The sequence below is a fragment of the Bradyrhizobium sp. CSA207 genome (assembly GCF_029051685.1).
In the GTDB taxonomy this organism is placed as follows: domain Bacteria; phylum Pseudomonadota; class Alphaproteobacteria; order Rhizobiales; family Xanthobacteraceae; genus Bradyrhizobium.
The window spans coordinates 1-112,595 of the sequence record NZ_JAACFT010000012.1; the positions used below are offsets into that span (position 1 = coordinate 1).

106 protein-coding genes, 1 tRNA gene and 3 pseudogenes (1 of these 110 running past the window's edge) are annotated in these 112,595 nt (G+C 64.6%); 55 read left to right on the forward strand and 55 right to left on the reverse strand.

Annotation, left to right across the window (positions count from 1 at the left end; genetic code table 11):
• Together GWG65_RS15025 and GWG65_RS15030 are read left to right on the forward strand one after the other, a co-directional pair.
• Positions 1–128 (forward strand): annotated as a pseudogene (locus GWG65_RS15025) (thiamine pyrophosphate-dependent enzyme); the annotation flags it as partial.
• A gap of 46 nt (positions 129–174) precedes the next feature.
• Positions 175–2,076: a carbohydrate porin gene (locus GWG65_RS15030; RefSeq protein WP_275196531.1), complete on the forward strand. Its 1,902-nt coding sequence runs from the start codon at positions 175–177 to the stop codon at positions 2,074–2,076.
• A gap of 274 nt (positions 2,077–2,350) precedes the next feature.
• Here GWG65_RS15030 and GWG65_RS15035 read toward each other — a convergent pair whose 3' ends face one another.
• Positions 2,351–4,426, reverse strand: a complete 2,076-nt coding sequence (locus GWG65_RS15035) for a HAMP domain-containing methyl-accepting chemotaxis protein (RefSeq protein WP_275196344.1) — start codon at positions 4,424–4,426, stop codon at positions 2,351–2,353.
• Between the two features lie 233 nt (positions 4,427–4,659).
• On the opposite strand from GWG65_RS15035, the gene GWG65_RS15040 reads away from it, so the two are divergent.
• Positions 4,660–5,955, forward strand: a complete 1,296-nt coding sequence (locus tag GWG65_RS15040) for a hemolysin family protein (RefSeq protein WP_275196345.1) — start codon at positions 4,660–4,662, stop codon at positions 5,953–5,955.
• Between the two features lie 182 nt (positions 5,956–6,137).
• Here GWG65_RS15040 and GWG65_RS15045 read toward each other — a convergent pair whose 3' ends face one another.
• From GWG65_RS15045 to GWG65_RS15055, 3 genes are all read right to left on the reverse strand, one after another.
• Positions 6,138–6,377: a PilZ domain-containing protein gene (locus GWG65_RS15045; RefSeq protein ID WP_275196346.1), complete on the reverse strand. Its 240-nt coding sequence runs from the start codon at positions 6,375–6,377 to the stop codon at positions 6,138–6,140.
• Positions 6,378–6,479: 102 nt separating this feature from the next.
• On the reverse strand, positions 6,480–8,105 hold the full coding sequence (locus GWG65_RS15050) for an FMN-binding glutamate synthase family protein (protein ID WP_275196347.1): 1,626 nt from the start codon (positions 8,103–8,105) through the stop codon (positions 6,480–6,482).
• A gap of 409 nt (positions 8,106–8,514) precedes the next feature.
• On the reverse strand, positions 8,515–9,288 hold the full coding sequence (locus GWG65_RS15055) for a ferredoxin--NADP reductase (protein WP_275196348.1): 774 nt from the start codon (positions 9,286–9,288) through the stop codon (positions 8,515–8,517).
• Between GWG65_RS15055 and GWG65_RS15060 the strand changes: the two genes are divergently transcribed.
• Both GWG65_RS15060 and GWG65_RS15065 read left to right on the forward strand, forming a co-directional pair.
• Positions 9,287–9,439, forward strand: a complete 153-nt coding sequence (locus tag GWG65_RS15060; RefSeq protein ID WP_275196349.1) for a hypothetical protein — start codon at positions 9,287–9,289, stop codon at positions 9,437–9,439. The two genes, GWG65_RS15055 and GWG65_RS15060, sit on opposite strands and share 2 nt — an antisense overlap.
• 233 nt (positions 9,440–9,672) lie before the next feature.
• Positions 9,673–10,611: a RimK-like protein gene (locus GWG65_RS15065; RefSeq protein ID WP_275196350.1), complete on the forward strand. Its 939-nt coding sequence runs from the start codon at positions 9,673–9,675 to the stop codon at positions 10,609–10,611.
• A gap of 209 nt (positions 10,612–10,820) precedes the next feature.
• Here GWG65_RS15065 and GWG65_RS15070 read toward each other — a convergent pair whose 3' ends face one another.
• Both GWG65_RS15070 and GWG65_RS15075 read right to left on the reverse strand, forming a co-directional pair.
• Positions 10,821–11,741, reverse strand: coding sequence for an amino acid ABC transporter substrate-binding protein (locus GWG65_RS15070; RefSeq protein WP_275196351.1), 921 nt, complete (start codon positions 11,739–11,741; stop codon positions 10,821–10,823).
• A gap of 12 nt (positions 11,742–11,753) precedes the next feature.
• Entirely contained in the window at positions 11,754–13,049 is a 1,296-nt protein-coding gene (locus GWG65_RS15075; protein WP_275196352.1) for a dicarboxylate/amino acid:cation symporter, read from the reverse strand.
• Between the two features lie 210 nt (positions 13,050–13,259).
• Between GWG65_RS15075 and GWG65_RS15080 the strand changes: the two genes are divergently transcribed.
• The 5 genes from GWG65_RS15080 (at position 13,260) to GWG65_RS15100 (ending at position 18,570) form a co-directional block, all read left to right on the forward strand.
• Positions 13,260–14,261 (forward strand): NADP-dependent oxidoreductase, encoded by a 1,002-nt coding sequence (locus tag GWG65_RS15080; RefSeq protein ID WP_275196353.1) that lies wholly within the window; start codon positions 13,260–13,262, stop codon positions 14,259–14,261.
• Between the two features lie 155 nt (positions 14,262–14,416).
• A complete protein-coding gene (locus GWG65_RS15085; RefSeq protein ID WP_275196354.1) occupies positions 14,417–15,280 on the forward strand; it encodes a hypothetical protein in 864 nt (287 codons plus the stop codon).
• A gap of 134 nt (positions 15,281–15,414) precedes the next feature.
• Positions 15,415–15,630 (forward strand): hypothetical protein, encoded by a 216-nt coding sequence (locus GWG65_RS15090; protein WP_275196355.1) that lies wholly within the window; start codon positions 15,415–15,417, stop codon positions 15,628–15,630.
• Between the two features lie 190 nt (positions 15,631–15,820).
• Positions 15,821–16,960 carry an FAD-dependent monooxygenase gene (locus GWG65_RS15095; protein ID WP_275196356.1) on the forward strand — a complete coding sequence of 380 codons (1,140 nt, stop codon included), beginning with the start codon at positions 15,821–15,823 and terminating at the stop codon, positions 16,958–16,960.
• The gene (locus GWG65_RS15100) at positions 16,957–18,570 is read left to right on the forward strand and encodes a benzoate-CoA ligase family protein (protein ID WP_275196357.1); all 1,614 of its coding nucleotides are present in this window, start codon (positions 16,957–16,959) and stop codon (positions 18,568–18,570) included. Before GWG65_RS15095 ends, GWG65_RS15100 begins: the two co-directional genes overlap by 4 nt.
• 187 nt (positions 18,571–18,757) lie before the next feature.
• Here the strand turns inward: GWG65_RS15100 and GWG65_RS15105 are convergent, their stop codons facing one another.
• Complete coding sequence (locus GWG65_RS15105; RefSeq protein WP_275196358.1) at positions 18,758–19,264, reverse strand: MarR family transcriptional regulator; 507 nt, start codon at positions 19,262–19,264, stop codon at positions 18,758–18,760.
• Positions 19,254–19,886 (reverse strand): maleylacetoacetate isomerase, encoded by a 633-nt coding sequence (gene maiA / locus GWG65_RS15110; protein WP_275196359.1) that lies wholly within the window; start codon positions 19,884–19,886, stop codon positions 19,254–19,256. The genes GWG65_RS15105 and maiA overlap by 11 nt, the downstream gene beginning before the upstream one ends.
• A gap of 89 nt (positions 19,887–19,975) precedes the next feature.
• On the opposite strand from maiA, the gene gtdA reads away from it, so the two are divergent.
• Positions 19,976–21,016, forward strand: a complete 1,041-nt coding sequence (gene gtdA, locus GWG65_RS15115) for a gentisate 1,2-dioxygenase (protein WP_275196360.1) — start codon at positions 19,976–19,978, stop codon at positions 21,014–21,016.
• Between the two features lie 205 nt (positions 21,017–21,221).
• Here gtdA and GWG65_RS15120 read toward each other — a convergent pair whose 3' ends face one another.
• The 4 genes from GWG65_RS15120 to GWG65_RS15135 all read right to left on the reverse strand — a co-directional run bounded on the left by GWG65_RS15120 (position 21,222) and on the right by GWG65_RS15135 (position 25,525).
• Positions 21,222–22,046, reverse strand: a complete 825-nt coding sequence (locus tag GWG65_RS15120; RefSeq protein ID WP_275196361.1) for an ABC transporter permease — start codon at positions 22,044–22,046, stop codon at positions 21,222–21,224.
• Entirely contained in the window at positions 22,039–22,812 is a 774-nt protein-coding gene (locus tag GWG65_RS15125) for an ABC transporter ATP-binding protein (protein ID WP_275196362.1), read from the reverse strand. Before GWG65_RS15125 ends, GWG65_RS15120 begins: the two co-directional genes overlap by 8 nt.
• Before the next feature lie 286 nt (positions 22,813–23,098).
• Positions 23,099–24,103, reverse strand: a complete 1,005-nt coding sequence (locus tag GWG65_RS15130; RefSeq protein ID WP_275196363.1) for an ABC transporter substrate-binding protein — start codon at positions 24,101–24,103, stop codon at positions 23,099–23,101.
• Between the two features lie 57 nt (positions 24,104–24,160).
• Entirely contained in the window at positions 24,161–25,525 is a 1,365-nt protein-coding gene (locus tag GWG65_RS15135) for an FAD-dependent oxidoreductase (RefSeq protein WP_275196364.1), read from the reverse strand.
• Between the two features lie 111 nt (positions 25,526–25,636).
• On the opposite strand from GWG65_RS15135, the gene GWG65_RS15140 reads away from it, so the two are divergent.
• On the forward strand, positions 25,637–26,521 hold the full coding sequence (locus tag GWG65_RS15140; protein ID WP_275196365.1) for a LysR family transcriptional regulator: 885 nt from the start codon (positions 25,637–25,639) through the stop codon (positions 26,519–26,521).
• 169 nt (positions 26,522–26,690) lie between these two features.
• Positions 26,691–26,963 carry a hypothetical protein gene (locus GWG65_RS15145; RefSeq protein ID WP_275196366.1) on the forward strand — a complete coding sequence of 91 codons (273 nt, stop codon included), beginning with the start codon at positions 26,691–26,693 and terminating at the stop codon, positions 26,961–26,963.
• A 13-nt stretch (positions 26,964–26,976) separates the two neighbouring features.
• Here GWG65_RS15145 and GWG65_RS15150 read toward each other — a convergent pair whose 3' ends face one another.
• On the reverse strand, positions 26,977–27,780 hold the full coding sequence (locus GWG65_RS15150; protein ID WP_275196367.1) for an enoyl-CoA hydratase-related protein: 804 nt from the start codon (positions 27,778–27,780) through the stop codon (positions 26,977–26,979).
• A 173-nt stretch (positions 27,781–27,953) separates the two neighbouring features.
• Here GWG65_RS15150 and GWG65_RS15155 point away from each other — a divergent pair, with 173 nt between their 5' ends.
• Positions 27,954–28,928 (forward strand): ketopantoate reductase family protein, encoded by a 975-nt coding sequence (locus GWG65_RS15155; RefSeq protein WP_275196368.1) that lies wholly within the window; start codon positions 27,954–27,956, stop codon positions 28,926–28,928.
• Between the two features lie 3 nt (positions 28,929–28,931).
• Here GWG65_RS15155 and GWG65_RS15160 read toward each other — a convergent pair whose 3' ends face one another.
• Complete coding sequence (locus GWG65_RS15160) at positions 28,932–29,609, reverse strand: alpha/beta family hydrolase (RefSeq protein ID WP_275196369.1); 678 nt, start codon at positions 29,607–29,609, stop codon at positions 28,932–28,934.
• Entirely contained in the window at positions 29,606–30,283 is a 678-nt protein-coding gene (locus tag GWG65_RS15165) for a TetR/AcrR family transcriptional regulator (protein ID WP_275196370.1), read from the reverse strand. Before GWG65_RS15165 ends, GWG65_RS15160 begins: the two co-directional genes overlap by 4 nt.
• A gap of 74 nt (positions 30,284–30,357) precedes the next feature.
• Between GWG65_RS15165 and GWG65_RS15170 the strand changes: the two genes are divergently transcribed.
• Both GWG65_RS15170 and GWG65_RS15175 read left to right on the forward strand, forming a co-directional pair.
• On the forward strand, positions 30,358–31,302 hold the full coding sequence (locus tag GWG65_RS15170) for an SDR family NAD(P)-dependent oxidoreductase (RefSeq protein ID WP_275196371.1): 945 nt from the start codon (positions 30,358–30,360) through the stop codon (positions 31,300–31,302).
• Between the two features lie 134 nt (positions 31,303–31,436).
• Entirely contained in the window at positions 31,437–32,582 is a 1,146-nt protein-coding gene (locus GWG65_RS15175; protein ID WP_275196372.1) for an acyl-CoA dehydrogenase family protein, read from the forward strand.
• Positions 32,583–32,599: 17 nt separating this feature from the next.
• On the opposite strand, the gene GWG65_RS15180 is transcribed toward GWG65_RS15175, so the two are convergent.
• Entirely contained in the window at positions 32,600–33,739 is a 1,140-nt protein-coding gene (locus tag GWG65_RS15180; protein WP_275196373.1) for an amidohydrolase/deacetylase family metallohydrolase, read from the reverse strand.
• A 142-nt stretch (positions 33,740–33,881) separates the two neighbouring features.
• A tRNA-Arg gene (locus GWG65_RS15185) sits at positions 33,882–33,958 on the reverse strand.
• Between the two features lie 160 nt (positions 33,959–34,118).
• Between GWG65_RS15185 and GWG65_RS15190 the strand changes: the two genes are divergently transcribed.
• A complete protein-coding gene (locus tag GWG65_RS15190; RefSeq protein WP_275196374.1) occupies positions 34,119–34,484 on the forward strand; it encodes a VOC family protein in 366 nt (121 codons plus the stop codon).
• 124 nt (positions 34,485–34,608) lie between these two features.
• Entirely contained in the window at positions 34,609–34,902 is a 294-nt protein-coding gene (locus tag GWG65_RS15195; protein ID WP_275196375.1) for a GYD domain-containing protein, read from the forward strand.
• Positions 34,903–35,120: 218 nt separating this feature from the next.
• On the opposite strand, the gene GWG65_RS15200 is transcribed toward GWG65_RS15195, so the two are convergent.
• Together GWG65_RS15200 and GWG65_RS15205 are read right to left on the reverse strand one after the other, a co-directional pair.
• Positions 35,121–35,759 carry an RraA family protein gene (locus GWG65_RS15200; RefSeq protein ID WP_275196376.1) on the reverse strand — a complete coding sequence of 213 codons (639 nt, stop codon included), beginning with the start codon at positions 35,757–35,759 and terminating at the stop codon, positions 35,121–35,123.
• Positions 35,760–35,786: 27 nt separating this feature from the next.
• Positions 35,787–37,305 (reverse strand): annotated as a pseudogene (locus GWG65_RS15205) (AMP-binding protein).
• A gap of 231 nt (positions 37,306–37,536) precedes the next feature.
• Between GWG65_RS15205 and GWG65_RS15210 the strand changes: the two are divergent.
• Entirely contained in the window at positions 37,537–38,166 is a 630-nt protein-coding gene (locus tag GWG65_RS15210) for a hypothetical protein (protein WP_275196377.1), read from the forward strand.
• Positions 38,167–38,338: 172 nt separating this feature from the next.
• Here GWG65_RS15210 and GWG65_RS15215 read toward each other — a convergent pair whose 3' ends face one another.
• Both GWG65_RS15215 and GWG65_RS15220 read right to left on the reverse strand, forming a co-directional pair.
• Positions 38,339–38,554, reverse strand: a complete 216-nt coding sequence (locus GWG65_RS15215) for a hypothetical protein (protein WP_275196532.1) — start codon at positions 38,552–38,554, stop codon at positions 38,339–38,341.
• Positions 38,555–38,581: 27 nt separating this feature from the next.
• Positions 38,582–39,583, reverse strand: a complete 1,002-nt coding sequence (locus tag GWG65_RS15220; RefSeq protein WP_275196378.1) for a 2-dehydropantoate 2-reductase — start codon at positions 39,581–39,583, stop codon at positions 38,582–38,584.
• 145 nt (positions 39,584–39,728) lie between these two features.
• Here GWG65_RS15220 and GWG65_RS15225 point away from each other — a divergent pair, with 145 nt between their 5' ends.
• Both GWG65_RS15225 and GWG65_RS15230 read left to right on the forward strand, forming a co-directional pair.
• Entirely contained in the window at positions 39,729–40,310 is a 582-nt protein-coding gene (locus GWG65_RS15225; RefSeq protein WP_275196379.1) for a YidB family protein, read from the forward strand.
• Positions 40,311–40,338: 28 nt separating this feature from the next.
• Complete coding sequence (locus GWG65_RS15230; RefSeq protein ID WP_212303528.1) at positions 40,339–40,611, forward strand: GlsB/YeaQ/YmgE family stress response membrane protein; 273 nt, start codon at positions 40,339–40,341, stop codon at positions 40,609–40,611.
• Between the two features lie 195 nt (positions 40,612–40,806).
• Here the strand turns inward: GWG65_RS15230 and GWG65_RS15235 are convergent, their stop codons facing one another.
• Positions 40,807–41,592: an SDR family oxidoreductase gene (locus GWG65_RS15235; RefSeq protein WP_275196380.1), complete on the reverse strand. Its 786-nt coding sequence runs from the start codon at positions 41,590–41,592 to the stop codon at positions 40,807–40,809.
• Positions 41,593–41,837: 245 nt separating this feature from the next.
• On the opposite strand from GWG65_RS15235, the gene GWG65_RS15240 reads away from it, so the two are divergent.
• The 3 genes from GWG65_RS15240 (at position 41,838) to GWG65_RS15250 (ending at position 45,097) form a co-directional block, all read left to right on the forward strand.
• On the forward strand, positions 41,838–42,902 hold the full coding sequence (locus GWG65_RS15240; protein WP_275196381.1) for an acyl-CoA dehydrogenase family protein: 1,065 nt from the start codon (positions 41,838–41,840) through the stop codon (positions 42,900–42,902).
• An 18-nt stretch (positions 42,903–42,920) separates the two neighbouring features.
• A complete protein-coding gene (locus GWG65_RS15245) occupies positions 42,921–44,081 on the forward strand; it encodes an acyl-CoA dehydrogenase family protein (RefSeq protein ID WP_275196382.1) in 1,161 nt (386 codons plus the stop codon).
• A gap of 197 nt (positions 44,082–44,278) precedes the next feature.
• A complete protein-coding gene (locus GWG65_RS15250) occupies positions 44,279–45,097 on the forward strand; it encodes an enoyl-CoA hydratase/isomerase family protein (protein ID WP_275196383.1) in 819 nt (272 codons plus the stop codon).
• Between the two features lie 190 nt (positions 45,098–45,287).
• On the opposite strand, the gene GWG65_RS15255 is transcribed toward GWG65_RS15250, so the two are convergent.
• The 3 genes from GWG65_RS15255 to GWG65_RS15265 form a co-directional block, all read right to left on the reverse strand.
• Positions 45,288–46,049: a hypothetical protein gene (locus tag GWG65_RS15255; protein WP_275196533.1), complete on the reverse strand. Its 762-nt coding sequence runs from the start codon at positions 46,047–46,049 to the stop codon at positions 45,288–45,290.
• Positions 46,050–46,051: 2 nt separating this feature from the next.
• Positions 46,052–46,843, reverse strand: coding sequence for an enoyl-CoA hydratase (locus GWG65_RS15260; RefSeq protein WP_275196384.1), 792 nt, complete (start codon positions 46,841–46,843; stop codon positions 46,052–46,054).
• Positions 46,844–47,010: 167 nt separating this feature from the next.
• Positions 47,011–48,216 (reverse strand): ABC transporter substrate-binding protein, encoded by a 1,206-nt coding sequence (locus tag GWG65_RS15265; RefSeq protein ID WP_275196385.1) that lies wholly within the window; start codon positions 48,214–48,216, stop codon positions 47,011–47,013.
• A gap of 245 nt (positions 48,217–48,461) precedes the next feature.
• On the opposite strand from GWG65_RS15265, the gene GWG65_RS15270 reads away from it, so the two are divergent.
• Positions 48,462–49,310 (forward strand): thermonuclease family protein, encoded by an 849-nt coding sequence (locus GWG65_RS15270; protein ID WP_275196534.1) that lies wholly within the window; start codon positions 48,462–48,464, stop codon positions 49,308–49,310.
• A 131-nt stretch (positions 49,311–49,441) separates the two neighbouring features.
• A complete protein-coding gene (locus GWG65_RS15275) occupies positions 49,442–50,833 on the forward strand; it encodes a M48 family metalloprotease (RefSeq protein ID WP_275196386.1) in 1,392 nt (463 codons plus the stop codon).
• A 194-nt stretch (positions 50,834–51,027) separates the two neighbouring features.
• Here the strand turns inward: GWG65_RS15275 and GWG65_RS15280 are convergent, their stop codons facing one another.
• Complete coding sequence (locus tag GWG65_RS15280) at positions 51,028–52,356, reverse strand: MFS transporter (RefSeq protein ID WP_275196387.1); 1,329 nt, start codon at positions 52,354–52,356, stop codon at positions 51,028–51,030.
• Positions 52,357–52,538: 182 nt separating this feature from the next.
• On the opposite strand from GWG65_RS15280, the gene cyoA reads away from it, so the two are divergent.
• The 7 genes from cyoA to GWG65_RS15315 are packed head-to-tail and all read left to right on the forward strand — an operon-like array spanning position 52,539 to position 59,452.
• The gene (gene cyoA, locus GWG65_RS15285; RefSeq protein ID WP_275196388.1) at positions 52,539–53,699 is read left to right on the forward strand and encodes a ubiquinol oxidase subunit II; all 1,161 of its coding nucleotides are present in this window, start codon (positions 52,539–52,541) and stop codon (positions 53,697–53,699) included.
• Between the two features lie 11 nt (positions 53,700–53,710).
• A complete protein-coding gene (cyoB, locus tag GWG65_RS15290) occupies positions 53,711–55,708 on the forward strand; it encodes a cytochrome o ubiquinol oxidase subunit I (RefSeq protein WP_275196389.1) in 1,998 nt (665 codons plus the stop codon).
• Positions 55,709–56,338, forward strand: a complete 630-nt coding sequence (gene cyoC / locus GWG65_RS15295; RefSeq protein ID WP_275196390.1) for a cytochrome o ubiquinol oxidase subunit III — start codon at positions 55,709–55,711, stop codon at positions 56,336–56,338.
• On the forward strand, positions 56,335–56,709 hold the full coding sequence (gene cyoD / locus GWG65_RS15300) for a cytochrome o ubiquinol oxidase subunit IV (protein WP_247383161.1): 375 nt from the start codon (positions 56,335–56,337) through the stop codon (positions 56,707–56,709). The genes cyoC and cyoD overlap by 4 nt, the downstream gene beginning before the upstream one ends.
• Positions 56,706–57,566 carry an SURF1 family protein gene (locus tag GWG65_RS15305; RefSeq protein WP_275196391.1) on the forward strand — a complete coding sequence of 287 codons (861 nt, stop codon included), beginning with the start codon at positions 56,706–56,708 and terminating at the stop codon, positions 57,564–57,566. Before cyoD ends, GWG65_RS15305 begins: the two co-directional genes overlap by 4 nt.
• Positions 57,538–58,929: an ATP-binding protein gene (locus GWG65_RS15310; protein WP_275196392.1), complete on the forward strand. Its 1,392-nt coding sequence runs from the start codon at positions 57,538–57,540 to the stop codon at positions 58,927–58,929. Before GWG65_RS15305 ends, GWG65_RS15310 begins: the two co-directional genes overlap by 29 nt.
• Positions 58,919–59,452 (forward strand): response regulator transcription factor, encoded by a 534-nt coding sequence (locus tag GWG65_RS15315; protein ID WP_275196393.1) that lies wholly within the window; start codon positions 58,919–58,921, stop codon positions 59,450–59,452. The genes GWG65_RS15310 and GWG65_RS15315 overlap by 11 nt, the downstream gene beginning before the upstream one ends.
• Positions 59,453–59,700: 248 nt before the next feature.
• Here GWG65_RS15315 and GWG65_RS15320 read toward each other — a convergent pair whose 3' ends face one another.
• The 5 genes from GWG65_RS15320 to GWG65_RS15340 all read right to left on the reverse strand — a co-directional run bounded on the left by GWG65_RS15320 (position 59,701) and on the right by GWG65_RS15340 (position 66,722).
• Entirely contained in the window at positions 59,701–60,537 is an 837-nt protein-coding gene (locus GWG65_RS15320; protein WP_275196394.1) for a CarD family transcriptional regulator, read from the reverse strand.
• A gap of 347 nt (positions 60,538–60,884) precedes the next feature.
• Positions 60,885–61,223, reverse strand: coding sequence for a ferredoxin FdxA (gene fdxA, locus GWG65_RS15325; protein ID WP_027545217.1), 339 nt, complete (start codon positions 61,221–61,223; stop codon positions 60,885–60,887).
• 144 nt (positions 61,224–61,367) lie between these two features.
• Entirely contained in the window at positions 61,368–61,688 is a 321-nt protein-coding gene (locus GWG65_RS15330; protein ID WP_275196536.1) for an RNA-binding S4 domain-containing protein, read from the reverse strand.
• Entirely contained in the window at positions 61,685–65,110 is a 3,426-nt protein-coding gene (locus GWG65_RS15335) for a helicase-related protein (RefSeq protein ID WP_275196395.1), read from the reverse strand. Before GWG65_RS15335 ends, GWG65_RS15330 begins: the two co-directional genes overlap by 4 nt.
• Positions 65,111–65,912: 802 nt before the next feature.
• Entirely contained in the window at positions 65,913–66,722 is an 810-nt protein-coding gene (locus GWG65_RS15340) for a DUF3108 domain-containing protein (RefSeq protein WP_342760645.1), read from the reverse strand.
• A gap of 513 nt (positions 66,723–67,235) precedes the next feature.
• Here GWG65_RS15340 and rpmB point away from each other — a divergent pair.
• The 4 genes from rpmB to GWG65_RS15360 all read left to right on the forward strand — a co-directional run bounded on the left by rpmB (position 67,236) and on the right by GWG65_RS15360 (position 70,127).
• Positions 67,236–67,544 (forward strand): 50S ribosomal protein L28, encoded by a 309-nt coding sequence (gene rpmB, locus GWG65_RS15345; RefSeq protein ID WP_275196398.1) that lies wholly within the window; start codon positions 67,236–67,238, stop codon positions 67,542–67,544.
• A gap of 442 nt (positions 67,545–67,986) precedes the next feature.
• Positions 67,987–69,234, forward strand: coding sequence for a hypothetical protein (locus GWG65_RS15350; protein ID WP_275196399.1), 1,248 nt, complete (start codon positions 67,987–67,989; stop codon positions 69,232–69,234).
• A gap of 117 nt (positions 69,235–69,351) precedes the next feature.
• The gene (locus GWG65_RS15355; RefSeq protein WP_275196400.1) at positions 69,352–69,588 is read left to right on the forward strand and encodes a hypothetical protein; all 237 of its coding nucleotides are present in this window, start codon (positions 69,352–69,354) and stop codon (positions 69,586–69,588) included.
• Complete coding sequence (locus GWG65_RS15360; RefSeq protein ID WP_275196401.1) at positions 69,585–70,127, forward strand: hypothetical protein; 543 nt, start codon at positions 69,585–69,587, stop codon at positions 70,125–70,127. The genes GWG65_RS15355 and GWG65_RS15360 overlap by 4 nt, the downstream gene beginning before the upstream one ends.
• A 45-nt stretch (positions 70,128–70,172) precedes the next feature.
• Here GWG65_RS15360 and GWG65_RS15365 read toward each other — a convergent pair.
• Positions 70,173–70,320: pseudogene (locus GWG65_RS15365) on the reverse strand (DUF1488 family protein); the annotation flags it as partial.
• Between the two features lie 116 nt (positions 70,321–70,436).
• Here GWG65_RS15365 and GWG65_RS15370 point away from each other — a divergent pair.
• Together GWG65_RS15370 and ftsZ are read left to right on the forward strand one after the other, a co-directional pair.
• Positions 70,437–71,051: a hypothetical protein gene (locus tag GWG65_RS15370; RefSeq protein WP_275196402.1), complete on the forward strand. Its 615-nt coding sequence runs from the start codon at positions 70,437–70,439 to the stop codon at positions 71,049–71,051.
• Between the two features lie 50 nt (positions 71,052–71,101).
• Positions 71,102–72,361, forward strand: a complete 1,260-nt coding sequence (gene ftsZ / locus GWG65_RS15375; RefSeq protein ID WP_275196403.1) for a cell division protein FtsZ — start codon at positions 71,102–71,104, stop codon at positions 72,359–72,361.
• 129 nt (positions 72,362–72,490) lie between these two features.
• On the opposite strand, the gene GWG65_RS15380 is transcribed toward ftsZ, so the two are convergent.
• The 4 genes from GWG65_RS15380 to GWG65_RS15395 all read right to left on the reverse strand — a co-directional run bounded on the left by GWG65_RS15380 (position 72,491) and on the right by GWG65_RS15395 (position 74,313).
• A complete protein-coding gene (locus GWG65_RS15380; protein WP_275196404.1) occupies positions 72,491–73,045 on the reverse strand; it encodes a hypothetical protein in 555 nt (184 codons plus the stop codon).
• Between the two features lie 252 nt (positions 73,046–73,297).
• Positions 73,298–73,576, reverse strand: a complete 279-nt coding sequence (locus GWG65_RS15385) for a DUF1488 domain-containing protein (RefSeq protein ID WP_275196406.1) — start codon at positions 73,574–73,576, stop codon at positions 73,298–73,300.
• Positions 73,577–73,756: 180 nt separating this feature from the next.
• Positions 73,757–74,053, reverse strand: a complete 297-nt coding sequence (locus GWG65_RS15390) for a hypothetical protein (RefSeq protein WP_275196408.1) — start codon at positions 74,051–74,053, stop codon at positions 73,757–73,759.
• Entirely contained in the window at positions 74,050–74,313 is a 264-nt protein-coding gene (locus GWG65_RS15395; RefSeq protein WP_275196409.1) for a hypothetical protein, read from the reverse strand. Before GWG65_RS15395 ends, GWG65_RS15390 begins: the two co-directional genes overlap by 4 nt.
• 199 nt (positions 74,314–74,512) lie before the next feature.
• Here GWG65_RS15395 and GWG65_RS15400 point away from each other — a divergent pair, with 199 nt between their 5' ends.
• The 3 genes from GWG65_RS15400 to GWG65_RS15410 all read left to right on the forward strand — a co-directional run bounded on the left by GWG65_RS15400 (position 74,513) and on the right by GWG65_RS15410 (position 76,899).
• Entirely contained in the window at positions 74,513–74,794 is a 282-nt protein-coding gene (locus GWG65_RS15400) for a hypothetical protein (RefSeq protein WP_275196410.1), read from the forward strand.
• Between the two features lie 265 nt (positions 74,795–75,059).
• On the forward strand, positions 75,060–76,421 hold the full coding sequence (locus GWG65_RS15405) for a DUF2235 domain-containing protein (protein WP_275196411.1): 1,362 nt from the start codon (positions 75,060–75,062) through the stop codon (positions 76,419–76,421).
• Positions 76,422–76,653: 232 nt separating this feature from the next.
• Complete coding sequence (locus tag GWG65_RS15410) at positions 76,654–76,899, forward strand: PilZ domain-containing protein (protein ID WP_275196412.1); 246 nt, start codon at positions 76,654–76,656, stop codon at positions 76,897–76,899.
• 45 nt (positions 76,900–76,944) lie between these two features.
• Here the strand turns inward: GWG65_RS15410 and GWG65_RS15415 are convergent, their stop codons facing one another.
• From GWG65_RS15415 to cobS, 5 genes are all read right to left on the reverse strand, one after another.
• Complete coding sequence (locus GWG65_RS15415; protein ID WP_275196413.1) at positions 76,945–77,352, reverse strand: hypothetical protein; 408 nt, start codon at positions 77,350–77,352, stop codon at positions 76,945–76,947.
• A 321-nt stretch (positions 77,353–77,673) separates the two neighbouring features.
• Positions 77,674–78,786, reverse strand: a complete 1,113-nt coding sequence (locus GWG65_RS15420; protein ID WP_275196414.1) for an NADH:flavin oxidoreductase/NADH oxidase — start codon at positions 78,784–78,786, stop codon at positions 77,674–77,676.
• 292 nt (positions 78,787–79,078) lie between these two features.
• Positions 79,079–80,164 (reverse strand): esterase-like activity of phytase family protein, encoded by a 1,086-nt coding sequence (locus GWG65_RS15425; RefSeq protein ID WP_275196415.1) that lies wholly within the window; start codon positions 80,162–80,164, stop codon positions 79,079–79,081.
• The gene (cobT, locus tag GWG65_RS15430) at positions 80,161–82,062 is read right to left on the reverse strand and encodes a cobaltochelatase subunit CobT (RefSeq protein WP_275196416.1); all 1,902 of its coding nucleotides are present in this window, start codon (positions 82,060–82,062) and stop codon (positions 80,161–80,163) included. The genes GWG65_RS15425 and cobT overlap by 4 nt, the downstream gene beginning before the upstream one ends.
• Positions 82,063–82,225: 163 nt before the next feature.
• Complete coding sequence (gene cobS / locus GWG65_RS15435; protein ID WP_275196417.1) at positions 82,226–83,224, reverse strand: cobaltochelatase subunit CobS; 999 nt, start codon at positions 83,222–83,224, stop codon at positions 82,226–82,228.
• A gap of 296 nt (positions 83,225–83,520) precedes the next feature.
• On the opposite strand from cobS, the gene GWG65_RS15440 reads away from it, so the two are divergent.
• Positions 83,521–84,180: a DedA family protein gene (locus GWG65_RS15440; protein ID WP_275196418.1), complete on the forward strand. Its 660-nt coding sequence runs from the start codon at positions 83,521–83,523 to the stop codon at positions 84,178–84,180.
• Between the two features lie 165 nt (positions 84,181–84,345).
• On the opposite strand, the gene GWG65_RS15445 is transcribed toward GWG65_RS15440, so the two are convergent.
• Positions 84,346–85,575 (reverse strand): citrate synthase family protein, encoded by a 1,230-nt coding sequence (locus GWG65_RS15445; protein WP_275196419.1) that lies wholly within the window; start codon positions 85,573–85,575, stop codon positions 84,346–84,348.
• A 74-nt stretch (positions 85,576–85,649) separates the two neighbouring features.
• On the opposite strand from GWG65_RS15445, the gene GWG65_RS15450 reads away from it, so the two are divergent.
• Complete coding sequence (locus GWG65_RS15450; RefSeq protein WP_275196420.1) at positions 85,650–86,738, forward strand: citrate synthase/methylcitrate synthase; 1,089 nt, start codon at positions 85,650–85,652, stop codon at positions 86,736–86,738.
• Between the two features lie 331 nt (positions 86,739–87,069).
• The gene (locus GWG65_RS15455; protein ID WP_275196421.1) at positions 87,070–87,228 is read left to right on the forward strand and encodes a hypothetical protein; all 159 of its coding nucleotides are present in this window, start codon (positions 87,070–87,072) and stop codon (positions 87,226–87,228) included.
• Here the strand turns inward: GWG65_RS15455 and GWG65_RS15460 are convergent.
• On the reverse strand, positions 87,225–87,860 hold the full coding sequence (locus GWG65_RS15460; RefSeq protein WP_275196422.1) for a DnaJ domain-containing protein: 636 nt from the start codon (positions 87,858–87,860) through the stop codon (positions 87,225–87,227). The genes GWG65_RS15455 and GWG65_RS15460 overlap by 4 nt on opposite strands.
• Before the next feature lie 158 nt (positions 87,861–88,018).
• Between GWG65_RS15460 and GWG65_RS15465 the strand changes: the two genes are divergently transcribed.
• Positions 88,019–88,303 carry a BolA family protein gene (locus GWG65_RS15465; protein ID WP_275196423.1) on the forward strand — a complete coding sequence of 95 codons (285 nt, stop codon included), beginning with the start codon at positions 88,019–88,021 and terminating at the stop codon, positions 88,301–88,303.
• Between the two features lie 198 nt (positions 88,304–88,501).
• On the opposite strand, the gene GWG65_RS15470 is transcribed toward GWG65_RS15465, so the two are convergent.
• The 3 genes from GWG65_RS15470 to GWG65_RS15480 all read right to left on the reverse strand — a co-directional run bounded on the left by GWG65_RS15470 (position 88,502) and on the right by GWG65_RS15480 (position 91,655).
• Complete coding sequence (locus GWG65_RS15470) at positions 88,502–89,806, reverse strand: HlyC/CorC family transporter (protein WP_148740812.1); 1,305 nt, start codon at positions 89,804–89,806, stop codon at positions 88,502–88,504.
• A gap of 92 nt (positions 89,807–89,898) precedes the next feature.
• Positions 89,899–91,047, reverse strand: a complete 1,149-nt coding sequence (gene aroB, locus GWG65_RS15475) for a 3-dehydroquinate synthase (RefSeq protein WP_275196424.1) — start codon at positions 91,045–91,047, stop codon at positions 89,899–89,901.
• The gene (locus GWG65_RS15480) at positions 91,044–91,655 is read right to left on the reverse strand and encodes a shikimate kinase (protein ID WP_275196425.1); all 612 of its coding nucleotides are present in this window, start codon (positions 91,653–91,655) and stop codon (positions 91,044–91,046) included. Before GWG65_RS15480 ends, aroB begins: the two co-directional genes overlap by 4 nt.
• A gap of 157 nt (positions 91,656–91,812) precedes the next feature.
• Between GWG65_RS15480 and GWG65_RS15485 the strand changes: the two genes are divergently transcribed.
• The 4 genes from GWG65_RS15485 (at position 91,813) to GWG65_RS15500 (ending at position 96,184) form a co-directional block, all read left to right on the forward strand.
• Entirely contained in the window at positions 91,813–91,959 is a 147-nt protein-coding gene (locus GWG65_RS15485) for a histidine kinase (RefSeq protein ID WP_211400134.1), read from the forward strand.
• Positions 91,960–91,976: 17 nt separating this feature from the next.
• Positions 91,977–92,933, forward strand: a complete 957-nt coding sequence (xerD, locus tag GWG65_RS15490) for a site-specific tyrosine recombinase XerD (protein ID WP_275196426.1) — start codon at positions 91,977–91,979, stop codon at positions 92,931–92,933.
• Between the two features lie 311 nt (positions 92,934–93,244).
• Positions 93,245–94,207, forward strand: coding sequence for an acetyl-CoA carboxylase carboxyltransferase subunit alpha (locus tag GWG65_RS15495; RefSeq protein ID WP_275196427.1), 963 nt, complete (start codon positions 93,245–93,247; stop codon positions 94,205–94,207).
• Between the two features lie 480 nt (positions 94,208–94,687).
• Positions 94,688–96,184 carry a L,D-transpeptidase family protein gene (locus tag GWG65_RS15500; RefSeq protein WP_275196428.1) on the forward strand — a complete coding sequence of 499 codons (1,497 nt, stop codon included), beginning with the start codon at positions 94,688–94,690 and terminating at the stop codon, positions 96,182–96,184.
• Between the two features lie 192 nt (positions 96,185–96,376).
• Here GWG65_RS15500 and GWG65_RS15505 read toward each other — a convergent pair whose 3' ends face one another.
• From GWG65_RS15505 to GWG65_RS15535, 7 genes are all read right to left on the reverse strand, one after another.
• On the reverse strand, positions 96,377–97,072 hold the full coding sequence (locus GWG65_RS15505; RefSeq protein WP_275196429.1) for an ABC transporter ATP-binding protein: 696 nt from the start codon (positions 97,070–97,072) through the stop codon (positions 96,377–96,379).
• Positions 97,065–97,799: an ABC transporter ATP-binding protein gene (locus GWG65_RS15510; protein ID WP_275196430.1), complete on the reverse strand. Its 735-nt coding sequence runs from the start codon at positions 97,797–97,799 to the stop codon at positions 97,065–97,067. The genes GWG65_RS15505 and GWG65_RS15510 overlap by 8 nt, the downstream gene beginning before the upstream one ends.
• Positions 97,786–98,913, reverse strand: coding sequence for a branched-chain amino acid ABC transporter permease (locus tag GWG65_RS15515; protein ID WP_275196431.1), 1,128 nt, complete (start codon positions 98,911–98,913; stop codon positions 97,786–97,788). The genes GWG65_RS15510 and GWG65_RS15515 overlap by 14 nt, the downstream gene beginning before the upstream one ends.
• A 276-nt stretch (positions 98,914–99,189) precedes the next feature.
• Positions 99,190–100,410 (reverse strand): substrate-binding protein, encoded by a 1,221-nt coding sequence (locus tag GWG65_RS15520; protein ID WP_247390037.1) that lies wholly within the window; start codon positions 100,408–100,410, stop codon positions 99,190–99,192.
• A 2-nt stretch (positions 100,411–100,412) separates the two neighbouring features.
• A complete protein-coding gene (locus GWG65_RS15525; RefSeq protein WP_148740801.1) occupies positions 100,413–101,270 on the reverse strand; it encodes a branched-chain amino acid ABC transporter permease in 858 nt (285 codons plus the stop codon).
• Positions 101,271–101,306: 36 nt separating this feature from the next.
• Positions 101,307–102,821 (reverse strand): amidase, encoded by a 1,515-nt coding sequence (locus tag GWG65_RS15530; RefSeq protein WP_275196432.1) that lies wholly within the window; start codon positions 102,819–102,821, stop codon positions 101,307–101,309.
• Positions 102,822–102,987: 166 nt separating this feature from the next.
• Positions 102,988–104,175, reverse strand: a complete 1,188-nt coding sequence (locus GWG65_RS15535; RefSeq protein WP_275196433.1) for a substrate-binding domain-containing protein — start codon at positions 104,173–104,175, stop codon at positions 102,988–102,990.
• Positions 104,176–104,354: 179 nt separating this feature from the next.
• Here GWG65_RS15535 and GWG65_RS15540 point away from each other — a divergent pair, with 179 nt between their 5' ends.
• Complete coding sequence (locus GWG65_RS15540) at positions 104,355–104,798, forward strand: MarR family transcriptional regulator (protein WP_275196434.1); 444 nt, start codon at positions 104,355–104,357, stop codon at positions 104,796–104,798.
• A gap of 358 nt (positions 104,799–105,156) precedes the next feature.
• Here the strand turns inward: GWG65_RS15540 and secA are convergent, their stop codons facing one another.
• Entirely contained in the window at positions 105,157–108,003 is a 2,847-nt protein-coding gene (gene secA / locus GWG65_RS15545) for a preprotein translocase subunit SecA (protein ID WP_275196435.1), read from the reverse strand.
• A 351-nt stretch (positions 108,004–108,354) separates the two neighbouring features.
• Between secA and GWG65_RS15550 the strand changes: the two genes are divergently transcribed.
• The 3 genes from GWG65_RS15550 (at position 108,355) to GWG65_RS15560 (ending at position 111,069) form a co-directional block, all read left to right on the forward strand.
• Positions 108,355–109,275 (forward strand): peptidylprolyl isomerase, encoded by a 921-nt coding sequence (locus tag GWG65_RS15550; RefSeq protein WP_275196436.1) that lies wholly within the window; start codon positions 108,355–108,357, stop codon positions 109,273–109,275.
• Between the two features lie 101 nt (positions 109,276–109,376).
• Positions 109,377–110,618, forward strand: a complete 1,242-nt coding sequence (argJ, locus tag GWG65_RS15555) for a bifunctional glutamate N-acetyltransferase/amino-acid acetyltransferase ArgJ (protein ID WP_275196437.1) — start codon at positions 109,377–109,379, stop codon at positions 110,616–110,618.
• A 40-nt stretch (positions 110,619–110,658) separates the two neighbouring features.
• Positions 110,659–111,069 (forward strand): (deoxy)nucleoside triphosphate pyrophosphohydrolase, encoded by a 411-nt coding sequence (locus GWG65_RS15560; RefSeq protein ID WP_275196438.1) that lies wholly within the window; start codon positions 110,659–110,661, stop codon positions 111,067–111,069.
• A 115-nt stretch (positions 111,070–111,184) separates the two neighbouring features.
• Here GWG65_RS15560 and GWG65_RS15565 read toward each other — a convergent pair whose 3' ends face one another.
• Entirely contained in the window at positions 111,185–112,045 is an 861-nt protein-coding gene (locus GWG65_RS15565; protein ID WP_275196439.1) for a methyltransferase domain-containing protein, read from the reverse strand.
• A gap of 223 nt (positions 112,046–112,268) precedes the next feature.
• On the opposite strand from GWG65_RS15565, the gene GWG65_RS15570 reads away from it, so the two are divergent.
• On the forward strand, positions 112,269–112,595 hold the 5' portion of the coding sequence (locus GWG65_RS15570) for a ComF family protein (protein ID WP_275196440.1). Its footprint extends 471 nt past the window's final position; 327 of the gene's 798 nt are visible here — the first part of the coding sequence; it begins with the start codon at positions 112,269–112,271; its stop codon lies beyond the right edge, outside the window.

Genomic DNA, 112,595 nt, shown 5'->3' on the forward strand with positions numbered 1-112,595 from the left:
TCGGCATGCAGATGGCCCTGAAGCTGGGCGATCAGTTCATCACCGGCTATCGCGATCACGGCCACATGCTCGCCACCGGCATGGAGGCCAACGGCGTCATGGCCGAGCTCACCGGCCGCCGCGGCGGCGACCGCAGGCCTGTTGGGGTTTTCCGCCGCGGCCCACGCGGCCGATCTGCCGTTGAAGGCGGCTGCGCTCAAGGCCATCCATGATTGGACCGGCCTCTATATCGGCGCGCATGTCGGTTATGGCTACGGCTCCTCCAGCTTCGCCCTGAACGACGGCACGGGGATCAACGGCAGCGGCGTCTTCAGCGGCATGATCGGCGGCGTGCAGGCCGGCTACAACTACCGGCTCAACTCCGGCTGGCTGGTCGGCGTCGAAGGCGATTTCTCGTTTCCCAATTACATCACCTCCAACTCGATCGTCTCCGCGCTGGCAACTCCCGCCAATGCGGTCACCCAGCAATGGGACTACACCGCTAGTCTGCGCGGACGCGTCGGCTACACGAGGGGTCCGTGGCTGGCCTATGCCACCGGCGGCTTTGCATGGATGGGCGAGCGCTATTTCGACACGCCGGCCGTCGGCGAAATCCCGAAGATCCTGAACACGCGGCCCGGCTGGATCGCGGGCGCCGGCATCGAATACGGCTTCGCGCCGCATTGGAGCGCGCGGCTCGAATATCTCTACAGCCGCTTCGACAGCGCCAATGTCGCCTTCTCCTCGGGCGCCCAATACACCTCCTCGCCGCTCGATTTCCAGTCGGTCAGGCTCGGGCTCAACCGCAAGGTCGATTGGCCGGGCATGCCGAGCTACAATCCGACAAGCGCGCTGACCGACACGGAATCCGATCGCTGGGAGATTCACGGCCAGGGCACTTATCTGCCGCAGGGCTATCCGTCGTTCCCCGCGCGCTACAGCGGCGCGAACTCTCTGTCTCCCTCGGCGCAGGCCAAGGCGACCTGGAGCAACAGCCTGTTCCTGAACGCGCGGCTGTGGGAGGGCGGCGAGGTCTATTACAATCCGGAGCTGCTGCAGGGATTTGGACTGGACGATACGGTGGGCGCAGCCGGCTTCCCCAGTGGCGAAGCGCAGAAATCGAACTTCCCCTACCCGCACTACAACACCTCACGTCTGTTCCTGCGCCAGACGTTCGGCTTCGGCGGCGAGCAGGAGGAGCTTGCGAGCGGCCAGCTGCAGCTTGGGCAGAAAGTCGATGTTTCCCGCCTCACCGTGCAGGCTGGCAAGTTCGCAGTGGTTGACGTGTTCGATGGCAACGCCTACGCCAAGGACGCCCGCAAGGATTTCATGAATTGGTCGATATGGGCGCCGGGTGCCTTCGACTATTCCGCCGACAAGGTCGGCCTCACCTACGGTGTCACCGCCGAGCTCAACCAGAAGCAATGGGCGCTGCGCGGTGGCTATTTCCTGATGATCGCGGAGTCCAACTCAAATCATTTCGACACCAAGGTGCCGGAGCGCGGCCAGTATGTGGTCGAGCTGGAGACGCGCTACTCGCTGTTCTCCCAACCCGGCAAGCTCCGGACCATGGGCTGGGTCGACAGCGCCAATATGGGCAGCTTCCGCGAAACGCTGGACAATCCTGCGCTCAATCTCGACATCACGCAGACCCGGCGCGGCCGCATCAAGGTCGGCTATGTCGTCAATCTCGAACAGGCCATCACCGACGATGTCGGACTGTTCGGCCGCTGGAGCTGGAACGACGGCAAATCCGAAACGATTGCCTTCACCGATATCAACCGCAGCCTGTCCGGCGGCCTGTCGATCAAGGGCACCAAATGGGGCCGGCCCGACGACGTGATCGGCATCGGCGGCGCCATCAATGCCATCTCGCAGGATTATCGCGACTTCCTGGCCGCCGGCGGCCTCGGCGTGCTCGTCGGCGACGGAGCGCTCAACTACCGCAAGGAGCGCATCCTCGAGACCTATTACGCCTACGCGCTGAACAAGAGCTTCACCCTCACCGCCGACTACCAGCTCATCGTCAATCCCGCCTACAACGCCGACCGCGGACCGGTATCGGTGATCTCGGGACGGCTGCACGGCGAGTTCTGATCGCGGCGCAAGCGCGGGCTCGATCGGCCGTCGGCATTCACCTCCTGGCGGGCAGCATATGGCTTCTTGACGGCAGAATGCGCGCCTCGTCCTTCGAGACGACCGCTTCCAGCGGTCTCTTCAGGATGAGGCTAAGCGGCATCGGTGCCTTCGAAATTGCTGCCGCGCACTCCGCCCTCATCCTGAGGAGCCCGCCAAAGCGGGCGTCCCGAAGGATGGGCCGGTCGCTCCTCGAATGCGATTGCCTTCCCCAGCGGGGAGAGGTGTTCGAGTTCTAAGCGGCGCGAATCGCGTCCAGGAATCTTCCGACCTCGAGCTTGAGACGACCGCTCTCTCCGGACAGCGATCTCGCGGACGCGAGCACGTTGGAGGACGATGATCCGGTCTGGCTCGCGCCGTGCTGCACGTCGACGATGCTGGCGGAAACCTGCTGGGTGCCTCGCGCCGCCTGCTGCACGTTGCGGGAGATCTCCCGTGTCGCCGCGCCCTGCTGCTCGACCGCCGAGGCGATCGCCGACGCGATCTCGGACATTCGGGTGATGGTATCGCCGATCGCCTTGATTGCGCCGACGGAATCCTCGGTCGCCGACTGGATTCCGGCGATCTGCTGACTGATGTCACCGGTGGCCTTGGCGGTCTGCTCGGCGAGTGCCTTGACCTCGGAGGCGACGACGGCGAAGCCGCGTCCGGCCTCGCCGGCGCGCGCCGCCTCGATGGTGGCGTTGAGCGCCAGAAGATTGGTCTGGCCGGCGATCTGGCTGATCAGCTCGACGACGTCCCCGATCCGCCCCGCGGCCTTGGCCAGCTCGCCGACATGATCGTTGGTCCGCCCCGCCTGCTGCACCGCCTCGCCGGCGACGCGGGCCGAGTCCTGAACCTGCCGGCTGATCTCGTCGACCGAGGACGCCATTTCCTCCGCAGCCGCGGCAACGGTCTGCACGTTGGCGGATGCCTGTTCTGATGCAGCCGCGACGGTCGCAGTGACCCGTTCAGACTGCTCCGCCGTGCTCGTCAGCGTTCCCGCGGACGCTTCGAGCTGTGCGGATGCCGACGACACGGTGTTGATGACGTCGCCGATCATGGCTTCGAACTCGCGCGCGATCTGGTCCACGCGCTGGCTGCGCCGAAGCTTCGCATCGGCTTCGATTGCAGCCGCCGCATCGGTGGCCTTCTGGGCGACCAGCGAGTCCTTGAAGTGCTGCAGCGAGCCCGCCACCTGGCCGATCTCGTCATTGCGGCCCGTTACGGGGATCTCGACCTCGTGCTGTCCGGCAGCGAGCGTTCCGATCACGTCCGCGAGCCGGCTCAGCGGCGTCACCACGCGGTTGCGCAGCATCATGGTCACGCCAGCGAGCGTCCCGAGCAGCGCCAGCACTGCGACGCCGGCGAGCGCGAGCATCGCCAGCGCACCGTCGCGGGCGGCCGAGGCGCGCTCGGCTGCTTCCGCCAGCGCGGCGTCGCGCACGCCGTAGAACATCTGTATGGCGGGCACTATGACCTTTGCCAGTTCGTCAGCGCCAATGCCATATTTGCCGTCACTGCGCGCCGCGGGCATCTCCTTATCCACGGCGAGCGCTGCTTTTCCGAAATAAGATTCCGTCGCCGCCTTCAGCGCGGTGGCAATGCGGGGTGGGCTTCCGAGCTGGTCGATGCCGGCCTCGATGCGCTCGCGGTCGGCCTCCACACGTCCCTGCATGCGATCCATCAGCGACAATTCGGCCGCCGCCAGCGGGCGGCGGCCGGACAGCGGCGGCGACAGCGTGGCCGCACGGCTGCCGGCCGAGACCCGCAGATCCTGCGCCGTTCGCGCCAGGCTCAGCAACGCCGCGAGCGAAGAATCGGCATTGACGACCTTCGCTTCGAGCCGGTTCATGATCGGTTCGATCTTGCCGAGAACCTCGGCAACGCCGGGCAGGAAGCCTTTGGTCGCAGCGCTGTCGCGCGCCGCAAGAGGAACGCCCATCGCGCGATCTGCCGCCCCGTAGATTTCCTTGAGCCGCCGCGCGGCACCGTCGAGGTTTTCGGCCATCGCGCCGCCGTCTTCCAGCGCCATGATAGCCCGCCTTGCCGCCTCGAATGCTGCGTCGGCAGCCTTCGCGGCCTTTGCCGCAGCTTCGATCTGGGCCTGCGTCGCAACCGCTTCCTGGAAGATCGGTCCGATGTAGGGGGCCCGGAGGCCGGCAACGTACTGGCTGACCATCAGCGTCGCACCGAAAGCGTCGACCGTCTTGATCGCGTCCGAGCGGCTCGCGTAGATCCGTGTCTGAGGCACCAGCACCTCGGCGCCGAGGATGACTGCGAAAACCGTCACTGTCAGCATCGACAGCGCGAAAAGCTTCCCAATTCGCATCGTGATCCCCGAATACATGTCTGCAATGCCGGAAAACCTAACGGGCGCCGGCTAAGGCCCCGTTAAGCAACGGCAGCACCGTAGTTCCGCGGGGGTCGTCGCGGGGCTCTGGAGCCGGTGGAGGTTCCTTTGCGATGGCGGGTGCGACAGAATTCGCCGGCAATTGCCGGCAAAATACTTATATCAATGCTTTGCCAGGCCATCAGGCCACACCCACTTACCTTGGAACGTCAATGCTCTCCGTCGAACTCGTCATCGTCGTCGTCCTGATCGTCATCAACGGCCTGCTGTCCATGTCGGAGCTGGCCGTGGTGTCGTCGCGCCCGGCCCGGCTCTCGATGCTCGCCGCCAAGGGCGTGCGCGGCGCCGAGCGGGCGCTGACGCTGGCGGCGGATCCCGGCAAGTTTCTCTCGACGGTGCAGATCGGGATCACACTGGTCGGCGTGCTCTCGGGCGCATTCTCGGGCGCGACTCTCGGGCAGCGGCTGACCCAGTGGCTGGTCGAGCTCGGGCTGTCGCCGGGCATTGCCGATATCGTCGGGGTCGGCATCGTGGTCACGCTCATCACCTACGCCACCCTGATCGTCGGCGAGCTCGTGCCGAAACAGGTGGCGCTGCGCGATCCTGAGAGCATTGCGGTCAAGGTCGCGCCCGCGCTGCACTGGCTGGCAAGGATATCGCTGCCGCTCGTCGTTCTGCTCGATCTCTCGGGCAAGGTGATCCTCACGCTGCTCGGCCGCGGCGGCAAGGCCGAGGAGAAGGTGTCGGAGGACGAAATCCACCACCTCGTCCACGAAGCCGAGAGCGCCGGCGTGCTGGAGCCCGGCGAGAAGGAGATGATCGCCGGCGTGATGCGGCTCGGCGACCGGCCGGTCGGCGCAGTGATGACGCCGCGCACGGAAGTCGACGAGATCGACCTGAACGATCCGCCCGAGACCATCCGAGAGATCATCGCAAAAAGCCCGCACTCGCGCTTTCCCGCTTCGGATGGCGATCGCGACACGCCGATCGGCGTGCTCCAGGCCAAGGACCTGCTGGTCGCCTTCATGAGCGAACGCACGCCTGACCTGCGAGCACTTGTCCGCGAGGCGCCGGGCATTCCCGCATCAGCGGATGCCCGCGACGTGCTGGCGATCCTGAGATCTGCACCAGTTCACGTCGGCTTTGTCTATGACGAGTATGGCGCGTTCGAAGGCGTGGTCACCGCGGCCGATATCCTGGAGTCGATCGTCGGCGCGTTCCATTCCGAAGAGGGGCCGCCGGAGCCGGCTTACGTCAAGCGTGCGGATGACTCGCTGCTGGTCGCCGGCTGGATGCCGGTCGACGAGTTCGGCGAGCTGCTCGGCATCGAGCTGCCGCCGCACCGCTACAACACGGTGGCGGGCCTCGTGCTGCAACAGTTCAACGTGCTGCCCAATGTCGGCGATGCCTTCGACTTCGGCGGATGGCATATCGAGGTGGTCGATCTCGATGGCCGGAGGATCGACAAGATTCTAGCGACAAGGAGCGGTGAGCAGGCGGCGGCGTGAGTTGGTGTGCTGAATTCTTCTCGTCGTCCCGGCGAAGGCCGGGACCCATAACCACCGAACCGAGTTTGGCGGAGACTCGCTAACTCAGATCTCGCGCTACGACTTCTCCCTGGGGGTATGGGTCCCGGCCTTCGCCGGGACGACATCGGAGGTTGTGGCGTGTGCTCACACCAAACTCACCCTCACCCAAACCTCACCCCAATCCGCTTTTCCTTGCGCCAGACCACGGTGCAGGGCAGATGCGTTCCGTCGGTTTGGATGACCAGGGTGAAATGCTCGGGGATACCGATCGGACTGGTGACGTCGAGCGCTGCGCCGGTGTCCGAAAAATTGCGCACCGCGCAGTCGATCGCGCCGCCGCCGAACTCGATCGTTCCGGCCTTCAGCACGCGATGCCTGGATTTATTGCGTCGTTCGTCCATGGGGGCAAACTATACCCAAAGTTGAATGAAACGTTTAGCACCAACCTTGTTCGCGATCAATTTACGCAGGCTGGCCGGCGCACTCCCAACGCATAGCCACGCTCACGGCGCCGGCTGGAACGCCTCCGCCCGCGCCATCTGCCAGGCGTCGCGGAAGCGCGGGTCTTCCGTGCCTTCGAGCAGCTCGCCCGGGCGCAGCGACGGATAGAGCTGCGCGAAGGATTTCACCTGGGTCGTAGACGTCCGCTGGCTGAAGTGGATCGGGCGCAGCTGCTGCGGATGCTCGAGACCCGCCGCGGCGATCAGCTCGGCCAGCGAGTGCAGCGTGGCATGGTGATAATTGTGCACGCGGTCGATCTTGAGCGGCACGTAGAGCGCACGGGCCCGCGTCGGATCCTGCGTGGCGACCCCGGTCGGGCAGCGGTCGGTGTGGCAGCTCAGCGACTGGATGCAGCCGAGCGAAAACATGAAGCCGCGCGCCGAATTGCACCAGTCGGCACCGATCGCCATCGCGCGCGCCATGTCGAAGGCGGTCGCGATCTTGCCGGACGCGCCGAGCTTGATGCGGTCGCGCGCATTGATGCCGATCAGCGCATTGTGAACGAAATTGACGCCCTCGCGCATCGGCATGCCCAGATGGTCCATGAACTCCAGCGGCGCGGCGCCGGTGCCGCCCTCATTGCCGTCCACGACGATGAAGTCCGGATAGATGCCGGTCTCGATCATTGCCTTGCAGATCGCCAGGAATTCCCAGGGGTGGCCGATGCAGAGCTTGAAGCCGGCGGGCTTGCCGCCGGAAAGCCTGCGCATTTCGGCGACGAACTGCATCATGCCGACCGGGGTGGAGAAGGCGCGGTGCGAGGCCGGCGAGATGCAGTCTTCGCCCATCGCAACGCCGCGGATCTTGGAAATCTCTTCCGAGACCTTCGCCGCCGGCAGCACGCCGCCGTGGCCGGGCTTGGCGCCCTGGCTGATCTTGAGCTCGACCATCTTGATCTGGTCTGCGCTGGCGACCCGCGCGAACGCCTCCGGATCGAACGTGCCGTCGTGATGCCGGCAGCCGAAATAGCCGGAGCCGATCTCCCAGATAATGTCGCCGCCCATCTCTGCGTGATAGGGGCTGAAGCCGCCCTCGCCGGTATCCTGCGCAAATCCGCCCAATTTGGCGCCGGCATTCAGCGCTCGCACCGCGTTCGGGCTGAGCGCGCCAAAGCTCATCGCGGAGATGTTGAACACCGAGGCCGAATAAGGCTTCTTGCAGTCGGGGCCGCCGATGACGACGCGGAATCTCTCCTCGGCATGCGCCTTCGGCGAGACCGAGTGATGCATCCACTCATAGCCCTCGCGATAGACGTCCTCCTGGGTACCGAAAGGGCGCTTGTCCAGCTGCATCTTGGCGCGCTGATAGACCACAGCGCGGATGTCGCGCGAGAACGGCATGCCGTCCTTTTCGCTCTCGAAGAAATACTGGCGCATCTCCGGACGAATTTCTTCGAGCAGGAAGCGGATGTGCGCCGAGATCGGGTAGTTGCGCAGGACCGCGTGGCCCTTCTGGAGGAGGTCGCGGACGCCGAGCAGCGTCAGTGCGCCGAAGATCACGATCGGTATCAGCAGGATGTCGAAGATCTTGCGATCGGCAAGGCCGATGCCGATCAGGAGCGCGGTTAACACCGCGCAGATCGTCAGAACGATGAAGCGCGGCGAGAATGGAAGCAGCAAGGTTTCCATGACCCCCTCTTCGAGGGGCCCACGGCTCGATTTTGGCGCTTTGCTATTTTCGTCGGCCACGATCACATCCTCTCATCGGAATGACGGGGTACGATACGCCCGCGTCCGTCTTACGGATATGACGGGGCTTGCGTTACAGGCTAGCGAATTCGGCCGGCGCAGATCAATCCGCCGGGAGGGCGGGCTGCTGCACCGCAATAGAGGGGTGAGGGGAATGCGGAGAGCGGCCGCAGTCTCAGCCGTCGTCCCGGGCAAGCGAACGCGCAGACCCGGGACCTATAACCACAGGATTTGGTGGCTCAGAGGAAGCTATCACTCCGAGTCTTCGCGGCGCGCGCTCTTGGCGCGCTTGTCCGGGACGACGGGTGAGCGTGAGGCGAAGCCGTCCCGCGTGGGCGGGACAGCGGACTCAGCGCTCGACGAACGCCTTCTCGATCACGAAATGGCCGGGGGTATTGCCCGAGCCTTCGGCGAAGCCGCGGCCTTCGAACATGGTGCGCAGCTCTTCCAGCATCGCCGGGCTGCCGCACATCATGATGCGATCGGTTTCGATGTCGAGCGGGGCCTGGCCGATGTCGTTGAAGATCTGCTCGGAGCTGATCAGGTCGGTAATGCGGCCGCGGTTCCTGAACGGCTCGCGGGTTACGGTCGGGTAATAGACCAGCTTCTCCGACAGCAGCGGCCCGAACAGCTCGTCCTCGCGCAAATTCGCGACGAGCTGCTCGCCATAGGCGAGCTCGGAGACCTGGCGGCAGCCATGGACCAGCACGATGCTCTCGAACTGGTCGTAGACTTCGGGGTCCTTGATCAGGCTCGCGAACGGCGCGAGGCCCGTGCCGGTCGAGAGCAGCATGAGCCGCTTGCCGGGAATGAGATTGTCGGCGATGAGCGTGCCGGTCGCCTTGCGGCCGACCAGGATGGTGTCGCCTTCCTTGATCTTCTGCAGGCGCGAGGTGAGAGGGCCGTCCTGAACCTTGATCGAGAAGAACTCGAGCTCTTCCTCGTGATTGGCGCTCGCCATGCTGTAGGCGCGGAGCAGCGGACGGCCTTCGACCTCGAGGCCGATCATCGCGAACTGCCCGTTCTGGAAACGGAAGCCGGAATCGCGGGTGGCACGGAAGCTGAACAGCGTGTCGGTCCAGTGCTGGACGGAAAGAACCTTCTCTCGGTAAAACGCGCTCATGATTTTCGATATTCCGAATATTTGCGGTTTTGAACAAAAGCGTTGCACGGCCCCTGAAGCGAGGCGAGCACCACTTGCCATGGCGGAGGATTTCTCGGATGTGATCTACGCCATTGAGGCCAATAATCAACCTCGTTTCGGACGCAATTGACGCCGATCAAACCGGCATTTGCGCGCAATTGGTCGTGCCGTTAACGAATCTGCTGCGCATCGGTCGCGAGGGGCAATTTCTTTTCCCTAAGAGGCCCGATGGCAGCACTTAATTTCCGGCCGGCTCGCGAGAATTTCATTAAGAATAGCTCTGATTTTCGGCCGGGTTTCGGGCTCTTTCCGTATTTTGGCTGCCTTCGACAGGTGGAACGGTCCAGGATATAGCAACAAGACATGGCAAGCGGCGAACGCATCTTCGTCCAGGCGATCCGGCACTATTGTGGACGTCATGGCATCGCGGTGGACCTCCGCTCCGGCGGCTGGCTGGTTGCGATGCGCCGGGGCAAAACGCGCCACTTCGCCTTCGGCTACGACATCGGCCTCAACAGCGCGATTGCGCACCGCCTCGCCAACGACAAGTCGGCGACGGCCGAGGTGCTGGCGCTGGAGAACGTGCCCTGTATTCCCCATCACCTCTTCCTCAACCCGAGCCTGGGCGCGCACGTTGCCGGCGCCAGCTGGCATGAGGCGATGCTGGATCTGCTCGCGCAGAATCCGCAAGGCGTCGTGGTCAAGCCCAACGAGGGAACGTCAGGGCGCGCGGTGTTCAAGGCGACAACCCGCGACGAGCTCGATCGCGCCGTGCGCGAGGTGTTCTCGTCGAGCCTCGGCCTCGTGATCGCACCCTATGTCGAAATCGAGGAGGAGGTCCGCGTGATCCTGCTCGATGGCAAGCCGATGATCGTCTACCGCAAGCAGCGCTCCTCGGTGCTCGGCGACGGCGTGCGCAAATTGACCGAACTTGCGGCTGCGGCGGGACAGGACAAACAGCTCCGCGAGCTCGACGCGCGCGAGGTGAACGCGATTGTGCCCAAAGGTGAGCGCCGCATCTTGAACTGGCGACACAATCTCGATGCCGGCGCGCAGCCGGTGCTCATGGAAGGCGATGAACGCGGTGAAGCCTACGCTGCTTGCGCAAACCTCGCGATCGACGCCGCCAATGCCATCGGCATCGTCTTCGCGTCGATCGACGTGGTCCGTGTCGACGGCGCTTGGAAGGTGCTCGAGATCAATTCGGGCGTGATGATGGAAGCGCTGGGGAAGCTGCATCCGGAGCTGGTGCAGGCGACGTACGATGCCGCACTGGACCGGTTGTTTGAGGAGATAAGCTGAACGCCACGCATTGGCTGCAATCCTTCTCCCCTTGTGGGAGAAGGTGGCGCGAAGCGCCGGATGAGGGGTTCTATCCGCGCATACAAGTGAAAGTTTAACTCGCGGAGAGAACCCCTCACCCGGCTTCGATGCTTCGCATCGAATCCACCCTCTCCCACAAGGGGAGATGGTGCATCGAGATCGCGGCGCAAGCGTCGCAGCCACACGCGCTAATTATTCGCGCTGGCCGAATCATCCATCGCCTTGAAGGCTTCTTCGAGTTGCAGCGAGATCGGCACGTTCAGCCGCTCGCCGGTGGGGAGCCGCGCGGTGAACCATTTGTTGTAGAGCGGGACGAGGTCGTGGTTGGAGCCGAGCCTGCGGAAGGTGCGCTCGACCACGGCCGAGAGTTGCGGCTCGCCCTTGCGGAACATGATGCCGTAGGGGTCGTAGGACAGGTAATCGCCGGTGACGCGGAACTTGTCCTGAGCCTTGTGCCGCACGATCAGGGTCGAGAGCAGGATGTCGTCGGTCGCGAATGCATCGGCCTTGCCGTCCACGACCATTTGGAACGACTGCTCATGGTCGGCGCCGACGACGATGTTCAGCCCCAGCGAGGACTTCTTGTCGGCCGCCCGTATCGCCTGCTCGTTGGTGGTGCCCTTCGTCACCACGATGGTCTTGCCCTTCAGATCGGCCAACGACTGCACGCTTGACGCCTTCGGCACCATCAGCTTGGTGCCGGCGACGAACATCAGGGGTGAGAAGGCGACGCGCTTGGCGCGCTCGGCATTGGCCGTGGTCGAACCGCATTCCAGGTCGATCTTGTTCTGGAGCACGGCGTCGATGCGGTCGTCGGAGGTGACCTTGACGTAGGCGATCTTCAGATTGGGATCGTCAACCTCGACGCCGATCTCCTCGACGACGGCCTCGCAGAGCTCGAGGCTATAGCCGATCGGGCGGCCCGCCTGATCGAGGAAGGAGAACGGCGGCGAGCTCTCGCGATAGCCGAGCCGCACGGTGTGCGCATTCTTGATGGCTGACAGCGTCGGGCTAAGCCCTTCGCTGCCGCCGGTCTGGGCCGAGGCGCCGGTTGCCAGCAGGCATGCCGCCAGCAACAGACCGCCCGAAATCGCCGTGAAAGGGCGCATGTCGCACTCCCTTCAATGGCCGGCCATCGCAGGTACTTCGCCGGGCACCATGTCGTCGGGCACGGCGTCGCTCGGTCCCATTGCGTGCTCGGGCCCGAGCTCGCCTTCCCATTTCGCCACGACCGAGGTCGCCAGCGTGTTGCCGATCACGTTGGTGGCGCTGCGGCCCATGTCGAGGAAGGTATCGATGCCCATGATCATCAACAGCCCCGCCTCGGGAATGCCGAACTGCGACAGCGTCGAGGCGATCACGACGAGGGAGGCACGCGGCACGCCGGCGACGCCCTTCGAGGTGATCATCAGCGTCGCGAGCATCGCAAGCTGCGTGCCGAGCGGCATGTCGATGTGGTAGCTCTGCGCGATAAAGATGCTCGCGAAGGTACAGTACATCATCGTGCCGTCGAGATTGAAGGAGTAGCCGAGCGGCAGCACGAAGCTCGATATCCGCGATGAGGCGCCGAAGCGGTTGAGACCCTCCAGTGTCTTCGGATAGGCCGCTTCCGAGCTCGCGGTGGAGAACGCGATCATCAGCGGCTCGCGGATCAGCTTCAGCAGATGGGCGTAGCGCGGCCCGATCACGATGAAGCCGACCACAACCAGGATGGCCCACAGGATGGAGAGCGAGAGATAGAAGCCGCCCATGAAGACGATGAGCTTCCAGAGCACCAGCAAGCCGTTCTTGGCGACTGTCGCCGTGATGGCGGCCCAGACCGCGAACGGTGCGAACAGCATCACATAGCCCGTGACCTTGAGCATGATGTGGCCGATATCGTCGATCAGCGCCAGGATCGGCTTGGAGCGCTCGGGCATCGAGCCCATCGCCACCGAGAAGAACACGGCGAAGATCACGATCTGCAGAATCTCGTTCTGCGCCATCGCATCCGCGATCGAGGTCGGGATCAGATGGGTGAGGAATTTCTCGATCGAGAAGGCGGAGACCGGCAGGCCGGTCGACTGCGCCTTGTCCGGCAGCGTCCCGGGGAAGTTGGCGCCGGGCTGAAGCAGGTTGACCATCACGAGACCGAGCATCAGTGAGACGAAGGAGGCGCTGACGAACCAGCCCATGGTCTTGGCGAAGATGCGGCCGAGCTTGGAGCCCGAGCCCATATGCGCAATGCCGCCGACCAGCGTGGCGAACACCAGTGGCGCGATGATCATCTTGATCAGGCGCAGGAAGATCACGGCGATCAGGTTGATGGAGGAGGCCCAGTCGGCGCGCGTGTCGGGCAGGAAGTTGTAGATCGCCGCACCCATGATGATGCCCAGCACCATCGCCGCCAAGATGTATTGCGTAAACCTGTTCGACATTGAGGATCCCCACGACACCGGCGCTTCATGATGTCGCAGATACGAAAGCGACGCAACACGCTTTGCGTGTGGTCGCGTTGGCCGGATGTTCCCGTTGTGAAATGGAACGCGGAGATCTAGCCTTCATGCAGCGCACAACAAAAGCGGCTTGCACGTTTTCTTGGCTGCGGCTGCATCAATAATCGTCAAAATAGTCAAAGGGGAAATGTCATGAGCGGCAGCATCAATCGCCAGATCCTTCTGGTGGAAAAGCCCAGCGGCAAGCTCGGTCCCGAGCATTTCAAGATGGTCGACGGCGCGATGCCGGAGCCGAAGGACGGCGAGGCCTTGCTGCGCGTGCGTTACATTTCGCTCGATGCCGCCAATCGCGCCTGGATGCACGGCGCGACCTACCGTTCGGCCGTGGAAGCCAACAGCGTGATGGCCGGCGGAGCCATCGCCGAAGTCGTCAGCTCGAAGGCGCCGGGGCTGGCAGCAGGTGACATCGTGTTCGGCGATACCGGCTGGCAGGACTATGCCGCGGTGCCGGCAAAGCATCTGAACAAGATGCCGAAGCTTGAGCCGATGACGCACCTGCTCAGCGTGTTCGGCATCGCCGGCCTCACCGCCTATTTCGGCCTGCTGGAGATCGGTAAGCCTAGGGAGGGAGAGACGGTCGTGGTCTCCGCCGCCGCAGGCTCGGTCGGCTCGATCGTCGGACAGATCGCCAGGATCAAGGGATGTCGCGTGATCGGCATTGCCGGCGGCGCGGACAAATGCAACTGGCTGACCTCCGAGCTCGGCTTCGATGCCGCCGTCGACTACAAGGACGGCGCGGTGTTCAAGGCGTTGCGTGCGGCCGCGCCAAAAGGCATCGACGTCTATTTCGACAATGTCGGCGGCGACATCCTCGAAGCCTGCCTGCCGCAGATGAACAATTATGGCCGCATCGCCTGTTGCGGCGCGATCTCGCAATATGACGGCGCGCCCGCCGCGCATGGCCCGCGCGGCATCCCCGGGTTGATCGTGGTGAAGCGGCTGGTGATGCAGGGCTTCATCGTGATGGACTACATGAAGGAGAGACAACGCGCGCTCGCCGAGCTGCAGGCCTGGGTTAAATCCGGCAAGCTGAAGGTGCAGGAGGACATCATCGATGGCCTTGAGAACACGCCGAAGGCGCTGATCGGATTGCTCGCGGGCGAGAACCGCGGCAAGCGCATGGTCAAGCTATGACGACGTAGTTACGTCGCATTTGCGTCGGCATAATTGACTTGCGGTAGAGGCCAAAGCGGCCAAAGATACCGCGCGCGAGGCATCACTCGCGACGATTGCGCTTGCATCACATTTCATAATCGTCGGCGTTGCCGGCAGGGCGGGAATACAGTCAGATGTTCAACACGTTGAAGCGTGCCCCAACGCGCAAGGCGTTGCTGTCGGCAATGATCTTCGCAAGTGCAGCACCGGCCCTCGCACAAGCCCCGACCGATGCGCAGAAGAGCGCGATCCGCTCGGCCTGCCGCTCGGACTTCGTGGCGCACTGCTCGAGCGTAACCCCCGGCGGCGTGGAAGCCTATCAATGCCTGCAGAAGAACATGTCCAGCCTCGCGCCAGGATGCCAAACCGCGGTCCGCGCGGTTGAGCCCGCTGCGGCTCCGAAGACCGAAGCCGCTCCCGCCGCGTCCAAGCCCGAAGCACCAAAAACCGAAGCACCCAAGACCGAAGCTGCCCCCAAGGCGGAGTCGGCGCCTGCCGCGCCGAAGGCTGACTCTGCCCCCGCGGCAAAGCCGGCCGCCGCACCGGCGCCGAAGGCTGCTGCCGCCAAGCAGCCGAGCAGCGCACAGGTTGCAGCGGTCAAGAGCGCGTGCCGCGCCGATTATCCCAAGGTGTGCGCCAGCGTGCCGCCGGGCGGCGCCCCCGCGCTCGAATGCCTGGAGAAGAACAAGGCCAAGGTGTCGCCCGCCTGCGAGAAGGCCATAAGCGCCGCGGCGGGTAGCGGTGGCGCAACGACAGCGCCTGCGGGCGCGGCTCCTGCGGCGGCAGCTCCGGCGGCCGCGCCGGCCGCGATCGTTCTGCGCCCGCTGCGGCCCCGCGAAGAACTGCTCATCATTCGCTCGGCCTGCAGTGCCGATATCCGTAACCTGTGCGCCGGCGTGGCGCCTGGCGGCGGCCGTATCGTGCAGTGCATTGCGAGCAATGCAGGCTCGCTGTCGCCCGCCTGCAAGGACGTGCTCGCACCGTTCGCGGCGCGATAGAATCGCTGTGCAAACCCGCGCTCGGCAGCGCGCATGAACAAACTGGTGGCGCGCGAAACAACATCGTGCGCTTGCAACGACGCTATAAGATTTGCCGATATCCGATTTCGATCACGAAGGGCCGGGAGGAAGACATGCGTGCATTCCTACTCACTGCCTCGGCGCTGCTCGCCTTCGCGGCGACCATGATCTTCGAAACCTCCGATGCCAACGCGGTGGTCTGCGCCCGCGGCGTCTATCGCGCCGGCTGCGCCGGGCCGAATGCCGCCGTCGTGGTTCGCATGCCAGTTCCGGTCGTCCGCTGCACCAGGGTGCTGGTGAACGGGGTCTATGTGAAGCGCTGCGTCTGACAGGCCGGATGGCCAAGCCGGCGCGGTTTGGCTATGGTTCGCACCTGATGGTTTCGGACACGCGCAAAACGCGTGTCCAGAGCGGGCTTCGGCGTGCCACGCGCTGGCGATAATTCCGCTGGCGCCGGACGTCGGAGCACACTAGTCTACCCCTAGATAGTAAGTATACTGTCAATTAGGGAGGCAGACGTTGCGGATCGCCGTGATTGGCGGGGGGCCCGGTGGGCTCTACTTCGCCTATCTCTGGAAGAAGCGTCACCCCGAGGATCAAGTCGACCTGTTCGAACAGAACCCGGCCGACGCGACCTGGGGCTTTGGCGTCGTGTTCTCCGACCAGGCGCTGGAATTCCTGCGCGCTGACGACCCCGAGACGGTCGATGCGATCGCGCCACATATGGAGAGCTGGCAGAACATTACGCTGAACCTGCACGGCGACAGCGTCGCCATCGACGGCGTCGGCTTCTCCTCGATCGGCCGGCTCGAGCTGTTGAAGTTCCTGCAGCAGCGCGCGATCGATGCCGGCGTCACGCCGCGCTTCGACACCCAGATTCACGCCATCGACGAGCTCAACGGCCACGATCTGATCGTCGCCGCCGACGGCCTGAACTCGCTGGTGCGCCGCGCCTATGAGGGCGATTTCGGCACCTCGCTGTCCTACTCCTCCAACAAGTTCGTCTGGTACGGCACCTCGAAGCGCTTCGACACGCTGTCGCAGACCTTCGTGAAGACCGATCGCGGCGCCTTCAACGCCCATCACTACCGCTACTCGCCGACCATGAGCACGTTCCTGGTCGAGTGCGATTACGCGACCTGGCAGGCCTATGGCTTTGCCTACAAGGACGTCGAGCAATCCAAGGGCGTCTGCGAGGAGGTGTTTGCCGACACGCTCGGCGGCCGGTCCCTCGTCTCCAACAAATCGGTCTGGCGCAACTTTCCCTGGGTCTGGAACGAGCACTGGTCGTTCAAGAACATGGTGCTGATCGGCGACGCCCTGCACTCGGCGCATTTTTCGATCGGCTCGGGGACGCGGCTCGCGATCGAGGACGCCATCGCGCTGGTCAAGGCGCTGGAATCGGATGCACATCTGACGACAGCGCTGCATCGCTACCAGGCCGCACGCAAGCCCGTGCTGCAGAAGCTCGTCAACGCCGCGCGCACCTCGGCCTACTGGTACGAGCATTTTGCCGAACATATGAACCTCGACCTGATGGACTTCGCCTACAGCTACATCACCCGCTCCGGGCGTATCGACGATGCCCGGCTGCGGGCGATGTCGCCGGCCTTCATGGCGCGTTACGAGGCCGCAAAGAACGGCGGAGGCGCGGCATGAGCGGCAAGATTCGCGACCAGGTGCCGGCCGACAGCCCGGGCGGGCGCGAGATCGGCTTTGCCGTTCCGCAGACCTACAATGCCAGCCGCGTGCTGTTCGACAATCTCGCAAAAGGACACGGCGACAAGCTCGCGCTGATCGGGCCGGCGGGCACACGCAGCTATGCCGAGCTCTGCGCGGAAGCCGGGCGATGGGGCAACGGCTTCGCCTCGCTCGGACTTGAGCGCGGCGATCGCGTGCTGCTGTTCCTCGACGACACGCCGGCCTATCCGGCCGCGTTCTTCGGCGCGGTCCGTGCCGGCTTCGTGCCGCTGCTGATCAACACGCTGACGCCGCCGGACCTGTTGCAATTCTATCTCGCCGATTCCGGCGCGAGCGTCGCAGTCGCCGAATCCGAGTTCTGCGCTCGCTTCAACGCGGAGGCCTGCAAGGACACTGGCCTGCGCACCCTGATCGTCGTCAACGGCGAGGTGCGCGATCACGCGGCGCCGGAGGCGATCCCGGCGGTCGGCTGGCTCGCGCGGTTCCCGGATGAGCTGGCAGAGGCCGGCACCGATCGCGACGAGATGGCATTCTGGATGTATTCGTCGGGCTCGACCGGCCGGCCCAAGGGCATCGTGCATCTCCAGCACGACATGGCCTATAGCGAGGCCGCCTTCGCGAAGAACGTGTTGAAGCTGACGCGGGGCGACATCTGCTTCTCAGTTCCGAAAATCTTCTTCGCTTACGGCTTTGGCAACTCCGTCACCTTCCCGTTCTCGGCTGGCGCCGCGACGCTGCTGTTGCCGGGCCAGCCCAAACCCGCGGCGATCTTCGCCGCGATCGAACAGTACAAGCCAACAGTCTTCTTCGGGCTGCCCACGCTCTACACCTCGCTGACCAAGGCCGAAGGCGCGGACAAGACCGACTTTTCATCGCTGCGCATGTCGCTCTCCGCGGCCGAGGTGCTCTCGGCCGAAGTCTTCAACGGCTGGAAAAATCTCACCGGTCTCGAGATCGTCGAGGGGCTCGGCTCGACCGAGGTGCTGCACATCTATCTCTCCAACCGCCCCGAGCGAAAGAAGCTCGGCGCCGCCGGCCTGCGCGTGCCCGGCTACGAGGTCGCGCTTCGCGACAAGGACGGGCGCGAGGTCGGCGACGAAGAGGAAGGCATTTTGTGGGTGCGCGGCGATTCCAACACGCCGCTGTACTGGAACCGGCCGGACAAATCCGCCGAGACCATCCGCGAGGAGGGCTGGATCTACACTGGCGATCGCTTTGTGCGTGACGCCGACGGCTTCCACTTCTTCCGCGGCCGCGCCGATGATCTCATCAAAATTTCAGGCCAATGGGTCTATCCGCTCGAGGTCGAGCTGTGCCTCGCCGACCATCCCGACATCCGCGAATGCGCAGTCTTCGCCGCCGAACTGCCGGATCGCCGCATGACGCTGAAGGCGGTGGTGGTGATGAACAACCGGACTGTCGACCAGAGCGAAGCGACGCGCCGGCTCCAGGACTACGTGAAGGGCAAGCTCTTGCCCTACAAATATCCGCGCGAGGTGATCTTCATCGAGGAGCTGCCGAAGACCGGCACGGGGAAGATCGATCGGCAGGCGTTGTTGCGGATGTGAGGAGGTGACCTCGCAAATTTCTCGGTGTCATCGCCCGGCTTGACCGGGCGATCCAGTATTCCAGAAGCGGTTGTGATTGAGCCGAGAAGCCGCGGCGTACTGGATTCCCCGCTTTCGCGGGGAATGACAGCGGAGATGGAGGCGAAGCATTGCCTCACCCAACATCCACGCGCCTACACAGCCTCCCTCACCCCGCCTTGCCTAGACGCTCCAGCACATCCTCCGCTCGCAGCGGCACGCGTGAGGATTCGTTGTTGAGATCGACAAGCTGCACCAGCAGCGCCATCAGCGTCTTGCGGTCGGCCGGCTTGAGCGGCTCCATCATGCGTGCCTGAGCGCGCTCAACGGCCGGGACGATCTCGCGCAGGATCGCGGCGCCGGATTTCGTCAGATAGAGCAGCTTGATCCGCTTGTCCTCGGGCGCCGGCCTGCGCTCGACATAGTCCTTGGCTTGAAGCCGCTCGATCACGCTGCCGAGCGTGGAGCGGTCGAAGGCGATCACCGCCGACAGCCGCGTCGCGTCGATGCCGGGATGGGTGTGGATCGCGATCAGCGCGGCATATTGCACCGGGGTGAGGTCGAACGCCTTGCACTCCTCCATGAAGATCGAGACCGCGATCTGCTGCATGCGCCGGAACAAATAGCCTGGCGCGGCATAGACGGCGTCCATCGTGATGGAAGGCTTACTCGGCATCGGGCTGCTTCTCCGGCGCGGCGTTCGCGAACGCAGGCAGCGCCTTTGCCGCCGCTTCCGCCGTGAGCAGCCGCGGATAAGCGGCGACGTCGACGCCGAAGCGGCGGGCATTGGCGAGTTGCGGCACCAGGCAGAGATCGGCGAGCGTCGGTGCATCGCCGAAGCAGAACGGACCCGGCTCGCCCTTGATCAGCGTCTCGCAGGCCGACAGCCCTTCGCGATTGACCCACGCCGCCCATTCCTGAACCTTTTCCTCGGCAAGACCGAGCTCGCGCAGGCGCGCCAGCACTTTCAGGTTCTGCACGGGGTGGGTGTCGCAGGCGATCGCCAGCGCAAACGCTCTCACCTTGGCGCGGCGCAGCGGATCCTTCGGCAGCAGCGGCGGGTTGGGATGGATTTCGTCGAGCCATTCGATGATGGCGACCGACTGGGTCAGCACCGCTCCGGCATCGTCCTCCAAAGCCGGCACCAGGCCTTGCGGATTGATCGCGAGATAGGCCGGCGCACATTGCTCACCCTTGCGGAGATGATGCGGCAGATGCTCCGCGCCGAGGCCCTTCAGGTTCAGCGCAATCCGCACCCGGTAAGCGGCGCTGGAGCGGAAATAGCCGTGCAGCTTCATTGGACCCTCCTCTCATTCTTGTTGGCCACGTTGACGCTACCTAGATCGTCAGTATACTGTCAATCAAGAAAACGAACGGGAGCCGCACCATGGAAGCCGTGACCAAGACGCCGGAACGCGAGGCATTCTACAAGAAGATCGACGGCGAAAATCTCACCGCGCTGTGGACGGTCATGAGCGACCTGATCACACCGGAGCCGAAGAGCGCCTGCCGGCCGCATCTGTGGAAATTCGACGTCATTCGCAACTACATGACCGAAGCCGGCAAGCTGATCACCGCCAAGGAAGCCGAGCGGCGCGTGCTGGTGCTGGAAAACCCCGGCTTGCGCGGCCAGTCCAAGATCACGACCTCGCTCTATGCCGGCGTGCAGATGGTGGTGCCGGGCGACGTCGCGCCCGCCCATCGCCACAGCCAGTCGGCGCTGCGCTTCGTACTCGAGGGTAAGGGCGCCCATACCGCGGTGGACGGCGAGCGCACCGCGATGGAGCCCGGCGACTTCATCATCACGCCGTCAATGACCTGGCACGATCACTCCAACGAGACCGATCAGCCGATGTTCTGGCTCGACGGTCTCGACATTCCCATGGTGCAGTTCTTCGACTGCTCGTTTGCCGAAGGCGCGAAGGAAGACCAGCAGACAATCACCAAGCCCGCAGGCGACAGCTTTGCGCGCTATGGCCACAATCTGCTGCCGGTTGACGCTAGGCGAAGCTCGAAGACATCGCCGATCTTCAGCTACCCCTATGCTTACACCCGCGAAGCGCTGGAGAAGGCCAAGGCTCGCGAGGAGTGGGATGCTTGCCACGGCTTGAAGCTGAAATTCAGCAATCCCGAGACCGGCGATTTCGCGATGCCGACCATCGGCACTTTCATCCAGCTGCTGCCCAAGGGCTTCAAGACCGCGCGATATCGCGCGACCGATGCGACGGTGTTCTGTCCGATCGAGGGCCATGGCCGCACCCGCATCGGGGAAGCGACCTTCGAATGGGGCCCGCGCGATCTGTTCGTGGTGCCGAGCTGGCAATGGGTCACGCACGAAGCCGATTCCGACGCCGTGCTGTTCAGCTTCTCGGATCGCCCGGTGCAGCAAAAGCTCGACCTGTTCCGCGAAGATCGCGGGAATGCGTGAGGCTGGCCAATAGCCAAGCATTCAGTGTCGTCCCGGCGAAGGCCGGGACCCATACCGCGTGATTTATCAAGGAAGGGCGGTGTTCGTACCGACGAACGAGCAACTAAGAGCCTTCGCCAAACTTCTCCCTGGGGTTATGGGTCCCGGCCTTCGCCGGGACGACAGCGGAGAATTTGGCGCGGGACCGCATTCACGCTCGTTAGGGCTAGCGCCAGTGCAGCAACCGCGTCTCCAGCAAATTGATCACCCGGCCCACCGCCAATCCGAACACTGACAGGATCACGACGCCCGCAAGCAGCTGATCGGTCTGCATCAGATTGCCGGCCTGGAGCACGAAGGCCCCGATGCCGTATTGCGCGCCGATCATCTCGGCGCTGACGACGAGCAGCAGCGCCACCGAGGCGGTGATGCGGAAGCCGGCGAGGATGGCGGGCAGCGCGCCCGGCCAGATCACCTTGCGCACGATGGTGGCGAACGGCACGTTGAAGCTCTGCGCCATGCGGATGAGGTTGCGCGGCACCGCGTCGACGCCGCTATAGACCGAGATCGCGGTCGAGAAGAACACGCCTAGTGCAATTGTCGCGATCTTCGGCTCTTCACCGATGCCGAGCCACAGGATCAACAGCGGCAATAGCGCGATCTTCGGGATCGGAAACAGCGCCGAGATGAAGGTGATGCCGACGCTGCGCGCCAGCCGCGACAGGCCGATGCCAAAGCCGACGGCGATACCGGCCGCGGTGCCGAGCAGCCAGCCGACGCCGATGCGCAAGAGCGAAGCCGAGAGATGCTGCCAGAGCGCGCCGGAGACGGCGAGCTGATAGATCGCGCGAACGATAGCGGAAGGCGCCGGCAGGAACAGCGGATTGACGAGGCCGGCGCTGCCGGCGGCCTGCCAGATCGCAATGACCAGCGCCAGCGCGATCCAGCCGCCGAAACGGCTGCTCGCCGGCACGAAGCCGGCGCCGCGGAAGCGGACGCGCCGCGCCGGGGCGTCCTTTGCCGGCGTGTCCGTCGTGGCGCGATCAAGCATGCTGCACCTCGCGCTCGGCATCGATCGCCTCGTTGCGGATCAGCGACCAGATCTGATTCTGAATGGCGAGCAGCTTTTCACGCGCGGCGATTTCGCTGCGCTCAGTACGCGTCATCGGCACGCTCACGACCTCGCGAATGCGGCCGGGACGCCGCGACAGCACCACGATGCGGTCGGCAAGCCGTGCGGCCTCTTCGAGATTGTGGGTGACATAGACCGCGCCCATGCCGCCATCGGCGAGCAGGCGGACGAAATCCTCCATCAAGAGCTCGCGGGTCTGCGAGTCCAGCGCTGAGAGCGGTTCGTCCATCAGCAGGATGGCGGGACGCACCGCCAGCGCACGCGAGATGCCGACGCGCTGGCGCATGCCGCCGGAGAGCTGCTTTGGATAGGTCTTGCGAAAATCGGTGAGGCCGGTGCGGCGCAGGGCATCCTCAACCTGGGCACGGCGCTGCGCGGCCGAGAGCTGCGCGTGCAGCAGCGGGAATTCGACGTTCTCCTCCACCGTGGCCCAGGGCAGCAGCGCAAAATCCTGGAACACGAAGGTGAGCGGATTGAGACTGTCCGCCGGCGGCGATCCGCGCAGCTCGGGCGCGCCGGACGACGGCTGCAACAGGCCGCCGAGAATCGACAGCAGCGTGCTCTTGCCGCAACCCGAGGGGCCGACGATCGCCACGACTTCGCCCGCGCTGACGGTGAACGAGACGTCGTCGAGCACTGCGAGCTCGCCGAAGCGATGGCTGATGCGGTTGGCGATCAGGTCCATGCGATGAGCCCGCTTTCTTCACCCTCCCCTGGAGGGGGAGAGTCGGTTCGCATGCAGGAAAGCGAAATGCGAACCGGGGTGGGGTGACAGTCTCTCCGCAAGGGTGCTGACGACGGTTGCCGATGAAATACCCCGCAGCGACCAAGGCGAACAAGGGAGAGACTACCGCCGCGGCTCACCCCACCCCGCTCACTCCGGACGATGCTGCGCATCGCCGAAGCGATCGACCCTCCCCCTCCAGGGGAGGGCGGCAGATCGCTCGCCACAAGAATTTGCATCGTTTGCATCAATCCGCCTTCACAAAATCCTTGGCGATGATCGCGCTCGCGTCAAAGCCCTTGTCGGCAAAACCCTGCTCTTGCAGCCATTTGATCTGGTTGTCGACGTTCTTCACGTCGAGCCTGCCCTCCGGATCGATATAGGCGCAATTGCCGACCACCTGCTCGACCGGCAGATTGGTGTACTTTGCAATGATCTCCAGCAGCGGCTTCGTCTTGTCGTTGATCGGCGCGACGCCGTCCTTCATCGCGGCGAGGATGACGTCGTGATATTCGCGGTCCGCCTTGGCGAGCGCGCCGAGCAGCTTCGTGACCAGCACCTTGTTGGTCAGCGTCTTCGGCGAAGCGAACACCGCGCCCAATTGCCAGGGCGTCTCGTCGCCGACCCAGCCCAAAAACTTCGCGCCGCCCTCGTCCATCAACTTTCGAGCGGTGGAGATGGGAAGCAACGCCGCGTCGACCGTCTCGCCCTTGAGCGCGGCCGCCGCATTGGACAGCGATTGCAGCGGGATGATCTTCACGTCGGCTAGCTTGAAGCCGTATTTGTCAGCGAGCAGTCCCAGCGAGTAGTGAAAGGAGGAGCCGACCTGCGTCACCGCGACGCGTTTTCCCGCGAGATCCTTCGGCGTCTTCAAGCCGGCAGCATAAGCGTTGTTGCCGGCGAAATAGCCGATCAGAGGATAGCCCGCCTTCTCGCGGCTCATGCCGCCGATCACCTTCAGCACGCCCTTGCCGGCCAGATTATAAAGGCCGGCGGTGAAGGCGGTGACGCCGAAATCGATGTCGCCCGAGGTGGCAGCGACCGCGATCGGCTGCGCCGCGTCGAAGAACTTCAGCTCGACATCGAGGCCGGCTTCGCGAAAATAGCCCTTGTCATGCGCGATGAAGACCGGCGCGGAGGACGACAGGCGGAGCACGCCGATCCTGGCCTTCAGCGCGTCCTCGGCTTGTGCCGTGCCCATCGCCATGATCGCCACCAGGCTAGCTACCGCGAGCCGCGCAATCCCGATCATTCCGTTTCCTCCTGTGGTTCTCTTGGTGGTTCTTCTTGGCCGCTTTCTTGCCGCTCGTCACAGCCCCTCGGGCACGGGCTGATCCCGGCCGATGAAGGCACCGTGTTGTTTCAACGTTTCCTGCAATACTTCGACCGGGATGTCACGCGGGATCCGGTTTCCCGACAGCGCCAGCCCCGCCGCGGAACCGGCCGCCTCGCCCATTACGAAACAGGCACCGGAGACCCGCGCCGCCGACTGACCCTCGTGGGTCATGGAGGCGCAGCGGCCGGCGACCAGCAGATTGTCGACGCCTTCGGGCACCAGCATCCGGTAGGGCAGCTCGTTATAGCCACGCGATTCCGGGATGGGCGGGAAGGTGAACACGACATCGCCGGGAACGTGGGCCTCGATCGGCCAGCCATTGACGCCGATGGAGTCCTCGAACGAGGCGCAGCCGAGCACGTCCTCGCCGCTGAGCTGGTAACCGCCCTTGATGCGGCGGGTCTCGCGGATGCCGAGCTGCGGCGGCAGATCGACGATGTAGGATTTTTCAAAGCCCGGCACGGTACGCAGGAATTCGAACGCGGCGAGCGCCTGTTTTCGGCCCTCGATCTCGCCGCGGGTGAGATCGTCGGGCTCGATGCCGTTGATGGCGTGGCCGTCCTCGCGCGCCACCTGCGTAAAGTTCACCCGCCATTCGATGCCGGACTTCTGCGGCCGCACGATCGCGCTTTTGCGCGGGAATTTGTGGGTGCCGGCGGCCAGCGCCTTTTCCATCAATTGCGGGATGGTCCGCCAGGCCTCGCCGGCCCTTTCGGGATCGATGCCGTTGAGACGGAGCATCATCGAGGGATACAGCGGATGGCCGTGCTCGTCGCCGACCTCGAACGGCGCGCCGGCCCAGACCGCGAGATCGCCGTCGCCGGAGCAGTCGATGAAGATCTCCGCGCGCACCGCCTGCCGGCCGGCCTTGGTCTCCACCATCAGCGCGTCGATGCGGCGATCGTCGCCCATCACCACGCCGGCGCCGAGCGCATGGAAGAGGATGTGCACCTTGTGGCTGGCGAGGAGCTGGTCGGCCGCGATCTTGTAGGCCGCGGTGTCATAGGCCTGGGCGAACACCTTGCCGAGGATCAAGTGCGGCGCGTTGAGGCCGTTCAAGCGATCGATCCGCGCCAGCAATTCGGACGCCATGCCCTGCACCAGCCGGTGCGCCTGGCCATAGACATTGCCATGCAGGCCGCAGAAATTGGTGACGCCGGCAGCGGTGCCCATGCCGCCGAGGAAGCCGTAGCGCTCGATCAGCAGCGTCCGCCGTCCGGCGCGCGCAGCGGACGCTGCCGCCACGATGCCGGCCGGGCCGCCGCCGAGAACGACGACTTCATATTCGCCGTAGAGCGGCACTTGGCGCGCTGGTTCGTCGATCGTCGTGGCCCGCATGGCGCGTCCTATCCCTGAAATCCCTTGCTTGGCCCGACTATGAATTAACGCGGACCAAGCTACAATCCACCAAAATAGGCGATCAGCTTTCTCGAATCGCGAAAGGTCGAGATGGACATCCTGGTGAACCTTCAGGCCTTTCTCGCCACCGCAGACGCTGCCGGCTTCTCCGCCGCTGCAAGAAAGCTCAACGTCTCGACCTCGGTGGTCGCCAAGCGCGTCACGCAACTGGAGGCGCGGATCGGCACGCCGCTGTTTCATCGCTCGACCCGGCAATTGCGGCTGACCGAGGCCGGCCAGCGCTATGTGCATCGCGCCCGCGGTCTGGTGGCCGACGCCACCGACCTGCTCTCGCGCATGGGCGAGAAGGGTCACGATCTCGTCGACCATCTCCGCATCAAGGCGCCGACCTCGTTGACCGTCGCGCGGCTCGCCGATGCCTTCAGCGTCTTTCAGACGCAGAATCCGCTGGTCAAGCTCGATATCGTGCTGATCGATCGCCCGGTTGATCCCGTGACGGAAGGCTTCGACATCGCCATCGGTGCCTTCCCGCTTTCCTTCGGCGGGGTCGTTGACGAGCCGCTATGTGCGCTGAAGCGGCTGCTCTGTGCCTCACCGGCCTATTTGAAGAAGCACGGCACACCAAAGCATCCACGCGACCTCGTCGATCATCGCTGCCTCAGCTTTCTGCCGACGGGCCCCGAATGGATTTTTGACGGCCCGCGCGGCCGCATCAGCGTCCAGGTCAGCCCGCTGCTCTCCTCGAACGAAGGCCATGTGCTGGCGCGCAGCGCGATTGCCGGCAATGGCATCGCGCTGATCTCGCATTATCTTGTGGCAGGCGCCTTGCGCGACGGCACGCTCAAGCCGGTCTTGCGCGACTTTCCAATTCCAGAGCTGTGGGTGAAGGCCGCAATCCCCGAGCGGCGGCGCAACGCCGCCGCCGTGCAGGCGCTGCTGACGCTGCTGAAAGCGTCACTCGCATCGCCGCTGTAAAGGCCCGTAGCCCGGATGGAGCGCAAGCGTAATCCGGGTTTCGTGCCACGCGGGGCAGTCGCGAGATTCGGTTGGTCCGTCCCGGATTGCGCTTCGCTTCATCCGGGCTACAAGCTGTTTTCAAAGGTTGCAGTTGCCCTTCATCGGCCGACCTGAGAGAAGTGGCGCCATGGATTCGACCCTCGCGAAACTCGTCCCGCCTGCCTTGATCGCCCTGTTGATCTCAGCCGCGCCCGCCGCAGCTGTGGAGCAGAACTGCCGCTTCATCCAGGCCAAGCCCGAGCGCGAGGCCTGCTACAAGCGGCAGGAGGAAGAGCTCGCGGCGAAACGCAAGCCCGTCGTGCCGATTGACAACGGCAAGGCATTCGAATCAGCGCGGCAGATGCGGCAGGACGACGAAGCCGTCTACCGCAGCATCCAGGGTATATGCCGCGGCTGCTGAGCGGCGCGCGCATTCAGCCATTGCCGCTCGTCCAATTCGCCGCCCGCTTCTCGGCAAACGACGCCAACCCCTCTGCCGCCTCGGCGCTCTGCCGCTTCACCGAATGCAGGTGAACCAGCCGCGCATAGGCGGCATCGTCCACCGCCATGCCGCCAAACGAGCTCTCCAGCGCGAGCCGCTTGGTCTCGGCCATCGCCTCCGGTCCGTTGGCGAGCAGCTGCTCGACCACCTTGGTACCGGCAGCCTCCAGTTCGGCGAGCGGCACCACCTCATGGACGAGGCCGATGCGGCGGGCGTCCTCGGCGCCGAAGCGCTCGCCGGTAAGTGCGTAACGGCGGACCTGCCGCACGCCGATGGCGTCGCAGAGTTGCGGAATGATGATCGCGGCGGTCAGGCCCCAGCGCACCTCCGTGATCGAGAACAGGGCATTATCGGCGGCGATGACGACATCGCAGGCGGCGATCACGCCGGTGCCGCCGCCAAAACAGCCGCCCTGCACCAATGCCACGGTCGGGATCGGCAAGGTGTTGAGCCGCTGCACCGCCTCGAACGTCGCGCGGGACGCCGCCTCGTTCGCATCAGTCGATTGCGGCCGCACGCCGTTGATCCATTTGAGATCGGCGCCGGCCTGAAAATGCTTGCCGTTGCCGCGGAGCACGACGACACGCAGATTGGACTGCTTGCCCAATTCGTCCATGGCCGCGAGCACGCCTGCGATCAATGCGCCGTCATAGGCATTGTTCACCTCCGGACGGTTCAAGGTCACGGTCGCGACGCCACGCTCATCTAAGGTCCACAGGACGGGGCTGGCGGTCATCGGCGATCCTCCGGTCGGTTCATTTGCCGCGCACTATGGCCGAGGCCGCGCGCCCCGATCCATATCTTTCCGTCGTAGGGAGGCCGCGTCCATCGCATGGCGGGTTGTGCCATGCTGGAGTCGGGCGGCAGCCAAGGGACCAGGCAAAGCGATCAGGGACGGGACATCACATCATGCGCATCTGCATTTTCGGCGCGGGCGCCGTCGGCAGCCACATCGCGGTCAGGCTGGCCCGTGCCGGCCATGAGGTCTCGTGCGTGATGCGGGGCGCGCATCTCGAAGCGGTGCGCGCGGGCGGCCTGAAGCTGCGCGTCGGCGATTCCGAGGTGAGCGCCAAGGTGAACGCCACCGGCGATCCGGCCCAGCTCGGACCGCAGGATGTCGTCATCAGCACGCTGAAGGCCACCGCGCTTCAGGGGCTCGTTGCCAGCCTCAAACCATTGCTCGGCGAAGACACTGCGATCGTGTTCGCCCAGAACGGTATTCCCTGGTGGTACGGGATTGGCCTGCCGCCGCGGCACCCGACCCCGCCCGACATCTCCTTCCTCGACCCGGGTGGACGGCTGCGCGCCTGCATTCCGAAAGAACGGATCGTCGGTGGGGTGGTCTTCTCCTCCAACGAGGTGATCGCGCCGGGCGTGGTGCAAAACCTCACGCCCGATCGCAACCGTCTGCTGGTCGGAGAATGCGACGACCGCAATTGCGAGCGCATCACCAGGCTCCGCGGGGTTCTGAACGACGCACGGCTGGAATCGCCGCCGGTGGCCGATATCCGTGAGGCGATCTGGTCAAAGTTGCTGACCAACATGTCGCTGTCGGTGCTGTGCCTGCTCACCGGCCAGACCGCGCGCGGCGTGCGCGACGATCCTGCTTTTGCCGAGGTCATTCCGCGCATGCTGAACGAGGCCAACGAGATCGCGCAGCACTTCATCCCCGAGGTCAAGCGCGTGTCACGCAGCGGCCCCGCCCCCAACCACAAGCCGTCACTGCTGCAGGATTACGAGCTCGGCCGCGCCATGGAGATCGACGTGCTGGTGAAGGCGCCTGCCGCCTTCGCGCGCGCTGCCGGCCTGTCGACACCGACGCTCGATTTGATCGCCGCGCTTGCCATTCAGAAGGCGCGTGACAAGGGGCTTTATGCGGCGTGAGTCTCAGGCGAGCTCGTCGATCCAGGCGGCAAGCGTATCGAGCACCTCCGCAAGTGCCTCGTCATTGCTGCGGCCGGACTTGCGCAGCACCGCGAAGGAGTGATCGCCGCCTGCGACCTCGTGCAGCTTCGCCTTCGGACCGAGCCCCGCGATGACCGGCTTGAGGGTGGCGAGATCGGCGAGCCTATCGCGCGTACCCTGCAGGAATAGCATGGGGATGTCGACGCGGGCGAGGTGCTCGGCACGCTCGGTCGACGGCTTGTTGTCGGCATGCAGAGGAAAGCCGAGGAAGGCGAGCCCTTTTACCCCTGGCAGCGGCGCTTTGGACTGTGCCTGCGATGTCATGCGACCGCCGAACGATTTGCCGCCCGCGACGAGCGGCACGCCGGGGCACAGCCGCGCGGCCTCCTCGACCGCCGCACCGATGGTGGCGTGCGCGACCGCCGGCTGGTCGGGACGCCCCTGTTTCTTCTCCATATAGGGAAAATTGAAGCGAAACGTCGCAATGCTGCGGTTCGCCAGGCCTGCTGCGATCTTGTCCATGAACGCATGCCGCATGTCGGCGCCGGCGCCGTGTGCCAGGACGTAGCAGGCGCGCGCATTATCCGGCTGCGTCAGGATCGCCGAGACGCTGCCGATGCGCTCGATGTCGAGCTTGAGCTCTGTCGCCTTGGCGGTCATGGCGCTTTCAACCCTCGATCTGCACTTGGCGGCGCGCTGCTCGCCGGCCAGAGATAATTCAGGACACGATTGAGCGTCGTCATGATCTCGCGGTGTCCGGCCTCGCTCCTCACCGGGCCGAATTTTCCCTCGAGCGCAAGTTTGGCAAAGCCGTGAACGGTCGACCAGGCCGCCGCGGCCGCGGTCTTCGCCTCCTTCGCAGTCCCGCCGACGAGTTCGGCGATGATGATCTCGAACTCGTGGCCGGCCGCCCTGCTCGCCTGCACCAGACGCGCATCGTCCGCGACGAGGCGCTTGTTGGCAAACATCATCTGGAAGCGGCCGGGATGCTTCAGCGCGAATTCGACATAGGCCATGCCCTGGGCGTGGAGCTTTTCGCGCGCACCCTGCCTGCGGGACGCAGCATCCCGCAGCGCGCCGGCAAGCGCCTCATAGCCGCGAATCGCCACCTCCGTCAGCAGGCCCTGCGCATTGCCGAAATGATGCGAGGGTGCGGCCGGGGACACGCCAGCGCGGCGGGCTGCCTCGCGCAACGTGAAACCTTCGGCGCCTTGCTCGGCAAGAATGGCCTCGCTCGCCGCGATCAGGGCCTCCTGAAGCTCACCATGATGATAGCCGGCTTCCGACTTCGGAACCCTGTGGCTCGGCTTGGCGCGCGCGTTCGGCTTCGTCATGTATATCTTGACACTGTTCAGATTGCGGATTATCTATCTTAACACTGTTTAGATCGAGCGGCCGGGAGTTCGAAATGACCGAAATGCAGCATAGCACCGCGCCCTCCCGCGTAAAGCGGCGTCATCTGGTCGGCGGCGCCGCGCTGGGCATGCTGGCGAGCGCCATCGGCGGACTTGCCGGCGGCATGGCGCTCGGCCAGGGCGCGACGCTGCCGCAGCAGAAGCCGAGCGGCAGGCGGCGCTTCGCCGACAAGACCATCATCGTGACCGGCGGCACATCGGGGATCGGCCGCGCCGCGGCGATCATGTTTGCTGCCGAAGGCGGCAAGGTGGTGTTCTGCGGACGCAATGTCGAGCGCGGGACACGGGTGGAGGACGAGATCAAGGCGGGCGGCGGCAACGCAACCTTCGTCCGTGCCGACGTCCGCAACGAGGCCGAGGTCAAGGCCTTGGTCGACAAGACAATCGAGCTTCATGGCCGCCTCGACATGGCTTTCAACAATGCGGGCATCTCCATAGAAAAGCCGCTGCATCAGTACAGCGCTGCCGAATTCGACGACGTGATCAATACCGACCTGCGCGGCGTGTTCCTGTCGATGAAGTACCAGATTCCGCACATGCTGCAGAAGGGTGGATCGATCGTGGTTACCTCGTCATCCAATGCCATCGCCACGACGGCGAACCGCTCGGCCTATTCCGCGGCCAAGCGCGGGCTTGTCGGCATGGTTCAGGCCGCAGCGCTCGAATATGCCCAGTACGGCATCCGCATCAACACCCTGATCCCCGGCACCACGGACACGCCATTCATCCGCCGGCTCGCCGGCATGGAAAATCTCCCCGATGCGGCTTGGCACGTGGCAATCGCGCAATGGGCCAAAAGCCATGTGCCGGGGATGCAGCGCGTGGCGACGGCAGAAGAGATCGCGGCCTTCGCACTCGTGCTCGCCTCGGACGATCATCCCTACACGACCGGCGGCCAGTTCATCATCGACGGCGGCAAAACGGCGCAGGCGGGATAGGGCATCTGCCGGCGCAGCCTCAAGACACAATCATTGGCAGCTTCGGCTGGCGTAGCAACGCGGCGGGCTTGCGCTCGCGTCTGGCCTTGTGGCACGGCTGAGCGGGCACATCGCCAGCAACGATCGAGGCCGCCATGTCCTACCGCTCCTCCTGGATGACCGAAGAGCTCGATGTCTTCCGCGACCAGTTCCGGAAATATCTCGCCAAGGACCTGGCGCCGCATGCCGAGAAGTGGCGCGAGCAGAAGATGGTCGATCGCTTTGCCTGGCGCGGGCTCGGCGAGATGGGCGCGCTGCTGGCGAGCGTGCCCGAGGCATACGGCGGATTGGGTGCGAGCTTCGCCTACGACGCCGCGGTGCTGGAAGATCTCGAAAGCACAGTGCCGGAACTGACGACCGGCGTCTCCGTGCACAGCGCCATCGTCGCCCACTACATCCTCAACTACGGCTCGGAAGACCAGAAGAAGCGCTGGCTGCCGAAGATGGCATCGGGCGAAATGGTCGGCGCAGTCGCCATGACCGAGCCCGGCACCGGCTCGGATCTTCAGGCGGTCAAGACAACAGCGAAGAAGCAGGGCAATTCCTACGTCATCAACGGCGAGAAGACGTTCATCACCAACGGCCAGGCCGCCGATCTCGTCATCGTCGTCGCGCGCACCGGGGATGCCGGCGCTAAGGGCATTTCGCTGATCGTGGTCGAGACCGCAGGCGCGGACGGTTACAAGCGCGGGCGCAACCTCGACAAGATCGGGCTGCACGCCTCCGACACCTCCGAGCTGTTCTTCGACAACGTCACCGTGCCGCCGGAAAACCTGCTCGGCGGCGAGGAAGGCCAGGGCTTTGTGCAGCTGATGCAGCAATTGCCGCAGGAGCGCCTCGCGCTCGCGGTCGGCGCCGTCGCCGCGATGGAGCGCGCGATCAAGCTCACCACCGAATACACCAAGGAGCGGAAAGCGTTCGGCAAGCCGCTGATGGACTTCCAGAACACCGCCTTCAAGCTCGCCGAGCGCAAGACCGAGGCGATGATCGCGCGCGTCTTCGTCGACTGGTGCATCGAACGCCTGGTCGCAAAGGACCTCGACACCGTCACGGCGTCGATGGCGAAATACTGGTGCTCGGAAAAACAGGTCGAGACCGCTGACGAATGCCTCCAGCTGTTCGGCGGCTACGGCTACATGCAGGAATATCCGATCTCGCGCATCTTCATCGATTCCCGCATCCAGAAGATCTATGGCGGCACCAACGAGATCATGAAGCTGCTGATTGCTAGGTCGCTGTAGGGCGGGAGGCACCACCGCTATTTCGGATGCCACCAGCGACCGCCGATGACGACACCTTCGGAGACGATCTTGCGGTCGCCGATCAGATGCTCGCCGACGACGTCCTCATAATCGAACTGGCCTTCCCTCACCGAGATCAGCGTGGCGTCGCCGACGCAGCCCGGCTTGAGGCTGCCGAGTTCGGGACGCCGCACCGCCATGGCCGCGTTCACAGTCGATGCGGCAATCACATCCGAGAGCTTCATGCCCATGCACAGGAATTTCGACATGGTCGTCACCTGGTCGTAGGCCGGGCCGTCGATGCAGAGCAGGTGGATGTCGGAGGAAATTGTGTCCGGATAAAATCCGTTGGCGAGCATCGCGCGCGCGGTCTTGAACGCGAACGAGCCCTTGCCGTGGCCGATGTCGAACAGCACGCCGCGCTCGCGCGCGTCCAGCGCTGCCCTCTTCACCGTCCCTTGCGCGGTCGCCGGCGTGTTCGGGAAGGGCCGGAAAGCATGGGTGAGCACGTCGCCGGGGCGCAGTCGTGCCAGCACCTCCTCATAGCTCGGCGGCGGGTGGTCGATATGCGCCATCAAGGGCATGCCGACCTCATTTGCGACCTCGAGCGCGATATCGAGCGGCACGATCCCCGACGTGCCCGAGGCGTGCAGGCCGACGCGCACCTTGATGCCGACGATGAGGTCGCGGTTGGCATCCGCCACCTTGGCTGCATCGATCGGATTCATCAGCCGCAACTCCTCGCTCTCGCCGACCATGATCCGGTGCGAGAAGCCGAAGATGCCGGCATGGGAGACGTGCAGATAGGCGAGGATGCGGACCTGGCTCGGCTCGATCACGTGCTTGCGGAACCCGGCAAAGTTGCCGGGGCCGGCGCTGCCGGTATCGACCGCGGTGGTGACGCCGGAGGTGCGGCAAAACTCCTCGGCATCGATGCCGAGCGAGGTGCCGCCCCAATAGACGTGGGTGTGCAGATCGATCAGTCCCGGCGTCACGATCAGCTGCGAGACGTCGCGCACCTCGGTGGCAGGATCGGCCCTGAGCCCGCTGCCCACCGCAGCGACCTTGCCGCCGGCAAAGGCGACGTCCAGCACGGCATCGAGCTTCTGGGACGGGTCGATCACACGGCCGCCGCGCAGGATCAAGTCGAAAGGCATTGTCGTCTCCGGATGGGGCAGTGTGGCGCGGTCGGCATGTCAGCCGGGCCAGCAAGGAAGGAAGCCTTTCGGTTCTAGCAATTTTTGCGCCGACGAGCGCGGCAAACAGCGACGATTGCGCATGAGAAAATGGCGAGCAATCTGGCGATCCCGGGAAGACTCGAACTTCCGACCTACGGTTTAGGAAACCGTCGCTCTATCCGGCTGAGCTACGGGACCGCGGAACCCGCTCGGCGGGTTCGGCCCCCTCATAGCAGAGCAGGATGCAGTTCGCCAGCCGCAAGGCCGGCCGGCAATCTGCCGCTCGGCTCATCGTCAACCTGCACTTGGCGGCTGTACAATCGGCTCCGAGCCCAAACTCTGGTTAGGAGCCGCCATCATGATCGAGGGCATCAGCGCCATCACTCTCGCCATCCACGACATGCGCCGTGCCGTGCAGTTCTACCGCTCGCTCGGATTCGAGATCCTGCACGGCGGTGAGGCTGCCCCGTTCACGAGCTTTCGCGCCGGCACGGGTTATCTCAATCTGACTGTGCAGCCGGACAAGCGCTGGTCCTGGTGGGGGCGCGTCATCTTCTACGTCGCCGACGTCGACGCGATCTACGAACGCGCGCTGGCAGCGGGATGGCAGCCGAGCACCACGCCACGCGATGCCGAATGGGGCGAGCGCTACTTTCATCTCACTGACCTCGATGGTCATGAGCTCAGTTTTGCCCGGCCATTGTCCCGACCGAAGTTGTCCTGACCAAATAAGTCACATCCACTGACGCTCCCAACGCGCAAGTAGCGCTATCTCGGCCGCTGTGGCAAACTCGGCGCGGTTTCCTCAAGCGAGAATTCTATCTGGGTTCTAACCAGGGAGGACGACCATGGTAACCTATGTCGTGCTGGGAAACTTCACTGATCAGGGAGTCCGGAATGTCAAGGACTCGCCGAAGCGGGCCGAGGCCTTCAAGGAGATGGCCAAAACGTTCGGCGTGACTGTGAAAGAGATCGCCTGGACGCAAGGACGGTATGACATTGTAACCGTTCTCGAGGCTCCGGATGAGGCTGCCGCGATGTCGCTCAGCCTTAGTCTCAGCGCACTCGGCAATGTCCGCACCGAAACGCTGCGCGCGTTTTCGGCAGCAGATATGACAAAGATCGTCGGCAAGATGCTCTGACGCTCAAGCCCGCGCGAGCGCACCCGGACCTGGGATGGCAATCCCGGGAAGAGGCTGTCGTGTCCTGATATTGTTGTCGCACGACCTGGCCCCAACAGCTGACCTGCTTGTCGAAGAACGTCTCGAACGCGTTCGTATCCTCAAGCAGCGCGGTCATCTTCTGCCGTCTCCTTGAGCGGCGTCGCGATCGAATCGCGGTCGGCGCTGCCCTGATTTGATTATGATTTTCCATAAGAGCCCTGATAGCGGCCCTCGCGGATCGCCTTCAGGGTCTCCTCCTCGCGCACGATCTGGGCGCGCACCGCTTCCAGCAGGCTTGCGGCGGTCGCAGCGGGAAACGACACCACGCCGTCCTCGTCGCCCACCACGATGTCACCGGGCGAGATCACGCTGCCGCCGATCGTAACAGGCACGTTGATCTCGCCGGGACCGTTCTTGTAGGGACCGCGGTGGATCACCGCGCGGGCAAAGCAGGGAAAGTCGTCCGCAGCGAAGGCCGCGACGTCCCGGATCGCGCCGTCGATCACATAGCCTTCCGCTTTGCGCCACTGCGCGATGTTCTTCATGATCTCGCCGACCAGCGCCCGGGTCTCGTCGCCGCCGCCATCGACCACGATGACGTCGCCGGGCCCGACCAGCTCGAGCGCGCGGTGGATCGCGAGATTGTCGCCGGGACGGGTGCGCACCGTGAAGGCCGTCCCCACCAGCTTGCCGCTGCGATGTTGGGGCTTTAGCCCCACCGCGCCGGGCAGCCGGGCGAGATTATCGGAAATAATCGAGGTCGGCGCGTTCCTGAATCCCTCGATCATATCGGCCGGCGGCTTCGGCACGCTGTTCGCAGCGATGGTAACGGTCATGAAACTCCAGTCCTTCCGTGATGTCTCTTAGTCGACGTGCGCCTGCGCCTTGGACGGCGTGATGCGGAATGCCCGCCCCTCCTTCATCCACGCCGCGCGCTCGTCGCGCAACAGCGTGCGGCGAACTTTTCCGGAATCATCGCGCGGCGGGGCGCTGACGATCTCAAAGCTCTCAGGATGCTTGTAGCGGCTGAGCCTGTCCTTGAGGAAATTCGGCCATGCTATCGGCGATCGCCTGCCCGTCTGCGCCGGGCTCGGGTTCGATGATGGCGTGCACGCGCTGACCGAACTCCGGATCGGGCAATCCCACCACCACGCAGGAGCGGACGCCGGGAGCGGCGGAGACCGCGGCCTCGACTTCGGCCGGATAGATATTGGCGCCGCCGCGCAGCACCATGTCGGCGAGGCGATCGCCGAGATAGAGATAACCTTCGGCATCCAGCCTGCCGATATCGCCGAGCGACTCCCAGCCATCGGCGCGACGCTTCGGCTCGGCGCCGAGATAGTGATAGGTGGCATCCGTGCCGTCATTGTTGAGGAAATAGATCTCGCCGGTCTCGCCCGGCGCGACGTCGTTGCCGTCCTCGCCAATGATGCGCAGCTTCGCCGTCTCGCCGATCTTGCCGACCGAGCCCTTGTGCGCCAGCCATTCCGTGCCCGAAATGACGCAGGCGCCCTGCCGCTCAGTGCCGCCATACAGCTCCCAGATCCGCTCCGGTCCGAGCCAGGCGATCCAGTTCTCCTTCAGCCAGGGCGGCATCGGAGCTGCCATGTGGAACACGGTCTGCAAGCTCGACACATCGTAGGCGTTGCGCACGTTCTCCGGCAGTGCCCAGATCCGGTGCATCATGGTCGGAACGAAATTGACCCATTGCACGCGCTCGCGCTCGATCAGGCGCAGCGTCTCTTCGGCATCGAACTTGACGAGACCGGTCAGCTTGCCGCCGGCGAACAGCGCGTAGTGCGACAGGATGAACGGCGCATTGTGGTAGAGCGGGCCCGGATTGAGCAGCGAGGCGCCGACGGGGATGTTGAGCGGCGGCGCAGCGACGGTGTCGGTCACCGCCGGCTGGTGATCGAGAATCACTTTCGGCCGGCCGGTCGAGCCGCCGCTGGTCATGGCTTTCCAGTAGCGCGCCACCGGCGGGGTGAGCGGCTCGTCCGAAAATCCATCCGGCGCGAAATCCGCAGGCAGGCGGTTCGGCGCATTCCAGTCGGCCTCGCCGCCGACCACCAGCGCCGGCTTCAAAATATCGAGCACGGCGGCGGCTTCGCCGCGCGGCAGCCGCCATGACAGCGAGGTCGGCGTCGCACCGCATTTCCACACCGCAAAGCTGGTCTCGAAAAATGCGTTGCCGTTCGGCAATCCGATTGCGGCGAAATCGCCGGGCTTCACGCCCTTGGCGGCAAACGCCTGCGCGCGCCGGTTCGCACCGCGCTCGAGCTCATCCCATGTCAGCGTGTCCTGCCCGTGGCGGACGGCGATCGTGCCTTGCGGCTTGCGTTCTGCGTACCAGCGCGGCACGTCGGACAGGGGCAGCAGCATCAGGCGTTTCCACTTCGTCTTCTTGGCGTCACCTCAGTATGAGGCGTTTGCAGGACGAAGTGTAACAGCCGGCCGGCCCGGCGCTGTGACTCCCGAGCCACGTCAAGCAAAAAATGTCAGCAACACAGACCGGAAATTGAGGGGTTCCACGGGTGACAAGCCGGCGATAAACGGGCAAAAATCAGGCCCGACTCAGTCCGGGTTGAGTTTTGCAAGGAATGCTCTCGTAGAATGTCGTCCGTGTCTGCATCGCGTCGTGCGGCGCTGCCTCTCGTTGCCGCAGCAGGATTTCTGCTGACGACGCCGCATGCCCACGCCCAATGGTGGAAGCGGGCGCCGGTCGATTTCGAGGAATGCGCCGACGCCGCCGAGAAAGCCGCGACCAAGGCCGAGAAGACGGCCGCGCTTGCCGAGTGCAATGCCAAGTTCGCCGGGCGGCGCAAGGCGGGCGGCGGCTACAGCTATTACGACTTCCTCCAGGATCGCACCTTCGACATCGCCGGGCCCAATCCGACGCCGGAGGAGCAGAAGAAGATCGACGAATCCTACACCGCCTATCTCGCCAACCAGCGCCGCAGCAATGTGGCGGAAGCGGCCGCGCGGCAGCAGCGCGAGCAGCAGGAGCAGCAACAGCTCCAGCAAGTCGCGTTGCGAACCGAGGTCGCGCGCGTGCCGGTGCCCGTGCCGGTCGAACGGCCGAAAGTCCAGCAGGCGGTGGCCGGCGACGCGCGATCGCGACCCAAGGGCGCACCCTGCATCAAGGGCTCATTCTCCTGCGAATGGCCGCGATTGTCGGAAAGCTTGAACGACCTGAAGAAGCTGTTCAACCCGACGCCGAGCAAGCCGGCGAAGAAGGGCTGAGCGGCGGCCACAGGCGTCATTGCGAGCGCAGCGAAGCAATCCAGAGCCTCTCCGCGGACGGATTCTGGATCGCTTCGCTGCGCTCGCAATGACGAGTTGGATGGAGATTTGCACTAAACCATCCGCGCAGTCGTCCCGGTGGAGAGCTGGAGCGACGGCGGAGAGCGTGGCCTCAGTTCGTGCGCTTCTTCTTGCTTCGCTTGGGCGTCACCACCGGCGGGGTGATCGGCGCTGCTGTCGTTGTTGATCCGCCCAGCGTCTTCCGACTCTCCTGCAGTCGCGCGTCGTAGCCGGGAGAGTTCATGACGGTCGGCGGCCTTGCCGCCGCGAACGTGGAAGCGCCGCAAAGGGCCGCCAAAGCGAGCCCGGTCATCAAACAACGCCTCATCGCGCTCTCTCCCGTCGTGCTCAAGCGCTACCCCCGGATCTGCCGCGGCGTCAGACGCGGGGGGCCATTCCCCGCAGCTTCGGCCTGCTTGATCAGCGCAACAATACGGCGCATCAGCGGCACAGCGACGTCGTTCTGTTCGGCCAGCGCGATGACCGCGCCCTGGAGATAGTCGATCTCGGTCTTGCGGCCCTGCTTCAGGTCCTGCCACATCGAGGAACGCGCCTCGGGGTCGATCTTCATGGTCCGCCCCAGGATCAGGTTGAAAATCGCGTCAGGCAATCTCAGCAAGGTCGGCGTCCAGGACATGGGGATCGGCGTCGCCGACACCGGATTGATGCCGGCGGTCTTCAATGCGGCCAGCCCCTCCGCCATCTGGTCGGCGAACAATTTTCGCCAGTCGCGGTTCGCCAGTTGCGCGGCCAGCGGCATGTCGGACAAGGCGCTGAGCGCGTTGTTCAAATTGATGATCAGCTTGCCCCATTGCACGCCGGTGATGTCGCGGCTCGCGCGCATCGTGAGACCGGGCACCGAGAGCGCAGCGGCCGTATTCGCCTCGTCTTCCCCGATATGAATGTCGCCGGAGGTCGAACGATGGAAGCGGCCCTCGCCCATGGCGATCACGTTGAACGGCACCATGCCGGCGAGCACGCGCCGGCCGCCGAGGCGCTCGCGCAGAACCGCAACATTGCCGATGCCGTTTTGCAAGGACACGATGACTGCATCCTCCGGCGCATGGTGCGCGATTTGATCCGCGACTTCAGCTGTATTGGCGCTTTTCACCGTGACCAGCACGATGCCGGCGCTGTGGAAGATCGCGGGATCCTCCGACAGCGCGAGCTGGCCGGTGCTGAGCTTCCTTTCGGAGCCGTCGAAGTCGGTGAGCCGCAGGCCGAACCGCTCGATCTCGGTCTTCACCCGCGGCCGCACCAGCAGCGCGACGCGGCGACCGCCGGCCGCCAGCATGCCGCCGACGAGACAGCCGATGGCGCCCGCGCCAGCCACCACGATCGGTCGATCCGTATTCACCTGGCCACGCTCCCGAAATGACCCGCCCTCGATAGCAGAGCAAACACCCGCTGCCCATTCCCGCGGTTGCGGCGCAATCGCCTTGTAACCGTCATGAGAGCCTCATATGTTTTCGAACGGGGCTTGTTACCGGCAGGAGAACGCCATGGGTTTGCTCGACGTCCTCAACGGCATGCAGAACGGCCCGCGCGGCCCAAGCGCGCCGAGTTCTCAATCCTCATCCAGCGGCGGCATGTCGCCCATGACCATGGCGATCCTCGGCCTGCTCGCCTGGAAGGCATTCAAGCATTTGAGCGGCAACCAATCCGGCAGCGCACCGCAGCCGTCTCCGGCACCGACACCGACGCACCTCCCCCCGGCGGTGAATGCGGGCGCCGGCGGCGGTCTCGGTGACCTGCTGAAGGGTGGTCTCGGCGGCCTGCTCGCGGGCGGCGCGGCCGGCAGCGTGCTGAGCGGCGGGCTCGGCGATCTCCTCAACCAGCTCCAGCAGAGCGGTCACGGTGAAACCGCGAGCACCTGGGTCGGCAAGGGCCAGAACAAGGAGATCGCACCCAACGATCTCGCCAACGCACTCGGCGCCGACCAGATCGAAAGCCTGTCGGCCCAGAGCGGCCTGTCGCGCGAGGAACTGCTCTCCGGCCTCAGCCAGTATCTGCCGCAGGTGATCGACCATCTGACGCCGGACGGACGGCTGCCGACCGAGCAAGAGATCTCGGGCAGAGTCTGATTTTAGTCAAAGCGAGGGGAGCACTGACATGAGCATGGGCGGCCTGTTGTGGATCATCGTCGTCGGCTTCGTCGCCGGCCTCATCGCGCGCTGGCTCGCGCCGGGACCGAACAATCCGAGCGGCTTCATCCTGACCACCATCCTCGGCATCGTCGGCGCATTCCTGGCGACGTTCATCGGCCAGGCCATCGGCCACTACGGCCCCGACCAGGGCGCTGGATTCATCATGGCCACCATCGGCGCCGTGGTGGTACTGTTCATCTGGCACCGGCTAGTCGCGAGCGGCGTGATCAAGGGGTAGCCCACAGTCGCATTGCGGTGTGGCCCATCGACAAATTCGGTGTCGTCCCGGCGAAGGCCGGGATCCATAGCCACCGAATTTGGTTTGGCGAAGATTGGCAATTGCCGACTTCGCACTACAATTACGGCCTGTGGTTATGGGTCCCGGCCTTCGCCGGGACGACGGTTGTGTTTGTCGCGCTAGCGGAGCGCGATCTCACGCAATCAAATGCATCCCGGCATCCATACGCACGACCTCGCCGGTCATGTTGCTGGAGGCCGGCATCGCCAGGAAGCAGACGAGCTGTGCGATGTCGTCGGCAGTTGATGCGACCTTCAGCGGCACCTTCGCCACCACGCTGTCGCGCACCTGCTTTGCACCCGCCTCGCCGCGGCCCTTGGTGAACCAGGGCGTGTCGATATAGCCGGGGCACACCGTGTTGACGCGGATCAGCGGCGCCAGCGCACGCGACAGCGACAGCGTCATGGTGTTGAGCGCACCCTTGCTCGCCGCATAGGCGATCGACGAGCCGACGCCGCTGATGCCGGCAACCGAGGAGATGTTGACCACGGCTGACGGCCGCCCCGACGCCTTCGCACCGGCCTCCAGCAGGCTGCGCGCGGCGCGCACCATCTGGAACGGGCCGATGGTGTTGACGCCGTACAATCGCTGAAAATCTTCCGCCGACAATCCGTCGAGGTCGGCATGGGCGACGTGCTTGGTGGTGCCGGCATTGTTGACGAGCACGTCGAGCCGGCCCCAGGGCGCGGCGGCAGCCACGATCTTGCGGCAGTCCTCGTCGCGCGAGACATCGCCCTGCGCAACCAGAACGTCCGCGGCGCCAGCCTTGCGGCAGGCCTCAGCCGTTGCCTCGGCCTCCTTCTGGCTCGAGGAATAGTTGATGACGAGCCGCGCCCCGCTCCGCGCGAGAATGTTCGCGGTCGCCGCGCCAAGCCCGGATGCGGACCCCGTCACGATTGCGCACAAGCCGTCCTTTGCCATCCGGATTTCCTTCCCCTTGTTGAGTATCGCCGCCTTGTTTAGCGAGTTTGGCGCGCCCTGCAAATCGAGCAAACTCCGCTAAGCGGAATTACTACGGAATGGTCCTTCGCCCATGCCGGCGCCGCAGATGGACCTGCGATCAACGCTTGTCAGGACCATGGCTTTTTCCGATCATCGGGCGCAAGAAGAGACCGCGCGGCGGCCCAATCGGCCGGATGCGCCAATGGTACAACACGGGGAACGCTGTGGCGGAGAGTGACAATATCGTCGTCGAGACCGCGGAAAAAATCTTCGCCGATCTCGCCGATCCGCAAGAAATCAACAACGACAAGAAGGACGCGTGGCGAGCGCCGCTGTGGCAGGCGCTGAGCGAGGCCGGCCTGCCGCTGTCCTGGGTGCCTGACGACCTCGGCGGCTCCGGTGCGAGCCTTGCCGACGGCTTTGCCCTTCTGAACGCCGCCGGCCGCTTTGCGATCGCAGTTCCGCTGGCCGAGACCATGCTGGCGGGCTGGCTGCTGGCGCAAGCGAAGATCGCTTCGCCGGAGGGCGAGATGACGGTGCTGCCGGCGAGCCCGAAGGATCGCATAGCACTCGACGCCGACGGCGCACTCTCGGGCCGCGCCCGCGGCGTGCCGTTTGCGAAAGCGGCCAAGCATTTTGCCGTGCTGGCGCATGGCAAGGACGGCGTCTCGATTGCGCTGGTCGACGCAACAAGAGTGCGGATCGAACCCGGGCTCAATGTCGGCTACGATCACAGCGACACCGTCACGCTCGACAAGGTGCAGCCCGTCGCCATCAAGTCCGCCCCGAAGGGCTTTGAGCCGACCACCCTGATGCTGATGGGCGGCGTCGCGCGCAGCCTTCAGATCGCGGGCGCGCTGGAAGCGATGCTCGACATCTCCGTGCGCTATTCCAACGAGCGCGTCGCCTTCGAGAAGAAGATCTCGAAATTCCAGGCGGTGCAGCACAACCTCGCGCGCCTTGCCGGCGAGTCCGCCGCGGCGCTGGCGGCTGCGACATCGGCGGCCGATGCGATCGCCAGCGCAAAGTCCTTCGACGACGAAGTTTACCTCGAAGCCGCCTCCGCAAAGATTCGCTGCGCGGAAGCTGCGGAAAAAGGCGGCGCCATCGCGCACCAGGTGCACGGCGCGATCGGCTTCACCATCGAGCACATCCTGCACCGCTATTCGCTGCGGGCGCTGGCCTGGCGCGACGATTTCGGTTCCGAAAGCCACTGGGCTGTCGAGCTCGGCAGGCTGGTTGCCAATCGCGGCGCCGACGAATTGTGGCCGCTCGTGGCGTCGCGCTGATCAGGGGACGACAGACCAATGACCGCTGCCCTCCGTTTCGATCCGATCCGCCTTCCCGAAGAATGCGAGCAATTGCGCAAGGAAGTGCGCGCCTTCCTCGCCGAAGAAATCGCCGCCGGCACTTTCGATCCGCACAAACCCAACCGCGAGGACACCGACGCGCCCGAATTTTCCCGTCGGGTCGGCGCCAAGGGCTGGCTGGGGATGACATGGCCGAAAAAATACGGCGGCCAGGAGCGCTCGTTCCTCGAACGTTATGTGGTGACCGAGGAGATGCGCGTCGCGAATGCGCCCACGCGGCGCTTCTTCGTCGCCGACCGCCAGAGCGGGCCGGTGCTTTTGAAATACGCCCCCGAGCACATCAAGATGGACATCCTGCCGCGCATCTGCCGCGGCGAAATCTGCTTTGCCATCGGCATGAGCGAGCCGAACTCCGGCTCGGACCTGTTCGCCGCCAAGACGCGCGCGACCAAGACCGACGGCGGCTATCTCATCAACGGCACCAAGATCTGGACGTCGTCGGCGCACATTGCCGACTACATGATCGCGATTTTCCGCACGTCGCAGCCGACCAAGGAGAACCGCCGCCACGGCCTGACCCAGTTCCTGGTCAAGATGAAGCAGCCGGGCATCCAGGTGAACCCGATCGGCCAGATCACCGGCCAGTACGAGTTCAACGAGGTCGTCTTCACCGACTTCTTCGTGCCCGACGATCACGTGCTCGGCGAAGTCGACGGCGCCTGGAAGCAGGCGACGAGCGAGCTCGCCTATGAGCGCTCGGGTCCGGAGCGTTTCCTCGAAACTTATTACGTGCTGACCGAGCTCGTCCGCGCGGTCGGCTCCAATCCGGATACGCGCAGCGCCGAAGGCATCGGCCGCCTGGTGGCGCAGCTCCACACCATGCGGCGCATGTCGGTGTCGGTCGCCGGCATGCTGCAGGCTGGCATGGAGCCGGTGGTGGAGGCGTCAATCGTCAAGGACATCGGCACGGTCTGGGAGCAGCAGCTGCCGCACCGTGTGCGCGATCTCGCCGCCTTCGTCGAGGAGACCGCGACCAACCGCGAGACGCTGGAGCGACAGCTCGACTTCGCCATCAAGACCGCACCGAAACTCACCATCCAGGGCGGCACCACCGAAGTGCTGCGCGGCATCATCGCGCGCGGACTTGGCCTGCGCTAGCGCCGATGAGATCACCCCGCCGGCCACTCGCTCCGTTCACCTCTCCCATAGGGAGAGGTCGATTTGCTCGAGCAAATCGGGTGAGGGGTTACGCTCTATCGAGGGACCGCAGCCCCTCACCCCGGCGCTACACGCCTACCTCTCCCTCCCGGAGAGGTGGTTCTTCGCTACGGACAGATCGAGATACAGGAGGCCACATGAGCACATATACGGATATCGGCGTCGAGAAGGTCGGGCACGTCGGCACCATCGAGATCCGCAGGCCGCCGCTCAACTTCTTCGACATTTCGCTGATCAACCAGATCGCGGACGCGCTCGACGAGTTCGACCGCGACATCGAGATCCGGAGTTCTGTGCTGTCGGCGCAAGGCAAGGCCTTCTGCGCCGGCGCCAATTTCGGCGACCCGGCACGGCAGGCGCAGGAGGCGCGCGAGGCCGAGAAGACTGCAAAGGGAGACCCGGCCGACAGCCTCGGCCCCATCAACCATCTCTACATCCAGGCCGTGCGCATCTTCCGCGCCAAGAAGCCGATCGTCGCCGCCGTGCAGGGCGCTGCCATCGGCGGCGGCTTGGGCCTGGCGGTGTCGGCGGATTTCCGCGTCACCTGCCCCGAGGCGCGCTTCTCCGCGAATTTTACAAAACTCGGTTTCCATCCCGGCTTCGGCCTGACCGTGACGCTGCCTGAGCTGATCGGCAAGAACAACGCCGAGCTGATGTTCTACACCAGCCGCCGCGTCACCGGTGAGGAAGCTTATAAATGGGGCCTCGCCAACGAGCTGGTGCCGCAGGACCAGGTAAAGGCGGCGGCGATGAAGCTCGCCGGCGAGATCGCCGAATGCTCCCCGCTCGGCCTCGTCTCCACCCGCGCCACGATGCGAGCGGGTCTAGCCGACCGCGTCATGGCCGCGACCAATCACGAGCTCGAGGAACAGACCAGGTTGCGCGCGACCGAGGATTTCAAGGAAGGCGTGAAGGCCACGGAAGAACGAAGGGCGGCAAACTTCAGGGGACGGTGACTCCTTTCTTCCTTCTCCCCTTGTGGGAGAAGGTGGCGCGAAGCGCCGGATGAGGGGTTGCCTCCGCATGCTCTACTGAAGCAGTTCATGCGCGGAGAGAGACCCCTCACCCGGCTGCGCTTCGCGCAGCCACCCTCTCCCACAAGGGGAGAGGGTTTAACCCCGCCCATCAGCAGGGCATCAACGATCGTTACGCCCCAATGCGGAACGTCACCCCGCCTAGCAGGAACTCATTGCCCGCCACCGCATGCCCCTTCGCCTTCGCCGCATGCAGCACGCTCGCCACATCGGCGACACGGAACTCGAGTGTACTCATGATTTCGCTGCCACCCTTCACGAAGCGAAAGCTCGCATTGGGCAGCTTCAGCTCTGTCTCACCTGCCACCGCCGTCGGCGCCACGCCAATGATCTTGCCCCAATGCTCCGCCAGCCCGATCGGATCCGGGCTCTGCATCTCCACACCGGTCAGCGCCTGCGTCACGTCCTTGCGGATGAACTTTTGCCAGTCCGACCCCGCCGGCGGATACGGGCCCAGAATGTCGTCGCTGCCATCCGTGTGGTTGAATTCGATGAAGGCGGCGCGGCAATCGCGGGGGTGCAGCTGCACGCCGTGATAGGGCGCGTGGTCGATGACGTTGGCGGTGCGCACGCCCATGGCGTTCGCGTTGCGCCCGCGCTGATCGGGATCATTGCAGCAGAAGATCGCCATATAGCCGCCGCGGCCGCCGGTCTTCTCGATGAAGCGGCCGGCCGTGGTGCCGTCCCTGAACGGCGCGACCACTTCCAGCAAAATCGTGTCGACCGGCAGCAGCGCGTTCTCGAGGCCATACTTTGCGACATTGCCGTCGCGATAGCAGACCGCGAGGCCCATGATCCCTGCGATGTCCGAGATCACGGGCTCGAGCTGCGGCGCGACCAGACAGATCTGCCGCAGCCGCACATAGGGCGCCATCGTCATGCGCCCTTGAAGGTGGGCTTGCGCTTCTCGACGAAGGCTTTTGCGGCCTCCTTGTGATCCTCGGTGTCGCCGCAGCGGGTGTGGTGGATCGCCTCGCCGTCGAAGCAATCCTCCAGCGCCAGATGCTCGGCATTGTTGATGTTGCGCTTGATAAAGCCGAGCGCGATCGACGGGCCCTGGGCCAGCGACAGCGCCAGTTCATGCGCGGCCGCGTCGATCTCGGCATCAGGCACGACCCTGGTCACCATGCCGATCGCATGCGCTTCCTTGGCGGTGAGCACGGGCGAGGTCAGATACAGCTCGCGCGCCCGTGCGCTACCGAGCAGCTGAGTCAAGAAATAGGTGCCGCCGTAATCGCCGGAGAAACCAACTTTCGCAAACGCCGTCGTGATCTTGCAGGATTCGCTAGCGATGCGCAGGTCGCAGGACAGCGCCATCGACAGGCCGGCGCCGGCCGCGGCGCCATCGAGCTGCGCCACCACCGGTTTTGGCATCTGGTGCAGGATGCGCGAGACCTCCATGCCGCGGCGCAAATTGGCAAGCTTTTGCTCGAACGGCAGTGGCGCGCGGCCCTCCGCCATCGACTTGACGTCGCCGCCGACGCAGAAGGAGCCGCCGGCGCCCTTGAACAGCACCGCGCGCACCTCCGGATCGTCAGCCGCGCGCCGCGCCGCCTCGACCAGCCCGCGCACCATGTCCGGGTTGAGCGCGTTCTTGCGCTCCGGCCGGTTCATGGTGATGGTGAGCAGCCCGCCTTCGAGCTTTTGCAGAACCATGTCGTTGCTCATGGTGCGTCTCCCTTGTTGTTGTTTTGCTCTGTCTATCGCCGCACTCGTCATTGCGAGCGAAGCGAAGCAATCCAGGAATGTATCTTCGGAGACAGTCTGGATTGCTTCGTCGCACCAGCGCAAAATTGCTTCGCAATTTTGTCGCGGGCTCCTCGCAATGACGAAGCTTATTTCTTCACCAACGGACAGCGCGACTGCTCCAGCGACTGGAACGCCTCGTTGCCGGGCACGGTGGCGAGCAGCTTGTAATCGTCCCAACGGCCCCTGGACTCCGACGGCTTTTTCACCTCGAACAGGTACATGTCATGCAGCATGCGGCCGTCTTCGCGGATCTTGCCGTTCTTGGCGAAGAAGTCGTTGATCGGCGTCTCCTTCATCAGCTTCATCACCGCAGCCGAATCGGTCGTGCCTGCCGCCTTCACGGCCTTGAGGTAATGCGTCACGGAGGAGTAGACGCCGGCCTGCGCCGAGGTCGGCGGCCGCTTCATGCGCTCGGCGAAGCGTTTGGAGAATGCGCGCGTGTCGTCGTTGAGGTCCCAGTAGAAGGCCTCGGCCAGCAGCAGGCCCTGCGCCGTCTCCAGGCCGATCGAATCGATATCGGTAACGAAGGCGAGCAGCGGCGAGATTTTCTGGCCGCCCTTGGTGATACCGAACTCCGCCGCCTGCTTGATGGCGTTGACGGTATCGCCGCCGGCATTCGCCAGCCCGATCACCTTGGCCTTCGACGCCTGAGCCTGCAGCAGGAACGACGAAAAATCCGACGTGTTGAGAGGATGGCGGACATTGCCCAGCACCTTGCCACCGGTCTTGGTGACGACGTTGCTGGTGTCCTTCTCAAGATCCTGGCCGAAGGCGTAGTCGGCGGTGAGGAAGAACCAGCTGTCGAGGCCGGACTTCACGGCCGCAAGGCCGGTTACGTTGGCCTGCCCGAACGTGTCGAACACGTAGTGCACGGTGTAGGGACCGCAGGCCTCGTTGGTGAGGCGGATCGAGCCGGGGCCGTTGAAGATGACGATCTTGTTGTGCGCTTTCGCAATCTCGCCGGCGGCAAGCGCGGTCGCGGAGGCCGCGACGTCGTAGATCATCTCGACGCCCTGATTGTCGAGCATGTCGCGGGCGATGTTGGCGGACAGATCGGCCTTGTTGAGATGGTCGGCCGCCAGCACCTGGATCTTGCGTCCCAGCACCTCGCCGCCGAAATCCTCCACCGCCATCTTGGCCGCGGTCTCGCTGCCGGGGCCGGTGATGTCGGCATACAGGCTCGACATGTCGAGGATGCCGCCAATCTTCAATGGCGGCTTGTCCTGGGCCTGCGCTGCGCTCGCGCTCAGGGCGAATGCGGCGGCAAAAATGCCCGACAAAATTATCTTCATTGAAGAAAGACCTCCCTTATCGCGCCGTGCTCTGATGGCGGCTTGGTTATTGCTGTTGCCGCAATCATGCCGCATGCGCGACAGCGCAGCAAGCAGAAGCGCGATACGCGTATTGCGATTGCCTTGTGTTTTCCGCAAAGCGGAATGGTCAGGTACGGATCAATGTTTCCACGTCATTGCGAGCGAAGCGAAGCAATCCAGTTTGTCACCGCGGAAAGACTCTGGATTGCTTCGCTTCGCTCGCAATGACGGAGTGTGAAGAAGCCTCTTCGCGACCCGCCACGCTTGAGTTAAGATCGACACACAACGCAACCTCTCCGGGCAACGTGAAACGGTCCATCACCCTCATCGCACTTCTCGTCGCGTCGCACATCACCGCGCACGCGACACCCTGTCAGTTCGAGTCCCAGGGCGAGGGCCGCGTCGCCGCCATCGTCGATGCGCGCAGCGTGCGCCTCGACGACGGCCGCGAAATCCGTCTCACCGGAATCGAGCCGACCGCGACGACGAAGCAGGCGCTGACGTCGCTTCTGGTGGGCCACGACGTGACCATGCGCGGCACCGACGACACCCCCGATCGTTACGGCCGCCAAGCCGCCGTCATGTTCACCGGCGAGACCGATATCTCCGTGCAGGCCATCCTGCTCGCCCAGGGCGAGGCGATCGTCGCCGCCGAGATTGCGGACAAGGACTGCGCGGCGGCCCTGATGGCGTCGGAAGCCGAGGCGCGCCGCCAAAAAAAGGGCAATTGGGCTGACCCGTCGGCCATAAAAAACGCGGAAAGTCCGGACGATATTTTGGCCGAGATCGGGCGCTTTATGGTGGTGGAGGGCAAAGTCCTGTCGGTCCGGCAAGCTGGGGCAACGACTTACCTCAACTTCGGACGGAACTGGACACGCGGCTTTGCCGTGACTATTTCAAGGCGCATATTGCCGGTCTTCGAGAGCGCCGGGGTTGCCCTTAAGTCCTTGGAAAATCGACGCGTTCGAGTCCGGGGCTGGGTCGAGGGGACGACGGGGCCGCGTATCGATGTACGCCTCGTGGGACAGGTCGAATTGCTGGGCGCAAGCGAGCCGACAGGGGTAAGGCCATAAAGGCCAGGCACGGGTTAAGCGACGTGGATGGGGTGCTAGAACGGCACGGACGAGGTGATGGCCGCCGCCTGCGGGCTGCGCCGGCCGCGCTATGCCTTGTGCTGGGCACAGCCTTGGCTGGCTGCGGCGATATGGGCCGGTTCCAGACCGCTGCGACGACACCGACGATCGCGATGCCGAAGCCGAAGCCGGCGGTCGCCCAGACCCCGGCCACCGAAAAGGAGCACGAGCGCATCCTGGCGAGCTATGGCGGCACCTATGACGACCCCCGGCTCGAATCACTGGTCACCAAGACCGTCGAGCGGCTGGTCGCGGCGTCCGACCGTCCCGACCAGGGCTACAGGGTGACCATTCTCAATTCCGGCGCGGTCAACGCCTTTGCGCTACCGAACGGGCAGCTCTATGTCACGCGCGGCCTGCTCGCGCTCGCCAGCGACACCTCGGAATTGTCTTCCGTGCTCAGCCACGAGATGGCGCATGTGCTGTCCAAGCACGCCGCGATGCGCGAGGACCAGGCGCGCCAGGCCGCGATCGTCACCCGCGTCGTCACCGACATGAGCAACGATCCCGATCTCACCGCGCTTGCGCTTGCCAAGACCAAACTCACCATGGCGAGCTTTTCGCGTAACCAGGAGTTCGAGGCCGACGCCGTCGGGGTAGGCCTTTCCGCGCGCGCGCATTTCGACCCCTATGGCGCGTCGCGCTTTCTCTCGGCGATGGAGCGCAATGCGGAGCTCAAGGCCGGCAAGACCACGCTCGATCCGCGCGCACAGGATTTTACCTCGTCGCATCCGGCTACCCCGGAGCGCGTGCAGAACGCGCAGACCATCGCGCGGCAGTACGCCGCGCCTGAAGGCGCCGAACGCGACCGCGAGACTTACCTCGCCGCGATCGACAACCTCGTCTATGGCGAGGACCCCAGCGAAGGCTTCGTCCGCGGCCGGCGCTTTCTGCACCCAAAGCTCGGCTTCACCTTCCAGGCGCCGGACAATTTTACGCTCGACAACACTGCGCAGGCCGTAATCGGCGTGCGCGACGGCGGCTCGCAGGCGATGCGCTTCGACGTCGTGCGGGTGCCGGCCGAGCAGTCGCTCGGCGACTACCTCAATTCGGGCTGGATGGAAGGCGTCGACAAGACCTCGACCGAGGATATCACCATCAACGGCTTTCCGGCCGCCTCCGCCACCGCCAAGGGCGACCAGTGGCAGTTCAAGGTCTACGCGCTACGCTTCGGCAGCGACGTCTACCGCTTCATCTTCGCCACGAGGCAGAAGTCGACCGAGAGCGAGCGCAACGCACGCGAGACCGTCAATTCGTTCCGCCGCCTGACCCTCGAGGAAATCCAGGCCGCCCGTCCGTTGCGCATCAAGGTGATCACGGTGCAGCCCGGCGACACCGTGGAATCACTCTCCCACCGCATGGCCGGCGTCGATCACCCGGCCGAGCGTTTTCGCGTGCTCAACGGCCTCGATCGCAACGCGCAGGTGAAGGTGCGCGACCGCGTGAAGGTCGTGGCGGATTGACGCGCGGCCTCATAATCTGCCGTCGTCCCGGCGAAGGCCGGGACCCATAACCACAGGGAGCAATTTGGCGGATGCTCGTCGTTCGGGATTAAGACCATCCGCGTTCGATAGATCACGCGGTATGGGTCCCGGCCCCCGTGCGCAATTGCGCACTAGGCCGGGACGACATCGCTTTCGTAGCTACAGCTGAAGCCCTAACCGCCCGCGTCCATGTCCCCCGCCTCGCGCTGGCCGCTGAGCCAGAGCGCCAGCAGGGTCCAGAACGCGCCGGAGAGCAGATAGGCACCCGAGGCGATGACGCCGAGATTGGTCGCGAGCAACAAAGCTGCGAGCGGAGCAAAGCCGGCGCCGAACAGCCAGGCCATGTCGGAGGTCAGCGCGGACGCCGTGTAGCGGTACATCTGCTTGAAGTTCGAGGCGATGGCGCCCGAGGACTGGCCGAAGGACAGGCCGAGCAGGATGAAGCCGATCACCATGTAGATGGTCTCGCCGAACGCGCCGGCATCGAGCAGCTGCGGGGCGAAGCCGCTATAGACCGCGATCGCGATCGCCGAGCCCATCAGCAGCGACTTGCGGCCGACACGGTCGGCGATGATGCCGGACAGCACGATCGCGCCGACCCCGAACACTGCGGCGACGATCTCGATGATCAAGAACCGCACCGGGCTTTCGCGGGTGAACAGGAACACCCAGGACAGCGGAAACACCGTGACCATGTGGAACAGCGCGAAGCTCGCCAGCGGCGCGAACGCCCCCAGCATGATGTTGTGGCCTTCGTGGGCGACGGTGTCGGAGATGCGCGACGGCTGCAATTCGCGGGTCTCGAACAGCGAAGCATATTCCTCCGTCGTCACCATGCGCAGGCGGGCGAACAGCGCCACGACGTTGATGGCAAACGCAACGAAGAACGGGTAGCGCCAGCCCCAGTCGAAGAAATCATCGGCCGAGAGATTGCCGGCGAAATAGGCGAACAGCGCGCTCGCCACGATCAGCCCGAGCGGCGCCCCCAACTGCGGCACCATGGCGTACCAGCCGCGCTTCGAGGGCGGCGCATTCAGCGCCAGCAGCGAGGCCAGACCGTCCCAGGCACCGCCCCAGGCCAGACCCTGCGCGATCCGCGCCAGCGCCAGCAGCCAGATCGCGGCGCTGCCGATCTCGCGATAACCCGGCAGGAACGCGATCGCGACGGTCGCGGTGCCGAGCAGGAACAGCGCCGAGATCAGCTTGGCCGTCTTGCCGTACTCGCGGTCCACCGTCATGAAAATGACGGTGCCGATCGGCCGGGCCATGAAGGCCAGCGCAAAGATCGTGAAGGAATAAAGCGTTCCGGTGAGTTCGCTCGCGAACGGGAACACCAGGCGCGGGAATACGATCACCGAGGCGATCGCGAAGACGAAGAAGTCGAAGAATTCCGATGTGCGGCCGATGATGACGCCGATGGCGATCTCGCCGGCACTGGCCTGATCGTGGCCGTGCTCGCCGGAGTGGAGGTCTGCCATTGCGGGGGTCTGTGCCGTCGCCATGCGTAGCGCCCTTAACGTCCTGAAAACCAATGCCGACCGCCCGGCGGGTGCCGGGCAATCTGGACTTGTCTGGCGCAACATTCCGCACTGCAACATTGGACAAATTGTCCAATGTCCGGATTGCTGCGCCGCAGCTACCCCTTGGCCCCGCAAAGGAAACTCATTCTCATAAGGCTCAGCCCGTGTCTCGTCTCAAGATCCTGGCGTTACTACCCTTGGCAGTTGCGCTAAGCGGTTGCAACTACATCGTGCTGGCGCCAGCCGGCGATATCGCTGCCCAGCAGCGCGACCTCGTCATCATCTCCACCGTCCTGATGCTCCTGATCGTCGTCCCCGTGATGGCGCTGACGGTGCTGTTCGCCTGGCGCTACCGCCAGACCAACACGAGCGCGCGCTATGAGCCGGATTGGGATCACTCGACCAAGCTCGAGCTGGTGATCTGGTCGGCGCCGCTGCTGATCATCGTCTGCCTGGGTGCGCTGACCTGGATGGGCACGCATCTGCTCGATCCCTACCGCACGCTCGGCCGCATCAACGCGGATCGCGCCGTGGATCAGTCCAGGGCCCCGCTCGAGGTCGACGTCGTCGCGCTCGACTGGAAATGGCTCTTTATCTATCCGGATTACGGCATCGCCACCGTCAACGAGCTTGCGGCACCGGTCGATCGCCCGATCAACTTCCGCATCACCGCATCCTCGGTGATGAACTCGTTCTACATCCCCGCGCTGGCCGGCCAGATCTACGCGATGCCGGGCATGGAGACCAAGCTCCACGCCGTGGTGAACCATTCCGGCACCTACAAGGGTTTTTCGGCGAATTACAGCGGTGCCGGTTTCTCCGGCATGCACTTCGCCTTCCATGCCCTCGACGACAAGGGCTTTGACGGCTGGATCGCCGGCGCCAAATCGGCCGGCAGCACGCTCGGCCGCGCCGAATATCTCCAGCTCGAGAAGCCGAGCCAGAACGAGCCGGTGCGGCGCTACGGCACCATCGATTCCGATCTCTATCGCCTGATCCTCAACATGTGCGTCGAGACCGGCAAGATGTGCCAGAGCGAGATGATGGCGATCGACGCCAAGGGCGGCCTCGGTCATGAGGGCCTCAACAACACCCTGCCGCTGGCCTACGACAAGTACGCCCGCCGCGGCACCGCGCTTGGCGGCGAGCCGACCTTTGTCGCCGGCACCTGCACGCCCGAGGCGCCGCAGGGCCAGACGACGGCGGCCATCAAGGCGCCGCTCGACACCGCGCCGCTGCTCGGCGCCGGCCTGAAGCGCCCGACCTTCGCGCCGCTCAAGTCTTCGTCCTTCTTCTTCGGACAATTTCCGAAGTCAGACTCCTAAAGAGAGCACGCATGTCTCCTGATCTTCTCAAGCTCATCTTTGGCCGGCTCACCATCGAATCGCTGCCGCTGCACGAGCCGATCGTGGTCGGCACCTTTGCGGTGGTCGCGACCGGCGGCCTCGTCATGTTCGCTGGTCTCACCTATTTCCGTGTGTGGGGCTATCTGTGGCGCGAGTGGTTCACCAGCGTCGACCACAAGCGCATCGGCATCATGTACATGATCCTCGGCATCGTGATGCTGCTGCGCGGCTTCGCCGACGCGCTGATGATGCGATTGCAGCAGGCGCTCGCCTTTGGCGGCTCCGAGGGCTACCTCAACGCCCATCACTACGACCAGGTCTTCACCGCCCACGGCGTGATCATGATCTTCTTCGTGGCGATGCCGCTGGTCACCGGCCTGATGAACTTCGTCGTGCCGCTCCAGATCGGCGCGCGCGACGTGTCGTTCCCGTTCCTGAACAATTTCAGCTTCTGGATGACGGTCGGCGGCGCGGTGCTGGTGATGGCCTCGCTGTTCATCGGCGAATTCGCCCGCACCGGCTGGCTGGCTTATCCGCCGCTGTCGAACATCGGCTACAGTCCGGACGTCGGCGTCGACTATTACATATGGGGACTGCAGGTCGCGGGCGTCGGCACGACGCTGTCCGGCATCAACCTGATCTGCACCATCGTCAAGCTGCGGGCGCCGGGCATGACCATGATGCGGATGCCGGTCTTCACCTGGACCTCGCTCTGCACCAACGTGCTGATCGTCGCCTCCTTCCCGGTTCTGACCGTCGTGCTCGCGCTGCTCTCGCTCGATCGCTACGTCGGCACCAACTTCTTCACGAACGATTTCGGCGGCAGCCCAATGATGTACGTGAACCTGATCTGGATCTGGGGCCATCCCGAGGTCTACATCCTGGTTCTCCCCGCGTTCGGCATCTTCTCCGAAGTGACCTCGACCTTCTCGGGCAAGCGGCTGTTCGGCTACACCTCGATGGTCTACGCCACGGTGGTCATCACCATCCTGTCGTATCTGGTCTGGCTGCACCACTTCTTCACGATGGGGTCGGGCGCCAGCGTCAACTCGTTCTTCGGCATCACCACGATGATCATCTCGATCCCGACGGGCGCGAAGATGTTCAACTGGCTGTTCACGATGTATCGCGGCCGGATTCGCTTCGAGCTGCCGATGATGTGGACGATCGCCTTCATGCTGACCTTCGTGCTCGGCGGCATGACCGGCGTTCTGCTCGCGGTGCCGCCGGCCGACTTCGTGCTCCACAATAGCCTGTTCCTGATCGCGCACTTCCACAACGTGATCATCGGCGGCGTCGTGTTCGGCGCATTCGCCGGCATCGGCTACTGGTTCCCGAAGGCGTTCGGCTTCAAGCTCGATCCGTTCTGGGGCAAGCTGTCGTTCTGGTTCTGGGTCACCGGCTTCTACCTCGCCTTCATGCCGCTCTATGTGCTCGGCCTGATGGGCGTGACCCGGCGCCTGCGCGTGTTCGACGATCCGAGCCTGCAGATCTGGTTCATCGTCGCCGGCATCGGCGCTTTCCTGGTCTTCCTCGGCATCCTCTCGATGCTGATGCAGTTCGCCGTCAGCTTCCTCAAGCGCGAGCAGCTCAAGGACGTCACCGGCGATCCCTGGGATGCGCGCACGCTGGAATGGGCGACCTCCTCGCCGCCGCCGGCCTACAACTTCGCCTTCACCCCCGTCGTTCACGACAATGACGCGTGGTGGGACATGAAGAAGCGCGGCTACGTCCGTCCGCTTCTCGGCTTCAAACCGATCCACATGCCGAGCAACACCGGCACCGGCATCATCCTCGCCGGCTTCGCCACCGCGATGGGATTCGGCCTGATCTGGTACATGTGGTGGCTTGCGGCTGCGAGCTTCATCGCGTTGCTCGCCGTCGGAATCGGCCACACCTTCAACTATCACCGCGACTTCGACATCCCGGCCGACGAGGTCATCCGGACCGAAGACGCGCGCACCAAACTGCTCGCCGGAGCCAAGTAAATGACGATCGCTGTCAATCCCACCCAATCGGGCGAGCCGATCTTCTACCTCGCCGACGAACATCCGCATCCGGAAGGCTGGAGCACCTCGCTCGGCTTCTGGATCTATCTGATGAGCGACTGCCTCATCTTCGCGATCCTGTTCGCCACCTTCGGCGTGCTCGGCGGCAATTATGCCGCCGGCCCGGCGCCGAAGGATCTGTTCGACCTGTCGCTGGTCGCGGTGAACACCTCGATGCTGCTGCTGTCGTCGATCACCTATGGCTTTGCCATGCTGACGATGGCGCAGAACCGCATCGGCGCGACGCAGATGTGGCTGGCGGTCACCGGCCTGTTCGGCCTCGCCTTCATCGGCATCGAGCTCACCGAGTTCGCCCACATGATCCATGAAGGCGCAACGCCGCAACGCAGCGCCTTCCTGTCCGCCTTCTTCACGCTGGTCGGCACCCACGGCCTGCACGTTTCCTGCGGCCTGATCTGGCTGGTGACCTTGATGGTGCAGGTCTGGAAGTTCGGCCTGATCGAGGCCAACCGCCGTCGCCTGATGTGCCTGTCGATGTTCTGGCATTTCCTCGACGTCGTCTGGATCGGCGTCTTCACCTTCGTCTATCTCCTGGGAGTTCTGCGATGAACACCGACACCCACGCCGTCCACGCGGACCATCATCACGACGACCATTCGCACGGCTCGCTGTCGACCTACCTGCTCGGCTTCGTGCTTTCGGTCGTGCTCACCGCGATCCCGTTTTGGCTGGTGATGAGCGGTGCACTTCCGAGCAAGCAGATCACCGCGCTCGTCATTATGGCGTTCGCGGTGGTGCAGATCGTCGTGCACATGATCTACTTCCTGCACATGAACACCAAGTCCGAGAACGGCTGGAGCATGATGGCGCTGATCTTCACCATCGTCATGGTCGTGATCGCACTGTCCGGTTCGCTTTGGGTGATGAGCCACCTCAACAGCAACATGATGCCGATCCATCAGATGACCGGGATGAAGTGAGCGAGGCCGTGACAGGCAAGGCAAAGGGCGCGCGCGGCAAGGCTGCGCGTCCCCCTTTGTGGCTCACGGTCGTCTCGCTCACGGCTTTCGCGCTGCTGATCGGCCTCGGCGTCTGGCAGATCGAACGCCGCGCCTGGAAGCTAGCGCTGATCGACCGTGTCGAGCAGCGCGTCCATGCCGCCGCACAGCCGATCCCCTCGCCGACATCGTGGCCGACGGTCACCGCCGCAAGCGATGAATACAGGCACGTCGCCGTCACCGGCCGCTTCCTGCATGACCGCGAGGCGCCGGTCCAGGCCGTTACCGAGGAAGGCCCCGGCTATTGGGTGCTGACGCCGCTCCGGCGCGACGACGGCACGCTGGTCCTGATCAATCGCGGCTTCGTTCCGTCCGAGCGGCGCGACGCATCGACGCGACAGGAAGGCAATCGGCAAGGCCAGGTCCAAGGCCAGGTCAAAGACCATGTCAAAGTCACCGGCCTGCTCCGGATGAGCGAGCCGAAAGGTGGCTTCCTGAGGACCAACGACCCCGTTCACGACCGCTGGTATTCGCGGGACGTCGCCGCAATCGCCGCCGCGCGGGACCTGCACGACATCGCCCCATTCTTCATCGATGCCGACGCCGGATCACAATCCGGCGGCGGTCCAATCGGCGGATTGACCGTGGTCCGCTTTCCCAATAACCACCTGATCTACGCGCTGACGTGGTTTGCCCTCGCTTTCATGCTGGCCGGTAAACTTTTCGTCACATTCGGCGGCGGGCTGTTCCGGGGCAGGCGCTTCGTCCACGAACCGGCCGGCGATAGCGCCGCCCGCAGGACGGGATCAGATGCTGGAACGATCGTCGAGCCGACCTGACGACGGAAAGTCGCCTTTGCGAGGCGAGTTGGCCGTCACACTGCAATCGCAGGCGGACGCGCGCAGCGAGCTGATTGGCGCGGCTCCGACCGACGACGAAACCAACCGCAAGAACATGGCGCTGCTGATCCAGCTGCGCTGGACCGCAGTGGTCGGCCAGATCGTGACCATCGGCGGCGTGCATTTCTGGCTCGGCATTCCGCTGCCGCTCGCCCGGATGGGCGCGGTGATCGGTGCGCTGGTGCTGCTCAACGTCTCGAGCCTGGTCTGGGTACGCCATCGGGCCGCGATTACCAACAACGAGCTCTTGGTTGCGCTGATGCTGGATGTCGCGGCCCTGACCGCGCAGCTCTACCTCAGCGGCGGCGCCACCAATCCCTTCACCTCGCTGTTCCTGCTTCAGGTGACGCTAGGCGCGGTGCTGCTCGATGCCCGTTCGACCTGGTCGCTGGTCGCGCTGACCTGCGCCAGCTTCGTCTGGCTGACGCTGGCCTACCGGCCGCTCGAGCTGCCGCCCAATCCGCTCAGCGAAACCTACAGCCTCACCGTTGCCGGCATGCTTTTGGGTTTCGTCCTCAACGCCGTGCTGCTGGTCGTGTTCGTCACCCGCATCAATCGGAACCTGCGCGAACGCGACGCGCATCTGGCGGCGCTGCGCCAGCATGCAGCCGAGCAGGATCACATCGTCCGCATGGGCCTGCTCGCGTCCGGCGCCGCGCATGAGCTCGGCACGCCGCTCGCGTCGCTCTCCGTCATCCTCGGCGACTGGCGCCGCATGCCGAATCTCGCCGCCGACCAGGAGCTCGCCGAGGATCTCGCCGAGATGGAGACCTCGCTGCAGCGCTGCAAGTCGATCGTCACCGGCATTCTGGTCTCGGCCGGCGAAGCGCGCGGTGAAGGCTCGTCGCCGACGACGGTGACGGCCTTCGTCACCGCATTGGTCGAGGAATGGCGCAACGCACGCTCGGCACGCACGCTGTATTTCGTCAACACGTTCGGCGAGGACGTCGCGATCGTCTCCGACGTGGCGCTGAAGCAGGTCATCTTCAACGTGCTCGACAATGCCTATGAGGTCTCGCGCGAGTGGGTGGAACTCGTGGCCGAGCGCGAGGGCGACAATCTCGTGCTCTCGATCAGCGACCGCGGCCCGGGCTTTGCGCCGGAGATGCTGGCACAGCTCGGAAAGCCCTATCACTCCAGCAAGGGCCGCGCCGGCGGCGGGCTCGGCCTGTTCCTGGTGGTGAACGTGGTGCGCAAGCTCGGCGGCAGCGTCACCGCCGAGAACCACCGGAAGCGCGGCGCCACCGTCCGCCTCACGCTGCCGCTCGCAACGCTCGCGATCGGAGGCAGCTTTGACGTCTGACCGTTCGCTCATCGTGGTCGAGGACGATGCCGGCTTTGCGCGCACGCTGAAGCGCTCGTTCGAGCGCCGCGGCTACGAGGTGGTGCTGGCCGCCTCGATCGAAGAGGTGCGCATGGTCCTGGAGGAACAGTCCTTCGGTTACGCCGTGGTCGATCTCAAGCTCGGCGGCGCCTCTGGCCTTGCCTGCGTCGAGCTCCTGCACACCCACGATGAGGAAATGCTGATCGTGGTGCTCACGGGCTTTGCCAGCATCGCCACCGCCGTCGAAGCGATCAAATTGGGGGCCTCCCATTATCTTGCAAAACCTTCCAACACCGACGACATCGAGGCCGCCTTCAACAAGGCCGAAGGCAACACCGAAGTCGCGCTCGATGCGCGGCCGACCTCGATCAAGACGCTGGAATGGGAACGCATCCACCAGACCCTGATCGAGACGGATTTCAACATCTCGGAAGCAGCGCGACGGCTCGGGATGCATCGCCGGACATTGGCAAGGAAGCTCGAGAAGCGGCCGGTGAAGTAGCCTCTCGTCTTCCCGGCGAAGGCCGGGACCCATAGCCACAGGAGGTGGTTTGACGAAGACTCGTGGTTACCGAAGCGCTCCTTACAACTCCTTCCTGGGGTAATGGGTCCCGGCCTTCGCCGGGACGACGCGGAATTTGTTGCCAGCTTCGCGCTACGCTTCCGTCGTCGTTCCGAACAAGCGGCCCGAACAAAAAAGCCCGGCCATTTGGCCGGGCTTTTGATCTCTGCGATGGACGCGAGAGACGCTTACGCGGCCTCGTCGGCGACGGTGGCGCCATCGGCGTCGTCGGCATCGCCCTCGGCATCCGTATCGGCCTCGCCGTCGGCGGCTTCCGTCTTGGCGCCGGTGCGGCGCGGGCTCTTGGCGAGCTGGGCTTCGATCTCCTTGACCGCTTCGGTCTCGGTCGAGTGCTGCACCACCGCGATCTCGCGCGACAGACGATCGAGCGCCGCTTCATAGAGCTGGCGTTCGCTGTAGGACTGCTCGGGCTGCGATTCGGAGCGGTAGAGATCGCGCACCACTTCCGCGATCGCGACGATGTCGCCCGAATTGATCTTCGCTTCGTACTCCTGGGCGCGGCGCGACCACATGGTGCGCTTGACGCGGGCGCGGCCCTTGAGCGTCTCGAGCGCCTTCTTGACCAGCGCGGGCTCGGAGAGCTTGCGCATGCCGACGTTGGCGACCTTCGCGGTCGGAACGCGCAGCGTCATCTTGTCCTTGATGAAGTTGATGACGAACAGCTCGAGCTTGGCACCGGCGATCTCCTGCTCCTCGATGGCCAGGATCTGGCCGACGCCATGAGCGGGATAGACGACGAATTCGTTGGCCTTGAAGCCCTGGCGCTGCGTCACGACCTTCTTTTCCTCGACCTTCGGCGCGGGTGCAGCGGCCTTCACGGCCGGCTTGGCAGCGACGGGGGCCTTGGCAGGGGCGGCAGCAACAGGCGCCTTCGAAGCAACAGGCTTGTGAGCGGGAGCCTTATGAGCGGGAGCCTTGGAAAGGGCAGCCTTGGAAGTGGCAGCCTTGGCAGCAGGCTTGGAAACGGTCGCTTTCGCGGCAGTTTTGGCAGTCTTATGAGGCATTGCGCTTCTTTTGTTCTTCGAGGACTTTGCAGCCGGCGGCGCCTTGGCAGCGGCCCGACCCTTGGATGCGCTACGGCTGGCCGCGGCGACTTTTTTGGCCTCCTTATGGGAAGCCCTCGCTGAAGTACTCTTTTTACGCGTTTTCTGTGACACAGCCTGCGCGCGGAAACTGCCACGCCCCTGTTCGACATTTGGTTTCACGGGAACCCAGAGGGGCCAAGTGGGCTGACGGGGTTCAGCTTGATGTGCCCAATATAGCACATTTCCCGCAAAAATCAATGATTTAGGGGTCTTGAGGGCTGGTTTTCGGCGCGTTTGAAGCTAATAGGGTTAAGTTTGAGCCCGAATTAGTCGCCCGAGCCGGGGTTCGGCGAAAAATACTTCTCGAACTTGCCTTCCATCCCGTCGAATTCCTTGGCGTCGGCGGGTGATTCTTTCTTCTGGGTGATGTTCGGCCAGCTCTTGGCGTAGTCGGCGTTGACCGAAAGCCACTTTTCCAAGCCCGGTTCCGTGTCCGGCTTGATGGCGTCGGCGGGGCATTCCGGCTCGCACACGCCGCAATCGATGCACTCGTCCGGGTGGATGACGAGCATGTTCTCACCCTCATAGAAACAGTCGACCGGGCAGACCTCGACGCAGTCGGTGTACTTGCACTTGATGCAGGCTTCAGTGACGACGTAAGTCATCCAACGCTCCGAAAAGCTCTTTTAAAAGTCGCGGCTTGCGTAGCGCGGATGGCCCGGCGCCGCAAGGTCGGGAGCGGCCGATCATGGCTGCTTTCCGCGCGTGATCGACCAAGAAATGAATGCATTGCGCAATTAATTGCGCTTCTAGTTGCGCTTGGCCTCGCCGAGCTCCTCGTAGAGCACGCGCGCCGAAGCAGCATCGCCGCGGCGCTCGTTGAAGGCGGCCACTTTCAGGACGCGCACGGTGCGATCGAGCGCGATCGTCAGCACGTCGCCGATCTTGACCGCATGTCCCGGCGACTTCTCGCGCACGCCATTGATGCGGACATGGCCGGTTTCGACGAGCTCAGCCGCCGAGGTGCGCGCCTTCACCACCCGCGCATGCCACAGCCATTTGTCGAGGCGCTGCCGTTCGGTCGTGGGCGTTCTTCCTCTTCCTTCCTCTTGTTCCTTCCTCTTGGCTATTCCTTACGCCCCGCGAGCTGCTCCTTCAACGCAGCGAGCTTGGCGAAGGGCGAGTTCGGATCGATCGGACGATCGCGCTCGCGCGGATTCGCACTCGAGGCGTAGGGACGCAGCGAGGGACCGCCCTGGCGGTCGCGGCCCTTGTCGCGGTCGCGGCCACGATTGTCGCGGCCCTTGTCGCGATCGCCGCCGAACTTGCCCTTGTTGCGATCGCGATCCTTGTCGCGATCCTTGCCCTGATCTCTACCTTGGAAGCTGCGGTTCTCGCGTCCATCCTGGCGCGGCGCGCCTTCGGCACCGCCCTCGCGGGGCTTGCGGAAATCCTTGCCGCCATCCCTGCGATGACCGCCATGGCGGTGACGCTCGCCGCGCTTCTCGCCATCAGCCGCCGGCGCCGCTTCGCCCTCTGCCGGTGCAGCGGCTGCCTGGGCGCCGTCCTGCGCACGCGGCTGATTGTGGTGACGCTGGTGGCGATGGCGCTCGTGGCGCGGCTTGCGATCCTCGTGACGGCCGGCGGGACGCCAGACCTCGACGAGCTCGGGCTCGGCGGGGGCGGCGGGTTCCACGGGCGCAGCGGCGTCGGCCGATGCGGCGGCTTCCGTTGCGGCGGTCTCTGCGGGCGCAGCCTCGAGGCTCGATTCCTCCGCGGGCGCTGCGGCCTCTTCAACGGGCGGTGCGATGCCGGGGGCATCTTCCGGCGTGACGGGGGCTTCGGCCGATTCCAACACAGGCTCGGCCTCGGGCGCGGGCGCGTCGTGCTGCTCCATGCCGGGCGCGTCTTCGACGGTGACCGGCTCGGCGACGGCTTCGGTGGATACGGTCGGCTCCTCCGGCAGGCCGGCAACGGCCTCAGCCGCGATCTCAGTCTCGGTCTCGGTCGATGTCTCTGCACTGCCCTCGGCGGGCACAGTCTCGGCCGCGACCGTCTCAGCGACAGGCGCCGCCGGCTTCGGCGGCAGCGGTGCGCGCTTTTCCATGCGATAGCCGAGCGCGCGCAGCACCGAGGCGAAATCTTCGCCGGCCGAGCCGGTGAGCGAGGTCATCGCCTGCGTCACCACAAAGCCGCGGCCATCGAACGCGCCGGCGGGCTTTTCGCCGGGCGAATTCTCGCGCCACGACAGCGCCGGACGAATGAGATCGGCAAGCCGCTCCAGAATGTCGACGCGCACGGCGCGCTCGCCGGCCTGCTTGTAGCCGAGCACGCGATAGGCATCGCGCGGCAGCTGCTTGTCGACCGGGAACGAGGTGCGGCCCGAGCTTGCCAGATGCTGCGCGCCTGACAGCGACGAGAGGTCGACATTGTCCTGCTTCAGCGCCCACAGCAGCGCGGCGAGTGCACGCGCCGCGGGTTTCAAGAGGCCGGGGAAATAAAGGTGATAGGCGCCGAAGCGGACGCCGTATTTGCGCAGCACGGCGCGCGAGGGCTGGTCGAGATCCTTCAGCTCGCTCACGATCTTCGGCCGCTCCAGCACGCCGAGCGCCTCGACCAGCTGATAGGCGATGCCGCGGGCAATGCCGGTGACGTCAGCCGCCTTCGACAGCTCGAACATCGGCCCGAGCAGCTTTTCGATATGCGTCTTGAGCCAGAGATCGAGCCGCGCCTGCACCTTGTCGCGGGGCGCGCCGGTCAGCCGCTCGTCGGAGATGATGCGGATGCGCGGATGCAGCGCCTCGTCTGCGGCCGTCAGCCGCGCCACCGCGTCGCCGGTCCAGCGGATGGTGCCGTCGGACGTCAGCACGAACTGCTCGTCCGGCGCATTGCCCAATTTTTCGGCGCGCGCATTGATCTCGCCGGCGAGCACCGCCTGGGCGGCAGCCTGCAAGGCTTTCGCATCCGAGCCGGCTTCCGCCGCATCCGGTGCAAAGGTGAAGCCATCGAGGCGGCCGATGACATGGCCTTCGACGATGACTTCGCCGGTCTTGCCGATTTCCGTATTCAAGCTCGTGTTCTCCCGCAGGCGGCGCATCAATACACTGGTCCGGCGATCAACGAAACGCTCAGTCAAGCGTTCATGGAGCGCATCCGATAATTTATTTTCGACCTCCCGCGCGATCCCCTGCCAATGTTCGGGGTCCGCGAGCCAGTCCGGCCGGTTGGCGACGAAGGTCCAGGTGCGGATCTGCGCGATCCGGGCCGACAGCGTGTCGATATCGCCGTCGACGCGGTCGGCCTGGTCGATCTGGGCCGCGAACCAGGCATCGGGAATGCGGCCCTTCTGCATCAGGAAGCCGTACAGCGTGGTGACCAGCTCGGCGTGGGCGGCCGGCGACAGCTTTCGGTAATCCGGGACCTGGCAGGCCTCCCACAGCCGTTCCACGGCGGCCTTGCCATGCGCGATATCGCGCACCTCGACGTCGCGGGCGGCGTGATCGAGCACCCGCATGTCCTCGGCGATCGGCGCGCGCGTCAGGGACTCATGGCCGGGGGCGAGGTTCAGCGAGACCTGGAGCGCGCCGAGCGAGGCGAAATCCAGCCTCGCGTTGCGCCATTGCAAAACCTTGACGCTGTCGAAGGTGTGGTTCTGCAGCGCGTTCACAAGCTCGGGTTCGAACGGCGCGCAGCGGCCGGTGGTGCCGAAGGTGCCGTTGCGCGTGGCGCGACCGGCGCGGCCGGCGATCTGCGAGAATTCGGACGGCGTCAGGCGGCGGAACTGGTGGCCGTCGAACTTGCGGTCGGAGGCGAAGGCGACGTGGTCGACGTCGAGGTTGAGACCCATGCCGACCGCGTCGGTGGCGACGAGATAGTCGACGTCGCCGTTCTGGAACATCGCCACCTGCGCATTGCGCGTGCGCGGTGACAGAGATCCCAGCACCACGGCGGCGCCGCCATGCTGGCGGCGGATCAGCTCGGCGATGGCGTAGACCTCGTCGGCGGAGAACGCGACGATCGCGGTGCGCCGCGGCTGGCGCGTGATCTTGCGGTCGCCGGCGAATTCGAGCTGCGACAGGCGCGGCCGGGTGATCATGGAGACGCCGGGGAGCAGCCGCTCGATGATGGGGCGCATCGTTGCAGCCCCGAGCAGCAGCGTCTCGTCGCGGCCGCGGCGGTTGAGGATGCGGTCGGTGAAGACGTGGCCGCGTTCCAGATCCGATGCGATCTGGACCTCGTCGACGGCGAGGAAGGAGACGTCGAGGTCGCGCGGCATCGCCTCGACGGTCGAGACCCAATAGCGCGGCGCCTTCGGCTTGATCTTCTCCTCGCCGGTGATCAGCGCGACGGCCTCGGGCCCCGCGCGATCGGCGATCTTGTTGTAGACCTCGCGCGCCAAGAGCCGCAGCGGCAGCCCGATCATGCCGGACGAATGCGCCAGCATCCGTTCGATGGCCAGATGGGTCTTGCCGGTATTGGTCGGCCCGAGCACCGCAGTGACGCCAGCGCCGGGGGCACGCTCGGAGGCGAAGGGGGAGGAGGCAAAGGGCATCTGGGGGATAGGTAATGGCGATTTGGGGCGAATGTCAGTGCTGTTTGGGGCGATGGCAGGGGCCCCTGCCAAAACCCGTCGCGGGATGGCGCGAAGCGCTCATCGCACACACACCGCTGTCATCGCCCGGCTCGACCGGGCGATCCAGTATTCCAGAGGCGGCGCAGATCAAGCCGAGAGGGCGCGGCGTACTGGATGCCCCGGTCAAGCCGGGGCATGACAGCGGAGAACGCGGCGGCTCTCCCCAATCCTCGCGCAACTGTCTCACTTTGCGACGCTTTTCCCGTTGGTTTTAAGCTTCGGAACGACTCCAGAACGAATCGCGGCCGAATCGCTGACTCCGTGTTGAGTCCTGTTCCGTTCACGCAAGATGTCGCGGGACGTTGGTTGGCTCGCACTAGATGGAGTTTCGCGCCGTCGCACAAGCGGCGTTTCGATGGCGCGTTCCTTAAAGCTGGGGACGGCGCGGAGTCGAATCAGAATCGGGCAGGAGTCAAATGGATTCACATGGGCGGACCATCCAAAATCAAAAGCGTGAAAACAACCCCATGCACAGTAGGCAAGCGATTGAAATAACGGGCTTTCTTAACCCTCCCCTGGAGGGGTCCGAGACGAGCGTAGCTCGCTCGTGGGTCGCTTTGCATGGAGCGCAGCGAAATGCGTCGCGGGGTGGGGTGATCTATCCACTCGGGCAGCGCATCAAAGGAGAGACCGTCACCCCACCCCGCTCGCGCTGCGCGCGATCGACCCACGAGCGAGCTACGCTCGTCTCGGACCCCTCCAGGGGAGGGTAGGCGCCTGCCTACTGCGTCTTCGCGACTCTTGGCGGCTGGGCGGAGGTGATGAAGCTGGTGGCTTCCAGCATCGCCGGCCCCAAGGGCGTCGGCACTTTCAGCCAGAACGGAACCAGGATCCGCGTACCCGCCACGGGGGCAAACGCGATCTCGATGTTGCGCTGGGCGGCGAGGTATTTGATCACGGGGCGGTCGGGGATGTAGCCGGCGACGGGGACGAAATACAGCGAGCAGACCACGACCGGGCCGCGATAGCCCTTTTCCGCCTTCACCGTTTCCATGCGCTTGAAATCGAGCTTGAGCTCGTAGCGCATGCGGCCGTCGAACACCGGCGCGGAGTTGTGGCAGGCCTCCGCCGACAGGGGATCGCCGGTGCCGGGCACGCGCAGCAGCGAGGCCGTCATCGGATCCCAGACGCCGCGGCGATGCGCCTCGGTGACGACGATGCGATCGGCATCGACCGGCGGCTCCGGCAGAATCGCAAAATCCTTCACATTGCCTTTGTCGAGCGTGATGCGGATCTCTTCGGTCTTCTTCGAGGTGGTGGTGGAGGCCTGGTAGCCGGTCGCGACCAGCGCGCCGTTGACCACGCGGCCCTGCGAGGCGCCGGTGCCGGAGCCATTGGCGATCGATTTCAGCAGCCCCGAGGTGCCGCCCGAGGCCGCGGCAGAAAACACCTCGTCCTGGATGTCGATGTTCCAGGCGCCCTTGCCGACGGGAATGCCGGCCAGCGTCGCCTCATACTGCGCCTCGAGCTTGCCTTGCGCCGCCGCCGGCTTCGCCTCCCAAGCGAAAGCCAGGACGCACAGCGCGGCCAGAGCCAGCCGGCCGGCGCGATGCAGCCGGGGCAGATGAGGGGTCAGGGTCAGCACGAAGCCATCCAATGGGGCCGTCAGGCCTTGTTAGTTAAGCCAAATATTGCGGCAAACAATGTATCCGGGCTCAAGGCTGCGGAACTCCAGGCGACTCTTCGGGTGCGATTACGCCCTTTATGTGATGGTAAGCGGTTTTAATCATTGCCGTTTTGGTGATTGGGGGCGATGGTCGACGGCGACTCTCGCCTTGCTCCCCTGTCATGCCCCGGCTTGACCGGGGCATCTAGTACGCCGCGGCCTCTCGCTTCCAGCCGCGCCGCCTCTGGAATACTGGATCGCCCGCCTTCGCGGGCGATGACAGCCGTGGGGCGGCTCCAAAACAGGCCTCGTCGCCTTGACGTCCCGCCGCTTCCCCCCTATACGTCCGCCGCTCCCTGCAAGGACAGAGAATTTGCCCCCGTGGCGCCCCGGATGGCGGCCGCACATCGTTGGGGGAAAGATTGAGGATTTGAAGCCATGTCTCGCCGCTGCGAACTGACAGCCAAGGGCCCCCTCGTCGGCCACAAGGTCAGCCACTCCAACATCAAGACCAAGCGCCGCTTCCTGCCGAACCTGGTCAACGTGACCTTCATCAGCGAAGCCTTGGGCCGCAACGTGCGCCTGCGCGTCTCCACCAGTGCGGTCAAAAGCGTCGACCACAATGGCGGCCTCGACGCCTACATGCTCAAGGCCAAGGCCGACGTCCTGTCGCCCCGCGCCCTTGAGCTGAAGCGCGCGATCCAGAAGAAGGTCGGCGAAGCGCAGCCCGAGAAGCAGGCGAGCTAAGCGAATTTTTGGAATGGGCAGGGGCTAAGTCGCGTCGCGTGGCGTGGCGTAGGCTTAGCCAAGTAGAGTTTTGAGTAGCGGCCGGATCTGAAGATCCGGCCGTTTTTGTTGTGCGGCCAGCCTGATTGTACCTCTGCCTATCTTGCTCTGACTTCATTGCCCGCTATGATCGAAAAAAACGATGATTCAACTTGGGGGTCGTGGGTTGGGGCTCAGTGTCAGTCAGCTGCGGGCTATCGCGCAGCAGCGCGATAGATATAAAACGCAGCTACTCATTCGAAAAAGTTTGAGTCCTAGACGCGAATTTCCTGATGCCGTGCATCACTTCAAGATCTTCTACAATGCGAGAGGCAACGCTACGCCACCGGCTGACTTCTCGCCGTTGCGCATGTAGTCGAATTACCAGAACGTTCCTTTCACCGCTTCCGCGCGAATTCATGGCATGAGCAAAGCCTACACCAAGACGATACAACAAGCACTTGGGCGTGATCCCGTGCACCCCTTCCCCGCCCGGATGGCTCCGGGCATAGCTCTTGATATTTTGTCCAGCGAGCCAGAGCGAATTCGGGTCCTAGATCCAATGATGGGCTCAGGGACTGTACTTGCCATGGCCCGCGCGAGCGGTCATTCGGCGATCGGAATTGACATTGATCCGCTTGCAGTCCTTTTGGCCCGCGTTTGGACGACGGCGGTGGATGAAACCCGGGCGAAAGCCAAGGCTGTAGAGGTCTTGAAACGCGCAAAGGATAGTCTGCCCTCGCTCAGCGTAAGCGACGCATACCCACTAAATGCGGATTCAGAGACTCGCCGCTTTGTTCGGTATTGGTTCGATGTATACGCTCGCAAGCAACTAGCCTCGCTCGCTCACTCGATTCACGGCGTGAGAGATAATAACGTCAGAGACGTACTATGGTGCGCTTTCTCACGCCTAATCATTACTAAGCAGGCTGGCGCTTCATTGGCGATGGACCTCTCCCATAGCAGGCCACATAAAGCATTTGAGAGCGCCCCAATTAAGCCGTTCAACAAATTTCTTGCTGCTATTGATCACGTTCTGAAAAACTGCATCTCAAAGAACCAACCTGAACGCGGACCAGCGACGCGGACATCGCTCGGCGACGCCCGTAAGCTTCCTCTTACGAGTGGTACTATCGATCTTGTTTTAACTTCCCCTCCTTACCTCAACGCAATCGATTACATGCGGTGCAGTAAATTTTCGCTAGTTTGGATGGGACATACAATCGGCGAGCTGAGTTGCATTCGGACTGATAGTGTCGGCACAGAATGCGGCGACCACGATGCTCGCGAAGATTCGGACATTAAGAGAATCATTTCTGATCTGCGACTGAGTCCCCAACTCAGTCGTCGGCACGAAGCTGTCCTCGCACATTATGTCGACGACATGATGCGCTCCATTGATGAGGTGGCTCGTGTGCTAGCGCCGGGAGGCAGGGCAGTCTATGTCGTGGGAGAAAACACGGTTCGCGGAACGTTTATCCCTAACGCCAAGATCGTGACGGCAGTTGCCGAGCACGCGGGCCTCTCCATCGGCACTAGAAAAGCTCGAACTTTGCCAGCTAACCGACGCTACCTTCCACCGCCAACAGTTCTAAACGCGCCAGAAGCGATGGGAGGCCGGATGCGCAGGGAGGTTATTCTAACTTTCTCCAAACCTACAGAGGGCCTCTGAGGAAGAAAGATTGAGACGCCGCTTTCATTTTAGCGGCATCGCTGCCTGCGCCAGACGGATAGCCTTCGCCAACCATGTTGACATTTGTTAACACCCTCTGTATCTTCAGGTCTCAGCATGGCTGATCGGCCCAGGCACCCGCACAAGGAAATCGAGGCCGTCGTCGCGCAGGCCGAATCGATTGGTTGGCGGTGGCGCAAGATGGGGCATTGGGGGCGGCTGTTCTGCCCGCATGCCGGTCGCGATGGCTGCCAGGTCGGCGTGAACGGCACACCGAAGAATCCGGAAGACCACGCCCGGCAGGTGATGCGCGCGATCGCGCGCTGCCCGCACGGAGGAGAGGAGGACAAGTGAAGAAATTCGAATTCAGCATCATTGCGTCCGGCCTCGATCCTGCGGCGGAGGATTTCGAGCAGCGCTTCTACGATGCCGGCTGCGACGACGCGGCAATCGCCTTCCAGAAGGGCCACATCATCGTCGACTTCACCCGGGAGGCGAAATCAGTCAGCGAGGCCATCGTCACGGCGGTGCGGAACGTACAGGCCGCCGGCGCCCGCGTCGATCGCGTCGAGCCCGACCCGCTCGTCAGCCTCTCCGATATCGCCGCCCGAACCGGAATGACGCGCGCGGCGATGACGCAATATTCCAAAGGACAGCGAGCCAAGGACTTTCCCTCGCCGGTCGCCCGCGTGACATCCGACAGCCCGCTGTGGGATTGGGCGACGGTCGCAAAATGGCTGTTTCATCACGACAAGCTCAGCCGCGACGAGGCGATCGAGGCAGCCGCCGTGCGAGCGGCCAACGCGGCGATCGGATCGCGCACAGCCAAGCTCGAAGAGACTTTGAAGGGAAGCCTGAAAGCCTACGAGAAGGAGCTCGACCGGGCAGCGTGAGGCGCGGGATATCCGCAGGCTCGCCTGCTCTGCGCGCCTCCCCCTACCCCGAAAATCAATGCTCCGCAGCACGATCCCCCGGCGGCGACCCCTCGAACTCCGTCGCCTGGTATTTGCGTTCCACGCAGGCTTCGATGCGCTCGCGCAGGCGGGTGAACTGGGCTTCGCGCTCGGCGGGTCTGGCGCGCGGGCCCGGCGCTAGCGCCGCGCGCGTTAACCGTCCATTAACCAACGCAGCCTAGCCTGAAATCATCGTCCAGTCATCATCAGCCCGAAATGCCTTCCCGGTTCGCTCCAGGAGAAGCGTCGATGTCCGTTGCGTTGCTGACGTATGCCGATCTAGGTGCCCGCCTCAATATCTCTCGCGAGGCCGCTCGTTCGCTTGCCAGACGACGCCGTTTGCCGTGCTCGCGTTCGGATGATGGCAAAGCCCTGGTGAGCATTGATTTCTCCGAACTCCGGTACATGCCCCGCCCACGAATTGGCCGCCAGGCAGACCACATCGCCACCCCCATGGCTGAGATCGAGGCATTAGAGCCATTTCCGTTCCGATGGAATCGGAACGGGGCTCTAGATTATTGTTTAGACGCGTTTTCTTTACGCGAACCGGTATCCACTTCGCTCGAAAACGCTCTGGAGATCGAGGCATTCAAGGCGGAGGTCGCGCGGCTCGAAGCCGTCGCAGCCGCCTACAGGGTAGTTTTCGAGCGTGAGCGCGAGCGCGCCGATCGCCTGGCCGTCGAGCTGCTGCAGGCGGCTGCCGAAACGACGGCAGCCAATACGTGGGCGGCACGACTGGAAGACGAAGTGGCGGCTCTGCGGACCGGTCGCCGGGCCGGCGGCGCGATCGCGGGACAAGCCGCGCTTCGATTGGGACATCTGGCCGCGGCCATCGTGGGCGCAGACCGCGCGGCTTGCAGGTAGCACTCGAACCTTTCTCCATCCCGGCCTGCCGGAGCAACCGCGAGGACAGAATGACTGGCATGACCGATATTCGCGAGATGAAGGCCCGCATTGTCGTGTTCGGGGTCGGCGGCGCCGGCGGCAATGCCGTCAACAACATGATCACGGCCGGGCTGCAGGGGGTCGACTTCGTCGTCGCCAATACCGACGCGCAGGCGCTTGCCATGTCGAAGGCGCCGCGCATCATCCAGCTCGGCACAACGGTGACTGCAGGCCTTGGCGCCGGCTCGCAGCCCGAATTGGGACGCGCCGCAGCCGAGGAGGCCATCGATACGATCCGCGATCAGTTGACCGGCGCGCACATGGTGTTCGTGACTGCCGGCATGGGCGGCGGTACCGGCACCGGGGCTGCACCCATCATCGCCAGGACTGCGCGCGAGCTCGGCATCCTCACGATCGGCGTGGTCACCAAGCCATTCTACTTCGAGGGCCAGCGCCGCATGCGCTTTGCCGAAGCCGGCATCGAGGAGTTGCTGAAGACAGTCGACACCCTGCTGATCATCCCGAACCAGAACCTGTTCCGGGTGGCCAGCGAGAAGACCACATTCGCCGATGCCTTTGCCCTTGCCGATCAGGTGCTCTATTCGGGTGTGGCCTGCATCAGCGACCTCATCGTCAAGGAAGGCCTGATCAATCTCGATTTTGCCGACGTTCTCTCCGTGATGCGAGAGAAGGGCAAGGCCATGATGGGAAGGGGCGAGGCTTCCGGCGAGAAGCGCGTGCTCGCCGCCGCCGTGGCCGCAATTTCCAATCCATTGATCGAGAACCCTTCGATCAAGCGCGCCAGCGGCCTCATCATCTCCATCACTGGCGGCCGGGATCTCATGCTGTTCGAAGTCGACGAAGCTGCTACCCGCATTCGCGACGAGGCGGACCCGGACGCCAACATCATCGTCGGCGCGTCGTTTGATGAGAGCCTTGAAGGTATCGTCCGCGTCTCAGTGGTGGCGACCGGAATCGATAATCTTGACCCGGCGCAGCAGACGCAACCGGCGGAAAGCCCACTCACGCAGCTCGCCGGCAGGCTGCGCAACGGCAACCGCCGCATCGCCGATCGCATCGAGCGCGGTGCACCGCTTCCGCAAATGGAGAGCACGCCGCTTCGCCCGGAGGCCCGCCACCCTGCGGGGCCACCGGCAAGGCCGAATCTGGAATATACGCGCCACGCAGCTCCCCAGCCGCATGATCCTTACGGCCGCTCCTCTGCGCGCAATGCGGCCGACGAAGGCATTCTCGATATCCCAGCCTTCCTGCGCCGCGCGGCCAACTGAGCGGTCGAGGAGTCCGCGTGCTCGTCGCATGCCGATCGACATGCTGGCGTTGACGACGGGAATTTCATCGGCGAATTCCGAACATCAGATCTGCGGACGACCTTCTGAGGTACGCAGTGCGCCGATCCTTCACGCTGCCGTGCTGCGCGGGTTCTCCGTTACTTCCTTTTCCGCCTCCTTGTCACGAGACAGCCATGCTGGAAAACGAAGCAGGCGATCGTTGTTGTCTTTTGGCGGTTCGATGGGCGGTACGATGGACCCCTCATTGGCTGAACTCGGGAGGTCGAGTGTAGCGTGGCCGACTCGCACCGCATCCGCGCGTTGGTCCAGTTCGCGCAACAGGGGATCGATGACGCTGTCGATTTCGGTCGCCACCGATACTAGAAAACTGTTGAGCTCGCGAGCCTCCGGCACAACTGCCGCAGCCTGCTCGATCGCCTTGCAGAGACCATCGACAACAGGTGCAAACGCGCTTCCGGCCTGTCTGATTCGGGTTTTGATCGCTTCGATTTCGCCCAAGGCGCGATCACGCTCCCGCCTGTTTTTCTCCTCCGAAAGGCGGGCTTCGATTTCGGCGATCTGAGCCGTCAGGGTCGCGGCTTCAGACGCAAGAGCATCGCGTCGTCCGCGCGCGCGATCGAGATCGCGACTGAGATTGTCCACTAAGTCGTCCTTTCCGAACATTGCTTTGCTCCGTAGGACAGCCGTAACGCGAACCGTCAACCTGGCAACCGAACGAATAGCCGGATCGGCCGAAACAGGCATCAACTTCAGTCGCGTCGCATGGGCCGACATGGTGATCCCCCAATCGTCCACATTAGGCGACCGCATGGTTAACAAGTGGTTAATTTCAACGCTGATGCGGCAATGGCGCCGCGAATACAATTGAAAATGCGCAAAGCTTGCGCACGCTCGCGGTGCGAACCGTCGCCTACTCTACCCCCGAAAATCAATGCTCCGCAGCACGATCCCCGGCGGGGTGCCTTCGAACTCGGTCGCCTGATACTTCCGTTCCACGCAGGCTTCGATGCGCTCGCGCAGGCGGGTGAACTGGGCTTCGCGCTCGCTCGGCCTGGCGCGCGGGCCGCGCTCGAGGTCGTCCATGGCGGAGGTCGAGATCGCGCAAGCGATCTCCTTCGCGCCGTCCTGCATCGAGAACTGGACGATGCCGCGGTCCTGTTCGTGGCCGATGAAGCGGGTGCTGGTGAGGGTCATGGGGTACTCCTTTGCGTCCGCGCGTCGTCCCGGCGAAAGCCGGGACCCATTGCCGCGGTCAGCGTTGTCGAGGCACGCTGTGGCCCTAGCATGCGCACCAACTCACTTCGGTGGTTATGGGTCCCGGCTTTCGCCGGGACGACACCGAGGGTTAGGCCCGGGCACTGGCCGGCATCGGCTTCAGCTCTCTGCGCCGAGTCTCGCAAAATCGTCGAACAGGGCGGCCACCAGGGCGCGGTGGCGGGTGTCTTCGGTGGGCAGGCTGGCGGCATAGAGGTTGAGCAAATGGCGGGCCTTCACCGCGGCCTCGGGCCAGGACATGGCGGGCACCGACATCATGCGGTTTTCGAGATCGGCCTCGCGCTCGCGCAGCTCCCTGACATTGGCCTCGACCTCGGCCAGCGCGCGGCGCAGATCGGTCGCCTTCTGCGCGGCCATGCCGCGGTGCTTGTCGAGATCGACGGTGTGGTCAGTCATGTGGCGGCACTCGCGTCGGCGGCCTGGGCATTGGCAAGGTCGACCGAGCCGATCGACAGCATCTCCGTCGCGCCGTGCACGCCTTCGGACGGCACCGTGATCATGGTGGCGATGCGGCGATAGGCCGAGAAGGTCAGCGCCTCGATCGTCTCCTCGTCGGTGACGACCTCATAGGCGCCGGCCGGCAACTCGCGCGCGATGCCGCGGATGTGGAATGGATGCTTGAAGGTGACGGTTTCTCGCCGCGAGCGGATGGTCATGCACGCCTGCCTTTCGCAAAGGGGGGCCCCAACCGACGCCAGCTGGCCGCGACCATGCGCCGGTTAGGGGGCAATAGCCAGCCTTAATGTCAGCGCGCGCCGGCACTTAAGGTGCAATGCGGTGTCCGCGCGTGCGACTTTTAGCCCTCGCTATCGGCGGGCCGCAGGCGTAGGCTCGCCTGCATCACCGCAGTTCGGAGTGGATCGTGCCGCACGTCGACGTTCCGCTGTTTGTTCTGCCGCGCTGCGGCCGGCGCGGACGCTGGCGCGCGACGCCGCCATAGAGGCGCGTGCTGCAATCGGGCGATTTTTCGCGAATTCGAACCCCACAGAGGAGAGCGACGTCATGGCCAAGGGACAGCAACGTAGCAATCGCGAAACCAAGAAGCCGAAAAAAGACAAAGCCAAGGTGATCGCCGCCGCCCCGACGCGGAAGGAAGCCGGCTGGCAGCCGGATTTCGGGCCGGCGAAGAAGAAGTAGCGGGCGCGGGCGGAGCCGGCCTTCCCTTCTCCCCTTGTGGGAGAAGGTGCCTTGCCGAAGGCAAGGCGGATGAGGGGTTGTTTCCGGGACTTCTGACGCGAGAGATTCACGCGCGGAAAGAGACCCCTCACCCGTCTCAATCGCGCAGAGCGCGATTGATCCACCCTCTCCCACAAGGGGAGAGGGGGAAGCGCCGCCACCGCCTCCTCCCCTCCTTGCATTTGCGCTATACTCGCACCGGTAGCATCACCCGGAGGGGCCACCTGTGGAGCACGAGCACGCGTCCGAGCCGAGGAATCTCGTTATCTGCTGCGACGGCACCGGCAACGAGATCTCGGAGAACATCTCCAACGTCCTGAAGCTGTATCGCTGCCTGCGCAAGACCGACAAGACGCGGCCGCGGCAGCTGGTGTTTTATGATCCCGGCGTCGGCACGGTGACGGAGCCGTCGACCTGGCACCGCTGGAAGGCCAACATCAATCTGGTGCTGGGGCTCGCCACCGGCTACGGGCTCGATGACAATGTGCTGTCGGCCTATTGCTTCCTGGTCGAGCATTACGCGCCCGGCGACAAGATCTATCTGTTCGGGTTTTCGCGCGGCGCCTACACGGTGCGGGTGCTGGCGGGGCTGATCCACAAAATTGGACTGATCTCGCCGGAGCAGGCCAATCTCGCAGGCTCGGGCCTCGTCGCCTACAAGCAATATTCGGGATCGGGGCGCGGCAACGACGTCGCCGACCTCACCGACGTCGGCAGCGACGAGGACGGGCCGCTGCCCAAGGACAAGTTCGATCTCGCCGCGCAATTCGCGCGCATCACCTCGTCGCGCTGGCCGACCATCCATTTCATCGGGGTGTGGGACACGGTGGCGAGCGTGATCGTGCCGCGCGCCGATCGGTTCTATCTGCCGAGCTTCGAGGAGCTCGCCTTCACGCTGCGAAATCCGAGCGTGCAGATCTTCCGCCAGGCGATCTCGATCGACGAGCGGCGCTGCATGTTCCGCCTCAAGAAGTGGGAAGAGCCGCAGGAATATTGGAGCAACCGCTTCGTGCCCGACGACAAGAAGGGGCCGCAGGACATTTTGCAGGTGTGGTTCGCAGGCGTGCATTGCGACGTCGGCGGCGGCTATCCCGAGACCGAGAGCGCGGTGTCGAAATATCCGCTGATCTGGATGCTCGAGGAGGCGGCCAGGGCGGGGCTGAACTTCGACCCGCGCACGGTGAACCAGCTCGCCTGGGGCGTCCAGCGCAAGAACTCACCGTTCAAATACGTCGCGCCGGATGTGGACGGCGAAGTGCACCATTCGATGAATGCGGCCTGGCGCCTGCTGGAATATCTGCCGAAGCGCGCGACCTACAAGGAATGGCCGGAGCGGAAAGTGGTCCTCGGCTTTTACATCCCCGACTGCGAACCGCGCGTCATCCCCGAAGGCGCCCATGTGCATGAGAGCGTGGTGAAGCGGATTGCGACGATGCCGGGGTATCGGCCGGTGAACATGCCAAAGAGTTTTGTGACAGTGCCGATGCCGGTGCGGCCGGGGGTGGAGGTTGCGGGCGAGGTGGAGGTGCGCGACTTTCCTTCTCCCCCTGTGGGAGAAGGTGGCTTCGCGGCACGCGAAGCCGGATGAGGGGTTGTCGCCGCGAACGCGAGAGCTTCGTATGCCGAGCGAGACCCCTCACCCGTCTCGCCGCTGCGCGGCGAGCCACCCTCTCCCACAAGGGGAGAGGGGAAGGGAGCCCACCCCCCTTCCGCCACTTTTCATTAAAATTCTCACCCCCGCCTTAGCCGTATCGCATCATCTTTCCCGGCATCATTGCAGCCCACCGCCGCGAGCCCTGCGGAATTGGAGGAGAGTGCCAATGCATCCGCGCCGACATGCCCGGGTCAAACCCGCCGGCCTCGTATCCCGCCAGGCCAAGATCATCACCGACCCGCGCGCGCCGGTGATCCCGTGCACGCTGATCGACTATTCGGCCGGCGGCGCCTGCGTCGATCTCGGCGGCCAGGTGAAAATCCCCGACCGCTTCGAGCTGCTCCACGTCAACACCAAGAAACGCTGCCGCATCGCCTGGAAGCGCGGCACGCGGGTGGGCGTGGTGTTTTAGAGGGCGCGGTTGCGTACCCTCCCCTGGAGGGGGAGGGTAAGCCCCCTACTTCCGCATTCGCGCCTTTGTGCCGGCGACGATCTGCATGGCGACGCCGGCGATCCAGGCGGTGAAGACGAGCCAGGTCAGCGCGCTGTGCGGCTCCAGCCGCAGCACGATGACGGCCACGGACGCGAACGCGGCGAGCGTGGCGCACAACGTGCCGGCGGAGCTGAGCAATTCGGCGGCGTCGATCTGGCTGTGGGCTTCGTCGAACGGCAGTTGCGGCGTGTCGATGCCGAGATAGAAGCCGACCACGCCGAGCAGCATCATCACCAGCAGAAAGCCCTGCGTGGTGAGCGCAGGAATCGTCGAGCCGACATAAGCGCCGACGAACAATCCGCACGCAGCGCCGGCCATGGCAAGGCCGACGCGCTCCAGCACATGGGCAGCTTTGCGAAAACGAAAACGCATGACGGGCCTCGTGGGCTTGAGTGCGCGACAGGTTAAGCCTGTTTTGCGGCGGGTGGAAGCTGAGGAGGGTTACGGATGCGTGAGGTGGGGAGGTGTGGGCAATAGCGGTGCCACATCCTCCGGCGTCGTCCCGGCCTAGTGCGCAATTGCGCACGGGGGGCCGGGACCCATAACCACAGGGAGTGGTTTGGCGAAGACTGTTAGTCAAGTTGTTCGATGGCAATGGGCACCGCGCGCCACCGATGGATCACGCGGTATGGGTCCCGGCCTTCGCCGGGACGACAATCGTGAATATGGCGCCGCTATCGCGTCTCACGCCCCTTACCTCGCCCCGAACGTGGTCCTCCCAAACAGCTGCTTCTGCGTCGAGGGCTGCGAGCGCCAGTATTGCGGCGGGGCTTCGACCTCGCCGCCGAGTTCGGCGGCGGCGTGCCAGCCCCAGCGAGGGTCGTAGAGCATGGCGCGGGCGAGCGCGACCATGTCGGCCTTGCCGGATGCGACGATGTCCTCGGCGTGCTTCGCTTCCGTGATCAGGCCGACGGCGATGGTGGGCAATCCCGTTTCGCGCTTGATGGCGTCGGCAAACTGCACCTGGTAGCCGGGACCGAGCGCGATCTTCTGCAGCGGCGAGACGCCGCCGGAGGAAGCGTCGATCCAGTCGGCGCCGCGGGCCTTCAGCGCCTTGGCAAATTCAATCGTCTGCGCCAGATCCCAGCCGCCCTCGACCCAGTCGGTCGACGACACCCGCATGCCGACCGGCTTGTCATGCGGGACCACGGCGCGCACCGCGTCGAACACTTCGAGCGGAAAGCGCATGCGGTTCTGCAAGCTACCGCCATATTCGTCGGTGCGCCTGTTGGAGATCGGGGAGAGGAACTGGTGCATGAGATAGCCGTGCGCGCCGTGCAGTTCGATGGCATCGATGCCGATGCGCATCGCGCGCTTTGCGCTGTCGACGAAGGCGTCGCGGATGCGCCGGAGCCCGCTTGCATCGAGCACCAGCGGCGCGGCCTCGCCCTCCTTGTGCGGCACGGCGCTTGGGGCCACCGTCTGCCAGCCGCCTTCACTCATCGGAATCAGCTGGCCGCCGTCCCATGGCCGCGCGCTCGACGCTTTCCGGCCCGCATGCGCGAGCTGCATCGCGATCGCCGTGCTGGAATGTTTTCGCACCGAATTCATGATCTGCTTCAGCGCCGCCTCGCAGGCGTCGCTGTAGAGCCCGAGGCAGCCCGGCGTGATGCGCCCGATCGCCTCGACATGGGTCGCCTCGATGCAGAACATCGCCGCGCCCGACAGCGCCAGATTGTTGATGTGGGTGAAATGCCAGTCAGTGGCGACGCCGTCGTCGGCCGAATACTGGCACATCGGCGAGACCACGACACGATTCTTCAACGTCAGGCCGCGCAGCTTGATCGGGGAAAACAGGGCGCTCATGCGGGGGAGTTCCGGGAATGGAGGGGGCGATGCGGAGAGTGTAGTGAGGGGACACGGGATTACCACCAGCGCGGCGGGAATGGCGGCTAGCGGCGCGATGCATTGCGGTGCGGGTTTGGCGGAAGCCGTCGCCTCACATTCTGCCGTCGTCCCGGCGAAGGCCGGGACCCATACCGCGAGGTCTATCGATTTGGGGTGGTGCTAATCCCGAACGCCAATCTTCGCAAAACTTCTCCCTGTGGTTATGGGTCCCGGCCTTCGCCGGGACGACGGCGGAGGGTGTGGCGCGCCCCTACTCCGCTATCGTGAACTGCAGCAGCAGCGTGCGCTGGAGAAACGAAAAATTGTCGTCGGAGACCAGCGTCAGCACGGTCTCGCCATCGGCGGTGACGTGCGCGTCGATGCCTTCCATGTTGTCGATCTCGTGGCCGAGATCGGCCGCGAACAGCTCGGGGCCGTCGACCAGCGCGTTCGGCGCGATCGACTTGAGCGGGATGGCGCGGATGCGGATGTTGACGCCGGTGAACCAGGAGAATTTTCGCTCGAGGATGAGAAGCTCGCCCGAGGGCAACAGCACCGCATCGCTGATGTCGAATTTTTCGGTGCGGCGGACGCTGAACTGACCGGGCGTGGCACCGCCGATCAGGAACGCGACGAGATTGCCGTCGGCATCCAGTCCGCGCTCGGAGAACGCGATCAGGGTGCCGGCGAGCGGCTGGCCCTTTGACATGTCCCTGGGCACGAACACCAGCGCCTCGAGCCCCTTGTTGGAGGGCAGCTTGCGCACGCCAGGTGGCACCGGCAGCACCTCGCCGCGGGCGCGGGTGCCGCCTTTGGCAAAGTCGTAGCGCATGATCTGGTTGACGCGTTCCAGCCCGACATAGACGAAGTTGCCGTCGCGCGCGATCGCTTCCGAATCATACCAGTGCCGCTTCTCGGTGATCGGCCTGCCTTCCGCATTGAGCAGAGGCGCGGCCTCGACATTGTCGAGCCTGGTCATCTCACGGCCGGAATAGCGGATGGCGCCGGTGAACCAGGCGCCCTGATCCGAGATCGCGAGGAAGCGCTCGCCCTTGTTGTCAAGAAAGCGGAAGCCGGACAATCCGCCAAAGCCGCGATAGGGCGAGGTCAGCACCAGGCCGCTGCGATATTGCAGCGAGCCGAAGCGCACGCGCGAGCGGTCGCGCGGCTCGAACGCGGCAATCGGCCGCGCGTTGACCTCGATGGCAACCGGCTCGGTGACGGCGCGCTCGACCAGCGGCGGCTTCGGCGGCGGCTCGGCCGCAATCTGCGCTTGCGCAAATCGAGAGATTGCGAGAGTGGAGAATCCCGCGGCCGCGTGGCCAATAAAGCTGCGGCGGGATTGATGCTTGCTCACGAATGCAGTTTGCGGCGCGGACGGCTCGGAGCTTGCGTGGGCGCGGTGTTGGTCTCGCTGAAGAGTTCGGCGAGCTTCTCGGTGATGGCGCCGCCGAGCTCTTCGGCGTCCACGATCGTCACCGCGCGGCGATAGTAGCGGGTGACGTCATGGCCGATGCCGATCGCGATCAGCTCGACCGGCGAGCGGGTCTCGATCTCCTCGATGATGTGGCGCAGGTGCCGCTCGAGATAATTGCCCGCATTGACCGACAGCGTGGAATCGTCGACCGGCGCGCCGTCCGAGATCATCATCAGGATCTTGCGCTGCTCGGCCCGGCCGAGCAGGCGCTTGTGCGCCCAGTCCAGCGCCTCGCCGTCGATGTTCTCCTTGAGGAGACCCTCGCGCATCATCAGGCCAAGGTTTTTCCGCGCACGGCGCCAGGGCGCGTCCGCGGATTTGTAGATGATGTGCCTGAGATCGTTGAGGCGGCCGGGATTGGCCGGCTTGCCGGCGGCAAGCCAGGCCTCGCGGGACTGGCCGCCCTTCCAGGCGCGCGTGGTGAAGCCGAGAATCTCGACCTTGACGCCGCACCGCTCCAGCGTGCGGGCGAGAATGTCGGCGCAGGTCGCCGCCACCGTAATGGGGCGTCCGCGCATCGAGCCGGAATTGTCGAGCAGCAGCGTCACCACGGTGTCGCGGAAGGTCGCCTCCTTCTCGTGCATGAACGACAGCGGATGATAGGGATCGGTCACCACGCGCGACAGGCGCGCAGGGTCCAAAATACCCTCTTCGAGGTCGAACTCCCAGGCGCGGTTCTGCTGCGCCATCAAGCGCCTCTGAAGCCGGTTGGCCAGACGCGCGACGATGCCCTGCAGATGCGCGAGCTGCTTGTCGAGATAAGCGCGCAGGCGCTCCAGCTCGTCATGGTCGCAGAGGTCCTCGGCGGCGATGATCTCGTCGAATTTCGGCGCGAAGGCGTGGTATTCCGGACCGCGCGGCTCGTTGGCCCCGCGCGAATTCGGCCGCGTCGCCTCGCCCGGCGTCTCGTCGTCGCCGAGTTCGCCGTCGTCGAACGTATCCGAGGTCGAGGCCTGCGCGCTTTCCATCGCGCTCTCGCTCATCTCCTCGCTCGAGGCCTGCGCCTGGTCGGCGCTCATCTCCTGGGCGGCATCGGAATCCGGCGAGCCCTCGGCGCCGGACTGGTCGTTGTCGCCGTCGCGGTTCTCGTCCTGATCGTCATCGTCCTCGCTGTCGGCATTGCGCTCGTCGCCGAGCTCGAGCGCCGACAACAGATCATGCACGGCGTCGCCGAACCGGGTCTGGTCCTCGACGAGATGGTCGAGCCGGTCGAGCCGCCTGCCGATCTTGTCCTCGAGAATGGGCCGCCAGAGGTCGACCACCTTCTTCGCCGCGGTCGGCGGCGCCATCCCGGTCAGACGCTCGCGCACCAGCATCGCCAGCGCGTCGGCGAGCGGGGCGTCGGCACGATCGGTGATCTCGTCGAACTTGCCGCGATGGAAATGGTCGTCGAGCATCGCGGTGAGATTCTTGGCAACGCCGGCCATGCGGCGTGCGCCGATCGCCTCGACCCGGGCCTGCTCCACCGCCTCGAACACGCCGCGCGCCTGCGGATTGCCGGGCATCAGCTTGCGATGCAGTTTTGGATCGTGACAGGCGAGCTTGAGCGCGATGGAATCGGCGTGGCCTCGCACGATCGCGGCATCCCGCTTGGTCATTTTTCGCGCGGGTTCGGGCAAACGGGCTTTACCTGGCGCCAGCCCCGGCCGCTCGGCGGCGAAGCTGACGTCGAGCTCGGGCGTCTTGGCGATCGCCTTCAGGCACGACGCCACCGAGCGCTTGAACGGCTCGGTCGGAGCTTCCTTGGTGTTGCGGAATTTGGAGTTGGAGGTGGTCATTTCACCCTATCCGTCGTCCCGGCGAAGGCCGGGACCCATAACCACCGGCCGTTGTCGGTTTGGGAAAACTATCAGCGTCGCTTCACCGTGAGACCTCGCGGTATGGGTCCCGGCCCCCCCGTGCGCAAGTGCGCACTAGGCCGGGACGACACACCGTGAGCGATCAGCTCAGCGCCACGTTGACCGCCGATTCCGGAAGCTCGGCGTTGAAGCAGCGCTGATAGAACTCGGCGACCAGCGGACGCTCGAGCTCGTCGCACTTGTTGAGGAAGGTGACGCGGAAGGCGAAGCCGATATCGCTGAAGATGTCGGCGTTTTCCGCCCAGGTGATCACCGTACGCGGGCTCATCACCGTCGACAGATCACCATTGGCGAACGCGTTGCGGGTGAGATCGGCGAGGCGCACCATCTTGTTGACGATGTCGCGGCCCTCCGTAGTGCGATAGTGCTTGGCCTTCGCCAGCACGATCTCCACTTCCTCGTCATGGCTGAGATAGTTCAGCGTGGTGACGATCGACCAGCGGTCCATCTGGCCCTGGTTGATCTGCTGGGTGCCGTGATAGAGGCCGGAGGTGTCGCCGAGGCCGACGGTGTTGGCGGTCGCGAACAGCCGGAACGACGGGTGCGGTTTGATCACCTTGTTCTGGTCGAGCAGCGTCAGGCGGCCGGAGACCTCCAGCACGCGCTGGATCACGAACATCACGTCGGGGCGGCCGGCGTCATATTCGTCGAACACCAGCGCGACGTTGTTCTGGAGCGCCCAGGGCAGGATGCCGTCGCGGAATTCGGTGACCTGCTTGCCGTCGCGGACCACGATCGAGTCCTTGCCGACGAGGTCGATACGGCTGATGTGGCTGTCGAGGTTGACGCGCACGCAGGGCCAGTTCAGCCGGGCAGCGACCTGTTCGATATGGGTGGATTTGCCGGTGCCATGATAGCCGGTGACCATGACGCGGCGGTTCTTGGCGAAGCCGGCGAGGATGGCGAGCGTGGTGGCGCGGTCGAAGCGGTAGTCGGAATCGACTTCGGGCACGTGAGGATCGACTTCGGAATAGGCCGGCACTTCGAGATCGCTGTCGATCCCGAACACCTGGCGCACCGACACCTTCATGTCGGGCAGACCGGAAATTTCCTCAATTTTGGACAGGGCGGCGGTCGTCATCAATCCTCCGAGATCCCGGGCGATCCCGAGACCAGTTATTTGCACATTGGCTGCGGCTGGGTGCGCTTGCGAACCTATCAGAGACAACGTGCCGGCAGAAGCCCGCGCCACAATCAAAGTTCCGTTGTCTTTTCACTTAGATAGGCAAGGAACGCAGTTTTTGGAGGGCTGCCTTGCGAATCACGCTTGAATTTCGGGCGGGATGCCAGCCCTGCCTACGCGAGTGGCACTTTTACCGCGGGGCGTTACTTATGTAGGGTTCGAACCAAAGCGCCAGCCCCAACACGAAAGACGACGTGACGTCCTTTCTCGATCCCCTCATTGCATTCGTCTCGGCCCATGCCTGGCTGGCCTATCTGACCCTGTTTCTGGCGGCGCTGCTGGAGGCCGTTCCGGTGGTCGGATCGGTGGTTCCGGGCTCGACCATCATCCTGGCGCTGAGCGCGCTGGTTCCGGGTGGGGAGCTCAAGCTGCAATGGGTGCTGCTGGCCGCCGCCTGCGGCGCCGTCCTCGGTGACGGCTCAGCCTACTGGATCGGGCACCGGCAGCAGCGCGAGATCCTCAACACCTGGCCGCTGACCAATTATCCGCGCGTGGTGGCCGAGAGCGAAAGTTTCTTCAACCGCTTCGGCACCTGGGCCGTGTTCTTCGCCCGATTCGTGCCGCCGATCCGCGCCTTTGTGCCGGTCACGGCCGGCGCGCTCGGCATGACGCCCGCTCGCTTCTACGCCATCAACATCCCGGCGATCCTGGCCTGGGCGCCGGCGCACGTGCTGCCGGGCGTGCTGGCGGTGTCCGCCCTGCACGAATATGCCGGACTGCCGCACCATGAGCATATCGGCAAGCACATCTGGATCGTCAGCGTGGTCGGCGTGGCGATCATCGCAGGGCTGGCGATCTGGACCATCCATCGCCGCCATGGCAGCGGCGTCGCGGCGGCGAAGCCGCGGGGTTGATGGCACCACACCCACAGGTGTCGTCCCGGCGAAGGCCGGGACCCATTGCCACAGAAAACAGTTTGGCGAAGATTAGTGGTTCGGTACTGCTAGCGTCCGCAACCGATGGATTCCGCGGTATGGGTCCCGGCCTTCGCCGGGACGACGGCGGAGAAGTTCGCGCTCTTAAATCTTCAACTCCACCGCTCCCGCTCTCCGCCCCGGCGCAGGACCAACATACCGCGCACGCGGGCGGATCAGCTTGCCGTGCTGCAATTGCTCGCTGGCATGCGCGATCCAGCCGACGCTGCGAGCCATGGCGAACAGCGCCAGCTCGCTGCCGGGCGGCAAGCGCAGCGCATGCACGAGCACCGCCAGCGCGTAGTCGATATTGACGAGCTCGCCGGTCGCCTCTGCGATGCGCTCCGGCACCTCTTTGGTGAATTTGCGCGGTGCGCCGGCGCGGGCCAGCGCATTCAGCAGCGACTGCGCGCGCCGGTCGCCGCGCTTGTAGACGCCATGACCGAAGCCGGCAAAGCGCTCGCCGAGCGCGACGCGTTCGCGCACCATCGGCTCGACGTCACGATCCACCAGCGTCTTGACCAGCTGCGAGGCGAGCACACCGGCGCCGCCATGCTTCGGCCCCTTCAGCGCGGCGAGGCCGGCGATGACGGCATCATAGAGATTGAGGCCGGTCGAGGCCGCGCAGCGCGCAGTGAAGGTGGAGGCGTTCAATTCATGCTCGGCCAGCAGCACCAGTGCGCGGCGGATGAGATCAGCGGCGTGCTTGTTGTCGGGCGCCCAGGCGCGCGCGATCTGCTGGTGCAACGGCTCGGCTGACGGCTCGGAGTTGAGCATGGTCGCGACCAGGAGCCGGACGATGCGCGCACCGACCATCGCACGTCCATCATGCGCGCGGGTGAAGGCGCGCGGGTCGGCGCTCGATGCAAGCGCCAGCACGGCGATGGCGCGATCGATCGGCGCGGCACGGCGCGCGGCCTGCGCGATCCCGTGCATCTCGTCGGAGACCACAGGGAAATTGTCCGGCGCAAAGGGATCGACGCCGGAGACGTCCCAGAGCAGGGTCGCGGTGTGCTCGAGCGTGTCGTTCTCGGCGAGATCGACGCAGTTGACGCCGCGGTAGATCGCACCCTCCTCGGTGATGGTCGAAATCTCCGTGTCCATCACCGGCAGGTCGGCGTCGAAGCTGCGCAGGCCGCGCGGCTCCGGCGACGGCACGCGGCGCTCCTTCAGGGCGCGGACGTCCTCGGCGCGGTAGCGGTTTTTTCGCGAGTCCTGCGTCGGCTCGGAGCGGATCAGGCCACGGCTGACATAGGCGTAGAGCGTGGCCGGCGAGATCGCGAGCTCGGCGGCGGCTTCGCGGGCGGAGAGATAGAGCTCCGGACAATTTTTCATATTGATTGATGTAATCAAGATTGATCAATCTGTCGAGAGGCCCGACCTTTTCAAGCGTGAAAAGGAGATTGGCCATGAATATCCACCTCACCAAAAGCCAGATCGGGCTGGACGGCGTCCCCGCGGCCGAAACAGTGCTGAGCCATGTCGACGGCGAGCGCGGCGAACTGATCATCGCCGGCGAGCATGTCGGCCGACTGGCCGCGACATCGAGCTTTGAGGGCGTCACCGCCCGGCTCTGGAACGGCGCGAGCAAGAGCACGCTCAGCGAAGCCAATGTGCGCGCGAACCTTGGTTTGGCGCGCGAGCGCGCCTTCGCGCGACTGCCGGACCTTTTGCCGGCAACGCGCGGCATGGGCATCATCGACGGCTTTCGTGCAGCCGTCGCCGGCCTGCGCGCAGAGAACGGGCTGGAGGATGAGGCCACCATCGTCGGCGCGTTTCCGGTGATTGCCGGCGCGCTGGTCCGCCGCGCCGGGGGTCTCGACCCCGTCACGCCCGATCCGAATGCGAGCCATGCCGCCGATACGCTTCGGATGCTGCGCGGCACGTCACCGGAGCCGCGCGAGGTCGCGGCGCTGGACGCCTATTTCGTCACGGTCTGCGATCATGGCATGAATGCGTCGACCTTCACCGCGCGCGTGGTGGCCTCGACACAGGCTGACCTGTTCGCTGCAGTTACGGCCGGCTATTGCGCACTGACCGGGCCCCTGCACGGCGGCGCGCCGGAGCCGGTGCTGGAAATGCTGGATGCGATTGGCTCCAGCGAGCGGATCAAGCCGTGGGTCGACGCGGCGCTGGCACGCGGCGAGCGGCTGATGGGCTTTGGCCATCGCGTCTATCGCGTGCGCGACCCGCGCGCCGACGTGCTCAAGGCCGCGATCGAACGGCTTTCCGCTGGTGGCGCCGACCTGCCCTTCGCCGGCGAGGTCGAAGCCTATATCCGCGCAGCATTGCGCAACAAGAATCCGGAGCGGCCGCTGGAGACCAATGTGGAGTTCTTCACCGCGATCCTGCTCGATGCCCTCGCGATCCCGCGCCAGGCTTTTACGCCGGTCTTCGCGGTGGCGCGCGCCGCCGGCTGGACCGCGCACGCGCGCGAGCAGCAGCGGACGGGACGGCTGATCCGGCCGAGCTCGTCCTATGTAGGAGCGATGCCTTAGTGAGGGCGCGTAGCCCGGGTGGAGCAAAAGCGTAATCCGGGGAAGCAGATCGTGACGCGAGAAGTCCCGGATTACGCTGACGCTTCATCCGGGCTACGGCTCAAGCGCGCTAGTCTTGCTGCATAAGACCCTCATGGTGAGGAGCGCGAAGCGCGTCTCGAACCATGAAGCGCGTCTCGAACCATGAAGGCCCGGATCTTGCCCGGCGCCATCCTTCGAGACGCGCGTTCCGCGCTCCTCGGGATAAGGAGACAGCCACGCTGGAACACGCGCGCGTCTCGGGACTTACCTATCCAGCTCCCGCGCACCAGGAACGCAAGGCTGGACTTGTTTGAGCGGCGGTCCCCGGGTCAAGGAGCCGCCGGCGCGCAAGGGCTTTGGGGTCGGCGCGGTCGACGGCATCATCCGGACCTTGCGCGGAAGGGTTACCCGGCAGTGGAGGTCGGAAGGACTGCTGTGCGAACTGTCCTTCCCGGAGATCGTTGCCTAGGCCTCGCGCACCACGGTCTTCAGGTAATTATACGCCTTGATGATCTCGATCAGGCGGTCCTCGGTCGAGCGGTCGCCGCCATTGGCATCGGGGTGATGCTGCTTCACGAGCGCCTTGTACTTGCTCTTGACGTCGGCGAGCGTGGCGTTGGGGCCGAGGCCCATCACCTGGAGCGCCTTGCGCTCGGCGTTCATCACCTTGCGCGTCTCGGGCTTGGGCGGGGCTTCCGGGCCCCGGCGCCAGCTGGCGCGGCCGTTGAGCTCCGAGAACATGCTGAACGGATCGAAGGCGCCATCGATCTCGGCCTCCGCACCCTTCTTGACGCCGCCATTGGCGCCCATCTTCCAGGTCGGACGGTGGCCGGTCAGCGCGTCCTTCTGGTAGCGCGCCACGGCATCGGCATTCATGCCGGAGAAGAAATTGTAGGACTGGTTGTACTCACGCACGTGGTTCAGGCAGAAGTGCCAGTACTCGCGCGAATTCTCGCGGCCCTTGGGCGCGCGGTGGGCGCCCTTGTTCTGGCACCCGGCCCACTCGCAATTGACCACGGTGTCGCGCGGCTTCGCTTCCGGCTTGCCCTTGGTCGGCTTGACCCGGATGGAGTCGAAGAACTTTGATGAATCGATCGGCATGACCAACTTTGACTACGCAATGCCAAAACCTTCAAGTCTTGACATTGTGATTAGGACAAAACCCCCATAGCCGAAGCTTGCCTTCGGCAAGAACGGCCGCCCAAGGCGGCCTATGGGGGGCATTGACGTAGTGCGATCCGCGCACCTTAAAGGCACACATGATAAGTAAAGATCTAGCTACCAGAGACATTATCAGCAACAAGTTGCAGGAAGCTTTCGCGCCGGAAAGCCTGCAGGTCGTCGACGAGTCACATCTGCACGAGGGCCATGCCGGCCATCGGCCGAGCGGCGAGACGCACTTTCGCGTCTATATCGTGTCTGCGGCCTTCAAAGGGAAGAGCCGGGTCGAGCGTCATCGCATGATAAATTCAGCGCTGACCGCGGAACTCTCCGGCAGCGTGCACGCGCTGGCGATCCATGCGCAGGCGCCGGGGGAAGGGTGATCTCGCTTACCCTCCCCTGGAGGGGGAGGGTCGGCACGCGATCGAGCGAAGCGAGATGCGTGACGGGGTGGGGTGATCTCTCCTCTCGGGCAGTGTTCGATGTGGAGAGACCGTCACCCACCCCGCTACGCATTGCGCTGCGCTTCATGCGCAGCGACCCTCCCCCTCCAGGGTCCCTCCAGGGGAGGGTAAGTGAAATCAAAACGAGGTCCCTGCCCGTCGCGGCTTGGCTTCCTCGACCTCGGCGTCGCGCGGCACCGGTGAAATACGGAGTGCGGTGATGCGGTTGCGCTCGCGGCGGAGCACGCGGAAACGGAAGCCGTGGAACGTGAAGCTCTGGCCGCGGTCGGGGATCGAACGCGCCTCGTGAATGACGAGGCCGGCGACCGTGGTTGCCTCTTCGTCGGGCAGATGCCAGTCCATGGCGCGGTTGAGGTCGCGGATCGGCACCGAGCCGTCGACCACGACCGAACCGTCCGGCTGGGCCCGCACGCCGGCGACCACGACATCGTGCTCGTCGGAGATATCACCGACAATCTCTTCCAGAATGTCTTCCAGCGTCACGAGACCTTCAACCTCGCCATACTCGTCGACGACGAGCGCGAAATGAGTCTTGCGGCGGCGGAACGCCTTGAGCTGCTCGGAGACCGGCCGCATCTCCGGCACGAACCAGGGCGGCAGCGCGATGGTGGAGACATCGATGCGCGAGGTGTCGCCGTCGGAGGCACGGATCGCGCGGAGCAGGTCCTTGGCATGAAGCACGCCGATGATGTTTTCCGGCTTTTCGCGCCAGAGCGGGATGCGGGTGTACTCGGTCGCCAGCACCTCGCGCACCAGTTCCTCCGGCGGCAGGTCGGCGTTGATCATCATCATCTCGGTGCGATGGATCATGACGTCGGAGACCTGAAGCTCGCGCAAATCCAGCAGGCCGCCGAGCATGTCGCGGTCCTGCTTCTCGAACTTGCCCTCATGGTGCAGCAGGTCGACCGCGCCGCGCAGGCGCTCGGTCGGCGACAGGATCGCCTGGTGCTCGCCGGCAAGGCCGAACAGGCGCATCAACAGCCGCACCACGATTTCGACCACGTGAAGCAGCGGACCGAGCACGTACATCGTCAGCCGCATCGGGCGCGCAACCGCCAGCGCCATGCGGTCCGGCGCGTTGATCGCGATGGTCTTGGGCAGAACTTCGGCGAAGATCACGACCAGCACGGTCATCACGCCGGTCGCATAGAGCACGCCGACATCGCCGAACCAGCCCGTGAAGATGCTGGTGGCCAATGCGGATGCACTGATGTTGGCGATGTTGTTGCCGAGCAGCAGCGCGCCGATTAGGCGCTCGCGCATGTCGAGCAGCCGCGAGACGACGTCGGCCTCGCGATTACCCTGCTTGGAAAGCCGCAGCATGCTGGCGCGCGAGGCGCCGGTCAGCGCGGTTTCGCTCGCGGCGAAGAATCCCGAGACCAGGAGGCAGAAAATGACGATGGTGAATCCGAGCCAGTCCATGCACCACTCGAGTTTCTCGTTTTGACGCGTCTTCTTTACGCGAACCGGTAGCCACTTCGCTCGAAAACGCTTTAGCGCCGTTCAGCCGCGCATCACGCCTTGTGCGCGAGCTTGTCCTTGAGAAAATCACGCACCGGCGCCGGCTCGACGTCCTTGGCGATGACGGCGCGCCCCACCGCCTCAAGCAGGATGAAGGTGAGCTTGCCGCGCTTGACCTTCTTGTCCTGCGCCATCAAGGCCATCAGCGCGTCAGCATCGGCAAGCCCCTCCTGCGCGAAGCCCGCGATATCCTGCAAGCGGGTCGGCAGGCCGGCCTCAACCAGATGATGCTCGACGCGCTCGGCATCTGCGTCGCCGATCATGCCGAGCTTCGCCGAGAACTGCGCCGCCAGCGTCATGCCGATCGCGACGCCCTCGCCGTGAAAAAGGCGGTCGGAGAAACCAGTCGCAGCTTCCAGCGCGTGGCCAAAAGTGTGGCCGAGATTGAGCAGTGCGCGTTCGCCGGTCTCGCGCTCATCGCGCGAGACCACGCCTGCCTTGGCGCGGCAGGAGGTCGCGATCGCATGCTCGCGCGCGGAGCCGCCCTTGAAGATGTCGGAATGGTTCTTCTCCAGCCAGGTGAAGAAGGCTTCGTCGCCGAGCACGCCGTATTTGGCGACCTCGGCATAGCCGGCGCGGAATTGCCGCGGCGACAGCGTATCGAGCACGGCAGTGTCGGCGATCACCAGCACAGGCTGGTGAAAGGCGCCGAGCAGATTCTTGCCCTGCGGCGAGTTGATGCCGGTCTTGCCGCCGACGCTGGAATCGACCTGCGCCAGCAGCGAGGTCGGCACCTGCACGAAATCGACACCGCGGCGCAGGATCGCGGCGGCGAAGCCGGCGAGATCGCCGACCACGCCGCCGCCGAGCGCGATGACGAGATCGTTGCGCTCGATTTTTGCGGCGATCAGGGCTTCGCTGACCTTCTCGAGGCCGGCATAGGTCTTGGAGATCTCGCCTTCCTCGACCACGACGCGCGAGGTCGGAATGCCGGCAGCTTTGAGCGATGCCTCGGCGGGCTCGAGCCAGTGCTTTGCCACGGTGCGGTCGGTCACAACAGCGGTGCGCACGCCAGGGCGCAAAGCAGCGACCCGTTCGCCGAGCGAGGCCAGCGCGCCGCGGCCGATGACGATGTCATAGGCGCGGTCGCCGAGCGCGACGTTGACGACCACGGGATCGGAATGTTTCAAAGGCGCGGTCATCGTGCGGCACTCGCGACGTCGGATGGTGGTTCACCGCACAGATGCGCGTGCAGCGCCTCGATCGTTTCGTCAACGATCCGGTCATGCGGCACGTCACGCGAGGCGATGGTGAGGTCGGCATGGCCATAGACCGGCTCGCGCTCGGTCATCAGGCGCGTCACGGTTCCCTCGGGATCGGCGGTCTGGAGCAGCGGACGGTCGGCTCGGCGGCGCACGCGGCGCATGATGACGTCGTGATCCGCCTTGAGCCAGATCGAGACCGCCTTGGCGGCGATGCGCGCCCGGGTCTCCTCGCGCATGAAAGCGCCGCCGCCGGTGGCGAGCACGATCGGCCCGCCGTCCAGGAGACGCGCGATCACCCGCGCCTCGCCGTCGCGGAAATGCGGCTCGCCGTGGCGCTCGAAAATCTCCGGTATGGTCATCCGGGCGGCCGTCTCGATCTCGGTGTCGGCGTCCACGAAGGGCAGCTTGAGCCGCGCCGCCATGCGCCGGCCGATGGTGGATTTGCCGACCCCCATCATGCCGACCAGCACAATCGAGCGCGCGCCAAGGGCCGACAAAATGTCGGCCTCAGGCGAGGCAGGTGCTGGCAACGCGGCGTCGGACATGTCCCTCGCTCGATCTGGCGCAAGATGCGACATCCGGCCACCTATACTACCCCCCGAGCGGCCCTCGCCAGAGGACTCTTGCCACGAAACGGCGAACATGTTGGATGATTTCATTGGCTAATTTGCCTATCTCAGACCTCGCCCGAGACCTTGCCCCATGCCCAGCCTGTTCCGCTTCCTGACGGTCGTCGCCGTGATCGCCGGCATCGTCTATGGCGTGGTCTTCGCGCTGGCGAACTTCGTCAATCCGAAGTCGCGGGAAATGACGGTGACGATCCCGCCTGACAAATTTCTCAAGAAATAGCAGCTAGGCTTGCGCCCATGCGCACCAAGCCCTCCGATACCAGACTGACCGGCCTGTTCCTCGACATGCTCGCGGCGGAACAGGGCGCCGGCGCCAATACGCTCGATGCCTACCGCCGCGACCTCACCGACTTCTCGGAATTTCTGGCCCGCGCCGGCCGTAATTTTGTGGATGCCGAAACGCAGACGCTGCGCGACTACCTCGCCGACCTTGATACGCGCGGCTTCAAATCCTCCAGCGTGGCGCGGCGGCTGTCGGCGATGCGGCATTTGTTCCGCTTCCTCCTGAACGAGCGCATCCGCAGCGAGGATCCGGCGGCGATCCTGTCCGGCCCCAAGCGCGGCCGCGGCCTGCCAAAGGTGCTGTCGATCGCGGATGTCGATCGCATGCTCCGGCGCGCCAAGGAGATGAGCGAGGCGGCGGATGCCTCGCCTGCGCAGCGGCTGCGCTCTCTCAGGCTCTATTGCCTGCTCGAGGTGCTCTACGCCACCGGCTTACGCGTCTCCGAGCTGGTGGCGCTGCCGCGCACGGCGGCCAAGCGCGACGCCCGCATGATCGTAGTGCGCGGCAAGGGCGACAAGGAGCGGCTGGTGCCGCTCAACGAGGCCTCGCGGCAGGCGATGGCGGATTATCTTGCGGCAACCGAAGCCGCAAAAGCAGACAAGAAGAACGGCCTCGCCGCCTCGAAATGGCTGTTTCCCTCGTTCGGCGAGAGCGGGCATCTGACGCGGCAGCATTTCGCCCGCGACTTGAAAGAACTCGCGGTCGCCTCCGGCCTCCAGGCCCGGCTGGTGTCCCCGCATGTGCTGCGCCACGCTTTCGCCAGCCACCTGCTGCACAACGGCGCCGACCTGCGCATCGTGCAGACCCTGCTCGGCCACACCGACATCTCCACGACGCAGATCTACACCCATGTGGTCGAGGAACGCTTGAAGAGCCTGGTGCGCGACCTGCACCCGCTGGCGGAGAAGTAGCTCTCGTGCCCCGGACGCAGCGCAGCGTGAAACGGTGCGCTGCTGAGCCGGGGTCCAGAGACACTTGCTGGGTCCCGGCTCAGCGCAGCAGCGCAAGAGCGCTGCAGCGCGTCCGGGACACGAGGGACAACCTGAGCGACGCACGAACCGCCTTGACTTCGGCCCGATCTCCGCAGAAAGAGCCGGGGCCTCATGCGTGATTTGGCTGGCGCCCTAAAGAGCACACAGGCCAAGCCATTGAATAAACTACACTTCCTTCCGCAAAGCCAACCCCGCTTCGCCGCCTCGTCCCGTCCCCCTATATTGAGTTGATGCCAGACCAGATGCGCAGCTATCTCGATTTCGAAAAGCCGGTCGCCGAGCTCGACTCCAAGCTCGACGAATTGCGCACGCTCGCTGCCTCCGGCACCGATATTGCCGACGAGATCGGGCGGATCGAGGACAAGGCGGCGCAGGCGCTGGCGGACCTCTACACCAACCTGACGCCCTGGCAGAAGACGCTGGTCGCGCGCCATCCGCAGCGGCCGCATTTCTCCGACTTCATCAAGGGGCTGGTCACCGAATTCACCCCGCTCGCCGGCGACCGCAAGTTCGGCGAGGACGAAGCGCTGGTCGCAGGCTTCGGCCGTTTCCGCGGCGAAGCGATCTGCGTGATGGGCCAGGAAAAGGGCGATTCCACCGACAGCCGCATCAAGCACAATTTCGGCATGGCGCGGCCCGAAGGCTATCGCAAGGCGGTGCGGCTGATGGAGATGGCCGAGCGTTTCGGCCTGCCCGTGCTGTCGATCGTCGACTCCGCCGGCGCCTATCCCGGCATCGGCGCGGAAGAGCGGGGACAGGCCGAGGCGATCGCGCGCTCGACCGATGCCTGCCTGTCGCTTGGCGTGCCGAATGTCGCGATCATCACCGGCGAGGGCATGTCCGGCGGAGCCATCGCCATTACCACCGCCAACAAGGTCCTGATGCTGGAGCACGCCATCTACAGCGTGATCTCGCCGGAGGCAGCGTCCTCGATCCTGTGGCGCGACGGCACCAAGGCGCAGGAAGCCGCCAACAACATGAAGATCACCGCCCAGGACATGCTCCGCTTCGGGGTGATCGACAGCATCCTGAAAGAGCCGGTCGGCGGCGCCCACCGCGACCCCGCCGCCATGATCGCCACCACGGGCGAGGCCATCGAAAAGGCCTTCGACGAGCTGCGAAACCTGGACGCGGACGCGATCCGCAAGCAGCGGCGGCAGAAATTCCTCGATATCGGCCGGAAACTGGGCTGATTCGAGCGGCTTTGCCGGATAGCGCTCTAGCCCCTCATCCTGAGGAGCCTGCGGAGCAGGCGTCTCGAAGGATGGAAGGCCCCCGGACGGGCCTCATGGTTCGAGACGCGCGTTCCGCGCTCCTCACCATGAGGGTCAGGCAGTAACCCCGCGTTAACCCTTTTTTTGCCCAAATCAGCGATCTCAGTCCTTATTCGGCCGGAGGGCCCAAGTTACGTCCCAAGTCGGGCTCAAAGTAGCGTCGAGTTTAGTCTCTGTTGACCACGTCACTGGGCCAACGGGCTCGTGATCCTCGCTCGGGTTGCGACGTCATGACCCAGAGGTTAGAATTTTAATCAATGGCTTCAGGGCATAAGCGCTGGGGTTTGGTCTGCAAAAGCCCGTCTTGACCAAGACGTCACGACGGGTCCGGATGTCCGGTCAGTCCATGCTCCAAGATTGGGGTTCTCGCGCGATGCCCGGCACGGTGTGGGGTCCATCTTGATTTCTCGTTCGCTTGCTCGCGCGCTCTTGGCTTCGGTTGCGCTGCTGACGGCCAGTGTTCTGCTGACCGGCTGCGACACCGATCAGATCTCGCTCGCGACCAACGCCAAGGCCAATCAGCCGGTCCCGCCAAAGCTTCTCGCCGCGATGGTCGAGAAGGACATGGACCTGCAATCGCCGATCCTGGTGCGCCTGTTCAAGCAGGAAGCCGAGCTCGAGGTCTGGAAGCAGACTCGAAGTGGCCAGTTCGCGCTGCTCAAGACCTACCCGATCTGCCGCTGGTCGGGCGATCTCGGACCGAAGGTGCGCGAAGGCGATCGCCAGGCGCCGGAGGGTTTCTACTCGATCAATCCCGGCCAGATGAATCCGCAATCGGCCTACTATCTCTCCTTCAACACCGGCTTTCCCAACGCGTTCGACAAGGCGCTCGGCCGCTCCGGCTCGCAGCTGATGGTGCACGGCGACTGTTCTTCGCGCGGCTGTTACGCGATGACGGACGAACAGATCGCGGAGATCTATTCGCTCGGGCGCGAATCCTTCTTCGGTGGCCAGAAGGCGTTCCAGCTCCAGGCCTATCCGTTCAAGATGACGCCGGTGAACATGGCAAAACACCGGAACAATCCGAACATGGCGTTCTGGAAGATGATCAAGGAAGGCTATGATCATTTCGAGGTGACGCGGCAGGAGCCGAAGGTCGATTTCTGCGAGAAGAAGTACGTCTTCGACGCGACCCGCGCGCCCGACGCCAAGCGCGATCCCGTGTTCGACGCCTCGGCAAAATGCCCGGCCTATGTGATCCCCGAGGAGGTCGCCAGCGCCGTGCGCGAGAAGCAGGCGAAGGACGAGGCGGAATACGCAAAGCTCGTCGCCAAGGGAACGCCGGTGGCGCGCATGAACACCGGTATCGACGGCGGCATGAACAAGATTTTTGCTGCCAAGATTCCGGAAGGCTCGACCGGCCTGTCGGAAGGCGCCGAAGGCAACACGCTGCAGATGCTGGCGATGGCGAAGGCGCCGGGCACGATCCCCGGACATGTCAATCCGCCCAAGCCGAACCTCGAGCAGGCCGCCGCCGCGCCGCAGGAGCAAGAGCCGGTCGTCGCCGTGGCCGCGCCCGCCACCACCCGCGTCGCCACAGCGCAGCCGGCCGAGAAATCCGGCGGCTTCTTCTCCGGCCTCGCCCGCAAGATGGGCATGGGCACCGCCGACACCACCGCCTCGGCTCCGCCTGCAGCAGCCGCTACGCCGGCCGCGCCCGCCAAGCCGGCGATCGCCGTGACCAAACCCGCTCCGCAGCCCCAGGCACCGAAATCGGTCGTCGCCGTGAAGCCGCCCGAACCGGCCAAGCCGGACACAAGGCTGGCTGCGACGCGCCCGACGCTGAAGCCGTCGGTGTCGGATGGTGCGGCTGAAACAAGCAGTGCGCAGTTCGCGGGTGCCGCGCCCGTCGTGCCGGCGAACTCGTTCGACAGCCGGTTTTCGGCGGTGAAGTAAGGGCGCAGGCAGCTTCGCGCGTTCTCTCCGGCCCTTCCAAGCTTGACGCCGTCATTCCCCGCCAAAGCGGGGAATCCAGTATTCCAGAGGCAATCGTTAAAGATCGAGAGGCCGCGGCGTACTGGATGCCCCGCTTTCGCGGGGCATGACAGTTGAGGTCGACGTGAGAGGGTCGCGTTTCGGTCGAGTTGCCTAGGGCGCCAGATACCGCATCAGCTCCGGATTGCCCCTCACCTCTCCCGCCTGCCCCTGTAGCGCGACCCTTCCGCGGTCCAGCACATAGGCGTAGTCGGCGACGCGCAGCGCGAGGTCGAGGTGTTGCTCGACGATGATGACGGCGATGTTTTTGGCTAGATCGATCAGGCGCTCGGTGATTTCCTCGATGACGCCGATCCAGACGCCTTCGGTCGGCTCGTCGAGCAGAAGGAGCTTCGGATCCCCCAGCATGGCGCGGCCGATCGCGAGCATCTTGCGTTCGCCGCCGGAGAGCGTGCCGGCGGGCTGGTCGAGGCGCTGGCCGAGCTTTGGAAAGATCGTCAGCACGTGGTCGACGGCGTCGGCCTTCTTGCTCGCGAGCGAGCCGACCGCGAGATTGTCGCGCACTGAGAGGCGCGCGAACACCGAATGCTCCTGCGGGACGTAGCCGATGCCGGCGCGCACCCGTTCCTGGGTCGCGCGGCGGCTGATGTCGCGGCCGTCGAAGCCGACCTCGCCTTTCCACGCCGGCAGCTCGCCGACGATGGTCTTCATCAGCGTGGTCTTGCCGGCGCCGTTGCGCCCCAGCACGGCGACGCCGCCGCGCCAGGGGATGCCGAGGTTGACGTCGAACAGGACCTGGCTGCGGCCATAGCCGGCGTCGAGATGCTTGATGTCCAGAAATTCAGGCACGGCGCAGATAAATCTCCTGGACGGCTTTGTTGGCCTGGATTTCGGACACCGTGCCTGATGCCAGCACCTTGCCCTGGTCGAGCACGGTGAGGCGATCGCAGATATCGCGGATGAAATCGAGATCGTGCTCGACGATGACGAGCGAGCAGTGCTGCTTGATCGGCTGCAACAACTCGCCGGTGACGCGGCGCTCCTCCAGGCTCATGCCGCCGGTCGGCTCGTCGAGCAGCAACAGCCTTGGTTTGCCCGCGAGCGCCATCGCGATCTCCAGCCATTGCTGCTGGCCGTGCGACAGCGCCGCGGCGGCGTCGAAGGCGCGATCGGCAAGACGAAACTGCGTCAGCATGGTCATGACCTGGTCGTGCAGCACGCCGCGGGTGCGCGAGAATAAGAGGTCGAACAGCGAGGACTGCGCCTGCAGCGCGAGCAGGATGTTGTCGTACAGCGTCAGCGTCGGCAGCACGGACGTAATCTGGAATTTCAGGCTCATGCCGGCCCGCGCACGCTCGGTTGGCGTGAACGCGGTGATGTCGGTGTTGACAAAGGACACCTTGCCCTGCGTCGGCACCTCGGCGCCGGCAATGCACTTCATCAGCGTGCTCTTGCCGGAACCATTCGGGCCGATCAGGCCGTGAAACTCATTCTCGCCGACAGTGAGCGCGGCGCCGTCGAGCGCGGTGAGCTTGCCAAAGATCTTTTTGATTCCGGCGGCCTCAAGGAGCGGCATTGCGCTTCTCCTTTAGGCTGTGCTTTTCGGTCTGCTTTTCAGTCTTTTTGGGCCTAGCGCCAAAGCTGCCGACCCGCTCGCGCTCGCCGAGCACGAAACTAATCAGACCCAGCGGCCGGAACAGGATCACGAGCAAGAGCAACAATCCCAAAATGATCGGCCAGATATCGCGGTAATTATCCGACAGCCAGAAGCTGACGCCCTCGACGATGACCGCGCCGATGACTGCGCCGATCAGCGTACCGGAGCCGCCGAACAGGACGTAGAGCACGACCTGGGTCGAGACGACGACGCCGACCATGTTGGGCCAGACGAAGCCCTCGTGGAACGCATAGAGACTGCCGGCAAGACCCGCGACGGCGCCGCCAATCGCAAAGATGATCGCCTTCAGATGCTGCGCCTTGTAGCCGAAGAAGGCGATGCGCTGCTCATTCTCGCGCAGGCCGGCGAGCGCGAGACCAAACTGCGAGCGCACCAGGAAACGGCAGAGCAGATAGACGACGACGAGAATACCGAGCACGAGATAGTAGAAGGCAGGCCCTTCCGAGAACTCATAGCTTCCTACCGTCATCGGCGCGATCGAGGGGATGCCGTTCTGGCCGCCAAGATAGTACCAGCCGCGTGCGAGCCGGTCGGCGGCGTAGGAGCCGGTCAGCGTGCCCAGTGACACGAAGATCACGCTCGACGGGTGCCGGCCGAGCAGCAGAAAGCCGCCGAGCAGCAGCGCGAAGGTGAGGCCGATGATGGTGCCGGCGGGGAGCACCAGGAAGATGTTGGTGATGTCGAGGTCGCGGGCGAGCAGCGCCACGCCATAGCCGGCCGAGCCGAAGAACAAGGCCTGGCCAAAACTCATGATGCCGGCATAGCCCCACACCAGATCGAACGACAGCGCGAACAGCGCGAGAATGACCACGCGCGTCGCGAACACGGTGAGGTAGTCCTGCAGCAGGAGCGGGGCGACCAGCGCCGCGACGAGCACCACGCCTTCGACGATAGGCAGGACTTTCCGTCCGATCGCTCGTTCGGTCGGCGCGCGTTCGAGCGCGGGAACGTCCGCCTCGCCGCCGACGTTGACCCGAACGATCTGCTTAGCTGCACCCATGGATTTCAGCATTCCGAGTTAGCATCGTGAGTCAGCCCAGCTGGTAGCAGCGGGGTCACCTCTCCCCGACGGGGAGAGGTCGGATTGCGCCTGGCGATGCGAAGCATCGTCCAGTGCAATCCGGGTGAGGGGCCGCAACGCCCAGTAAGACCAGAACCCCTCACCCGGATCGCACCTTTCGATGCGATCCGACCTCTCCCTACGGGAGAGGTGAAGAGGGCGTCCTCGCGCGCGCGCCAATTCAGAAGAAGCTGATTGTGGTACGGCATTCCGCCTCAGCATTCCTCATTAGCATTCCTTGGGATCGACGAGCCCGTCGCTGCGTCCGACGATCTCGTAGTTGCCGCCCTTGGCGACCGCAGTGTACATCTTCATCTTGCAGTGCCGCTTGCCCGGCACCATCTCGGCCGGTCCGCCCGGACCTTCGGCGATCTTGGCGTGATCGAGCGCGGCTGCAACCGATTCACGGTCGATCTTGCCGGCTTCCTTGACAGCGGCCTCCCATAGCTTCAGGCCGCGATAGGTGCCGGTCGCCGCACTGCCGGCGGCGAACAGGAAGTTGCCCGGAAAATCCTTCTCATAGGCCGCCTGAATCTTGGCGTCGAACGGGTTCTCCTTGGTCAGCACCTTGAAATAGTCGAGACAGCTTGCCAGTCCCTCGATCTCGCTGGCCTGGTTGATGTTGAGCGTGTTCTCGTCATAGTAGACGCAGGCGAGACGGCCACCGTTCTTGAGGAAGCCCGCTTCATAGAGCTGCTTGAAGAACGGGCCGACGCCGGGCGGAATGACGGTGTTGAAGACGACGTCGACCTTGTTGGAGATGATGCGGTTGACGGTCGAGGAGAAGTCGACCTGGTCGAGCGGATAGTATTCCTCGAACACGACCTCGCCGCCATTGGATTCGATCACCTTGCGGGCATAGACGTTGAGCGTGTGCGGCCAGACGTAGTTGGCGCTCGGCAGCGCGAACTTCTTGCCGCCGTTCTTGATCAGCCAGGGGATGAATTCGTCGCATTGCTGCGCCGGCGTCGGTCCGGTGCAGAACAGATAGGGCGTGCACTCCTTGCCCTCGTAGAGCTGCGGATAGATGTAGAGCGTCTTGCCGCGCGCCACGATCGGGTCCTTGATGGCGTTGCGCATCGACGAGGTGATGCCCCCTAACACCATGTCGACCTTGTCGCGCTGGATCAGCTTTCGCACGTTGCCGACGGCGACGGATTCGTTCGAAGCGGTATCCTCGATGTAAAGCTCGAGCGGACGGCCGAGCAGGCCGCCGGCAGCGTTGATCTCCTTGATCACCATTTTTGCGACATTGGCGTCGGCATTGCCGGCATAGGCGATCGGGCCGGTGAGGTCGGTCGCGATGCCGACCTTGATCGGGCCTTCGGCCGCATTGGCCCAGCCTGCCGGGATCACCCAGCTGCCGGCCCCGGTCGCGACCGCGCCGGTGGCGAAGGCGAAATTGCCGAGGAAGCGACGGCGGGTGAGATTGGTGCGATCTGCAAACATACTTAAACCCCTTTTCCAGCGATGAGGCCCTGTGGCCGGAATTTGATGAAGACAATGGCAAGGACGAAAACGAGGACGTCGGCGACGACCGGCGCTATGACCCACGGCAGCGCGGCGCTCAGCGTGCCGATGACGCCAGCACCCGCGACCGGCCCGATGAAGGAGCCGACGCCGCCGACCATGACTGCGACGAAGCCCTGGATCAGGAAGCGCAGGCCGAGATCGGCGAACAGGCTGAACACCGGCACGATCAACGCGCCGGCAAGGCCGGCGAGCGCTGCGCCGAAGGCAAAGGTGGCGCCGTAGATCAGCGGCGTGGAGATGCCGGACGCTCGCGCCAGCGCCGGGTTCTCCAGCGTGGCACGCACGCGCAGGCCGAAGCTCGTGCGCGACAGAAGGAGATAGCAGCCGGCCATCACCAGCAGCGTGATCACGATGATGGTGAAGCGCCAGGCCGAGATGTGCATGGCGCCGATGTCGATGGAGCCGCCGATCGGCTCGGGCACGGTCAGATAGAAGCCGCCGATCAGGCCGCGCACGGACTCGCGAATGATCAGGCCGAGCGCATAGGTGCCGAGCATGGCCACGATCGGCGCGGCGTAGAAACGCCGAATGATCAGCGCCTCCAACACGAAGCCGAGCGCGCCGACGACGAAGGGGGCGGCGACCATGCCGGTCCAGATCGGCAGGCCTTTGGCGTAGGCGAGATAGGTGATGTAGGCTCCGAGCAGGACGAACTCGCCTTGCGCGAAGTTGAAGATACCCATCATGCTTGCGATGATCCCGAGCCCCAGCACGATCAGGACGATGATCGCGCCAAAACTCAGGATCTCGAACGCCGCGACGAACGCATTAGCCATGCGCTGCGCTTCCGGTCGCCTGCATCAATGCCTCTCTCACATCTTCTTCCAGTCGCCGACCTGCTCGAAGGCGTGCGCGGCGCGATAGATCGTGGATTCCTCGAACATGCGGCCGACCAGCATCAGGCCGACGGGCAAGCCGTCGACCATGCCGCAGGGCAGCGACATCGCGGGATGATGGGTGATGTCGAACGGCGCGGTGTTGGAGATCATCTCCAGCGCGCGGGCGACGTAGTCCTCGCGGCTGGCGGTGGGCTCCGGCAGTTTCGTCGCCTTCATCGGCGTGGTCGGCAGCAGCAGGAGGTCATATTCGCCGAACGCCTTGTCGTAAGCGGCGGTGAGGCGGCGGGAGATGTTGAGCGCCTTGCCGTAGTAGCGCGGACCAAAATTGTTGTTGATGTAGGTGCCGAGCAGCAGGAACAGTTTTGTGGTCTCGGACAACGAGTCCGCCTGCCGGCGCCAGCCGCGATGGAAATCCATCAGCGAGGTCGAGTAGAGGTCGGACCGGCTGAGTCCATAGCCGTCGCCGTACATCATGGTCTGGGTCATGCCCTCGGTGCCGATCGGCGTCCAGATCGCGGGGCCCATGAGATGCATCGGGATCGAGATGGTCTCGACGGTGGCGCCGAGATCCTTGAAACGCTTTGCCGCCTCGCGCACGCTTTCGTTCACGGCGGCTTCCGCGGTCGCCTGCTCGAAGCCTTCCTTGAGGATGCCGATCTTCATGCCCTTCACGCCCTGGCCGAGCGCCTTGGTGTAGTCCTCGACTCTGGGCGACTTGATGCGGGGATCGTAGCCGTCGTCGCCGGCGAGCACCTCGAGCATTAGCGCGTTGTCGGCGACCGTTGCGGTCATCGGACCGGTGTGATCGACAAAGATCTCGATCGGCATGATGCCGGTATAGGGCACGAGGCCCCAGGTCGGCTTCATGCCGTAGGTGCCGCAGAACGAGGACGGCATCCGGATCGAGCCGCCCTGGTCGCCGCCCATCGCCATGTCGGCTTCGCCAAGCGCGACGACGACGCCGCTTCCCGAGGACGAGCCGCCGGCCGAATAGCCCATCTTGTAGGGATTATGCACCGGGCCGACCGCCCCGGTGTGGCTGCCGCCGGACATGCAGAAGGATTCACAGTGAGTCTTGCCGAGGATTTCCCCACCGGCATCCAGTATGCGCGTGACGACGGTGGCGTCGAAATCGGGGATGTAGCCTTCCAGCGTCGCCGAGCCGTTCATCATGGGCACGCCGGCGAGCATGATGTTGTCCTTCAGCGCGACGGTCTTGCCCTTGAGCTTGCCGGAGCTAGCGCCCTTCACGATCGACTTGCGATACCAGGCATTGCGCGGGTTCTCTTCGGCCGATGGCCGATAGCCCGGCGTGCGCGGATATTTGACCTCGGGCACTTCGTCCGGCATCGCGCCGACCAGATTGTAGGCCTCGATCGAGCCCTGCATCAGGCCGCGGAACGAGGCGACGTCTTCATCGCTCAGCGCAAGGCCGCACTGCTCGGCGACGCTGCGAAGCTGGGTGGGCGTGGGAAGGGCAACTGTCACGGCGCTCTCCTTGAGGCTTCTTGATCCCTGCTTTTGGACGGAAGCCCTGATGGCCCGCCCGCACCAGGCGGGCCATCTGGCTTCGCATTGTTATTACAGACGGAAATATTTTCCTTTTCAAGTATTATTTTGAATCCGGAGCGCGTGCGTGATCGCGGCGTCGGCGTCAGACCGGCTTGATCAGCCTGAAGTCGAGGCCATCGGCTTCCGCGAGATACATCGGCATCCGGGCGTGACCGTTGCGAATGCTGACCGGGCCACGTGCGCCGCCATAGACAATGTTGCGCGCCGCCGCGAGCATCGGACCCATCGCCAACGACCCGGCCTTGTTGGCCACGGCTTCGAGGAAGCGCAGTCCCTCATAGGTGGATTGACCGAGCGAGCCGATCGGGGGGCCGCTCGGGCCGAACATCGCGCGGTAGCGACTCTGGAAATCGTCGTTGGCCCGCGAGCCAATGCCGGGGAAATAGCCGGAGGCGCAGAACAGATTCTCGCTGTTGTCGGCGCCGATGCCGAGCAGCACAGTCTCGTCCATCGCCCCGGCCAGCCGCAGCGTCGTGGCGGCGAGGCCGCATTCGCCAAATGCGCGATTGAAGGTGATGCTGTCGGTGCCGATCAGCGAGGTCAGCACGACATCCGGCCGGGCGGCGCGAATGCGCGCCAGATGCGGCTCATGGTTGTCCTCGCCGAGGGGAACGAACTCCTCGCCGACGACATGTCCGCCGGCCTCTTTGATGTAGCGCTTCACCGCGCGGTGCGACTGCCAGGGCCAGACGTAATCGCTGCCGATCAGATACCAGCGCGCCGCCTTCTTGACGTCAGCCAGCCAGTGGATCGAGGGGCGGCTCTGCCAGCGCGGCGTCTCGCCGATCGCCATGACGCCCGGGGTTTGCTCGCCGCCCTCGTACACGGGCGTGTAGATATAGGGAATGCGATGGCGGGTGGTGACCTTGCGCAGCGCCACGCGCACCGCGCTGGTATGCAGCCCGACGATGAGATCGACCTCATCGAAAGCGATCGCCTGCTCGGCGCGGGTCAGGATCTCGTCGAGCGGGCCGCCGGCGTCGTAGACCGAAAGCTCGATCTCGCGACCGAGGATGCCACCGCGCTTGTTGATCTCGGCCACCGCGAGCTGCGCACTGCTTGTCGCGCACGGGCCCCAGACGCCGGGCGAGCCGGTGCAGCAAATGAAGCCGCCTATGCGCAGCTTGTTGCGCGCGCCGCGGCGCTTGAGGAAATGCGCGTCGACCGGAGACAGGTCGAAGTCGGCCGCCGACGACGACAGATTCCTGAACAGCAAAGACGGCGGCAACGCCGGGCCGCCGTGAGCCGGGAAATTTACCGTCGCGCGCACGCCAACTCCTGTCTGAGACCAGACTTGAAAGCACATTCAGCAGGCGGCCGCGGCTTCCGCCCTTTTGTTAGGCAAACATCCTATTTTGAAAATATTGAATATTCAAGAATTGAAGTGCATATAGATGCAGCATTGATTGCAAGACATTCACTCAATTGGGTCAAGACGAAGTCTTAGCCGTGGCAAAACCGTCGAAAGAAAACTCCCCGATTACCGAACACCTCGCTTATTTGCTCGCGCAAGCCAACCGGGAGATCAACCGGCAGCTGGAACTGCGCTTGAGCAAGGAAGGGGTCCCCGTCGAGCAGTGGCGCATCCTGAAAGTCCTGTCGGACGGCAACGGCCATTCGATGGGCGAGCTTGCGGGCGCCGTGCTGCTCAACCATCCGACGCTGACCAAGATGATCGACCGCATGGTCTCCGACACGCTGGTCTATCGCGTGCAGGACCCGAACGACCGCCGCAAGGTGCTGATGTTCATCTCCGACCGCGGCAAGGTGCTGTGCAAGAAGCTCAACTCGCTCGCGGTGGATCAGGAGGAGCACATCCTCGAGAGCTACGGCGACAAGTCGACGAGCGAATTGAAGCGGCTGCTGGAGAATTTGATCGACAGCTCGAATTGAGTGGTGGCGGCGTTTCGCACGGCTCTCTCGATACGGTCGTCCCGGCGAAGGCCGGGACCCATAACCACAGGACCGGGTTTGGCGAAGACTGTTGGTTGCGCTTCTTCGCGCGATACGACGACCCCACGCTCTCGATAGATTCCGCGGTATGGGTCCCGGCCTTCGCCGGGAAGACGGTGTGGGGCAAGCTGCTCCCACATACTCACTGTCATCGCCCGATTTAATCGGGCGATCCAGTATTCCAGAGACTTAAGTGATTGAGCCGAGAGGCCGCGGCGTGCTGGGTCGCCCGGTCAAGCCGGGCGACGACAGGGGAGAGTGAGGCGCGAGTGTTGCGCCTCACAAATACATTCGAGCCTTACGCATACCGCCCGTGGCAGTGCTTGTACTTCTTGCCGCTGCCGCACGGGCAGTCCTCGTTGCGGCCGATTTTGCCCCAGCTGGCGGGGTTCTTCGGATCGCGATGGGCGGCGGTCACTGCGTTCGCCTGCGCTCCGAGCGTGACGCTCGCAAGCGCCATCTCGTCCTCACCGGTGTTCGGGTCGAACTTGTGGGCTTCCATCTGCGGCAGCACCGGCGCTTCCTGCTCCGGCGGGATGATCTCGACCCGCATCAGCTGCGCCGTGACGGCCTCGCGCAAGTGGGCGCTCATCTCCTGGAAGAGGTTGAACGCTTCGGTTTTGTACTCCTGCAACGGATCGCGCTGGCCGTAACCGCGCAGGCCGATGACCTGGCGCAGATGGTCGAGCATGATCAGATGCTCGCGCCAGAGATGGTCGAGCGTCTGCAGCAGAATGGTCTTCTCGACGTAACGCATCACGTCGGGGCCCCATTGCGCGACCTTGGCCGCCATGTGCTCGTCGGCGCGGGTCTCGATGCGGTTGAGCAGCTCCTCGTCGGCGATGCCCTCTTCCTTGGCCCAGTCATCGACCGGGAGGTCGAGATCGAGCACGCGCTTGAGCTCTTCCTTCAGGCCCGCGACGTCCCACTGCTCGGCATAGACATGCTCGGGCACGTGCTTGGCGACGAGGTCGTCGATGAAGGCGTGGCGCATGTCGGCGACGGTCTCGGCGACGCTGTCGTCCTTCATCAGCTCGACGCGCTGGTCGAAGATCACCTTGCGCTGGTCGTTCTGGACGTTGTCGAACTTGAGCAAATTCTTGCGGATGTCGAAGTTGCGGGCTTCGACCTTCTGCTGCGCCTTCTCCAGTGCCTTGTTGATCCAGGGATGGATGATCGCCTCGCCCTCCTGCAGGCCGAGACGCTGCAGCATGCTGTCGAGGCGATCCGAACCGAAGATGCGCATCAGATCGTCTTCCAACGACAGGAAGAACTTTGAGCGGCCGGGGTCGCCCTGGCGGCCGGAGCGGCCGCGGAGCTGGTTGTCGATGCGGCGGGATTCGTGACGCTCGGAGCCCATGATGTAGAGGCCGCCCGGCTTCGTCACGGTCTTGGCGGGCTTCGAGCCCTTGGCCGGCTCGATCTCGACGACCTCCTCCGCCTTGAGCACGATCTCACGGAAGCGCTCGACGTCGGCCTTGATCTGCTCGATCTTCTTCGCCTTCTCGGCTTCGTCCTCGATGCCCGCAGTCTCCTTCGGAATGCGCATCTCGAGCGAGCCGCCGAGCTTGATGTCGGTGCCGCGGCCGGCCATGTTGGTCGCGATCGTGATCGCGCCGGGCACACCGGCTTCGGCGACGATATAGGCTTCCTGCTCGTGGAAGCGCGCGTTCAGCACCGCGAACAGCTTTGCCGGCTTGCCGGCACGAGCCGCGGCGTAGAGCTTGTCGAGCGCGTTCTCCTTGCCGAAATCGATCTGCTTGTAGCCGTTCGATTTGAGGAATTCGGCGAGCACTTCCGACTTCTCGATCGACGCGGTGCCGACCAGCACCGGCTGGAGCCGCGCATTGGCGCGCTCGATCTCGGCGAGGATCGCGCCGTATTTTTCCTTCTGGGTGCGATAGACCTCGTCGTCCTCGTCCAGGCGGCCTACCGGCACGTTGGTCGGGATCTCCACGACCTCGAGCTTGTAGATGTCGAAGAGTTCGTCGGCTTCGGTCAACGCCGTGCCGGTCATGCCGGCGAGCTTTTCATACATCCGGAAATAGTTCTGGAACGTAATCGAGGCCAGCGTCTGGTTTTCCGGCTGAACCTGCACATGCTCCTTGGCTTCCAGCGCCTGATGCAGGCCTTCGGAATAGCGGCGGCCCTGCATCATGCGTCCGGTGAACTCGTCGATGATGATGACCTCGTCGTCGCGGACGATGTAGTCCTTGTCGCGGGTGAACAGCGTGTGGGCGCGCAGCGCCTGGTTGATGTGGTGCACGACGGAGACGTTCTCGACGTCGTAGAGCGACTCGCCCTTGAGCTGGCCGGCGTCGCGCAGCAGCGTCTCGATCTTCTCCATGCCTGCTTCGGTCAGCGTCACCGTGCGCTGCTTCTCGTCGACCTCGTAATCGGTCTTGTCGAGCTTGGGCAGGAAGCCGTCGATGGTGTTGTAGAAGTCGGACCGGTCGTCAAGCGGGCCGGAGATGATCAGCGGCGTACGCGCTTCGTCGATCAGGATGGAGTCGACTTCGTCGACGATCGCGTAGAAGTGCGGCCGCTGGACCATGTCCTCGAGCCGGTACTTCATGTTGTCGCGCAGATAATCGAAGCCGTATTCGTTGTTGGTGCCGTAGGTGATGTCGCAGGCATAGGCCGCCTTGCGCTCGGAATCGTCCAGGCCGTGGACGATCACGCCCGTGGTCATGCCGAGGAAGCTGTAGATCTGGCCCATCCAGGCGGAGTCGCGGCGGGCGAGATAATCGTTGACGGTGACGACGTGGATGCCCTTGCCCGCAAGCGCGTTGAGATAGACCGCGAGCGTCGCAACAAGCGTCTTGCCTTCGCCGGTCTTCATCTCGGCGATGTCGCCCTCGTGCAGCACCATGCCGCCGATCAGCTGGACGTCGAAATGGCGCTGGCCGAGCGTGCGCTTGGCGGCCTCGCGCACGGTGGCGAAAGCCGGCACCAGCAAATCGTCCAGCGTCTTGCCCTCGGCGAGCTGCTTCCTGAACTCGGCGGTGCGGGCCTTGAGCGCCTCGTCCGACAGTTTGATGAGCTCGGGCTCCAGCGCATTGATCGCGTTGACGCGGGACTGATATCCCTTCACCCGCCGGTCGTTGGCGGAGCCGAAAAACTTGCGGGCGAGCGCGCCGATCATGCCTAGTTCCTGTGTTCGCGATTTAACCGCATTGCAGCCAAGAGGTTGTCACCCGCTTGCCCATCAACTCACCGTGACGCCCGTGGTGCCAGTAGCTCGGCTTGCAGGGGTCATCCGCCATATGGGTGGGAATTGAGCAAGTCCGGGTTCAACGGCCAAAAACGCAGCAAAATAAACGCCATCGCCATGGACGCGACCGCGCAGAGATATGGCCCGGTCAGGGCCTTGTCAACGGCGGCCGCATTGCGGCTAATTCATCATTTTGACAGACTTTTCGCGTTGCCAAGCCCCCTTGATTGGGCGAGTGTCCGCCCCGCTCGAGCAGCCCCCAGCTTCAACAAAGGATTTTGCATGACCACCTCGTTCCCGGTAACGAAAACCGGCCTGCGCTTCGGCCTCGCCACCGCCCTTGTGGGCTGCCTTGCGCTGGCGCTGATCGCGGGTCCCGGCCGGGCTGCCGATGACCCGGTCCTGGCGAAGGTCAATGGCTTGGACATCAAGAAGAGCGACGTCGCACTGGCCGAAGAGGAACTCGGGCCGAGCCTCGCCCAGATGGATCCCGCGACCAAGGACGAGAACGTCCTGTCGTTCCTGATCGACATGAAGATCGTTGCCAAGGCCGCCGAGGACAAGAAGATCGGCGACAGCGATGAATTCAAGAAGCGCATGGCGTTCGCCCGCAACCGCCTCCTGATGGACGGCCTGCTCGCCAGCGAAGGCAAGGCGGCGACCACCGACGATTCCATGAAGAAAGTCTATGAGGAGGCCTCCAAGCAGATCACCGGCGAGCAGGAAGTGCGCGCCCGCCACATCCTGGTCGAGACCGAGGACGAGGCCAAGGCGGTGAAGGCCGAGCTCGACAAGGGCGCCGATTTCGCCGAGCTCGCCAAGAAGAAGTCCAAGGATCCGGGCTCCGCCGACGGCGGCGACCTCGGCTTCTTCACCAAGGAGCAGATGGTGCCGGAATTCTCCACCGTGGCCTTCGCGCTCGAGCCGGGCAAGATCTCCGATCCCGTGAAGTCGCAGTTCGGCTGGCACATCATCAAGGTCGAGGAAAAGCGCAGCCGCAAGGCGCCAGACTTCGCCCAGGTCAAGCCGCAGATCGAGCAGTACGTCGCCCGCAAGGCCCAGGCCGACTACGTCGCCAAGCTCCGCGCTGAGGCCAAGGTCGAGCGGATGGACCAGCCGGCGGATGCGGCGAAGACCGACACCAAGCCGGCCGACGCGGCCAAGCCTTCCGACAGCAAGATGGCGCCGCCCGCGAAGAAGTAAGAATTCGCTGTCACTTCGCGGACGCCAATAGTATCTAACGTCGCAATGGCCGGGCTTTGCCCGGCCATCTGCATATCCAGATCCCATCAAGGCGCCTCGCTATGTCCTCATCCGTCTCCCCGCTCGCCCCGAAACACGTTCCCGACATGCCCGTGATCGCGGGCGTGAGGCTCGCGACGGCCGAGGCCGGCATCCGCTACAAGAACCGGACCGACGTGCTGCTCGCGGTCATGGACAAGGGCACCGCGGTCGCGGGCGTCTTCACCAAGTCGAAATGCCCGTCTGCGCCGGTGGAATGGTGCCGCGCCAAGCTGAAGGGCGGCAAGGCGCAGGCGCTGGTGGTCAATTCCGGCAACGCCAACGCCTTCACCGGCAAGACCGGCCGGGCGTCAACCGCGCTGACCGCGAAGATCGCGGCCAAGGCCGTCGGGTGCAGCGAGAGCGAGATCTTTCTCGCCTCCACCGGCGTGATCGGCGAGCCGCTCGACGCGACCAAATTCGACGGCGTGCTCGGACGCCTCGCCGAGAGCACAGAGCCCGCGAGCTGGCTCGACGCGGCCACGGCAATCATGACCACTGACACCTTCCCGAAGGTCGCAACCGCGACCGTGAAGCTCGGCAAGGCCAGGGTCACCATCAACGGCATGGCCAAGGGCGCCGGCATGATCGCCCCGGACATGGCAACCATGCTGTCTTTCATCTTCACCGACGCGCCGATCGCGCCGGCTGCGCTGCAAGCCCTGCTCAAGGGCGGCGTCGAGGACACATTCAACGCTGTCACCATCGACGGCGACACCTCGACCTCGGATACGCTGCTGGCTTTCGCGACGGGGGCCGCTGCCGAACACGGAGCGCCGAAGATCAGCCGCGCCGGCGATCCGCGCCTGAAGGCTTTTACCAGGGCGTTTTACGGTGTGCTCGCTGATCTCGCCGAGCAGGTGGCGCGCGACGGCGAAGGCGCACGCAAGCTGGTCGAGATCACGGTCGAGGGCGCCAAGACCAAGGCCTCGGCGCGCAAGATCGCGATGTCGATCGCAAACTCGCCGCTGGTCAAGACCGCAATCGCGGGCGAGGACGCCAATTGGGGCCGCGTGGTGATGGCGGTCGGCAAGGCCGGCGAGCCCGCCGATCGCGACAAGCTGTCAATTTCCTTCAACGGCATCCGCGTCGCCAAGAGCGGCGCGCGCGATCCGTCTTATGACGAGTTGCAGGTATCGGAAGCGATGAAGGCACCGGAGATCGCGATCAAGGTCTCGCTCGGCCTCGGCAAGGGCCGCGACCGCGTGCTGACCTGCGACCTCACCAAGGAATATGTCGCGATCAACGGGGATTACAGGTCGTAAATCCTCTCCCTCAATCCAACGCGGGCAGCCCTTCTTAGCGATGGCGGATCTCAAACTGACACTGGTGGTGGCCTGCGCGCTGATCGACGCCGACAAGCGCGTCCTGATCGCACAGCGCCCCGAGGGCAAGACGCTCGCAGGCCTCTGGGAATTTCCCGGCGGCAAGCTCGAGCCCGGCGAGCGGCCGGAGCAAAGCCTGATCCGGGAGCTCGGCGAGGAGCTCGGCATTACCGTCGCCGAACCCTGCCTGGCGCCGCTGACCTTCGCGAGCTACGCCTACGAGACCTTCCACCTGTTGATGCCGCTCTACGTCTGCCGCCGCTGGGAAGGCCTGGTCACGGCGCGCGAAGGCCAAAGTCTCGCCTGGGTCCGCGCCAACAAGCTGCGCGACTATCCGATGCCCCCCGCGGACATTCCGCTGATCCCGCATTTGATTGATTTGCTGATGTGAGCTCCGCGTGCCCCGGACGCAGCGCGTAGCGCTGCCGAGCCGGGGCCCAGAAGCCACGAACTGGGTCCCGGCTCTGCGCAGCAGCGCAAGAACGCTGCAGCGCGTCCGGGACACGTCACTCTTTCCCCGCCTTCTTCACCGCCTCCGCCAGGCTCGCCTTGGCCGAACCAGGCTTGAGCGGCTGCTGCTGGCTTGCATGTGGTGCCCAGCCGGAGAGCCAGATGATATCGAATGTCGCGCGGATGCGGCCGTCGGCGTCGGCAAAGCACTCGGCATAGATTTCAGCCATGCGCAGCAGTGTCGCGCGCCGGCTCGGCGTGCGGCGGCGCTCGATCAGCACATTGGCTGCGCCCATGCGGCGGAGATCCTGCATCAGTGCAAACGCATTGGCGTAGCGCACCACGACGCGGTCGACGTCGGTGACCGGCAGTGCGAAGCCCGCCCGCTGCAACAGCGCGCCGATGTCGCGCAAATCAGCGAACGGCGCCACACGCGGCGACACGCCGCCCTCGCGTTCGGCTTCCGCGGCAGCAAAGGCCTGGCGCAGCTCGGTCAGGCTGTCGCCGCCGATCATCGCCGCCAGCAGCAGCCCGTCCGGCTTCAGCGCGCGGCGGATTTGCGCGAGCACGCCCGGCAGGTCGTTGACGAATTGCAGCGCCAGCGCCGAGACGACGAGGTCGAGACTTTCGGCTGCGAAGGGCAGCTTCTCCGAACCCGCAGCATCGAGCTCAATCCGCTGAAGTGACGGCAGCTGTGTGCGCAACGCGGCAAGACCCTCGCCGGGCGTCCAGAGATCGGCCGCCGCGCCAAACTCCCGCATCACCGCGGCCAGCCGGTCGGACATATCCTCAGCGACGCGATCGAGCAGGAAGCCCACCGCACCTTGCGCCTGCGCGCGGCGCTGCCGCACGTGCAGCAAGGCGCGATCGAACAGGACGGGCGGATTTTGCGAATGACTTTGCGAGTCGTGGGCCATGCCGCTGGTTACGCCGATCTCGACGGTTCTGGCAATCTCCCCTCGTGTCCCGGACGCGCTGCAGCGCCCCTTGCGCTGCTGCGCTGAGCCGGGACCCATGCTTCCGCGGGCGCGGCTTCTAGGCCCCGGCTCGGCCGCGCAATGCTTCGCATTGCACGGCGTCCGGGGCACGAGACCGAAGCGCGGCTTGAGCCCGCTGCGGTGTGACGCTAGCCTCCCCATCATGGAAGCCGACACCGCCCCCTCACGTTCCATCTCGACGCCTCTGCGTGCCGCATGGACGGCCGGGCGCCACGTGCTTGCGCGCGCGGCAAGGCTCGCGCTCGACATTGCGCTGCCGACGCTGTGCGTGTCCTGCCGCGAACCGGTCGATGGCGAGGGTGTTTGCGCGGCCTGCTGGGCACGGCTGTCGTTCATCGAACGGCCGTATTGCCCGCGGCTCGGCATCCCCTTCGTCTATGACCCCGGCCCCGACATGCTGTCGATGGAGGCGATTGCGAGCCCGCCGGCCTACCAGCGGGCGCGGGCGGCCGTGCGCTATGACGACGTG

Excerpts from the sequence above, each read along its gene's own strand:
- GWG65_RS15180 (WP_275196373.1), bottom strand. The coding sequence starts at position 33,739 with ATGCCTTTCGACTTGATCCTGCGCGGCGGCCGTGTGATCGACCCGTCC.
- GWG65_RS15210 (WP_275196377.1), top strand. The coding sequence starts at position 37,537 with ATGTCGTCCGTGTCTGCATCGCGTCGTGCGGCGCTGCCTCTCGTTGCC.
- GWG65_RS15510 (WP_275196430.1), bottom strand. The coding sequence starts at position 97,799 with ATGCCGCTCCTTGAGGCCGCCGGAATCAAAAAGATCTTTGGCAAGCTC.
- cyoC (WP_275196390.1), top strand. The coding sequence starts at position 55,709 with ATGACGATCGCTGTCAATCCCACCCAATCGGGCGAGCCGATCTTCTAC.
- GWG65_RS15420 (WP_275196414.1), bottom strand. The coding sequence starts at position 78,786 with ATGAGCGCCCTGTTTTCCCCGATCAAGCTGCGCGGCCTGACGTTGAAG.
- cyoB (WP_275196389.1), top strand. The coding sequence starts at position 53,711 with ATGTCTCCTGATCTTCTCAAGCTCATCTTTGGCCGGCTCACCATCGAA.
- GWG65_RS15050 (WP_275196347.1), bottom strand. The coding sequence starts at position 8,105 with ATGGAAACCTTGCTGCTTCCATTCTCGCCGCGCTTCATCGTTCTGACG.
- GWG65_RS15065 (WP_275196350.1), top strand. The coding sequence starts at position 9,673 with ATGGCAAGCGGCGAACGCATCTTCGTCCAGGCGATCCGGCACTATTGT.
- gtdA (WP_275196360.1), top strand. The coding sequence starts at position 19,976 with ATGGAAGCCGTGACCAAGACGCCGGAACGCGAGGCATTCTACAAGAAG.
- GWG65_RS15260 (WP_275196384.1), bottom strand. The coding sequence starts at position 46,843 with ATGAGCAACGACATGGTTCTGCAAAAGCTCGAAGGCGGGCTGCTCACC.
- GWG65_RS15140 (WP_275196365.1), top strand. The coding sequence starts at position 25,637 with ATGGACATCCTGGTGAACCTTCAGGCCTTTCTCGCCACCGCAGACGCT.
- GWG65_RS15565 (WP_275196439.1), bottom strand. The coding sequence starts at position 112,045 with ATGGCCCACGACTCGCAAAGTCATTCGCAAAATCCGCCCGTCCTGTTC.
- secA (WP_275196435.1), bottom strand. The coding sequence starts at position 108,003 with ATGATCGGCGCGCTCGCCCGCAAGTTTTTCGGCTCCGCCAACGACCGG.
- GWG65_RS15560 (WP_275196438.1), top strand. The coding sequence starts at position 110,659 with ATGGCGGATCTCAAACTGACACTGGTGGTGGCCTGCGCGCTGATCGAC.
- GWG65_RS15105 (WP_275196358.1), bottom strand. The coding sequence starts at position 19,264 with ATGCCGAGTAAGCCTTCCATCACGATGGACGCCGTCTATGCCGCGCCA.
- GWG65_RS15460 (WP_275196422.1), bottom strand. The coding sequence starts at position 87,860 with ATGCCGATCGATTCATCAAAGTTCTTCGACTCCATCCGGGTCAAGCCG.
- GWG65_RS15415 (WP_275196413.1), bottom strand. The coding sequence starts at position 77,352 with ATGCGTTTTCGTTTTCGCAAAGCTGCCCATGTGCTGGAGCGCGTCGGC.
- GWG65_RS15130 (WP_275196363.1), bottom strand. The coding sequence starts at position 24,103 with ATGATCGGGATTGCGCGGCTCGCGGTAGCTAGCCTGGTGGCGATCATG.
- GWG65_RS15355 (WP_275196400.1), top strand. The coding sequence starts at position 69,352 with ATGGCTGATCGGCCCAGGCACCCGCACAAGGAAATCGAGGCCGTCGTC.
- GWG65_RS15255 (WP_275196533.1), bottom strand. The coding sequence starts at position 46,049 with ATGGCGCCCTATGTGCGGCTGCGGCAGATCTGTCTGGTCGCGCCGCAG.
- GWG65_RS15310 (WP_275196392.1), top strand. The coding sequence starts at position 57,538 with ATGCTGGAACGATCGTCGAGCCGACCTGACGACGGAAAGTCGCCTTTG.
- GWG65_RS15190 (WP_275196374.1), top strand. The coding sequence starts at position 34,119 with ATGATCGAGGGCATCAGCGCCATCACTCTCGCCATCCACGACATGCGC.
- GWG65_RS15070 (WP_275196351.1), bottom strand. The coding sequence starts at position 11,741 with ATGCGCCCTTTCACGGCGATTTCGGGCGGTCTGTTGCTGGCGGCATGC.
- GWG65_RS15410 (WP_275196412.1), top strand. The coding sequence starts at position 76,654 with ATGCATCCGCGCCGACATGCCCGGGTCAAACCCGCCGGCCTCGTATCC.
- GWG65_RS15215 (WP_275196532.1), bottom strand. The coding sequence starts at position 38,554 with ATGAGGCGTTGTTTGATGACCGGGCTCGCTTTGGCGGCCCTTTGCGGC.
- GWG65_RS15470 (WP_148740812.1), bottom strand. The coding sequence starts at position 89,806 with ATGGACTGGCTCGGATTCACCATCGTCATTTTCTGCCTCCTGGTCTCG.
- xerD (WP_275196426.1), top strand. The coding sequence starts at position 91,977 with ATGCGCACCAAGCCCTCCGATACCAGACTGACCGGCCTGTTCCTCGAC.
- GWG65_RS15075 (WP_275196352.1), bottom strand. The coding sequence starts at position 13,049 with ATGTCGAACAGGTTTACGCAATACATCTTGGCGGCGATGGTGCTGGGC.
- GWG65_RS15245 (WP_275196382.1), top strand. The coding sequence starts at position 42,921 with ATGACCGCTGCCCTCCGTTTCGATCCGATCCGCCTTCCCGAAGAATGC.
- GWG65_RS15080 (WP_275196353.1), top strand. The coding sequence starts at position 13,260 with ATGAGCGGCAGCATCAATCGCCAGATCCTTCTGGTGGAAAAGCCCAGC.
- rpmB (WP_275196398.1), top strand. The coding sequence starts at position 67,236 with ATGTCTCGCCGCTGCGAACTGACAGCCAAGGGCCCCCTCGTCGGCCAC.
- GWG65_RS15235 (WP_275196380.1), bottom strand. The coding sequence starts at position 41,592 with ATGGCAAAGGACGGCTTGTGCGCAATCGTGACGGGGTCCGCATCCGGG.
- GWG65_RS15155 (WP_275196368.1), top strand. The coding sequence starts at position 27,954 with ATGCGCATCTGCATTTTCGGCGCGGGCGCCGTCGGCAGCCACATCGCG.
- GWG65_RS15195 (WP_275196375.1), top strand. The coding sequence starts at position 34,609 with ATGGTAACCTATGTCGTGCTGGGAAACTTCACTGATCAGGGAGTCCGG.
- GWG65_RS15525 (WP_148740801.1), bottom strand. The coding sequence starts at position 101,270 with ATGGCTAATGCGTTCGTCGCGGCGTTCGAGATCCTGAGTTTTGGCGCG.
- GWG65_RS15390 (WP_275196408.1), bottom strand. The coding sequence starts at position 74,053 with ATGACTGACCACACCGTCGATCTCGACAAGCACCGCGGCATGGCCGCG.
- GWG65_RS15175 (WP_275196372.1), top strand. The coding sequence starts at position 31,437 with ATGTCCTACCGCTCCTCCTGGATGACCGAAGAGCTCGATGTCTTCCGC.
- GWG65_RS15275 (WP_275196386.1), top strand. The coding sequence starts at position 49,442 with ATGGGCCGGTTCCAGACCGCTGCGACGACACCGACGATCGCGATGCCG.
- GWG65_RS15125 (WP_275196362.1), bottom strand. The coding sequence starts at position 22,812 with ATGGACCTGATCGCCAACCGCATCAGCCATCGCTTCGGCGAGCTCGCA.
- GWG65_RS15145 (WP_275196366.1), top strand. The coding sequence starts at position 26,691 with ATGGATTCGACCCTCGCGAAACTCGTCCCGCCTGCCTTGATCGCCCTG.
- GWG65_RS15280 (WP_275196387.1), bottom strand. The coding sequence starts at position 52,356 with ATGGCGACGGCACAGACCCCCGCAATGGCAGACCTCCACTCCGGCGAG.
- GWG65_RS15040 (WP_275196345.1), top strand. The coding sequence starts at position 4,660 with ATGCTCTCCGTCGAACTCGTCATCGTCGTCGTCCTGATCGTCATCAAC.
- GWG65_RS15090 (WP_275196355.1), top strand. The coding sequence starts at position 15,415 with ATGCGTGCATTCCTACTCACTGCCTCGGCGCTGCTCGCCTTCGCGGCG.
- GWG65_RS15160 (WP_275196369.1), bottom strand. The coding sequence starts at position 29,609 with ATGACCGCCAAGGCGACAGAGCTCAAGCTCGACATCGAGCGCATCGGC.
- cobT (WP_275196416.1), bottom strand. The coding sequence starts at position 82,062 with ATGACCACCTCCAACTCCAAATTCCGCAACACCAAGGAAGCTCCGACC.
- cyoD (WP_247383161.1), top strand. The coding sequence starts at position 56,335 with ATGAACACCGACACCCACGCCGTCCACGCGGACCATCATCACGACGAC.
- GWG65_RS15085 (WP_275196354.1), top strand. The coding sequence starts at position 14,417 with ATGTTCAACACGTTGAAGCGTGCCCCAACGCGCAAGGCGTTGCTGTCG.
- GWG65_RS15550 (WP_275196436.1), top strand. The coding sequence starts at position 108,355 with ATGACCACCTCGTTCCCGGTAACGAAAACCGGCCTGCGCTTCGGCCTC.
- GWG65_RS15350 (WP_275196399.1), top strand. The coding sequence starts at position 67,987 with ATGAGCAAAGCCTACACCAAGACGATACAACAAGCACTTGGGCGTGAT.
- maiA (WP_275196359.1), bottom strand. The coding sequence starts at position 19,886 with ATGAAGCTGCACGGCTATTTCCGCTCCAGCGCCGCTTACCGGGTGCGG.
- GWG65_RS15515 (WP_275196431.1), bottom strand. The coding sequence starts at position 98,913 with ATGCTGAAATCCATGGGTGCAGCTAAGCAGATCGTTCGGGTCAACGTC.
- GWG65_RS15265 (WP_275196385.1), bottom strand. The coding sequence starts at position 48,216 with ATGAAGATAATTTTGTCGGGCATTTTTGCCGCCGCATTCGCCCTGAGC.
- GWG65_RS15335 (WP_275196395.1), bottom strand. The coding sequence starts at position 65,110 with ATGCCCTTTGCCTCCTCCCCCTTCGCCTCCGAGCGTGCCCCCGGCGCT.
- GWG65_RS15445 (WP_275196419.1), bottom strand. The coding sequence starts at position 85,575 with ATGAAAAATTGTCCGGAGCTCTATCTCTCCGCCCGCGAAGCCGCCGCC.
- GWG65_RS15060 (WP_275196349.1), top strand. The coding sequence starts at position 9,287 with ATGATTTTCGATATTCCGAATATTTGCGGTTTTGAACAAAAGCGTTGC.
- argJ (WP_275196437.1), top strand. The coding sequence starts at position 109,377 with ATGTCCTCATCCGTCTCCCCGCTCGCCCCGAAACACGTTCCCGACATG.
- GWG65_RS15450 (WP_275196420.1), top strand. The coding sequence starts at position 85,650 with ATGAATATCCACCTCACCAAAAGCCAGATCGGGCTGGACGGCGTCCCC.
- GWG65_RS15170 (WP_275196371.1), top strand. The coding sequence starts at position 30,358 with ATGACCGAAATGCAGCATAGCACCGCGCCCTCCCGCGTAAAGCGGCGT.
- GWG65_RS15395 (WP_275196409.1), bottom strand. The coding sequence starts at position 74,313 with ATGACCATCCGCTCGCGGCGAGAAACCGTCACCTTCAAGCATCCATTC.
- GWG65_RS15055 (WP_275196348.1), bottom strand. The coding sequence starts at position 9,288 with ATGAGCGCGTTTTACCGAGAGAAGGTTCTTTCCGTCCAGCACTGGACC.
- GWG65_RS15165 (WP_275196370.1), bottom strand. The coding sequence starts at position 30,283 with ATGACGAAGCCGAACGCGCGCGCCAAGCCGAGCCACAGGGTTCCGAAG.
- GWG65_RS15045 (WP_275196346.1), bottom strand. The coding sequence starts at position 6,377 with ATGGACGAACGACGCAATAAATCCAGGCATCGCGTGCTGAAGGCCGGA.
- GWG65_RS15200 (WP_275196376.1), bottom strand. The coding sequence starts at position 35,759 with ATGACCGTTACCATCGCTGCGAACAGCGTGCCGAAGCCGCCGGCCGAT.
- GWG65_RS15230 (WP_212303528.1), top strand. The coding sequence starts at position 40,339 with ATGAGCATGGGCGGCCTGTTGTGGATCATCGTCGTCGGCTTCGTCGCC.
- fdxA (WP_027545217.1), bottom strand. The coding sequence starts at position 61,223 with ATGACTTACGTCGTCACTGAAGCCTGCATCAAGTGCAAGTACACCGAC.
- GWG65_RS15485 (WP_211400134.1), top strand. The coding sequence starts at position 91,813 with ATGCCCAGCCTGTTCCGCTTCCTGACGGTCGTCGCCGTGATCGCCGGC.
- GWG65_RS15465 (WP_275196423.1), top strand. The coding sequence starts at position 88,019 with ATGATAAGTAAAGATCTAGCTACCAGAGACATTATCAGCAACAAGTTG.
- GWG65_RS15495 (WP_275196427.1), top strand. The coding sequence starts at position 93,245 with ATGCCAGACCAGATGCGCAGCTATCTCGATTTCGAAAAGCCGGTCGCC.
- ftsZ (WP_275196403.1), top strand. The coding sequence starts at position 71,102 with ATGACTGGCATGACCGATATTCGCGAGATGAAGGCCCGCATTGTCGTG.
- GWG65_RS15270 (WP_275196534.1), top strand. The coding sequence starts at position 48,462 with ATGACGGAGTGTGAAGAAGCCTCTTCGCGACCCGCCACGCTTGAGTTA.
- GWG65_RS15225 (WP_275196379.1), top strand. The coding sequence starts at position 39,729 with ATGGGTTTGCTCGACGTCCTCAACGGCATGCAGAACGGCCCGCGCGGC.
- GWG65_RS15370 (WP_275196402.1), top strand. The coding sequence starts at position 70,437 with ATGTCCGTTGCGTTGCTGACGTATGCCGATCTAGGTGCCCGCCTCAAT.
- GWG65_RS15150 (WP_275196367.1), bottom strand. The coding sequence starts at position 27,780 with ATGACCGCCAGCCCCGTCCTGTGGACCTTAGATGAGCGTGGCGTCGCG.
- GWG65_RS15385 (WP_275196406.1), bottom strand. The coding sequence starts at position 73,576 with ATGACCCTCACCAGCACCCGCTTCATCGGCCACGAACAGGACCGCGGC.
- GWG65_RS15480 (WP_275196425.1), bottom strand. The coding sequence starts at position 91,655 with ATGTCCGACGCCGCGTTGCCAGCACCTGCCTCGCCTGAGGCCGACATT.
- GWG65_RS15035 (WP_275196344.1), bottom strand. The coding sequence starts at position 4,426 with ATGCGAATTGGGAAGCTTTTCGCGCTGTCGATGCTGACAGTGACGGTT.
- GWG65_RS15250 (WP_275196383.1), top strand. The coding sequence starts at position 44,279 with ATGAGCACATATACGGATATCGGCGTCGAGAAGGTCGGGCACGTCGGC.
- GWG65_RS15100 (WP_275196357.1), top strand. The coding sequence starts at position 16,957 with ATGAGCGGCAAGATTCGCGACCAGGTGCCGGCCGACAGCCCGGGCGGG.
- GWG65_RS15320 (WP_275196394.1), bottom strand. The coding sequence starts at position 60,537 with ATGCCTCATAAGACTGCCAAAACTGCCGCGAAAGCGACCGTTTCCAAG.
- aroB (WP_275196424.1), bottom strand. The coding sequence starts at position 91,047 with ATGACCGCGCCTTTGAAACATTCCGATCCCGTGGTCGTCAACGTCGCG.
- GWG65_RS15520 (WP_247390037.1), bottom strand. The coding sequence starts at position 100,410 with ATGTTTGCAGATCGCACCAATCTCACCCGCCGTCGCTTCCTCGGCAAT.
- cobS (WP_275196417.1), bottom strand. The coding sequence starts at position 83,224 with ATGACGACCGCCGCCCTGTCCAAAATTGAGGAAATTTCCGGTCTGCCC.
- GWG65_RS15135 (WP_275196364.1), bottom strand. The coding sequence starts at position 25,525 with ATGCGGGCCACGACGATCGACGAACCAGCGCGCCAAGTGCCGCTCTAC.
- GWG65_RS15380 (WP_275196404.1), bottom strand. The coding sequence starts at position 73,045 with ATGTTCGGAAAGGACGACTTAGTGGACAATCTCAGTCGCGATCTCGAT.
- GWG65_RS15120 (WP_275196361.1), bottom strand. The coding sequence starts at position 22,046 with ATGCTTGATCGCGCCACGACGGACACGCCGGCAAAGGACGCCCCGGCG.